A 109,393-nucleotide genomic window follows, 5' to 3' on the forward strand; every position below is an offset into this window, starting at 1 on the left:
CCGCGAAGGCGGCCGCACCGTTGGTGCCGGCGTCGTCTCGAAAATCGTCGAGTAAATAGCATTCATTGGTTGGGGCGGCGCCATCGTGCGCCGCTCCGGCTTCGCTCTTTTTGAAGTTTAAGAAACGGGATCGGGTTGATGGAACGTCAAAACATCCGCATTCGCCTCAAGGCCTTCGATCATCGGGTTCTGGATAGCTCCACCCGTGAGATCGTCTCGACGGCAAAGCGCACTGGCGCGAACGTGCGCGGACCGATTCCGCTGCCGACGCGCATCGAGAAATTTACCGTGCTGCGTTCGCCGCACATCGACAAGAAGTCGCGCGAGCAGTTCGAGATCCGGACTCACAAGCGCCTTCTCGACATTGTTGACCCCACGCCGCAAACGGTGGACGCGCTGATGAAGCTCGACCTGTCCGCCGGCGTGGACGTCGAGATCAAGCTGGGAGCCTAGGACCATGCGCCAGGAAGATCGTAGAACCGGCGTGGTTGCCCGCAAGCTCGGCATGACGCGCGTCTTTGCTGAAGACGGCTCGCATGTGCCTTGCACCGTGCTCCATCTGGAAGGTTGCCAGGTTGTGGCCCACAAAACCGTCGATACCGACGGTTATCTGGCGCTGCAGCTCGGTTCCGGCACGGCGAAAGCCAAGCGCACGCCAAAGGCGATGCGCGGGCATTTCGCGAAAGCCAAAGTTGCTCCCAAGCGCAAGCTTGTGGAATTCCGGGTTCCCGAAACCGGGGTGATCGAAGTCGGCGCTGAGCTGATGGCCGATCACTTCGTACCAGGTCAAAAAGTTGACGTGGCCGGCACCTCGATTGGTAAGGGTTTTGCAGGCGCGATGAAGCGTCACGGCTTTGGTGGTCTTCGGGCTTCCCACGGCGTGTCGGTTTCGCACCGTTCGCATGGCTCGACTGGTCAGTGTCAGGATCCTGGCAAGGTGTTCAAGGGCAAGAAAATGGCCGGCCATATGGGTGCCGTGCGTGTGACGACCCAGAATATTGAGGTTGTTCGCGTCGACATCGATCGCGGTCTGGTTCTTGTCAAAGGCGCAGTCCCCGGTTCCGCCGGTGGCTGGGTTGAGTTGCGGGATGCCATCAAGGGACACGGCGCTGCCGATCTGCCTCTTCCTGGCAAATTCCGTACACTCGACGAGCTCAACGCGCCGGCTGCGGATAACGCACCGGTTGCTGCGGCCGCCGTGGAAGCTGATGCACCGGCTGCGACAGCCGCTGCTGAAGGCGAAGAAGGAACGGAAGCATGAAGTTCGAGGTAAAGACCCTCGCGGCGAAAGATGCCGGTGCCATCGAGCTTGACGATGCCGTTTTCGGTATCGATGAAGTTCGCGCCGATCTTTTGCAGCGTGTCGTCAAGTGGCAGCTCGCCGCTCGGCAACAAGGAACGCACAAGACCAAGGGCCGTTCCGAAATCGCCCGCACCAAAAAGCGGTTCGGCAAGCAAAAGGGCGGCGGTACTGCACGTCACGGCGCTCGCTCGGCTCCGCAATTTGTCGGTGGCGGCAAGGCTCACGGACCGCAAGTCCGCAGCCATGCCCATGATCTGACCAAGAAGCTGCGCTCGCTGGCCCTGTGCCATGCGCTGTCGTCGAAGGCTGGTTCGCAATCGCTCATCATTCTTGATGATGCGGTGCTGAGCGCGCCGAAGACGAAGGATTTGCGTTTGTCTTTCGCCGGTCTCGGTCTGTCGAATGTGCTCATCATCGACGGTGAAGCCGTCAATGAGAATTTTGCTCTCGCGGCTCGCAACCTGCCGTGCGTCGATGTTCTGCCCGTCCAGGGTTTGAATGTTTATGACGTGCTGCGTCGCGATACGCTGGTTTTGACCAAGTCGGCCGTGGCGAAAATCCACGAACGCTTTAGCGCGAAGGAGGCTTGAATATGTCAGCTGCTGCGCGCCATTACGACACCATCCTGGGTCCAGTGATCACGGAAAAGTCCACCCTGCTGTCGGAAGACGGCAAGGTTGTCTTCTTCGTACCGCTGAGCGCCAACAAGAAGGAGATCGCCGAGGCGGTTGAAGAGCTCTTCAAGGTGAAAGTGACGGCCGTGAACACGATCAGGATTCACGGTAAAACAAAGCGCTTCCGCGGAATTAGCGGTCGTCGTAGTGACCAGAAAAAAGCGGTCGTGACCCTTGCTGAGGGCCACGCGATCGACGTGACGACGGGGCTCTAAGATGGCTTTGAAAACATTCAAACCAACGTCTCCGGGCCGTCGTGCCCTGGTGCTTGTGGATCGCTCCGCACTGCATAAGGGACGTCCGGAAAAATCCCTTGTTGAGGGCCTGTCGAAACACGGCGGCCGCAACAATATGGGTCGGATCACGGCGCGCCGTATCGGTGGCGGTGCCAAGCGTCTGTACCGTATTATCGACTTCAAACGTCGTAAATGGGACATGCCGGCCACGGTCGAGCGTCTGGAATACGATCCGAACCGGACCGCATTCATCGCGCTGATCCAGTACGAAGATGGCGAAAAAGCCTACATCCTGGCGCCACAGCGCCTGGCTGAAGGCGATGTCATTCTCGCGGCGGCCAAGGTCGATGTGAAGCCGGGCAATGCAATGCCGCTCAAATCGGTGCCGGTTGGCACGATCCTGCACAATGTCGAGTTGAAGCCTGAAAAGGGTGGTCAGGTCGCCCGTTCCGCTGGTGCCTATGTCCAGCTGGTCGGTCGCGATAATGGCTATGCCCAAATTCGTCTGGCTTCCGGCGAGCTTCGCATGGTCTCCGACAAGTGCATGGCAACGGTCGGTGCGGTTTCAAACCAGGATCACTCCAACATCAATCTCGGCAAGGCCGGTCGCAAGCGCCATATGGGCAAGCGTCCGTCGGTCCGCGGTGTTGTCATGAACCCGGTCGATCACCCACACGGCGGCGGCGAAGGCCGCACCTCTGGCGGTCGCCATCCGGTGACGCCATGGGGCAAGCCAACCAAGGGCGCGAAGACACGGAGCAACAAGTCTACGGACAAGTTCATCATCCGTTCGCGTCACGAACGCAAGAAGCGATAGGGAGCCGACGATGCCTCGTTCTGTCTGGAAAGGTCCGTTCGTCGACGGCTATCTGCTGAAAAAAGCGGAAAAGTCGCACGAAGCCGGACGCAAGCAAGCGATCAAGACCTGGTCGCGCCGTTCAACGATTATGCCGCAATTTGTGGGCCTGACTTTCCAGGTTCACAACGGCAACAAGTTCGTGCCTGTGCTCGTGTCGGAAGACATGGTCGGTCACAAGCTTGGTGAGTTTTCACCGACCCGGACCTATTACGGTCACGCGGCCGACAAAAAAGCGAAGCGGAGATAAGAGATGGGAAAGTCTACCAATCCCCGCCGCGTCGCTGATAATGAAGCACGGGCGAAATTGCGGACGATCCGCACGAGCGGCCAGAAGCTCAACCTCGTTGCTGCGATGATCCGCGGCAAGAAGGTCGAGCGCGCCCTCGCGGATCTTGAATTCTCGCGCAAGCGGATTTCACTTGAGGTCAAGAAGACCCTCGAGTCAGCGATCGCCAACGCCGAAAACAATCACGGCCTCGACATCGATTCTCTGATCGTTGCTGAAGCTTTCGTCGGCAAGAATCTGGTGATGAAGCGTTTCCGGGCCCGTGCCCGTGGGCGTGGCGCCAAGATCCTGAAACCGTTTTCCGAGCTCACAATCGTGGTTCGTGAAGTTGAGGAGGCCGCCTGATGGGTCAGAAAGTAAATCCGATCGGTCTGCGCCTCGGCATCAACCGTACATGGGATTCCCGCTGGTATGCGACAGCTGGCGAATACGCCAAGCTGCTGCATGAAGATCTCGCGATCCGCAAAGTGCTGAAAGAGCGCCTCAAGGCTGCCAGCATTTCCAAGATAGTGATCGAGCGTCCGCACAAGAAATGCCGCGTCACCGTTCATACGGCGCGTCCCGGTGTGGTGATCGGCAAGAAGGGCTCCGATATCGAAGTCCTGCGCCGTGAGCTTTCGAAAATGGTCGATGGCGAAGTGTTCTTGAACCTGGTTGAAGTTCGCAAGCCGGAAATTGATGCCACGCTGGTCGCGGAATCGATTGCGCAGCAGCTTGAGCGTCGCGTGGCGTTCCGCCGTGCGATGAAGCGCTCCCTGCAATCGGCGATGCGCATGGGTGCCAAGGGCTGCAAGGTCGTTGTTGGCGGCCGCCTCGGTGGTGCCGAAATCGCCCGGACCGAACAGTATAATGAAGGCTCCGTGCCGCTCCATACGCTGCGTGCGGATATCGATTATGGGACCGCCTCGGCCAAGACCGCGATGGGTATCATCGGGATCAAGGTCTGGATCAACAAGGGCGAGATCATGGAACACGACCCGATGGCCCAGGAGCGCCGGCTCCAGGAGTCGGGTGAGCAGCGCGCCCGTTCGGGCCGCCAGGCTGCGTAGGGAAATCGGGTCATGCTGCAACCGAAACGTACAAAATTCCGCAAAGCCCATAAGGGTCGGATCAAGGGTGTTGCCAAAGGCGGCTTCACGCTGAATTTCGGATCTTACGGTCTTAAGGCGCTTGAGCCTGAACGCGTAACTGCGCGTCAGATTGAAGCGACCCGCCGCGCCATCACCCGCCATATGAAGCGGGCAGGGCGCGTGTGGATCCGTATCTTCCCGGACGTGCCGGTTTCCAAGAAACCGACAGAAGTCCGGATGGGTAAAGGTAAGGGCACGCCAGAATTCTGGGCGTGTCGTGTGAAACCGGGCCGTATCATGTTCGAAATCGACGGTGTTCCGGACGATGTCGCACGTGAGGCTCTGTCGCTCGGCGCTGCAAAGCTGCCGATCAAGACGAAAATCGTCGCCCGGATGGGCGAGTAAGGGAGAGCGGAACGATGAAACCCGTTGACGTTCGCGCCATGACCGAAGATCAGCTGAAGGACAATATCCTGAAGCTGAAAAAGGAGCAGTTCAATCTGCGCTTCCAGGCGGCCACCGGCCAGCTGGAAAACACGGCTCGTGTGACCCAGGTTCGCCGCGACATCGCGCGTCTCCGGACCATTCAGAGCGAGCGCAAGTCGCAGCAAGAGCAAGGGAGTTAAGCGATGCCGAGGCGTATCCTGCAAGGCGTCGTGGTGAGCGATAAAGGTACCAAAACCGTTGTGGTTCGGGTGGAGCGGACATTCCTGCACCCCCTGCTTCGCAAGACGGTTCGCCGTACCAAGCGTTATCACGCGCATGATGAGCAATCCGCATTCAAGGTCGGGGACATGATCCAGATCCAGGAATGTGCACCCAAGTCGAAACTTAAACGGTGGGAGGTAGTTCCGGCTCAAGCCTAGGCTTGGACTGGATAACGCCATCTCATAAGGAGGATCTGCGATGATCCAGATGCAGACAAATCTGGACGTGGCCGACAATTCCGGCGCACGTCGCGTGCAATGCATCAAGGTGCTTGGCGGCGCGAAGCGTCGTTATGCCCACGTCGGCGACATTATTGTCGTCTCCATCAAGGAAGCCATTCCACGCGGTCGCGTGAAGAAGGGCGATGTTCGCAAAGCCGTCGTCGTTCGTGTCCGCAAGGACATCAAACGCAAGGACGGCAGCGTCATTCGTTTTGATTCGAATTCGGCTGTGTTGATCAACAATAATAACGAGCCGCTCGGCACGCGTATCTTCGGACCAGTTCCGCGCGAACTTCGCGCCAAGAACCACATGAAGATTATCTCGCTGGCTCCGGAGGTGCTGTAATGGCTGCAAAGATCAAGAAGGGCGACAAGGTCGTCATTCTCGCTGGCCGTGACAAGGGCAAGACCGGCGAAGTCATGAAAGTGATGCCTGCTGAAGATCGGATGATCGTTGCCGGCGTGAATGTGGTCAAACGCCACACGCGCGCAACGCAAGCCGATCCGGGCGGCATCAAGGAAAAAGAAGCCACGATCCACAAATCAAATGTGGCTCTGGCCGATCCGAAGACTGGTGAGCCGACCCGTGTCGGTTTCAAGACGCTTGATGACGGCCGCAAGGTCCGTTTCGCCAAGAGTTCGGGTGAGGTGATCGATGTCTGATTCTTACACACCACGTCTTCGTACGAAGTATCGCGAAGAGATCCGCGCCAAGCTGAAAGAAAAATTCGGCTATGCCAACGTCATGCAGATCCCGCGCCTCGATAAGGTCGTGATCAATATGGGTGTTGGTGAAGCGGCCCAGGATTCCAAGAAGATCAAGGGCGCGCTCGAAGACCTTCAGGCGATCTCCGGCCAAAAGCCGGTCCAGACCGTTGCGAAGAATTCGATCGCTGGCTTCAAGCTGCGCGAAGAACAGGTGATCGGGGCCAAAGTGACCCTGCGCCAGGATCGCATGTATGAGTTCCTCGACCGACTGATTACGATTGCCCTGCCACGCGTCCGCGACTTTCGCGGCCTTAATGGCAAGAGCTTCGACGGTCGTGGCAATTACGCGATGGGTTTGAAAGAACACATCGTTTTCCCTGAGATCGACTATGATAAGGTCGAGAAGATCCGGGGTATGGACATTGTGGTGTGCACCACCGCAAATTCGGATGAAGAAGCGAAGGCTTTGTTGGCCGAGTTCGATTTTCCGTTTTCGAACTAACGCAACAAGGGCGCAGGCCGATCGGGCCTTGCACGCAGGAGGAATTAAATGGCGAAAAAATCCGCAGTGGAGCGCAATCGCAAGCGCGAGCTCTTGGTCAAGCGTTACGCAACCAAGCGCGAGCAGCTCAAGTCGATTGCCCGTAATAAGGACCTGCCGGTTGAGGAGCGCTTTGCCGCTCAGCTCAAGCTGGCAAGCCTGCCGCGCAATTCCGCGGTATCGCGCGTGCGCAACCGTTGCCTGATCTCGGGCCGGCCGCGCGCTTTCTATCGCAAGTTCCGCATGTCGCGTATCGCGATGCGTGATCTGGCCAGCCAGGGCTTGGTGCCCGGCATGGTCAAGTCAAGCTGGTAAGGGAGAGCGAGCATGGTGAATGATCCTCTCGGCGATATGTTGACCCGTATCCGTAATGCGCTGATGCGCAATAAGCGGACCGTCAGCACGCCAGCCTCGGCCCTGCGCCGTCGCGTTCTCGAAGTCCTGAAGAGTGAAGGCTATATCCGCGACTTTGCGGAAGTCGATCATTCGACCGGCCAGAAGGAACTCGAAATCGAGCTGAAATATTACGAAGGTGACTCGGTGATCCAGCACATCAAGCGGATTTCCAAGCCAGGTCGCCGCGTTTATTCCGGCGTCAAAGATATTGCTCTCGTCCAGAACGGCCTCGGCATCGCTATCCTGTCCACCCCCAAGGGTGTGATGTCGGATACGAGTGCCCGTGAAGCCAATGTGGGCGGGGAAATTCTCTGCCACGTAAGCTAAGGGAGCGAACCTAATGTCACGTATCGGTAAACTCCCCGTCGCAATCCCGGCCGGCGTCACCACGACGCTGACCGAGAGTGGCCTGACCGTCAAAGGACCCAAGGGCGAATTGTCCATGGTGTTCGTTCCTGAGGTGACCGTCACCCAGGAAGAAGACGGCTTCAAGGTCACGCCACGCGATATGACGAAGCGCGCCCGCTCCATGTGGGGCTTGCAGCGCGCGCTGGTGGCCAATTTGGTCCAGGGCGTCACAGCGGGTTACGAGAAAAATCTCGAACTGGTCGGCGTCGGTTATCGCGCTGCCATGCAAGGCAATTCCGTGAAGCTGGCCCTCGGCCTGTCCCACGACGTTGTTTACGAGCCGCCTGCAGGTGTCAGGATTTCGTCTACGAAGCCCACCGAGATCAAGATCGAAGGTGCGGACAAGCAGAAAGTTGGCCAAGTGGCCGCCGAGATCCGTCGCTTTCGTCCGCCAGAGCCCTATAAGGGCAAGGGCATCAAATATGTTGGCGAATACATTCGCCGCAAAGAAGGCAAGAAGAAGTAGGGCGAGCGATGAAAAACCAACGCGAAAAATCTGTCCGGCGCGCCCAGCGCACACGGACCCGTCTGCGGAAATTCGCCAATGGACGCTTGCGTCTGTCCGTCTTCCGTTCTTCGAAGAATATCTACGCCCAAATCATCGACGACACGAGCGGCATCACTGTTGCCGCCGCGTGTTCGCTCGAGGATGCGGCCAAGAAGGAGCACCCGAAAGGGGGCGACGTCACGGCAGCCGGTATCGTGGGTAAGATGATCGCTGAGCGCGCCGTCAAGGCTGGCGTCAAAGAGGTCGTCTTCGATCGCGGCGGGAATATGTTTCACGGGCGCGTCAAAGCGCTTGCAGAGGCGGCCCGCGAGGGCGGCCTGAGCTTTTAAGGGAGCGGACGCATGGCTCATCCAAACGAGCAGCAGCGCGATCGTGGTGATCGGGGTCGCGGACGCGGTCGCGGTCGTGAACAAGAGCGTGAAGACGAATTCGTCGACAAGCTGGTTCACATCAATCGTGTTGCCAAGACTGTTAAAGGCGGCCGTAACTTCCAGTTCGCCGCGCTTGTCGTCGTCGGTGACAAGAAGGGCCGTGTCGGCTTCGGCCAGGGCAAGGCCCGCGAAGTTCCTGAAGCCATTCGCAAGGCCACTGATGAAGCCAAGAAGAGCTTGATCCGCGTGCCACTGCGTGAGGGCCGGACCCTGCATCATGATGGCAAGGGCCGTCACGGTGCTGGCAAGGTGGTTCTGCGCGCTGCGCCTCCAGGTACCGGCGTCATCGCCGGTGGCCCGATGCGCGCTGTGCTCGAAACCCTCGGGATTCACGACGTTGTGGCCAAATCGGTCGGCACGTCCAACCCGTACAACATGATCCGCGCCACGTTCGACGCGCTGAAATCGCAGGCGAGCCCACGCTCGGTTGCGGCCAAGCGCGGCCTGAAGGTTGGTGATGTGGTGAACCGTCGCGACGATGGCGCGTCCTCACCCGAAGCGATCGAAGCGTAAGGATCGCTGTCATGGCCAAGAAAACACTCAAAGTACGCCAGACACGGAGTCCTATCCGTCGTCCGGCAGATCAACGCGCAACTCTGGTCGGCCTCGGTCTCAACAAGATCGGCCGCGAGCGCGTCCTGGAAGATACACCGTCCGTCCGTGGCATGATCGCCAAGGTCAGCCATATGGTGGAAATCGTCGAAGAGTAGGTCCCTTGCGGGATACCGCTCTTTCGAATGGAGAATGACATGCGTCTCAATGAATTGCGCGACAATGACGGCTCGACCAAGAACCGTTTCCGGGTCGGCCGTGGTATCGGTTCCGGCAAGGGCAAGACCGGCGGCCGCGGCGTCAAAGGCCAGAAGTCACGCTCCGGCGTGGCGATCAAGGGCTTTGAGGGTGGCCAGATGCCACTCCACATGCGTCTGCCAAAGCGCGGCTTCAACAAGCCAAACCGCAAGGCTTGGGCCGAGATCAATCTCGGTCGGATCCAGAAGGCGATCGACGCCGGGCTGATCAATGCGAAAAAGCTGATTGATGGCAACGCCCTGATCGCTGCCGGGCTGGTGCGTCGTGAGCTTGATGGCATCCGCCTCCTTGCAAAGGGCGAGTTGAAGACCAAAGTTGAGATCACCGTTGCCGGCGCTTCCAAGCCAGCCATTGAGGCTGTCGAAAAAGCTGGCGGTAAAGTGAATCTGCCCGCGGCAGCGTCCGCGGAATAAGCGGTCAAGCGCCGGCCGCGAGGGGAATAACTTATGGCTTCAGCTGCCGAACAGCTTGCTGCGAACATGAATTTCAGTTCCTTCGCCAAGGCGAAGGAACTGCAGCAGCGCATCCTGTTTACGATCATCATTCTGATCGTCTACCGCCTCGGCACATTCGTGCCGATTCCAGGCATCGATCCGGTTCAATATGCCCGCGTGTTCGAACAGAACTCGCAGGGCATTTTGAGCATGTTCAATGTGCTCGGCGGTGGCGCCGTGGAACGGATGGCGATTTTTGCGCTGAACGTGATGCCCTACATCTCGGCATCGATCATTATGCAGCTGATGCAAGCGACCATCCCCAGCCTTGAAAAGCTGAAAAAGGAAGGTGGCGAGGCAGGCCGCAAGCAAATCAACCAGTATTCCCGTTATCTGACAGTCGTTTTGGCGACCGGGCAGGCCCTGGCGATTGCCATGGGCATGAATGCGGTCAATGCCGACGGCCTGAGCATGGCTCTTAACCCGGGACCTTTCTTTATCGTCTCGACGGTCATTACCCTGGTCGGCGGCACCATGCTGCTGCTGTGGCTGGGCGAGCAGATCACGTCGCGCGGCGTCGGCAATGGCGTTTCGCTGATCATCTTCGCCGGTATTATCGCGGCCGTTCCAGGCATGCTGGGCAGTGCCCTGAGCCTGAGCGCCAGTGGCGGCATGGGCATGGGCACCTTCTTCGGCGGCTTCGCCCTGATCATCATCGGCCTGCTGCTGATCGTTTTCATCGAGCGCTCGCAGCGCCGGCTTCTGGTCCAGTACCCCAAGCGCCAGCAAGGCAATCGCATGGTCGGTGGGGATTCGTCCTTTCTGCCGCTGAAGCTCAATACCGCCGGCGTGATTCCGCCGATCTTCGCCTCTTCGCTGCTGCTGCTGCCGGCGACTGCGGCCGGCTTCCAGTCGCAATCGGGCCCTGAGTGGTTGCAAACCGCTGTCGCCTATCTGGGCGCTGGCACACCACTCTTCCTGTCGCTCTATGCGGCCCTGATCATCTTCTTCTGCTTCTTTTACACCTCGGTGGTGTTTAATCCGGAAGAGACGGCTGACAATCTGCGTAAATACGGTGGCTTCCTGCCGGGAATCCGGCCAGGTCAGCGGACAACGGAATATCTCGATTACGTGCTTTCACGGCTGACGCTGATCGGCGCTCTCTATCTCACCCTGATCTGCCTGGTGCCGATGATGATGAGCACGAATGCGGGGCTGGGCGGCACGTCCATCCTGATTGTGGTTTCGGTCTCGATGGACACGATTTCCCAGATTCAGTCGCATCTGCTGGCGCACCAGTATGAAGGCTTGATCAAGAAATCGAAGTTGCGGGGCCGCAAGCGATGAATATTATCCTGTTCGGGCCTCCTGGCTGCGGCAAGGGCACACAGTCCAAGCGGTTGGTCACGGAGCGCGGCTGGGTACAGTTGTCGACTGGGGACATGCTGCGCGCCGCCAAGGCTGCCGGTACCGAACTGGGCAAGCGCGTTGCCGCGATCATGGATGCCGGCGATCTGGTGTCCGATGCGATCGTCATCGAGCTGATTGAGGAAAGACTGCCGGAGGCGGAAGCCGCCGGTGGCGCGATATTTGACGGTTTCCCGCGCACCGTCGCGCAGGCAGAGGCGCTCGATGCAGCGCTGGCCCGCCGCGACAGCGCTGTGGATTGCGTGGTTCGCCTTCAGGTGAACGATACCGAACTTGTGGCTCGCATGGAAAAACGTGCAGCCGAAGAAGGACGTGCAGACGATAATATTGAGGCGTTTAAAGTGCGTCTCAAAAACTACCAGGACCAAACGGCGCAACTTATTCCGTTTTATGCCGCTCAAGGCAAAATGCGGGAGGTGCCAGGAATGGGCTCTGTGGACGATGTAGCTGCAGGAATAGCTGCTGCTTTGTCCTTGAACTGAAACAACCCTGTTGCAACCCCATTGACGGGGGGGCAACGCTGACTGTAGATAGCGCCCTTCGCGAAACGGGCGAGCTCATGTGGCGACCGCAAGGTTGTCCATTGGTTCGCTCGCGCACGGCGTTCAGATTTTGGGAGATGGATTGTGGCCCGTATTGCCGGCGTCAATATTCCGACGAATAAGCGCGTAGAAATCGCGCTGCGCTATATCCATGGCATTGGCCCGGCCAAGGCAAGGGAGATCTGCGAGCAGGTCTCACTGACGCCTGATCGCCGCGTCAATCAGCTGACGGATGCAGAAGTCCTTCAAATCCGCGAAGTGATCGATCGTGATCACCAAGTGGAAGGGGATCTGCGCCGTGAGGTTGCCGTGAATATCAAGCGCCTCATGGACCTGGGCAACTACCGTGGCTTGCGCCACCGTCGTGGCCTTCCGGTTCGTGGTCAACGCACTCACACCAATGCGCGTACGCGCAAGGGTCCCGCCAAGCCTATTGCTGGCAAGAAGAAGTAGGGCCTGATCATGGCTAAGGAACAAGGCCGCGTTAAGCGGCGCGAACGCAAAAACATCACATCGGGCGTTGCCCATGTGAGCGCGAGCTTCAACAACACCATGGTGACCATCACCGATGCGCAGGGCAATGCTATTGCTTGGTCATCGGCTGGTCACATGGGCTTCAAAGGGTCGCGTAAATCGACACCCTATGCAGCCCAGATGGCGGCTGAAGATGCTGGCAAGAAGGCCATGGAACACGGCATGAAGACCATCGAGGTGAAAGTCTCGGGTCCAGGGTCGGGTCGTGAGTCGGCATTGCGTGCCTTGCAGTCGGTGGGTTTCACCATCACGACCATCCAGGACGTCACGCCGATTCCACACAATGGCTGCCGTCCGCCGAAACGCCGCCGCGTCTGATACGCGTTTGTGCAATTCGGATATTGAACGTGCCGTCGGGATCTCCCGCGCGGCTGATGAAGGGGCAGTAAGAACGTGATCGAAAAAAACTGGCAAGAACTCATCCGCCCGATGAAGCCGGAAATCGAACCGGGTCATAACCCGGCTCGTCATGCCAAGATCATTGCGGAGCCGCTCGAGCGCGGCTTCGGCATGACGCTGGGCAATTCGCTGCGTCGTGTGCTGCTGTCTTCGCTTCAGGGCGCAGCGGTCACCAATGTGCATATCGATGGTGTGGTGCACGAGTTTTCGTCGATCGACGGTGTTCGTGAAGACGTCACCGATATCGTGCTGAACATCAAGCAAATCGCCTTGAACATGCATGGCGAAGGCCCCAAGCGCGTCGTATTGCGCAAGTCCGGCCCAGGCGTGGTGACAGCTGGCGATATTGAAGAGACGGCTGACATCGAGATCGTCAACAAGGACCTCGTCCTGTGTACGCTCGACGTTGGCGCTGAAATCCGCATGGAATTCACCGTCAATACCGGCAAGGGCTATGTCCCGTCTGATCGCAATCGTCCGGAAGATGCGCCGATTGGCCTGATCGGCGTCGATTCGCTGTTCAGCCCGGTCAAGCGTGTGTCCTACCGCGTCGAAAATACGCGCGAAGGCCAGGTGCTCGACTATGACAAGCTGATCCTTGAAGTCGAAACCGACGGCACCGTGTCGCCGGAAGATGCTGTCGCTTATTCGGCGCGCATCCTGCAGGACCAATTCCAGATCTTCATCAACTTTGAAGAAGCTGTCGAAGCGCGTCCGGCTGAAGATGACAAGCCAGAGCTCGACTTCAACCCGGCGCTGCTGCGCAAGGTTGATGAGCTTGAACTGTCGGTGCGTTCGGCGAACTGCCTGAAGAACGACAACATCGTCTACATCGGCGATTTGATCCAGAAATCGGAAGCGGAAATGCTCCGCACTCCGAATTTCGGACGCAAATCACTCAATGAGATCAAAGAAGTTCTCGCCCAGATGGGTCTGCATCTTGGCATGGAAGCGCCGAACTGGCCGCCGGAGAACATCGAAGATCTCGCCAAACGTTTCGAGGACCACGTTTAGGAGGCAGCCGAGAGGCTCCCGACTGGACCTGAGGAGATCAAGCCATGCGTCACGGCATCGCACATCGCAAGCTCAACCGCACGCACTCGCATCGCAAAGCCTTGTTCGCCAATATGGCGGCATCGTTGATCGAGCACGAGCAAATCATCACGACCCTTCCCAAGGCGAAGGAGCTGGCTCCGTTCATGGACAAGCTCATCTCCCTGGCCAAGCGTGGCGATATCCATGGCCGCCGTCAGGCGATGTCCAAGGTTCGCAACGAGGAACAGGTCAAGAAGCTGTTTGACACTCTCGGCGGCCGCTACACCGAGCGCAATGGTGGTTACACCCGCGTGCTCAAGGCCGGTTACCGTCATGGCGATAATGCGCCAATGGCTGTTATCGAGCTGGTCGATCGCGATACCGCTGCGAAGGGTGCTGTCGACCGCGCCCGTGCTGCAGTGTCCGGCGACATGACTGACGAGTAAGAATCCGGTCATCAAACGATCAGATCAAGGCGGTTAGCTCAGGCTGGCCGCCTTTTTCATGCCGGAAATCAGGGTTATATGAGCACCATGATCAAACATCTGCTTCTCGCCACCCTCCTGTTCGCCGCGCCCGTTGCCGCGCAGGAAACCGACCTCACTGCGAACCAGGACCGTATCGTCCCGGACAGCCGCGTCGAGATGCAACTCTCCTTCGCGCCGATCGTGCGCGATGTCGCGCCGGCCGTGGTGAATGTCTATTCCCGGCGCGTCGTCAACAATCAGAACCCTTTCGCCAATGATCCGGTCTTCTCGCGCCTGTTCCGTTCGCAGCCGCAGGAGCAAAACTCGCTCGGCTCCGGCGTGATCGTCGATCATTCCGGTGTCATCGTCACCAATAACCATGTCGTTGCTGGCGCCACTGAGTTGAGGGTTGTGCTCGCCGACCGGCGTGAGTTTGAAGCGACCGTCCTTTTGACCGATGAGGCAACCGATCTCGCCGTGTTGAAGATCGAAACCGATGAGCCCTTGGCGACCTTGCCGTTCAACATGACGGATGATCCGGAGGTCGGCGATCTCGTGCTGGCGATCGGCAATCCCTTCGGCGTCGGCCAGACCGTCACCAGCGGCATTGTTTCGGCTCTGGCGCGCACCGATGTCGGCCAGACCGATTTCGCCTCCTTCATTCAGACCGATGCGGCGATCAATCCGGGCAATTCCGGCGGTGCGCTGGTTGATATGCGCGGCCAGTTGATCGGTATCAATTCGATGATTTTTTCGCGCTCCGGCGGATCGAACGGGATCGGCTTCGCCATTCCTGTCGAACTGGTACGGCGCGTGGTCGATACCGCCCTGAGCGAAGGCGAGTTGATCCGGCCCTGGCTGGGCGCACGCCTGCAACCGGTGACCAGCGATATTGCGTCCACCTTCAATATGGACCGGCCGCGCGGTGCACTGATCAGCGAGATTTATCCTCACGCGGCGGCCGATACGGGTGGGTTGCAGCAGGGTGATGTTGTGCTGGCGGTCGATGGCCATGAGATCAGCAATGATGCCGGCGCCCGTTTCCGGCTGGCGATCCGCGCCGCCGGCGACGATGCCCGCTTTACAGTCCTGCGTTCGGGCCGGCAGATCGAGCTCAATGTCCCGGTGATTGCCGCGCCCGGCGCGACGACGCCCGAGCCGCTGCCGGTTGAGGGGCGCAATCCCTTGTCTGGTGTCAGCTTGGTACAGCTCTCGCCGGCCTTCAACGAGACGGTCGGGCTCGATCCCTTCCTCGACGGCGTTGTGGTGATGAATGTACAGCGACGTTCTATCGCGGCGCGCTATGGCTTCCGTCCGGGCGACCGGCTGGTCTCCTTGCAGGGCACCGCGATCAACACGCTCGATGATGCCGCGCACATTGCGGAGCGCTTTGATGGCGAACGCGACTGGCCGATTGTGCTGGACCGTCGTGGGCAACGCTATGAGCCCACTCTGCGGCTCTACTAGCCCGCGTCAGGCGTTTTAAGCGTCACCAGGCTCCACACATGGCCGAACGGGTCACGCAGCTTGCCGTGGCGGCCGTAGAATTCGTCGGTGCAGGGGCGCAGCACAGCGGCGCCTGCGGCAATCGCCCGGTCGAACCAGAGATCGGCATTCTCGACATACAGCATGATGGTGATGGTGGTGCGTCCGCCGAGCGTATCGGGCGCGACCGTGCCAACCTCGCCTTCGTACTCGGGATATTCATCGGCGAGGTTCAGAATTCCGCCATTAATCCGCAGCGTCGCATGGCCAATCTTGCCCTCATACTCATAGCGCTCAACCTCTTCGGCTTCGAAGGCGTGCTGGTAAAAGGCAATCGCTTCAGCGCCGCGGCGGACATTGATATAGGGCGCAATGGCGGTTTTGGTTGGGCTCATACCGTGTCTTCCTCTTGCAACCCGGTTGGGTGGCTCTAGCCTAGCGTAATGTCGAGTCTGTTTGAAGCTGCCGGTCTTGAGACCGAAGCGCCGCGTCCACTGGCGGACCGCTTGCGGCCGCGCGTGCTCGACGAGGTCGTTGGCCAGGATCATCTGCTCAAGGGCGATGGACCGATTGCCCGGATGCGCGCCCAGGGACGACTCGCCTCGCTGATCCTTTGGGGTCCGCCCGGCGTTGGCAAGACAACGATTGCGCGCCTGCTGGCTGAGGATAGCGGGCTGGAGTTCGAACCGCTCTCGGCGGTCTTCTCCGGGGTTGCCGATCTGAAGAAAGTCTTCGAACGCGCCCGTGCGCGCCGCGCCGCCGGTCGCGGCACACTCCTCTTCGTCGACGAGATCCATCGTTTCAATCGCGCCCAGCAGGATGGCTTCCTGCCGGTGGTGGAGGAGGGCGTCGTCACCCTCGTCGGGGCAACGACCGAGAATCCGTCCTTCGAGCTCAATGCGGCCCTGCTGTCGCGCTGCCAGGTGCTGGTGCTCAAACGGCTCGACGACGCGGCCCTCGATGATCTGATCGCTCGCGCCGAGGACGAGATGGGCACCAAACTGCCCCTCGATGCGGATGCGCGCCATGCCCTCGCGGCGATGGCCGATGGCGATGGGCGCTATCTGCTCAATCTGGCCGAGGAAGTCTTCACCTTCCAGCGCGACACGCCGATTGACCGGATTGAGCTCGGCCGTCTGCTCAACAAGCGCGCGCCGGTCTATGACAAATCGCGCGACGAGCATTTCAATCTGATCTCGGCCCTGCACAAATCCGTGCGTGGCTCTGATCCCGATGCGGCGCTGTATTGGCTGGCGCGCATGATCGAGGGCGGCGAAGACCCGCTCTATCTCGCACGCCGGATCGTGCGCATGGCGATTGAGGATATCGGCTTGGCCGACAGCGCCGCCATTCACTCTGCGCTCGCCGCCAAGGACACCTATCAATTCCTCGGCAGTCCTGAGGGCGATCTCGCTCTGGCCCAGGCCGTGGTGCATCTGGCCTGCTCGCCGAAGTCGAACGCGGTCTACACGGCCTGGAAGCGGGCCCAAAAATCAGCCAAGGAGACCGGCTCGCTGATGCCGCCCGCCCATATCCTCAATGCACCGACATCGATGATGAAGGATCAGGGCTATGGTGCCGGCTATCAATACGATCATGATGTTGAAGGTGGCGTGTCGGGCCAGGATTATTTCCCCGAGGGGATGCGCGAGCGCCCGGTCTTCTATGAGCCCAAGGATGCTGGCCGCGAGGCGGCCATTGCGGAACGCCTGCAGCGCTGGCGTACCCTGCGTCGTGGCAAGAGCCCGGCCAAGCCGTAACGATTGTATCTTGTCAATTTACCTCCGCCGGGATTAGCGTCTGCGAATTCGATTCCGGGGAGGGAATGAGAATGAAACTCTATAAAACACATCTGGTATTGGGACTTGTATGGCTGCTGGTCGGCATGACGCTGGGCCAGATCATGGGCCAGAGCGGTGATCACAGTCAGATGCCGACGCATGCCCACATCATGCTGCTGGGCGGCGTCCTGTCGTTGGCCTGGGGGCTGATCTATCGCGGTCTCGATATCGCTGGCGGCCTGCTGGGCTGGGTCCAGCTCCTGCTGCACAATCTCGGTGCGGTGACCATGTTGGTGATCATCTACATGCTGTTCGACGGAAATCCTGCGGCCGAGCCGCTTGAGCCGGTGATCGGCATGGGCGGCGGCGCCGTCATGCTTTCGGTTCTGTTGATGCTGTACCAGGTCATCAGGGCGAAGGACTAACTTCGCAAGCCTCACCCTGGGCGGCGATCAGCGCTGCCCAGGCGTCGGCCATCGGTCCTAGACCCAGTGCAATACGGCGGGCATCGAGATTGTCCGGTGCCCGCACCGGTGCCGGCTCGCGCTGCCCGTCAACGCAGACAGCGGCTGTGCCGTAGATCTGCGGCCTGCTCTGGCTGAGGGCGAGCGTGTCGGCCATTTCCGCAAACGCCTGAGGATCATAGCGACCCGCCAGTACGACCGGTTCGAGCGCCGCGACGATGCGGCCGCGACCGGCCTCGTCGCGTTCGGCCCACCGCAGGATATCGTTGGCCAGACGCGGCTGCGCCAGCTGGAAGGCGGCGAAGCGCTCTGGCTCGAGCTGGGCCAGCGCCCAATGCGTATCCGCGGTTTCGACCTCGGCAATCGTATCGCGAGTTTCGCGCAGAATCTCGCCGCTCGCACCTTCATCCAGATTGGGGCGGGTGATCACCGGCAGCAACAGCTCGGCCAGATAGCGCTCGCGCGCCTTGCGTGCCGCCAGCTCGGCAATCAGATCGCCCCAAGCGGCGTATTGGGCATCGAATTGCGCGATCAGCGTGGTGGCGTCGGTGGGCGGCGGCGCAGGGGTAGTCGACGCCTCGATAACCTCGTTGGGTTGGGACGCTGGTGCCTCGGTGGCTGCGTCTTGCACGGCGAGGGTCGACAGGGCGGCGATAGCAAGCAATGCGAGCATGATCATGGACCTTGGGCTGACAGCGTGGCCACAGTTTAGGCGGTCCGCACGCCCTGCCAAGTCCGCGATCACGATGGTCGGGAAATCCGGGGATATTTCTGCGTCCGGACAAAACAAAAGCGGGATCAGGTTAGAGCCTGGTCCCGCTTTTTGTCTGCATGGTCATCAGTGCCGGGACCGCGAGGTGCGGTCCCGTCGGGATGGGTGTTCTAGGCGACGGTGCCGCCGAGGGCGACTGCCATGGCGCCGAACGCGCCAGCGAGGAAGAGGACGTTGATGACGGCATTGATGGTGGTGGAGAGGCGGTTCATGATAAAATTCCATTTGTTCTTGGTGAGCCGGGCCCTCCCGGTTCACGCCTTGGTAAATAAGGGGTTAGCCATGTTTCACAACCTCCATTACACCAAGTCAGCTATGCAGAACTGCATACATGTGGATTTATAGTATGAATTTTTGGAAAGGTTGGGTGTGGTCCATGGCTTTCTTGCGGTTTGCGTCGAGATGAATGGCGCGGCGGCGACCGTGCCGGCTTGAGGGGGCCCGCAGGCCGGGTAGGGCAATCCCGTTGCGATCCCGCAGGATCGGCCGGTTGGTGAAAACCTGACGCACCCTTGCCAATGTGGCCCGCACAGCCTATCGAGCCGCGATGCAAAACATTCTTCTCATCGGCACCGGCGGGGCGCTGGGTGCCATCTCCCGGCACCTGATCGGACGTGCGGCGCTGAAATGGCTGGGGCCGGATCAGCCCTGGGGCACATTTGCGGTCAATATCGCTGGTGGTCTGATGATGGGCCTGCTGATCGGCTGGCTGGTGGCGACCGATCGCGGTGATCACCATTTGATACGTACATTCGGCGCGGTCGGCTTTCTCGGCGGCTTCACCACATTCTCGGCCTACTCCCTCGATATCGCCCTGATGATCGAACGCAAGGCGTGGCTCAATGCCTTTGCCTATGCGGCGGGCTCGGTAATTCTGGCGCTGGCGGCGCTGATGATTGGCATGATGATCATGCGGAAAGTTTATCCATGAGTGGCGTTCAATTACTGACGGTCGACCAGGGCGAGGATGGCTCGCGGCTGGATCGCTGGTTCAAGCGCCGCTTTCCGCATGTCGGCCAAGGCCTGATCCAGAAGCTGTGTCGCAAGGGTGATATTCGCGTCGATGGCCGCCGCGCCAAGACCGATCTGCGCGTCGAGATGGGGATGGAAATCCGCGTCCCGCCTCTGCCCGAGCCCGGTGAGGTCGAGAAGATCGATGTCCTCACCCCGGAAGAGATTCATTATGTGCGCGGCCTGGTCATCTATGAGGATGACGAGCTGATCGCCTTCAACAAGCCCTCCGGCCTCGCCGTGCAGGGCGGTTCGAAAACCACCAAGCATCTCGATCGCCTGCTCGACGCTTTCGGTGAGGGCATGACGCGGCCGCGTCTGGTGCACCGGCTCGACAAGGACACCTCCGGCGTTCTCGTTGTCGGCCGCACCCCCAAGGCAACCGCCCGACTGGCCAAGGCTTTCCAGCAACACCGCACCAAGAAGACCTATTGGGCGATTGCGATTGGCGTTCCCAAGCCACGCATGGGCGAGATCAAGGGCTTCCTCAAGAAGGCCGCCGGCGCGGGCGGCGATCCAGACCGTGAATTGATGGTCGGCGCCTCGCACGGCGATCCGGGCTCCCACCACGCCCTCACGCGCTACACGGTGATCGCCGATGCCGGCCAGAAAGCCAGCTGGGTTGCTCTGCGTCCGGTGACGGGTCGGACGCACCAGCTTCGCGTCCACCTCGCCGCCATGGGCACTGCCATTCTCGGCGACCGCAAATACACCTGCGACCGTCCGGCCCCGGAAGATCTCGGCCAGCGGCTATGTCTGCACGCGCGCCGGCTGGAGATCCCGCGCGATAATGGCAATCCGCTGGTGATCGAGGCCGACCTGCCCAAGCCGCTGGCCAAAGTCTTCGACACGCTCGGCTTCAACCCGCGCGAGATTGACGAGGCCGAGATCGAGGACCAGCTGGCCTGATGTCAGCCTTGAAACTCGCCATCTGGGATATTGACGGCACACTCGTCGATAGCCGCGTTGTGATCCAGCAAGCCATGGAGCGCGCCTTCAAGCGTGCCGGGCTGGGCGAGATCGCCTATGAGCGCACCCGCACGATTGTCGGGCTGGAGCTGACCGAGGCGGTAACCCGTCTGGCCCCGGCTGACTATCCGGCCGAGCGAATGCCGCAGCTGGCGGAGTTTTACAAACAGGCCTTTGTCCAGATGCGCGGTGAGCCGGGCTTTTCCGAACCGCTCTATGAGGGCGCCCGCGAGACGCTGGAGAAGCTGCGCGATGAGGGTTGGCTGCTTGGCGTGGCCACCGGCAAGCCACGGCGCGGCCTCGATGCCGTGTTTGAGCATCACGGTCTGCACCGCTATTTCGACACTTTCCAGACCGTCGATCACGGCCCCGGCAAGCCGCATCCACGAATGGTGCTCGACGCCATCAGGGAGACCGGCACCGAAGCCGCTCATGTAGTGATGATCGGCGATACCGGTTTCGACATGGCGATGGGCCGCAATGCCGGTGTCCATACGCTTGGCGTGAGCTGGGGCTTTCACACCGCCGACGAGATTACCGAAGGCGGCGCCCACGAAGTACACCATGATTTCGAGACATTGGGCCAGGCGCTCGACGCCTTTGCCGCCCGCAGCCCCGAGAGTGCCTTATGAGCGAGTATGAGACCAAGCCGGGTGTGCGCATGCCCAAGCCGGAAGATAATCGGCCCAAGCGCTTTTACACCGCTGTTAGCGTCGCCGAGGGTGAGGGTGGTTGGTTGGTTCAGCTCGATGGCCGTTCGGTCAAGACGCCGGCCAAAAAGCTATTGCAGGTACCAACTCGCGCCTTGGCCGAATTGCTGGCCGCCGAGTGGGATGCCCAGGGCGAGCGGATCGATGCGCCGGCCATGCCGGCCAACCGGCTATGTTTTGTCGCGATTGATCTGATGGGTGACGCCCACGGCGCTACCGTCGCCGAAGTGACGCGCTATGCCTCCACCGATCAACTCTGCTTTCGTGCCCCGGATCCGTCCGATCTCGTCGCAGCGCAGGCGGCGGCTTGGGATCCGATGCTGGACTGGGCCAAGCGTGATCTCGGCGTTGAGCTGCGCTCGGGCACCGGCGTGCTGCCAATTGATCAGGATGCAGCGGCGCTACAGACTGTCCATGCCCGCGCTGCGACGCTCGATGTCTGGCGTCTGACGGCGCTGGCACATGCGACGGCGGTGTGCAGTTCCGCCGTGCTCGGCTTTGCCCTGCTTGAGGGGAAACGGGGCGGCGAAGAAGTATTTGCGCTCTCGGTGATCGATGAAGCTTATCAGGCCGCCCATTGGGGCCAGGACGAGGAAGCGACCCAACGGCTCGACCTGCTCAAGACCGAACTGATCGCCGCCGAGCGCCTGCTGCGCGCATTGGACGCGTCGTGATAGCTTGAAGGCGGCGGGCGGCACGCTAATGTGTCGCCAGGGCACAAGTGGAAGATATCAACATGGCTGAGATGAGCACGACACCTGGCGGCAAGACCGGTCCGGGCGGTATTCTGGACTTTGCCGCCTTGCGCGCGGCCGAGCTGCGCACCGAGCCCTATAATTATTTTGTCGCGCCGGGCACGCTGAGCGAGACCGAGGCGGGCGAAATCCGCCGCGATTACCCGCCAATCAACAAGCCGGGCTATCTGCCGCTGTCGAAGCTGGAGGCCCACGGCACGTTTGATCAGTTGATGCAGGACCTCAATTCGCCCGACCTGGCGCAATTGATGACCGACAAGTTCGGTGTCGATTTCACCGACAAGCCGCGCATGATCACCGTGCGCAAGATCTCCCAGCTTTCCGACGGTCCGATCCATAATGACTCGAAGTCGAAAATCCTGACCATGCTGACCTATCTCAATGCGGAATGGGACGGCACCGGGGCCGGGTGTATCCGCGTGCTCAACGGGCCGACCGATTTTGACGATTTCACCGAGGAAGTGCCGCCCCTGGCTGGCTATGTCTTCGCCTTCCTGCGCGCGGACAATTCCTGGCACGGCCATCTGCCGTTCGAGGGCGAGCGCTATGTCGTGCAGACGACGTTCCTGACCTCGCAGGAAGAGCTCGACCGCAAGGAAAACCGCGGTGGACTGCAATATTTCCTCAAAAAGCTGAACCCGTTTCAATAGGTCCGCCCGGAGCAGGGCCTGCGGAGGTGTGGCATGGTACTGATGCTGGTAGCGCATGATCCGGGCTGGGCTGCGCGGTATCAGGATGAGGCGGGCCATATCCAGTCCGCGCTCGGAGTGAATGCCGTGGCGCTGCACCATATCGGCAGCACGGCCATTCCCAACATCCTGGCCAAGCCGGTGATCGACATGCTGGCCGGGGTGACCCGGATTGAGGCGGTCGATGACTGTACCGATGCGATGGCCCGCGTGGGGTATGAGGCCAAGGGCGAATTTGGTCTGGCCGGGCGGCGATATTTTCGCAAGACGGATGGTCGCGGCCAACGTACGCATCACCTGCATGTTTACGACCATGAGAGCCCGGACTTCCAGCGGCATCTGGCATTTCGGGATTATCTGCGGGCCTTTCCCGAGCACGCCAGGCGGTACAGCGTTTTGAAGGCGGGGTTGTTGGCCGATCCCGATATCGGGCGTCAGGATTACCAGACCGCCAAGGGGCCGCTTGTCGCTGAACTCCAGCAGCAGGCCTTGGCCTGGGTCAAGGCCTGACAGGCAAAACCCGGTCATAGAAAGCGCTGATGATCAATTGGCCGTGATGGCCCGTAGCCAGCGCGGCGCGAATTCCAGCCGTCCGTCATCGAGCCGTTTCCACACCAGAAATCCGGCGGTGATGACGGCCAGTTCGCCGAGCTCCTGGAAGACATGGTGGCAGAGCAGCACGGCGCTCAGCACCAACAACGCTTTCAGGGCGAGAAAACCCGGGGCCCGCTCGGCCGGCTGCAGGATCAGCCGCAGGTTGGCGGCGATCAGTAGCAGGACCAGACCGGCGGCGAAATAGATCGCCTCCATCACACCGGGCTGGATATAATTGTGCAGATTGATCTCAGACTGCAGATTGGTCTGGGCAATCGCCTCGGGCACGGCGAGGCCGAACCAATGCTGGCCCCAGCTGACTTCCTCCCCAAACCCCGCCACCAGCACAAGGCTGAGCGCAACCATCATGACGGGGCCGAAATGTCCGGCGCGTGGTTTACCCGCCATCAAACGGCCCAGGAAAAGCACGGCCGGGAAAATCATCACGGTGACGGTCAGGTTCTCGACCAAACCACCATCGCCGACTTCAGGCCGGAAAACGCCGGCCAGGGGCGTGAATGTGTGGACGACATTGAGGATAGCCAGGGCAGTCAAGCTGATCGCAACAACGCTGTCATAGCGCCACAGGCTCGATACCAGTCCGCCAAATCCAGCGGTTCGTGTCTGTGAAACCAGACCGCGCGCCAGGATAAGGGCGCCGATCAGCGCCATGACCAGAAGACCGGCGGCTTGCAGTGGCGATCCGATATCGCCGTCCGGGGACAAATAATCCATCTCGCGTCTCCGTCAGTTTGATGCCTTAAATGCCATAGGCGGCAGCGAGGGTGTCGAGGCGGTGCAGGGCTTTGCCGGGCCAGCGCGCCATGCGGCCGATCGGCAGGCTGCGGGCGAATGTGTCAATGCCTGTACTGGCCGACATCAGACAGGCTGCCATCGATGGTCGCACGATGCGTCCATTGGCAACGTCGAATGAGGCATTGGCCAGCTTGCGTTTGAAGTCGACATCGCCGGGTCCGAGATGAATCGTGTCGATGCCGGCAGCCGCCATCTCACGCGCCATTTCGAGGAAGAGCAGCAGGCCGGGGCCAAAATGTGCGTATTGCGGCCAGAAGACCGGAAACCAGTAGTGCAGGACCGATTCGGACCGCATGCCGAAATGGGCCGCGGCCAGCTGGCCATTGATTTCGAGCGTCGACAGGCAGCCGCGCAATTGCGGCGTCTGGTGCTCGAACAGATCCTGGATCAGATCGCGGGCCGATTTGGCGATGAAAACATCAAAGGCGTGAGTCCGCCGGTATTGCTCACGCTTGTTGGCGAAAGTTGCAGCCAGCGCTTCCGGGCGGCGATCATCGAGGCGATAGGTGATTTCCAGACCAGACTCACTGAGTTTTCGCTGGCGCGCCCGGATATTGCGCATCGCCTTGGCGTCGGCGAGGCGTCTGTTTTCGAGCCAGGCGTCGTAGCCTTGGCTCAGGTCAATCGCCCAAGATGGTTCAATTTGTGACGCTTCGGCGGCGAATGTGGCCTGACTGGCCAGCGCGCCCTCGAAGGAAAATACCGAAGCGCGACTGCTGCGGAGCGCGGCGGCGAGGTCGAGACTGTTATCATCGCTGACCAGCCCGTTATGGTCACCCAACGGGCCGCCCAGTGGCCGGGCAACACCCCAGTTCGACATTTGCATTGGCAGAAGCCCGACCGTGCGGCCCTTGCGTGTCAGCACAAGCGCTTGAGTGTCACGCCGCCGGTCGGCAATCAGATCAGCGAATTCGAGCGCGAAATAGGGCGAGGCCAGAGTCGGGTTTTCTGCGCGCATGCCGCGCCAGGCGGAACGCTGTGCCGTCGTCAGTCCCGCGAGCGGGACCATTTCTGTCGTGATGACGCTGGCTGCCATGACCGGCTTTCAATTGCGATAGTTGGGGAAAATGCAAGAATCGCACCGGTGCGGACGGGCCCGTCATTGATCCGGCAGCAGGTCGATTGATTGCCCTTGCGCTGCGACCTCTGCTATCGATCAGGATTGATTGATGCGGAAGGATTGGCGTCCATGAAGGATGTGCTCGAACAACTCATCGAAAAGCGGGCTGGCGCCCGTGCTGGTGGCGGTCCCCGGCGGGTCGAGAACCAGCATGCCAAGGGCAAGCTGAGCGCGCGCGAGCGGGTCGAATTGCTGCTCGATGACGGCTCGTTCGAAGAGTGGGACATGTTCGTCGAGCATCGCTGCGTTGATTTCGGCATGGCCGACAAGAAGATCCCCGGCGATGGCGTCGTCACCGGCCATGGCACGATCAATGGCCGCCTGATCTATGTTTTCTCCAAGGATTTCACGGTGTTCGGCGGCTCGCTCTCCGAGACCCACGCCCAGAAAATCGTCAAGATCCAAAAAGCCGCCCTGCAAAACGGCGCCCCGATCATCGGCATTTTCGATGCCGGCGGTGCGCGCATCCAGGAGGGGGTCGCCTCGCTCGCCGGCTATGCCGACATCTTCCTTCAGAACACGCTGGCCTCCGGCGTCGTGCCGCAAATCTCCATGATCATGGGGCCTTGCGCCGGCGGTGATGTTTATTCGCCGGCCATCACCGACTTCATCTTCATGGTGAAGGACACCTCCTACATGTATGTTACCGGGCCGGATGTGGTCAAAACGGTGACCAATGAAACCGTCACCCATGAAGAGCTCGGCGGCGCCTCGATCCATGCCAAGAAATCCGGTGTCGCCGATGGCGCCTTCGAAAATGATCTCGAAGCCCTGGTCCAGCTTCGCCGTCTGATCGATTTTCTGCCTCTGTCCAATCGCGACAAGCCGCCGCTGCGGCCGAGCTTCGACGATCCCGACCGGATCGATGCCAGTCTCGACACCCTGGTGCCGGCCAATCCCAACAAGCCCTATGACATCAAGGAATTGATTTCCAAGGTCGCCGATGAGGGTGATTTCTTCGAGATCGCGCCGGACTATGCCGCCAATATCGTCACCGGCTTTGGCCGTCTCGATGGCCAGCCGGTCGGCTTCGTCGCCAATCAGCCGATGCGCCTGGCCGGGGTGCTCGACAGCGACGCCTCGCGCAAGGCCGGCCGTTTCGTGCGCTTTTGCGATGCCTTCGGCATCCCGATCATCACCTTCGTCGACGTGCCCGGCTTCCTGCCCGGCACCAAGCAGGAATATGGCGGCCTGATCAAGCACGGCGCCAAACTCCTCTTCGCCTATGCCGAAGCCACGGTCCCCAAACTCACCGTCATCACCCGCAAGGCCTATGGCGGCGCCTATGATGTGATGAGCTCGAAACATCTGCGCGGCGACATCAATTACGCCTGGCCCACCGCCCAGATCGCCGTGATGGGCGCCAAGGGCGCCGCCGAAATCATCCACCGCGCTGATCTGGGCGACGCCGAAAAAATGGCCGGCCATGTCGAAGAATACGAAACCCGCTTCGCCAACCCGTTTATCGCTGCCGGCCGGGGATATATCGACGACGTGATCTCGCCGCACTCAACGCGCAAACGGTTGATCGCCGCGCTGCGGACGCTGAAGAACAAGCAGCTCGAGAACCCGTGGAAAAAGCACGATAATATTCCGCTTTAGGGGGTGTCGCAGCTCATCCTCGTCATCCTGACGCAAGTCAGGACCTCGACGCGACAGGTGCGGAGCCTGAAATATCGAGGTCCTGACTTGCGTCAGGATGACGAGAGACTTTTTACGGTGTGCGGTGGCTTGGCTCAACGCCACTCTGGCGCCCTCTCGGCAAGGGTTTTATGGATCGCTCCCCGGCTTGGCCGGGCAGGGCGCAACGCTCCCCCCTGGAACGTCATCAGAACGTCATCCCAGCGCAGGCTGGGATCCAGTCTCGTGAGGTGGTGACGTCTGGAGGCTTGCGCCCATTCTGCTGCAGGTCTGCGTGTGAATCTGGGTCCCAGTCTGCGCTGGGATGACGGTGATTATTGGCGTGACTACTTCTCCTGCCACCCACCTTCAACCCCCCAAACATCTGTCATCCCCGCCGGATGGCCCGACTTGATCGGGCCGCAGAGCGGGGACCCAGACGCTCCGGCTTCAGCGGGCTACTGTCGCGGCCCGGGGCCGGTGCGGAACGGGTGATACGGGGCTGGCGTTGCGCGGCTTGCGAAAACCTGTCGGGCGTCTGGGTCCCTGATCTGCGCCCCGCTTTTGCGGGGCATCCGTCAGGGATGACAACGTATTGTGGGTAAAGGGAGATGGGCGTCAGCCACCTCAATAATGATACCGCGCCTGCACCACCTGCACCCGCGTAGGCTCTCCGGTCACGCGGTAGATCAGCCGGTGCTGGCTATCGATGCGGCGTGACCACCAGCCGGCGAGTTCGCCGCGCAGGGGTTCTGGTTTGCCGAGGCCTTCGAAGGGCGTGCGCCGGGTCGCCTCGATCAGTTTGAGGGCGCGTTTGAGCAGTCTGGCGTCATGGGCGGCGAACCAGGTCAGGTCTTCGATGGCCTCAGGACGCAATTCGACATTCATCCCTGCGGCTCACCGAGCCAATTGGCGAAATCGCCCGGGGCTTCGGCCATGCCCCGCAATTGCTCCGGGGTGAGGGTGCGGGTCTGGCCGGATTCGGCTTCGGCGATGCTGGCGCGCAGACGTTTGGCATTGGCGGGGCTGGAGAGCAGGTAATTCGTCTCCTGGATCGCCTCCCATTCCGACAGCGCAATCATCACCACCGGCTCGCCGCCTTGGCGCGTGATGATGGCCGGCAGTTTGTCAGCGGTGACACGCTCCATCAGGGCCTTCAGGCTGGCGCGGGCCTGGGAGAAGGAGAGGATATTGGCGAGTTTGGTCATGTGGTAATTGTACAGAAATTTGTACAATGTTCAAGCGCTGCGCTCGAAAAAGGGGACAGGTATATTTAACGCGCCGCCATTCCGTTTCGCCAGTAATGCCACTACGGCGCGGGCGCGTTAAATATACCTGTCCCCTTTTTTGCGGGCTATTCCGCCCGAACCGCCTTCGCCAGCATCGCCCCATAACTCGGCGCACTCGATCCCTCATAGCCCTCAAAATAGCCGCGCTCGCTGAGCAGGCGGTTCAGCTTGGGCAGGTTGTAGGGCGGGATGGCGGCGAAGAGGTGGTGTTCGAGATGGAAATTGACGTAATTCGGAGCCACCAGGGCGCGTTCAATCCAGTTGGCGTGGGTGGTGTGGGTGTTGTTGCGCGGCTCGGTGTCGAGACGGTTGATGGCAACGCCGTGCTCGCCGATATGGCGCAGGCGCATCACGGCGGGGAAAATGGCGATACGTGCGGCCCACCACAGCCCGATCGCCCACAGGGCGCCGGCGGCGTAGAGGGCGATGATCATCACCAGCTGGAAGGCGAGGAAGGGAAGTTTTTCGGCCAGGACCGGAGCTTTCCACGATGCGACCAACTCGCGCAGGCCGGTCTGGCCGGTCAGGTCGCGGATGAATTTGCGGCGCAGGCTGGCGCGCGTGACCGGGTAGTCCTTGACCAGACCCTTGTCAGGATCCTTCTCGGTGCCGGCATATTTGTGGTGATCGAAATGATAGGCGCGATAGGCCAGGAAGGGCGCATCAATCGCGGCGCCGCCAATCCACTTGCCGACGAATTCATTGAGCGCGCGGCTGTGGAAGAGGGAGCGGTGGGCACAATCATGCATCACGATGGCGAAGGCGAGCTGGCGTCCGCCGAGCAGGGCGATGGCGATCAGCACGGTGACGGGATTGGTCCAGACGATGGCCAGCGCGTAGGCGGCGATGACCAGCGCGAAATCACCGCCCAGCATGAGGGCTCCCTGCCAGTCGGTCGCCCGCGACAGGGTGCGCAATTCCTCGCGCGACAGGCAGTCGGACAGGTTGGACGTCATGGCAATTCCTCCGCGTTCAGTATCGCGCAATCCGCTGCGCGCGGCTAGAGCGCTCGGCTTCGCCGCCGCGCGGTCAGCCCAGCCCCGATTGACGGGTGACAAGTTTTTGAATTGCGCCGACTATGCGCGATCTGGGTGGGGCGTGGCGAGCAAAGCGTGATGGCGTTGAAATTTGTCGATCGACGCGGCGTCTTGGCCGGATTCGCGGCCATGGCGCTGATGACGGGGGCCTCGCCGGCACAAAGGCGGTCCGGCAAGGCGATCGTGATCGGGGCTGGCGCGGCGGGACTGGTCTGCGCCCGCGACATGGCGCGCGCCGGGATGGACGTTGTTGTGCTTGAAGCCCAGACGCGCATTGGCGGCCGCCTCAAGACCAGCCGGCAATGGAGCGATTTGCCGGTCGAGCTGGGCGCGTCCTGGATCCATGGTGTCACCGGCAATACGGCGGCCAGCGCGGCGCGGAGTGCCGGGTTGGTGCTGCACCCGACTGACTATGACAATCGCGCCGTCTACCAGGCCGGCACCGGCCTGCTTGGCCGCCAGGCCCTGGCCCGGCTGGAAGTCGTTGAGCAAAGGCTGGAGCGTCATATGGAAAACGCTCCGGGCGAGTCGCTAACGCGTGCCTGCCGCAGCCGGCCGCGCGGAACCGTTGCCAATCGGATGGCGCGCCAGGTCAGTCTCGATGCCGCCAGCGCAAGCCAGCACCAGCGGGCCCAATTTGCGATCAATTCCATCGTCGAGCATGAATTTGGCGCCGATTTCGAACAGCTATCGCGCTGTTTCTGGACCGAGGGCGATGATTTGCGCGGCGGCGATGGGCTGGTCACCGGCGGGCTGGATTTGATGGCGCAACATCTCGCCTTGGGGCTGGATATCCGGCTCGGGCAGCGCGTTGAGCGCATCGAATATCGCGGCAGCGGCGTCGCTGTCACTACGGCAGCTGGTGTCGAGAGCGCCGATGTCGTGGTCGTGACTGTGCCGCTCGGTGTGTTGCAGGCCGGTCGCATCCGCTTCGAGCCGGGTCTGCCCTCGGCCAAGACGGCGGCGATCGCGGCGCTCGGCTCGGGTCTGCTCAATAAGTGCGTGTTGAAATATGATGCGGTCAGCTGGCCGCGAAATATCGAGATCTTCAACCGGCTGGCCGATGCGCGCGGTGAGTGGAGCGAATTCGTCAATCTGGCCGCTTATAGCCAGGGCCCGGCAATCATGGCCTTCAATGCCGGCACTTTCGCGCGCGAGCTGGAGGGTGCCAGCGACCGCACCACGGGCCGGCTGGCGAGCGAGGCGCTGCGCTCGATGTTCGGGTCCAGCTTTCCTGAACCGGTCGCCGTGCAGGTGACGCGCTGGGCTCGCGACGAGCAGGCGCTGGGCAGCTATTCTTTCCCGACCGAGCAGACCCGGGCCGATACGCGTATCCGTCTTCTTGACGCGGTCGATAACCGGGTCTTTTTCGCCGGCGAGGCGACCTCGACCAATGCGCCCGGCACGGTGCATGGCGCGATGCGCTCAGGCCGCGCGGCGGCGATTGCGGTGGTGGAACGCTAACGCGTTCTCCGAATCCGCCAGAACTTCAGACGGTCAAAGTTTCAGGAGGGACAACCGATTATGAAAGCCTATCTTATACTCGACCTTGCGGTTCACGATTTCGGCCGGTTTCGTGAATACATCGAGCGCGTGCCGGCATTTCTGGAGAAGCATGGCGCGCGCTATATCGTGCAGGGTGCCGAAGCGACACCCATGGAGGGTGATTGGCACCCGGAGCGCATAGTCGTGCTTGAATTCCCCGCGCGGGAGAGTGCGAAAGAATTTCTGAGTGATCCGGACTATCAGGAATTGCTCGAAATCCGGTTGCAAACCACTACGGTGAAGATGGTCCTGGTCGACGGTTGTTTCTAGGCCGGTTTGCGCTTGGGCCAGGCGCGCCCGCCGATCAGGCCAGCCAGAACAGCCCAGATCGGTAGTGTCGCCAACAGTCCGGCCTGGCCTTCAAACATCGCGGCCGTGGCGAACAGCACCACGATGATCGCTCCGTCTCGCACCCGGCGCCGTTCGAGCGGCTCGCTATTGGCATCGCAGACGCTGGTCACCGGCGGGCAGGTGAGGATGAAAACGAAGCTCAGCACGGTCAGGATCAACGCCGCCAGACTCCAGCCGGGATCGATGGTGCCGAGCGGCTGCACGATCAGTGCGCCCCAATCGCCGCCGCGCTGGACGACGGCGAACATCGAAAAACCGGTCGCGAAGGCGGCGAAGACGAGATTGAGGGTCCGTTTGCGATCATGCAGCAGGTCAACGGCCATCGCGAAGCCGGCGACCACGCCCATCGCCCAATAGCCATCCACGAAGACGGCCAAGCCAGCCAACACGGTAACAATAGCAAGATCAGTCAGCTTGGCCGCCTGTCCGACTGTGCGTACCACGACGCGCGTCGCCATCAGGGCCAGCGTCAGCACCCACAGGGCCGGGGCCCAGCCCAGCGCGATGGCGATAACGGTCAGCGCCATGGCGATGAAAGCGGCCTCATTGCGGTCCGGATCAACTTCGCGGCCCAGAGCCCAGACGAGAAAGGCGGCCAGTAATCCGCTCAACCCGGTCGAGGCGGCATCGGCCAAACCGGCATCGTGCAGGAAGACGGCGGCGCCGCCGAGGCCAAGGCCAATCAGCGGCAGCAGGATCAAGACCGCGCGATTGGTCGGGTATTGCGGTTCGAGCGGACGCATGATCGAGGACAGGCGATAAATCGGTTTGGTCATGGCTGGTTCCTCGAATCCCTTGCGCCGATCATGGCTCATATCGTGCGCAAGGAGTAGAACTGTGTTGTGATTTCACCAACATCCGCCTCTAGTGGCGGCAAGGGCGGCCCGCCGGGACGACCGGCTGCGAGGGGTAGACATGATCTGGGCACTGCTGGTCTCCTTTCTGATCTGCTCGGTCACTGTGATCACGCATATGGTCGGCCTGGTGTTGTTGATGGCCTTCATGCGCGCGCGCTCCGGCGGGATCAGGCCACACCAGAATGTGCTGCGCCAGACCGGTTTCATCATGCTGATCGTGTTCGGCCTGTTCGCGATCCATGCCGTCGAGATCTGGTCCTATTCGCTGCTCTACCTGGCGCTGGGCGAGTTTTCGACGCTGGAATCGGCGCTGTATTTCGCCACCAGCACCTTCACGACGCTGGGCTATGGCGATGTCTTGCTGTCGCAGCAATGGCGTCTGGTCGGGGCGATCGAGGGCTTTAACGGGTTTTTGCTGATCGGCTGGTCGACGGCTTTTCTGGTCACGGTGATCGGCAGATTGCGCGCGATCGAGTTCGATTGGCTTGATCATCATCGCGACGGTGACTGACCGCTTACACACCATGGCTTGCGGGCAGGGCGCGAGCCACGCTAAACCGGATCACCGACCGGGCGTCCGCCCGCTTTGCCTGGGGCTGCAATGTTCAAGAAAATCCTGATTGCCAATCGCGGTGAAATTGCCGTGCGGGTCATCAAGACCTGCCAGCGTCTGGGCATTGCCACCGTGGCTGTCTATTCAGAAGCCGATGCGGCGAGTCTGGCCGTAGAGATGGCCGATGAGGCCGTCTATATCGGACCGCCCGCGCCGGGCGAAAGCTATTTGCGGCTCGAGAAAATCCTCGATGCGGTCAAGCAGACCGGCGCCGATGCCGTGCATCCCGGCTTCGGCTTCCTGTCGGAGAATGCCGCTTTCCCGATCGCGCTCGAGAAGATCGGCGTCGCCTGGATCGGGCCCAATGTGCATGCGATCGAAGCGATGGGCGACAAGATCCGCTCCAAACAGCTCGCGGCCAAGGCCGGCGTTTCAACCATTCCCGGCGCCGATGGCGAGATCGCCGATGCCGATACGGCTGTCGCGGCGGCCAAGGCCATCGGTTATCCGGTGATGCTCAAGGCTTCGGCAGGCGGCGGCGGCAAGGGCATGCGCATTGCGCGCAATGAAGTCGAGACGCGCGAAGGCTTTGCCGCGGCACGCAATGAAGCCAAGACCGCCTTTGGCGATGATCGCATCCTGATCGAGAAATTCATCGAGGAACCGCGCCATATCGAGATCCAGGTGCTCGGCGACAAGCACGGCCATGTGATCCACCTCAATGAACGCGAATGTTCGATCCAGCGCCGTAACCAGAAAGTCCTCGAAGAGGCACCTTCGCCCTTCATCGACGCCAAGACCCGCGCCGCGATGGGCGAGCAGGCTGTCGCGCTCTCGGCGGCTGTCGATTATGACAGCGCTGGCACGGTGGAATTCATCGTCGACAAGGACCGCAAATTCTACTTCCTCGAAATGAATACGCGGCTGCAGGTCGAGCATCCGGTGACCGAGATGACCGTGCAGCTCGATCTGGTCGAGCAGATGATCCGCTCTGCCGCCGGCCTGCCGCTCGAACTGACCCAGCGCGACGTCAAGATCAAGGGCTGGGCCGTCGAGGCACGGCTTTACGCCGAAGATCCCTATCGCGGCTTTCTGCCCTCGATCGGGCGCCTGAAACGCTTTGTCGAGCCGAAAGCCGGCCCGCTCGGCGAGGGTGAATTGCGCATTGATGCCGGGGTGAGGGAAGGCGATGAAATCTCGCTCTTCTATGACCCGATGATCGCGAAGGTGATCGGCTATGGCAAAACCCGCGAGATCGCCATCGACACGCTGGCAGCGGCACTGGACCGGCTACATGTCGAAGGGCTGCAGTCGAATGCGCCCTTCCTGTCGGCGGTGCTCGATGAGGCCGATTTCCGCGCCGGACGGATCCATACCGGCTATATCGACCAGCATTTCCCCGACGGTTTCCATGGCACCGCGCCACGCGAAGACCAGCTGACCTGGATGGTCTGCGCCGCTGCTTTCGTACACGAGACCTTCGTGCGCCGAGCCGCCCAGATCGAAGGCCGGATCACGCCGCCGCCGGGGCCGGGACCGCGCGAATGGGTCGTGCTGATGGATGGCCGCCGCTTCCCGGTCGAGATTGAACTGGGCGAGCCGGGCGAAGCGCGGGTCTGGGCCCCGACACTGGCGGAAAAGCAATTTGAGTTGAAGACGAGCTGGCGTGCCGGCTCGCATCTGTTCGATGCCGAGATCAATGGCACAGCCTTCGGGCTGGAATTCTCCGACCGCACAGAAGGCTATCGCATGCGCCATCGTGGCTATGCGGCCGTGGCGCTGGTCTGTTCGGCGCGCTCGGCCGAGCTGCACACCCTGTTGCCGGAAAAGCCAAAGGCCGACACCTCCAAACTGGTCCTCAGCCCGATGCCGGGCCTGGTGGTCTCGATCGCGGTTGCGGCCGGCCAAGCGGTCAAGGGCGGCGAGATACTGCTCGTCGTCGAAGCGATGAAGATGGAAAACGTCATCCGGGCCGAACGCGACGGGGTGATCAAGTCCGTCAACGTTTCGCCAAGCGCCTCGGTGGCGGCCGACGAGTTGATGATCGAATTCGAATAGCGCGGCTGCGCCCGGCATATTTCGCCCAAAACTTGAATCCGGCTTCACAAGTTCGCGCATTAGGCTAGGCTTTCCCGCTTCAATCGGGGAGGACGCCATGAACGCTCAGGACTTTATTCTCGATCCCAAGGATGCAAAGCGCATCCTGATCGGCTCAAGCGGCAAGCTCGGCCCGATGGATTTCGCCCAAGGGCTTGCAGCCATCGTCGCGGCATCGCTCGTGCTCAGCCTGCTTTCGCTTTTCCCTGGGATGGGCATGCTGGTGGGCCTGCTCAACCTCGTCGTTGGACTGGCGCTGGCCTATGCGTGGGTCTGTATCTTTTCCAAGCGTTTTCACGATGCCGGCCAATCCGGCTGGATGACGGTCGCGGCCATCGTGGTCGCAATCCTGATCTCGACCGTCGTGGTCCTGATCCTGTCGCCCGTGTTCGGCGGCATGGATTATGGCAATATGGCCGGCACGCGCTCGATGGGGGCGGGACAGGTGTTCCGGAACATGATCGTCAGCGTGATCACCAACGGCGCGCTGGGCTATTACATGTTCAAGCTGAAACCGGTTCTGCTCTGAGCCTGGCGCGACCTATGGCGCATCTGACCGGTTGACCGCTGAGCGGATCGACGGATAGGTGCGGGCTTGTCTAGAGATGTCTGGCCCGTCGATGAATCCGCTTGTGCTCTTCCTGCCCGTCTATCGCGCTTCGGTGACGGCCTATCTGCTCGGCCTTGTCCTGTTGGCCACGCTGGATGCGATGCGGATGCAGTTTGGCCTCATCCTGATACCTTCGGGTATTGCCCTGATTGCGGTCTGGTTTGCCCGCATGCGCCGACCTGTGGCGTCGCCGGTCCAGCACACACTTTGAGGCTTTACGCCGCCGCGTCCGGAACTAGCACCGGCGGCGATGCCCGGCTCGCAGGGCCGAACACCTGGTTGAAGGCGAGGTGTAGCGCTGCGTCGAAATCATCCATCGAAGCGCGAACGCCCAGATCGGCCAGACTGGTGACGCCATAAAGCGGGTTGGAGATGCCGCACGGCGTGATGCCGCTGAAATGCGTGAGATCGGGTGCGACATTGAACGCAATGCCGTGGAAGGATATCCAGCGGCGCAAGCGCACACCGATCGCGGCGATCTTGTCTTCGCGGGCATCACCGCGCTCAACCCAGACGCCAACACGGCCTTCGCGTGTGCCGGCTGTGACACCGAACGCGGCGGCGCTCTCGATCAACCAGCGCTCCAGATTGCAGACAAATTTGCGGGCATCGCGGCCGCGCTTGGTCAGGTCGAGCATGACATAGGCCACGCGCTGGCCGGGCCCGTGATAGGTGTATTCGCCGCCGCGACCGGTGGTGTGGACCGGAAAGCGGTCGGGCATCAGCAGATCGCCAGACTTGGACGAAGTGCCGGCGGTGTAGAGCGGCGGGTGTTCGAGCAGCCAGACCAGCTCATTCGCTTCGCCGGCGAGAATGGCGGCAACGCGCGCCTCCATAACCGCGACAGCGTCGGCATAACCGACCGGTTTTTCTGACACGGCCCAATCGACGCGAGATGCTGTATTTTCCATGCGTCTTAACCCCGCTGAAACCGGTTCGGTCAAACATCATCATTCCCGCGAGAAATCGCAAGTCCAGGAGTGTGTATCCGTGAGCCAACTTGGCGCCGTTCAGATCGAGATTGCCGTCCTGCTGGGACGCTCGAAAATGCCGATCCAGCAATTTCTGCGGATGGGTCGCGGCGCTGTCATCCCGCTCGATAGCGGCGAAGACGACCAGGTTTGGATCCTCGCGAACAATCATCCCATCGCGCGCGGCGACGTCGTGCTGCAGGGCGATCGCATCTCGATCACCATTACCGGGGTCGCCGATGCCAATGAATTCTTCGCAGCTGCGTAAGCTGCCGCATTAGACACTTCACAAGAGGAGGGGATGTTGCTATCTCCGCGCCTCTTCCACGTGCGGTCGTGGCGGAATTGGTAGACGCGCAGCGTTGAGGTCGCTGTGGGGTAAAACCCGTGGAAGTTCGAGTCTTCTCGACCGCACCATTTTTCTCGATATTGCCTGCATAAATACGGCGCGGAGGGCTTGGCCTCTCTCGCCTTTGCGGCGCTTGCGTCCTAGTGTGCCGGTGAATCAATCAGCCAGCGCACGGAGGCCCCCCATGAGCGACACCGCTTTTGAAGACGACCTCTATCGCGAAAGCACCGCGCGGGCCGACACCGATCCTGAATTTGTTGCTGAACTTCGCCAGGCGATTTCCGATCTCGATGCGGATCTGATCCGGCGACTGCTGTCACCCTTGCATGCTGCCGACATTGCCGACGTGCTGGAGCAGCTCTCGGCTGGCCAGCAGGGTATCCTCGCCGAGCTGACGCCCGATATTTTCTCCGGTGATGTCCTCGCCGAGATGGACCCTGGCACACGCGAAGTGGTGATGGATTATCTCCATCCTTCGCATCTGGCCGCAGCGATTGCCGAACTCGACAGCGATGACGCCACCGAGGTGGTCGAAGAACTCAACGAAGTCCGGCGCGCCGCCGTGCTGGCGGAAATTTCTGACATTAATCGTGAGGCCGTCGAATCCAGCCTGGCCTTTGACGACGAGACCGCCGGCCGCCTGATGCAGCGCGAATTCGTTGCGGCTCCGGATTTCTGGACCATCGGCCACGCGATCGATCACATGCGCGAATCCGCTGATGATTTGCCCGACAAATTCCACGATCTGTTTGTCGTCGATACCGGCTTTCGCCCGGTCGGGGAAATTCCGGTCTGCCGGCTGCTCAGCGCCCAGCGCGATGTCCATCTGACCGACATCATGGAACCGCCGCGCATTCTGGTGGAGCCGGAAACCGACCAGGAAGAAGTCGCCTATCTGTTCCAGAAATATCACCTGGTCTCGGCACCTGTGGTCGACAGTGCCGGGCGTCTGACCGGTATGCTGACCCTGGAAGACATGGTCGACGTCATCCAGGACGAGAACAAGGAAGACATGCTGGCTCTGGCCGGCGTGAATGAGGCGGGCCTCGCCGACACCGTCCTGCGTTCGGTGCGCTCCCGTGCGCCTTGGCTGCTCGTGAATCTGTTTACGGCGATCCTCGCCTCCGGCGTGATTTCAATGTTTGAAGGCGCGCTGGAGCGGATCGTGGCACTTGCTGTGCTGATGCCGATCGTGGCCTCGATGGGCGGCAATGCCGGGACCCAGACCCTGGCGGTTGCCGTGCGGGCGATCGCCGAACGCGACCTGACGGCGGCCAATGCGATGCGTGTCGTTTGGCGGGAATTGGCGACGGGCACGATCAATGGCGTGATTTTCGCGCTGCTGATTTCGACGGTGACACTGCTCTGGTTCCGCGATTGGGAGCTTTCGGCGGTGATCGGCATCGCTATGATCGTCAACCTTTCCCTGGCAGGCCTGTCGGGCATTTTGATCCCGCTCGGCCTGGTGCGCGCCGGGGCCGACCCTGCGGTCGCCTCATCGGTATTTGTCACCACCGTGACCGATGTCGTAGGCTTCCTGGCGTTCCTGGGGCTGGCGACAATCGTCCTGTTGTGATGATATCAAGCCGGGTGCCGGGTGAAATATTGGTGGTGGAATGGTGCATCTGATCAAATTGATGTCTCTCGTCGTGCTGTTGTGGACGCCAGCGGCGGCCGCGCAGGGTCATTGGGAATCGGCGGCCCGGCTCGATGTCGCGCGCGCCGGTCTCGCCGTTACTGTGCTCGATGGCCGGCTCTATGCAGCGGGCGGCGCTGGTTTGACGGCGCCGCGCGCCGAATTCGAAGTCTTCGATCCGGAAATCGATCGCTGGATGCCCGAGACCTCGCTGCCGCGCGGGCTCGAGCGCTTTGGCATGGCGGCCATTAATGGCCGGATCTATGCCGCTGGCGGCTATGCGGCCGGCGAGCTGGGAGTCGAGCCCACCGCGCTGATGTGGTCATGGTCGACCGAGGGGCGCATCTGGCAGAGCGAAATTGCCATGCCCGGTCCGAAGGCCGATTTTGCGATGCTGGCCGTGGATGATCGCCTGTACGCAATTGGCGGCACGCGCGACGATAACAGCATTTATGTGTTCGACCCTGAGGGGTTGAGCTGGGAGACGCTCGAAATTCCCGACGATGTCACCCGTCGAGGCTCGGCTGTCGTGGGCCTGGATGGCCGCATCTATGTCATTGGTGGCTCCCTGCGCGGTGAATTGTCGGCGCAGGTCGATATTTATGATCTGGCGACTAATGCCTGGAGCCGCGGCCCTGATCTGCCTGGCGCCAGCACCGGGATCGCCGCCGTCGTACATAATTCACGCATCCATGTGCTCGGTGGTACTGGTGTTGAGGGCGAGCAGCGGCTGACTTTGCGCCGGCACGCCTCCTGGCAACCCGGCGAGACGGCTTGGCGCAGTGAAGCCGATCTTCCCACCCCTCGCACAGCTGCCGACGCGGCTGTTCTCAATGGCAGTATCTATCTGATTGGTGGCGGCAGTGGCGGCGGATTCTTTGCGCCCTTCACGGCGATGGATGCCACCGATGTCTTTTTCGACGAGGCCAGTTGAGCCGCCCGGCATCGGGCTTGCAGTTGCTGTGAGATGATGCAGTGACGGGTCTCGAAACAGAACACGATGAAACCGCAATTGAAATCTTCTCCGGCCGCCCGCGAACTGATCCAGCGGTTCGAGCCCTATCGCGAACTCGCTGCCCAAGGCAGTGATGGGCGTTGGCGCGTCGGCTTTGGTCATCGCGCCGCAGCCCGCGAAGGCGTGCGGGTATCGCGCGAGGATGCGGCGCTGCTGTTGATTTATGACGTCATGCAGGCCGAAGCCGTCATCGACGAGATGTTTTCCGAGCCGGTGCCGAAAATGCAGCGTGATGCGCTGACCTCCTTCGTGCATGATATCGGTGCGACCGCATTTCGCAGCTCCGACGTGGCCCGCTATCTGTTTGAATGTCGTATCGAAGCCGCCGCCGAAGCGCTGGCCGGCTATGGCGATGGCGCATCCGAACGCCGCGAGGCCGAGAGCGCCATGCTTTTGGCCGGGCGTGATGATGCGCTGGCTGCCTCGGCTGCGGCGCGCAAGCCGGCCATGGTCGATCTTGTGATCAAGGTTGAACATCCCGCTGATCCACCTGCGATGACCGAGCCAGCCCTTCGCTCGCGCGCGGCATTGCCGGAATCCCTGATGCCGCCGCCGGCTCCAAGCCGGCAGACCGCTGCCCGGCGCGAAGCCGAGAGCGAAATCGCCCGCATTCTGGCCACCGTTGGCGCGATGCCGCTCGAAACCGACACGCCCCATCCTGACACACTTGCTGCAGACCAGCCCGCCGAGCCTGAGCCTGAATTCCCGGTCCAATCTGCTGAAACGCCGTCGCAGCCGGTCGAAGCCGATCCGGTTGAGGACACTCCCGCTGCAGACTCTGGCGATCCGGTCGACGAGACCGTGGATAGTGCCGGGCCTGAAGGCGAAGTCGAGCCAGAGCCAACCCCTGTGTCAGACGACCCCGAGCGTGTGGCTCATGATGCCGCGCCGGCGGAGCCGGTCTCGGCCCAGGTCATTGCGCGCATGTCGCAGGAAATCGCGCATGTCCAAGCGGTTGTGCCCGGCGACGATGATGGTCCTGAACCGCAGGCTGATGACGCCAATGTTTTGCCCGATGGCGTCAGCCTGGGCTATGCCTTTACCGGCACGTGGCCAGCCGATCTTGAAACGTCGAGCGAAGCCGGGGCGGCCGCCGTCGAAGTGCCAGAGCCTGAACCGGAAGCAGAGCCAGCTCCCGAGACGCAGACCGTTTCAGATGCAGAGTCGGACAGCGCCTCGCCTGAGGATGTCCAAGCCGCAATAGCCGAAGTCGATTCAGCCGCAGCTTCCGCGCCGGACGCCGCCCCCGTGGATCTCGTTCCCGCCGCTGTCGCAGTGGTTGAACGGACACTGGCAGTTACCGGTGACCGGACCCCGCCGCCGCATCCCGCCGATGAACCGGCACCGAGTGAAGGTGCGATCGGCGATATCGCCGGCGAGGGCGCAACTTCGGATGCCGATCATGTCGCCCATATCGATGAACTTGCCGGCACGCCCGATGCCATGATGTCCGATGCCGAAGGCGAAGATCCGCTTTCGCCTCAGGATCTGGTCGGCAGCAGCGACCTGTTCGTCGACAGCAAACCGGTCGCGGTGCGCAAGGAAGAAGACGGTTGGGGCTTTGTCGTGACGCTAATTGCCGGTCTGGTTGTGATGGGGGCCGGTATTCTCGACATCTATGGCGATTGGCCGCGGGTCTGGGTCGAACGCGATCCGACCTGGGGCGTTTTGGCCGCCGTGGCCGGTGCTTTCCTGGTGATTACCGCCTCGTGGATGCTCGGCTCGATCCTATCGGCAAAGCGGCGGCAGAAACGCGGCAAGTAACCGGTTAGCGACCAGTTGGCGACCAGCAAGTGATCAGTAAGCGGGCACCGCCCTGCCTGAACGGCAGGCGTCGATCTTGACCGGCCCCGACGCCGTGCTATGTCGCTGGGCATGATCTCCAATCAATACCCATCCCTCGACTTCGACCTCGGCGAAACAGCGGATATGATCCGCGACAGCGTCCGCGCCTTCGCCGCCGATGAAATTGCGCCACGCGCTGCCGAAATCGATCGCTCTGACGTCTTTCCCGCTGATTTGTGGGAGAAAATGGGCGCGCTCGGTCTGCTCGGCATGACCGTGCCGGAAGACGATGGCGGCACCGGGCTGGGCTATCTCGAACATGTCGTGGCGATGGAAGAAATCAGCCGCGCATCGGCCTCGGTCGGGCTGAGCTATGGCGCCCATTCCAATCTTTGCGTCAACCAGTTGCGCCGCTGGGGCGACCCGGCCCAGAAGGCCCGCTACCTGCCCAAACTGATCTCCGGCCAGCATGTCGGCGCCCTGGCGATGTCAGAGCCTGGAGCGGGCTCCGACGTTGTATCCATGCGGCTGAAGGCGGAAAAACACGGCGACCATTATGTGCTCAACGGCACCAAGATGTGGATCACCAATGCACCGGCCGCCGATACGCTGGTCGTCTACGCCAAGACCGATATCAATGCCGGTTCACGCGGCATCTCCGCCTTTATCGTCGAGCGTAATTTCAAGGGCTTCTCCGTCGCCCAGAAACTCGACAAGCTGGGCATGCGCGGCTCGGAAACCGGTGAGTTGGTGTTCGAGGATTGCGAAATCCCGGCCGAGAATGTGATGGGACCGCTCAATGGCGGTGCCCGCATCCTGATGTCCGGGCTCGACTATGAACGCGCCGTATTGTCGGCCGGACCTATCGGCATCATGCAGGCCTGTATGGATGTCGTGATGCCCTATGTCCGCGAGCGCAAACAATTCGGAGAATCAATCGGTTCCTTCCAACTTGTCCAGGGCAAACTGGCCGACATGTATGTGCGTATGAATGCGTCGCGCTCCTATGTCTATGCCGTCGCGAAGGCCTGTGACCGCGGCCAGACCACGCGCAAGGATGCCGCCGGCGCTATCCTCTATGCTGCCGAAGCCGCAACCCAAATGGCGCTGGACGCGATCCAGCTCTTAGGCGGCAATGGCTATATCAATGAATACTCCACCGGCCGATTGTTGCGCGATGCCAAGCTCTACGAAATCGGTGCCGGCACCTCGGAAATTCGCCGCTGGCTGATTGGCCGCGAGTTGTTCGAAGAAAGCGCATAAGCGTAACGCTGGCCGGGTGAGAGCAGAGGCGCTAGGCTGACAGCACCGCTGTCCCTTGTGAGGTCTCCCATGCGCGTTCTGATGCTTGCCACCAGCCTTGCCATCGGCCTGTCTGCCTGCGGATACGCGCAGAAGACAGACGGTCCGGCACACGCCATGCCAATTCTGTCGCCCGCCAACACAATAGAGGCCTGTGTGGGCCAGTATCCCGACACTGCGACGCGCGAAGCGACGTGCATCGGGCAATATTCCAGCGCCTGCATGACGTTGCGCGCGGACGGCGAAACCAATTCGGGCATGATCCGTTGTACTGGCGAGGAATATGCGGCCTGGGACAGCCGGCTCAACACGGCCTATACCCGCTATATGCAACAGCTCGGCGCGCCCCGCGATGAGGGCCTGCGCGAGGCCCAGCGCGCCTGGATGGCGTTACGTGATGCTGACTGCGAATTTGAAGCCTCGGCCTTTGCGGGTGGCTCGATGCAGCCCCTGGTGACCGCAGCTTGCATGCGGGATTATGCTGCCCGGCGCACGATCCGCCTGCTCGGCTGGCTCGAAGAACCGCGCTAAACGATCAGCCTGTCTTGGCGGGTAAGCCCAGCCGCAGCCGAGTTGCATCGTCGATTCCCGCCAGCATGCCCTGAGCCGCATCAAATCCCGCTTCGAGCGATTCGTCGTATCGGTGCCAGTCGCGCAAATCGACATTCGTTTCCGGCAGAATTAGCAGGTCGGCGGCCTCGCGCCCGGTATCGCGATCATCGGCGACGCCAACAGTGGCCGCGCGCATCAGCAGCGAGGCAATCGGCGGCAGGGTTTTGAAGCCGTGCTGGCGGATCCAGCCCAAAAAGCTCGGCGGGTCGATGAAATCATCGGGGTCAAGGCCTTGGGCCCGGCTGACATCAATGCCGACTACCGAACCGCGATGGAAAGCGCGCATTTCACGTGCCGGAAAATTGGTGAAGACGGCGCCATCGACCAGGATTTGCCCGTCCCGCACTACCGGCGGCAACAGGCCGGGAATCGCGACGGTTGCGCGCAGGGCTTCGCGTACCAGACCGCTGCGATGGACAAACGCGCGCCCCGTCGCAAGGTTTGAGGACAGGCAAAAGAAGGGGCGCACCATGTCGGCGATCTCGGCGTCACCGAAATGCTCCTTGAGGCGGGCATCGACTTTGCGGCCCTTGGCTAGCGAGATCACCGGTAGATTCCAGTCATCGAGCGGATTGGAGTCTACGAAAGCTTTGCGGATGCGGTCTTCGAGCTCGTCATCACTCCAGTCCAGCCCGATCCCGGCGGCGATAATGCCACCCATTGACGAGCCGCCGACGAAGTCGAATTTCATGCCCGCTTCGCGCAACGCCCGGATCGCGCCGATATGCGCATAGGCACGGGCGCCGCCGCCGGATACGATCAAGCCGACGGATTGGCCGGTCAGCGTGCGCGCCAACCGGTCGGCATCGATTTGATTTCGGTCCTGGCGCCAGTGGAAGACCCGTGCCGCATCGGCGGCGCTGGCCCATTCCTGCGGTCGTGAGGCCGGGACGATGCCGCCGAAATGCAGCATCACAACATCGATCAGTTTCAGCTTGGCGGCCGGGGAGGGATCGTCGGGCAGGAGCGGCGTTGAGGGGCGCGCATCAGAACGCGCCATCAGCCAGATGCGATCAGCTCGCCCCATCGCGCGCCGGGCCCAGATCGGATCACCCAGCTTGGCGATCAACAGCACGATATCAAAGCCGGATTCGAATTCGTCGAGATGGCGCCCACTCCATTCGACGCAGCTCTCATCGCAAATCGCGCAAGTCTTTCCGAGCCGGCTGAGCGCCTCCTTCAATTCTGCGGCGCGATAGGCGAGGTCGATGGTGGGCGAACTGCTGATCAGAGCAAACACCCTCGGCTCGGCGCTGACATTGCGCTGGGTTCCGCGCAGCCGTGCCAGCATCATGCGCGCCAATTCACGCATCAAGCTGGCATGCTTGCGCGTCAGCTTGTCGAAACTGGCCTTGGGCAGGCGCACCAATTCGGTGTCGCGCAGGGCGTAGACGCTCGCGCTGTGAGGGCTTTCGTCAAGCAGGGACATCTCGCCAACCGGCTCGCCGGCACGGATATAGCCGATCAGATTGGGGCGGCCCAGTGCGCCGTCGCGAAAAGCCGCCAAGGCGCCAGAGCGGACCAGATAGAAGGCATCGGCCGGGTCGCCTTCGCGGAACAACATCTGCCCCGCCGGCAGGCAGAACCATTCGACCTCTGCCTCAACGGCATCGAGGGCCGATTTTTCGACCCGTTTCAGGAAGGGCAGGAAGGATAGATTGAGAGCCATGACGCGTCGTGCGAATTTTCAAGCCAACCGGTGGGTTGGCGCGATTGATGATTCGAACAAAACCACGGACTGGGAATAAGCGCAAAGTGCGATTTGGAAAAGTCGGTGCCGCGCGGTGATTAGAAACGGCGACGGATGACCAGATGGGCCACGGGATGGAAGGAGCGCGCCTGGGTTTCGCCAACAGCTTGCCGGTCCATCGTGTCGAGATCGTCGAGTAGGGTCATGGTTTCGCCGGTGTCCGGATCGAAAATCTGCTGCCGGTCGCGTCCCCGATCCTGGAAATAGGCACCGCCTTCGACAGTCAGGCTCCACTGGTCAATATTGCGCACAGTGATGCCGGCACCCAGATAGCTGGTGAGCTTCTCCAACCCGCTCTCGCGCAGGTCTTCCGATAATTCGGCGTGCGGGAAATTGGCCCAAACCGGACTGCCAGCCTGCTGATTCCAAGCAGGGGCCGCATCGCGGTACAAGGGACGCACCGCAGCGGCTGACAGGTAAAACTCATCGCCGAATGGGAAGAAATCAACTTGTCCAGACAGAGCCGTCACATTGGTTTCGAGAATCTGTGCGCTGGGTAGCACTCCGATTGCGGGAGCAGTCTCCTCGCTGGAAAAATGCCAGCGCAGCAGGGTGGTCTGGCCGGGCTCGCCATCGCGCGTCGTCCAGGATTGTGCATCCTGCAAAGCCTGCGCCGAAACGGCGGTCGAGGCCAGAATGGACATGGCGGCGGCCAGAGCAAAACGCGAACGCATGGACACCTCCCTGATGGTAATCCGGTGAACCGGAATTTCTATCCCCAAAGCCTGCGCTCGACCCCTGAATCAGAAGTTAATGCGCCGCTCCAGCCAGATCGAAACTGGCTTATGGTTGCTAGACTATGATGAAAACGGGCACAGTCCAAGACCAATCAAGGGTTGAACCACCAATTTTATATGCACGTCCGGCCCCTGCCAGACTGGCAAGGGCCGGACGTCGCTGTCCATTCGCTGGGGAGGGAGGGACAGCGTGTCCTGGTTGACTATTGCAGATAACTCAGCGGATCGACCCATTCGAGGTTCGGTGCCGAATCGACGAATTGGTCGAGCAGATATTTATGGCCGGCCCCGTAGATGACGAGCACCCGGTCGCCTGGCCTGCTGACGTGTGCGATATTGGCGAAGATGTGCAGGTTGCGACCCCACCACAGCTCCATCTGCTGTGCTCCGGCCGGATGGGCACTATCACCCATTTGCGCCAAGATCAGGTAAAGGTTGTGCTGGGCGATTTCCTCTGCGCTGTTGACGTCGATCAACCGGTCCAGCACTGACAGGCTGGCAGTGGCCGGATCGGCCGCCTGCGCCTGAATACGTCCGATGGCGGTGTCAAAATCGGCGAGGAGCGCGGTCTGGCCTGCGGCGGCGGCCGCTTGCAGCATGGCGTCAAAGTCCATGCCGTTCGAGTAATCCACCGCATACAGCCGATCATGTCCGAGCCGGGCCGCCAGCGCCATTCCAATTTGCTGGCGTTCATTGACGGTCAGACTGTGCTGGCCGGCGCGATATTGCGCATAGGTCTCGTTGAAGGCCGCTTCGTGTTCGGGCTCAAGCTCAACGAGAATCCGGGTCGGCGCAAAAGCCTCCAGCCGGTCAAGGACGGCGGCAATCTCTGCCTGCCGCGCCGCGCTGAGATGGTCTTCGACCGGCGAATTGACGTAATCGCTTCCGCCGCCAGTGAAATGATAGGTGCCCAGGATCATGATTTCAGGCGCGGCGCCCGACTCGGGCGTTGGCGGATCTTGCGCCCAAGCGGCGGAACTCATGGCGAGAGCCATCAGGATGATTGCGGTCTGGCGGAGCATTGTCAGCATCCCCTGTTTGTGATTGTCCAGAGATGTGATGCCCCAGGGACGTGATTTGGATGCACGGATGATTGCCTAGGGATGGTCAGGCGGGTTAAGCAGCGCCATTACACCGTGACAAGTCAGGGCTCCGCATGACCCAGTTGACGACAGCCATCGATACGGATTCGACCAGTTTCCAGGCAAATGCCGATGCGATGCAGGCACTGCTCGAACAGCTGCAGGCTAAAACCGCCGAAGCTGCGGTCGGTGGCTCCGAGCGCTCGCGCGACAAGCATACGGCACGCGGCAAGCTGTTGCCGCGGATGCGGGTTGAGCGCCTGCTCGACCCGGGTTCGGCCTTGCTTGAGATTGGCGCCCTGGCGGCCAATGGCATGTATGAGGGTAATGTTCATGGCGCCGGGATGATCGCTGGTATCGGCCGTGTTTCCGGTCGCGAAGTGATGATCGTCTGCAATGACCCGACCATCAAGGGCGGCGCCTATTACCCGATGACGGTGAAGAAGCATTTGCGCGCCCAGGAAATCGCGATGCAGAATCGTCTGCCTTGCGTCTATCTGGTCGATAGCGGCGGCGCCAATCTGCCGCACCAGGCCGATGTCTTCCCCGATCGCGAGCATTTTGGACGGATTTTCTACAATCAGGCCAATATGTCGGCGATGGGGATTCCCCAGATTGCCGTCGTGATGGGGTCGTGCACCGCGGGCGGTGCCTATGTGCCGGCGATGTCGGATGAGAGCATCATCGTGCGTGAGCAGGGCACGATCTTTCTCGCCGGTCCGCCCTTGGTCAAGGCGGCGACGGGCGAGGTAATCTCGGCCGAAGACCTGGGGGGGGCGGATGTGCATTGCCGCACCTCCGGCGTTGCCGACCACTATGCCGCCAATGACGAACACGCCTTGCATATCTGCCGGCGCATTATTGCCAATCTCAATTCGGTCAAGACCGTCGATCTCGACCTCGCCGAACCGTGCGAACCGGCGCTTGACCCGGCCGAACTCGACGGCGTCGTACCGGCCGATATCCGCGCGCCCTATGATGTGCGCGAAGTGATTGCCCGTCTGGTCGATGGCTCGGTGTTTGACGAGTTCAAGAAGCTCTATGGCGAGACGCTGGTGACCGGCTTTGCTCGGCTTTACGGCATGCCGGTCGGGATTATCGCCAATAATGGCATCCTGTTTTCGGAGAGCGCGCAAAAAGGCGCGCATTTCATCGAGCTCTGTGCCCAGCGCGGTATCCCGCTGGTGTTTCTGCAGAATATCACCGGTTTCATGGTCGGCTCGAAGGCCGAGCATGGCGGTATCGCCAAGGATGGCGCCAAGCTCGTAACGGCGGTGTCGACCTTCAAGGGTCCGAAATTCACCGTCATCATTGGCGGCTCCTATGGTGCCGGCAATTACGGAATGTGCGGCCGTGCCTTTGGGCCGCGTTTCCTCTTCATGTGGCCGAATGCCCGAATTTCAGTGATGGGCGGCGAACAGGCTGCCGCCGTGCTGGCGACGGTCAAGCGTGACAGCATGGAGCATCGCGGCGAGGATTGGCCGCTTGAGGATGAAGCGGCGTTCAAGGCACCGATTCGCGAAAGCTATGAAGCCGAGGGCAATCCCTATTTCTCCACAGCGCGGCTGTGGGATGATGGCATTATAGCCCCGTCCGATACCCGCCGTGTTCTGGGCCTCGCCCTGTCAGCTGCGCTCAATGCACCGATCGAGAAGACGACCTTCGGCCTGTTCCGGATGTAGCGAAGGCCCACGACAGGGCGATTTGCCGATTGATTGAACGTTTGCACCGTCAATGTGGTATTCTGGAATTTGGGCCGTTGTCGCGAGCCGAGGCGGCCTGTTGGCCCGCGTGGTTGCTGACAATGTCCAGTATTTGGTGGTTAGGGAAAACTTGTTTGTGATCAACAAGCTTGCGGTAAAAGGTTAACAAAATTCGCGTGTGAGGAGAAGCCGCTTTCCAAACGTCGCAATTCGAAACATCGTTAGGGTAATGGGCGCGTCTTGGGGTAAGGTTAGCGTCGTCATTTATGGCGGGAGGGGAACGTAATATGGAATTCATGGAGCCGGTAATCGGCATATTTAATCAGGGGCTCGACTTTTTCATGCCGGGGCTGCTGGCCTATGCCGGGGACGGTACGGTCGTGAACTGGATGGCTCTGGGCATCCAGCTTGGCGTGATTGCGCTCGTGCTGGCACTGCTGATGCGCGAAATGGGCGCGATCATTATTTTCACCGTGGTCGGTGTGATCATCCACGTCATTGTTGATGTCGTGATGCCGATGGTACGTGGCGGCGGCGGCGAAGGCTTCGACATGACCGCCTTCATCTCGCAATTCACGCAGATGGATTACCTGTTGTATCTGGGCGCGCTTGCGGTCGGCTACTTCGTGGGGATCATCGTGCTATCAATCCTCAAGGGCCTGATCTTCCGCGGCGACTGACGCGGACAGGACGATGCGCTGAAATTCGGGCTGCCGGCATTCGTGCCGGCGGCCCTTGTTTTGTCTGCGACAGGCCAGGGTTTTGTCTGCGCGGCCGGGTCGCGGCAATCGGCCCCTTGGCCTGCGACCGCGCCGGGGCTAAGTCTGTGGGGTCAGTTTCACAAAGAGGAAATCCGATGAGCGACGCGTCTGTCCTGCTTGATGTCAGCCCTGCCGGTGTGGCCGTGGTCACGATCAACCGGCCCGAGAAGCATAATGCCTTCAACGCCGAGGTGATCGCAGCGCTGTCGGAGGCCTTCGAGACATTGCGGGCCAATCCGGGCAATGTCCGCCTGGTGTTGCTGCGCGGCGCCGGACCAAGTTTTTCCGCCGGTGCTGATCTGGAATGGATGCGGTCGGCGGCGCATTTCGACGAAACCGATAATGAGCAGGACGCGCTGGCGCTCGCCACCATGCTCAAGCGCCTGTACGACCTGCCACAGATGACGGTGGCACTGGTGCACGGCGCGGCGATGGGCGGTGGCGCCGGCCTGTTGGCCGCCTGCGATGTCGGTGTGGTGATGGCGGATGCCAAGATACGCTTCTCAGAAGTGCGCCTTGGTCTGACGCCAGCGACGATCTCACCCTATGTGATCCGCGCCATCGGCCCGAAGTGGGCCCGGGCTTTGTTTGTCTCCGGCGAAAGCTTTGATGGCAATTTCGCCTATCATATGGGCCTTGCCCAATACGTCGTCGCCAATATGGAAGAGATGACCGCGATGGAGGAACATCTCGCAAAACTCGCATTCGCTTCGGCCCCGGGCGCCGTCGCCGATGCCAAGCAATTAGTCGACGAGGTGACCGGCCGCGAAATCGATCACGGGCTCGCAGTCCACACCGCGAAGGCAATCGCCAGGCGCCGCATTTCCGACGAGGGTCGTGAAGGTCTGGCGGCCTTCCTTGAACGCCGCAAGCCAAGCTGGGCGGAGTAGGCTGCGCGGCGGATGCTCCGTATCCCGGATCCACGCGCTTTCCTGCATGCGCGGCGTGAAGCGCTGCGGACCTCGTTCGTGCGTGGGCCTTGGACCCAGGGCGTGTTCGAATTTGTCGCGTTCGGCATCAAACAGGCCTGGGCCTGCCTGTTCGGCGGATTGATGCTGGCCCTGCTGCTGGGGACATATCTCTGGTATCCACAGAGCTGGACCTTGGCGCGCTTTGATTTCCTGACCCTGGCGGCGCTGTCGATCCAGATCATTCTGATCGCGACGCGGCTTGAAACCTGGGAGGAGGCGAAAGTGATCGCCGCCTTCCATGTCGTCGGCACGGTCATGGAAATCTTCAAAACCCAGGCTGGCAGCTGGGAATATCCCGAGGCGAGCCTGTTGCGCATTGCCGGTGTGCCGCTCTTTTCCGGCTTCATGTATGCGGCGGTTGGATCCTATATCGCGCGGGTCTGGCGCATCTTTGATTTCCGCTTCGACCGATTTCCGAAGATGTCTTGGCAAATCGCTTTGGCTGTGGCGGTTTACGTGAACTTCTTCGCGCATCACTACGGACCGGATTTCCGGCTGTTCCTGTTTCTCGCGACCGGGATTGTCTACGGCCGCTGCGTTGTCTGGTTCCGGCCAGACGCAGCGCATCGACCGATGCCGCTGGTAGTCGGATTCCTGCTGGTGGCGCTGTTTATCTGGTTCGCCGAGAACCTCGGCACCTTCGCGCGCGCCTGGGTCTATCCCGGCCAAGATGCGGGCTGGCACATGGTCTCGCTCGCCAAGCTTGGCTCGTGGTATCTCCTGATGATCATCAGTTTCGTCCTCGTCGCCGCTGTGCAATACCGGCAACAACCGGCCAACTCCGAATTGGATCGACCATGATCAAGACCCTCCTGATCGCCAATCGCGGCGAGATTGCCTGTCGCATCATGCGCTCTGCGCAGCGGATGGGGATTCGCTGTGTCGCCGTGTATTCCGAAGCCGATTCTGATTCGCTGCATGTCCGCATGGCCGACGAGGCGGTGCTGATCGGTCCCGCACCGGCGGCGGAAAGTTATCTGCGTGCCGACACGATCATCGCGACCGCAATCCGCACCGGTGCGGATGCGATCCATCCCGGTTATGGCTTTCTGTCGGAAAATGCCGCCTTCGCCGAAGCCTGCGCGGCCAGCAATATAAATTTCGTCGGTCCATCGGCGGACTCGATCCGCGCCATGGGCCTGAAGGATCGCGCCAAGGCCTTGATGGAAAAGGCCGGTGTACCAGTGACGCCTGGCTATCATGGCGAAAGCCAGGATCCTGATTATCTCAAGAGCGCCGCGACAGGGATCGGATATCCGGTCCTGATCAAGGCGGTCGCCGGCGGCGGCGGCAAGGGGATGCGCAAGGTCGAGCATGAACGTGATTTCCTCGCCGATCTGGACAGTTGCAAACGCGAAGCCTCCAAGAGCTTTGGCGATGATCGGGTGTTGATCGAGAAATTCATCACCAATCCGCGCCATATCGAAGTCCAGGTGTTCGGCGATAGCCGTGGCCGTGTCGTGCACATGTATGAGCGCGACTGCTCCTTGCAGCGCCGCCATCAAAAAGTGATCGAGGAAGCCCCGGCGCCAGGCATGACGCCCGCCGTGCGCACCGCGATGTGTTCAGCGGCGATCAATGCCGCCAAGGCCGTCGATTATGTTGGCGCTGGCACGGTGGAGTTCATCGTCGACGGCTCGGGCCCGCTGCGCGAAGACGGTTTCTTTTTCATGGAGATGAATACGCGGCTTCAGGTCGAGCATCCGGTGACCGAAATGGTCACTGGCCTCGACCTGGTCGAGTTGCAGCTGACCGTCGCAGCCGGCGGCTCGGTGCCGGAGCAGGACGCGATCCGCCTGCACGGTCATGCGATCGAGGCCCGGCTCTATGCTGAGGACCCGGTCAACGGTTTCCTGCCCTCGATCGGCGTGCTGCACCGGCTGAGCCTGCCCGGCGAAGGCAAAGGTGAGCGTGTCGAAACCGGGGTTGAAGAGGGCGGCGAGGTTTCGCTCCATTATGATCCGATGATCGCCAAGCTGGTCGCCCATGGTGAGACCCGCCGCGAGGCAGCCCTGCGCCTGGCCGGCATGCTCGACGAGCTCGTGGTCTGGCCGGTCAAGACCAATGCCGGCTTCCTGCGCCGCACCGTGTTGCACCCCGACTTCCTCGCGGCCCAGCTCAATACCAGCTTCATTGAACATCATATCGACGATCTGGTCCCGGGCGTGTTCAGCCTCGCCGATGCCGGTTTTGCCGTGCTGGGAGCCCTCGATCTGCGCCCACTACTGGCTGACCTGTCCGACCCGTTCGATGTCGCCGATGGCTGGCGCATGAATAGCGCCCCGCGCATTGCTCACCGCTTCGAGGTTGATGGCGAGGCGGTTGACGTCTCACTGGAGACCGATGGCGATACGGTTGTCGTTCACTGCGCCAGCGAGACGCAAGTCTTGCAAGGGCTCGAGATCGAAGCGCTTGATGAGGGCTTCCTGTTTCAGGCCCGTATCGACGGGCAGCTCGTGGCGGCTCAATTCGAGACGATGGAGACGGGCTATCTGGTCTCTTCGTGCGGCCGAACCAGCGTCTTCACAATTGTACATCCCGATGCCGCCGTCGCTGCGCTGGAAGCGGGCGATACGATCAAGGCGCCGATGCCGGGCAAAGTGCTGGCGGTCAATGTCGCCACGGGCGATGAGGTCATTCGCGGCCAGGCCCTGGTCGTGCTCGAGGCGATGAAGATGGAACACGCCTTGGCCGCGCCGCGCGACGGAGTGATTGCCGAGATGCGCGTTGAAGCTGGTGCCCAGGTCGCCGAGGGTGATGTGCTGGTGCTGCTGGTCGAGGAATCGGTCGAGGCGGCTTGAAACTCTGTCTGAACTCTCCTGTAGCGCGAAACTGGCATCATTCCTGCTGATCTCAGGCGAGACCACAGGGAGCCGGTTCAATGCGTGACACTTTCATGGAGCGTTTTGCCAGTGAATGGCCGATCGAGGCACGGCAGAAGTTTCGCCGCCAGCCTGCCGTCGTGCGCCACAATTATCACGAACATCATTTGTTCTCCGATATGGCACTGGCGGCTTTGATCGAGCGGCATCCGCGCGATCTGATCGATTTTTGTACGATGGGTGAGGATGCGACCGATCATGACAGCTGGCGTGGCGGCGATCCGGGCGCGCTGAGCGGGATGGAATTGATCGAGGCTGTGCGGCATGGAAAGCTGTGGATCAATCTGCGGCACGCGATGGATTTGGACGAGCAATACCGGCCCATCTACGAGGCCATGCTCGGCGACATGAAACGCGCCAATCCGGGGTTTCGGCCGCTGTCCGCCGAGGCGGGGATTCTGATCTCCTCACCGATAGCACAGGTCTTTCTGCATTCGGACGTGTCGGAGACCATGCTGTGGCACCTGCGCGGCGTGAAGCGCTTCCGCGCCTATCCGCCAAAACTGCCCTACCTCAATACCGACAGTGTTGAAGCCGTACTGCACCGTGACGCGGTTGAGGACGTGCCGTTCAACCCGGCCTGGGACAAGGACGCCTTCACCATCGACCTGCATCCGGGCATGGCCATCAATTGGCCGCTGCATGCCCCGCACCGGGTCGAGAACCAGTCGGGCATCAATGTTTCTGTGCCGTTCGATATCTCGACGCCGCAATCGCGCCGGCAGAATGCGGTTCTCTATGCCAACGGCCTGCTGCGCCGCCACTTCGGCTGGGTGCCAGCCTCGACCTCGACCGACGGTCTGACCGCGTTGGCGAAACAAATGCTGACGGCAGCGGTCAAGCTGCGGCTCAAATATTTCCCTGCGCCGGACAAGCCGATGCCCAAGAGCGAGACGACTTTCGATATTGATCCCACCGCGCCGCATGGTTTCACCGATCGCCAGGCTGCATAACGCAGCGGCCAGCGCCATGGCTTTGACGGGGGCGGGGATTCACCCTAACCGATAGGCATGGTTATGCATCTCATCAAGCTCTGTGTCGGCGTGAAGGAAATCGATCAGCTCGAGGCCTCGATTCAGCGCGAAACCGCGGCGCGGCGCGCGGCCGGGGAGCCGGAAGTGACGGTCCATGTCACGCGTATGATGCCCTCACGCAAGGACGAGATCGAGGCGGGCGGCTCGCTTTACTGGGTGATCAATGGTGCCGTGCAGTGCCGTTCCGAGATTATCGCGCTGGAACAGATCCAGGGCGAGGACGGTATCAAGCGTTGCGCCATCATCATGTCGCCGGACGTGATCCGCACCTCACCATCACCGAAACGGCCATTCCAGGGCTGGCGCTACCTCAAACCGGAGGACGCGCCGCGTGACCTTACAGGGCCCGGTGAGGGCGGTGCAGGGCTTCCTGATGATCTCAGGGCGCGGTTGATGGAAATCGGCGCCTGGTAGCGTCTATTCGTCGTTGGCGGGCAGGCGGATCTCGTACAGCGCAGGCCATAACTTGCCGGTGACATAGATCTGACCGGTCTCGCTATTCCAGGCAATGCCGTTGGCGACCGCATCGCGCGGGTCATCAAGATTGGCGGGTATCAATGCCGTCAAATCGATCAGGCCGGTCACGTTGCCGGTTTGCGGATCGATCCGGACAATGGTGCTCGTCTGCCAGATATTGGCCCAGATCTCGCCATCTACCCATTCCAGCTCATTGATTCGCCGCACCGGACGGCCATTGATCGTGACGTCGAGCGTGTCGGTCTGCTCGCGCGTTTCCGGGTTGAGAAAGCGCAATTGCGGCGAGCCGTCGCTGAGGATCAGGCGAGTGCCATCGGTGGTCAGTCCCCAGCCTTCACCGGGATAGGTGAATTGGTCGAGTAATTCGAACGTACTGGCATCAAACACGAACCCGGTTTCTGAAACCCAGCTGAGCATGAATATCCTGTCGCCGATCCTCGTGCTGCCTTCGCCAAAAATGGGCGGGTTTATATTGACCTGTTGCAGCACGCCGCCGGTCTCCAGATCGACACGCCGCAGGTTTGAGTCGCCAACCTGACCTGTGCTTTCGAACAGGGCGCCGTCATGGATGAACAGGCCTTGTGTGAAAGCCGCCGCGTCATGGGGATAGGTGGCGACGATCTCCGGCTGTTGCAGTTGCGGCGAGGCCGACTGGGCGCAAGCGATCAGCGGTGTGGACAGCCAGGCCAACAGGGCGAGTGGGAGGAGAGGTTTCAAGTGTCGCAATATCCAGATCGTGTAACCGAGGTTCAGCTTAGCGCCAATTCGGGCGTCAGGAAGGCAGGGCTGCACAATTGTCGATCAGCCGCGTCGTGCCGAGCCGGATGGCGGCCAGCACCCGCGCCGAGGCTCGCAGCCTGCCTGGCGGCAGCGGCGCGAGGGTGTCGGCACAGCGTGCCTCGATATAATCGACCTCATCGAAGCCGGTTTGGCATGCGTTCAGCGCCGTCAATCGAGCCGTTTCGATCGATTGGCCCGCTTGCAAATCGGCGGCGAATTGCTTGAGGATCACATTGAGATGGCCAGCCTTCTGGCGCTCTGGCGGCGTCAGATAGGCATTGCGCGAAGACAGGGCGAGCCCGTCGGCTTCGCGCACGGTCTCGCCAGCGATGATGTTGACCCCGAGATCGAGATCACGTGCCAGCTGCCGGATCACCAGCAATTGCTGATAATCCTTCTCGCCGAACACCGCGACATCAGGGCGAACCTGGTTGAGCAATTTGGCAACGACTGTGGCGACGCCGTTGAAAAAATGTGGCCGCGTCACACTCTCCAGCCCCTCGGCCGGGCCGGTCATCGAGATCGAGGTGGCAAAGCCGTCCGGGTAGATGGCCTCGTTGGTGGGCAGATAGATCAGGTCGCAGCGCGCTTCGGTCAGCTTCTGCGAGTCTTCGATCACCGTGCGCGGATAGGCCTCGAAATCCTCGCCGGGTGCGAATTGGGCCGGGTTGACGAAAATGCTCGCCACGACCCGGTCGCACTGCGCCTTGGCAAGCTGGACCAGGGCGAGATGGCCCTTGTGCAGGGCGCCCATCGTCGGCACGAAGCCGACGCTCAGTCTTTCCTCACGCCAGCCGCGGATGCGGGTGCGCAGGGCCGAGACCGTTGTGGCATGGGGGATTTGCAGATTGAGCATGGGGGCACCGGGAAACTGTCGGCCATCGGCATAATCATAAGCGATGAGGGAGGCAAGCGGTGCGACTCGGTCTAGACGGATTGCCATGAAAAATTTGGCTCTTCTCTTCGCCAGCGCGACACTCCTGTCTGGATTGGCCGGCTGCGCTACGACGACCGATGTGCCGGAAGCGGCGATTGTGCCACCGATCGCACAAACCCAGGATGCCCGCATCGCCGACATCACGGCGCGGGAACTGGATCGCCGGGCCCGTTATGAGCCGGAAAGCCTGGCTGCGGTCGCGCCGCAATTGCGCGCCCTGGCACTGGCGTTGGCCGGACCCGCGGCTGCAGACGAGAACGCATCCGCTGCGCCGGAGCCGCTGGCGGCCGCGCCCGAGGACATGCTGACAGCGCCGAGCCTGCTGCACGGTATCCATCTCGCATCCTACCGGACCCTGGCGCACACCAGTGCCGGCTGGGATGAATTGCGGGCCCGCTTCCCCGAGCAACTCGCCGGCCGCGAAGCGCGTGTTGAAGCGGTGACGATACCGGATCGCGGCGATTTTCTGCGTTTGGAGGCGGGGCCTTATGATAGCCTGGCGGCAGCGCGTGCGGCCTGTGTTGTTATCGAGCAGGCCGGCGAATACTGCCTTCCGGTAGACTTTTCCGGTCGCCCACTGGTCGATCTCGATCCGGGCATGGCACACTGACAGTATCGCCTGCTTGATTTTGTGTCGCGCTGCGGGCGCGCGGACTAGGCTGCCGGAACGATGACCACACACTCTGCATTCAAACTCCCCTCGAGGCCGATTGGCCGCGTCCGCGACGGCGCCCGCGAAGCGCATCTGATTGTCGTTGGCAATGAGAAGGGCGGCGCTGGTAAGTCGACTGTCGCGATGCATCTGGCCGTCGCTCTGATGCGGATGGGCAAACGCGTGGGTGCGGTCGATCTCGATCTGCGGCAGCGCACGTTCACACGCTATCTCGGCAACCGGACCATCTGGTGCGAAAAGCACGGCGTCGAGCTGCCGCGCGCCGCCGAGATCGCCTTGGCACCCAGCGCCCAGCGCGATCTTGATATCGCCGAGATGGAGGAAACCGAGCGCTTTTCCGACGCGCTGAGTGATCTCAAATCGCGCACCGAATTCATCGTCATCGACGCGCCCGGCGCCGATACGCTGTATTCGCGTCTCGCGCATTCAGCCGCCGACACCATCGTCACGCCGGTCAATGACAGCTTCGTCGATTTCGACCTGCTCGCCGAGATCGACCCGGACACTTTCCAGGTCGGACGGCCCAGCGTTTACAGCGAGATGGTCTGGGAGTGCCGCAAGCGCAAGGCAGCGCTGGAGAAGCGCTCGATCGACTGGGTGGTGATGCGCAATCGCGTCTCCATGCTCGACGCCCGCAACAAGCGGCGCGTCGGCGAGGGGTTGAAAATGCTGTCGCAGCGGATCGGTTTCCGTCTGGCGCCCGGCTTTGCCGAGCGGGTGATCTATCGTGAGCTGTTTCCGCTGGGGCTGACCCTGCTCGATCTGACCGAGAGCGGCTCGACTATCCCCTTCACGATGAGCCATGTCGCGGCCCGGCAGGAATTGCGTGACCTGTTGATTGTGCTCAAGCTTTCGGGGCTGCAAGGGCAGCCCATCCCGTTCTGATATGGCGGGTTTTGCACTCGGCATCCTCGCCCTCGCCGGCTTTCTCGCAGTCGGCTGGTGGTTCTCGCGCCAGAAGACGGCACACGCCTCACGCATCGTGCGCATGCTGCTGGGCGGCGGTGCCCTGTTGGCCGGGGTAATGCTGGCCCTGCGCGGCGCCATGCCGCTGGGCATCCCGATCGGATTGTTCGGGCTGGGCATGTTGGGTATTGCGATCAATGCGCCCGGCCAAAACGGCTCGCAACGTCCGGGTCCGCCACCAACGACCGGGGCGATGAGCTTGGCCGATGCCCGTGAAATTCTTGGTGTTTCGGCCGATGCGACGCGCGAGGAAATTCGCCACGCCCATCGTCAATTGATGAAGAAGCTTCATCCCGACACCGGCGGCTCGGCCGGGCTCGCGCGCCAGGTCCAGGAAGCGCGCGACGTGTTGCTGGCTGCGCTTGACGACTGACTGGCTCGGGCCGGAAGCGCGCTTTATTGCCTGACGCACGAAAAAGTTGTATTCACACCCTCTGTCTTCGGAGGTTGGGGCGATGAAACATTCGACCGACATGGCCGTCAGAGGCCGGTCTGTTGCACGCGATCTGTTCGGCAAGCGATCACGGGCGGACACAACGCCCGACGCCAACACGCAAACGCTGGCGCTCGATCTGCGGGAAATGAGTGAGCGGGCGTTTCGCGCCGGTCTGGGACGGTGCAGCAGCCTGATCGAAGTCGCGGCGCTGATGGTCGAGCTGGAAGGCTCGGCGTTGGATCAGGACGAATTCGACATCTGAAGCAGCCCGCCCGGCAGGACATCAATTTTTCCCTCCATTTCCAGTTCCAACAGTATCGCTCGAATCTGGCCGACGGGGATAGCGGCCTGGCGGGCCAATTCGTCAGCAGAGATCGGGGTGGGGGATAACAGCGCTTTGACCCGGTCCGCTGTAGCGGCTGGTGGCGTGGGTTCGACCTGTTCAAACTCGGCCTGTTCGAACTCGCTGGCATCGGGCTCAAGAGCGTCGAAATCGAAGGCATCGGCCTCATCCTTGAGGCCGCTGCCTGCAAGGCCGGGCCGGGGCGCTTCGGGTTGGATCGCTGGGGTGTTTTCCAATATCGCCAAAACATCTTCAACGCTTTCAATCAGATGCGCCCCGTCGCGCAGCAATTGATTGCCGCCCCTCGCACGCGGATCGAGCGGTGAACCGGGCACGGCCATCACGTCGCGGCCCTGTTCGGCGGCGAAGCGGGCGGTGATGAGCGAGCCGGATTTCAACGCCGCTTCAACCACTAACACTCCGAGCGACAGGCCGGAGATCAGCCGATTGCGGCGCGGAAAATCACGCGCCGTCGGCAGGGTGCCGAGCGGTACTTCGGAGACCAGCAACCCCTGCCTGGCGATGGCGTGGTGCAGCTCGTAATGCTCTGGTGGATATATGTAATCCAGACCGCCCGCGAGGACGGCGATGGTGCCGGTCTCCAGCGCTCCGGCATGGGCGGCGCCATCAATGCCGCGCGCCAGTCCGGAGACAATCACGACGCCGGCTGAGCCCAGACCATGGGCCAATTCGCGGCAAAAGCGCAGGCCGGCGGCCGAGGCATTGCGCGCTCCAACCATGGCACAGCAAGGCTGGGCGGCCAGTTCGAGCCGACCTTTGACGAGGATAAGTGGCGGCGGTGCGGGGATACAGGCGAGGGTGTGGGGATAATCGACTTCGCAGCGGGCGAGAAGACGCACGCCGGCGCGGTCAATGGCGTCGAGTTCGGCTTCGGCGGCACTGCGTGGAGGGATGTTGGGGCGGGACGATCCGCGTGTCCTGGCAAGGCCGGGCAGGGCGTCGATGGCGGCTTCGGCGCTGCCGAAACGGGCGAGCAATTTGGCAAAACCGACCGGGCCGATGCGCGGCGTTCTTGCCAGGCGCAACCAGTCACATCGCTCGCTATAACTGAGTTCTTCCGGCCTCACTGGCCCTCCGAATCTGCCCCGCTTTCAGCTGTCGTTGAGTTACCGCTGGTCTTTCGCCCGACACGCGGTTCCTTGCCGTTCAGTATCCGTTCGATATTCGCCCGATGCAGCCAATAGATCAGCACGGCCAGAAGCCCGGTCATGATCGCGACATCGACGCGCCCGAGGACAAGTGCTGCGATCGGTGCCGCCAGTGCCGCGACGAGGGCGCCGAGCGAGGACATGCGGAAGATCGCAAACGTGATCAGCCAGGTGGCGATCACGGCCAGCCCGACCGGCCAGGCGACGACCAGCACCGTGCCGACGAAAGTCGCCATGCCCTTGCCGCCCTTGAATTTGAGCCAGACCGGAAAGCAATGGCCGGCGAAAGCGGCGGCGCCAGCGACCAGGCCAGCTGTGGTGCCGAAATAATGCCCAAAGAGCGCCGCAGCGAATCCGGCCTTGCCGGCATCGAGCAGCAAGGTTGCCAGCGCCAGATCCTTGCGGCCGGTGCGCAACACATTGGTGGCGCCGATATTGCCCGAGCCGATGGCGCGGATATCGCCGAGCCCGGCCATTTTCGTGATCACCAGGCCGAACGGGATAGAGCCGAGCAGATAGCCGTCAAAGGCCGCAAAGATATAGAGGCCCGCATTCATGATCATCTCACCGGTCATATCGCTTTACCCGTCATGGTTGTGCAACATTACGCCAGCGACGAAGGTTTGCAAGACCCGGCCCTGGAAACGTCGTCCTGACCAGGCGCAATTGGCGCGCGGCGAGGCGAGGGCGTCGGCATCGACCACCCAGGGGATATCGCCATCGACCAGGATCAGATCGGCTGGAGCCCCGGCAGCGATGCGGCCCTGGGGCAGGCCAAGCAGGTCGGCGGGGCCGCTGGTCAAGACGCGCAGGGCATCGATCAGCTCCAGCTGGTCGTCATGTACGAGGCCGAGCATGGCCCCGAGCAGGGTCTCGACGCTGAGGCTGCCGGCAATCGCCAGCGCGAAGGGCTCGCCCTTGTCGTCGAAGGGCGTGGGGCGGTGATCGGAGACGACGGCATTGATCTCGCCATTGATGACGGCTTCGATCAAGGCGCGGCGATCCATTTCCGAACGCAGCGGCGGATCCATCCGGAAGGCACTATCGAGATCGCCGGCATCGGTCTCGTTGAGCGTCAAATGCGCGACGGCGACTGTCGCCGCGATTTCGATATCTCGGCTGCGGACATGGCGCAGCGCGTCAAGCCCGGCCTCCGTTGAAAGTCGATCTATCAGCAATTTACCGCCGGAGAGTTCGGCCAAGCTGGCATCGCGCTCAATCGCGATGCGCTCGGAGATGGCGGGCTCGGAGGGCAGGCCCATCCGCGCCGACCAGTCGCTTTCCAGCGCCACCGTGCCGATGGACAGCTCGGCATCGGCGGGGCGCGAGGCGAGCCAGAAATCGAACTGGCTGGAATAGCTCAGCACGCGGCGCAATATGCGGCTGTCGCCGATCGGTCGGTCGCCATTGCCAACCATCACCGCACCGCAGCGCGCCAGCAGCCCGATCTCGGCCATCTGCTCGCCCGCCAGACCGACCGTCGCCGCACCGGCAGCGAGGAAGCGCACGCCGTGATCGCCGAAGGAGCGCACCAGCGATGCAAGACTGTCGGGGCTGTCATTGGGTATACGTGTATTGGGGGCCAGCATCAGTGTGCCGACACCGCCGCGCGCGGCACCGGCGGCGAGCGAGGCCAGGGTCTCGCCATCGGGGGTGAGGCCGGGCTCCTTGGCTGCACGCAGATCGATCAGCGCCGGGGCGAGGATGCGGCCGCGTGCGTCAATGATCTCGTCGCAGGCATCGATATCGATATCCGGCCCGGCTTCGATGATGATGCCGTCCTCGACCACGACGCCGCCAGGCCCGTCATAATCACTGGCCGGATCGACCAAGCGCGCATTGATGATGGCAAACATCATGATCCATATCCCTTGCGGATATTGGTGCCGATCAGCTCCAGCATCGCCATCCGGATCGCAACGCCGCTTTCGACCTGGTCGAGGATGAGGCTGATCTCGGGGTCATCGGCGAGGCGGGTATGGATTTCGACGCCGCGATTCATCGGCCCCGGATGCAGGACCAGCACGTCGGGCGAGGCGACCTCAAGCCGTTCATGCGTCAGCCCGAACAGGTGGAAGAATTCACGTTCCGACGGCACGAAACCGCCGGTCATGCGCTCTTTTTGCTGCCGCAGCGCCATCACCGCATCACAGCCGATCAGGGCCTCGTCGAGATCATGGAACACCTCGACGCCCCATTGATCGACATCGGTCGGCAACAGGGTCGGCGGCGCACACAGGCGGATCTCTGCACCGAGAATATTCAAGAGGCCGATATTCGAGCGCGCGACGCGGGAATGCAGGATATCGCCGACGATCAGGATCCGCCGTCCGCCAACCGAGCCCCAACGCTGGGCCAGGGTGAAGCTGTCGAGAAGGGCCTGGGTCGGGTGTTCATGCATGCCGTCGCCGGCATTGATCACCGACAGCCCGGTCGCCTCGGCGAGGAATTTCGGTGCCCCGGTCGCCGGATGGCGCACCACGAGAATATCCGGCCGCATCGCCGCCAAAGTCCGCGCCGTATCCGACAGGCTCTCGCCCTTCGAGGTCGAGGAGTGGGCCATCGCGAAATTGACGACATCGGCGCCCAGCCGCTTGCCCGCCATCTCGAAACTGCCTTGAGTCCGCGTCGACGCTTCGAAGAAGAGGTTGAGCACCGTCAGCCCACGCAGCTCGTCCGACGATTTGTCCGACGTCCGGTTGCGCTTGAGGAAGTGTTCGGCGCGCTCAAAAATGATCGCAATATCAACGGGGTTGAGGTCAGCCACCGAAAGCAGGTGACGGTGAGGAAAGTCGTAGGAAAATTCCGCGCGGCTCATCCCGCCTCCCGCTTAAAGCGACCCGTTGAAGGGGTCGGCGCGGTATAGGCGGCGGGGGGCGTGGTGGCAAGGGGGGAGGCGGGCCCTATCCTAAATTCCCCCAACGCGTTGTCGTTCCGGCCGGACGCCCGGACTTTGTCCGGGCGCAGGGCCGGGACCTACCCACTATTCCAACTGGAGATTCGGGTAGGTCCCGGATCTGCGCCCCGCATTCGCGGGGCATCCGTCCGGGATGACAAGTTTTTGATTGTTGGGGAGAAAACGGAAGGGCCTCACCGCCCGCCCAGGCATGCCGCCAGCGCTTTCGCTACTGGCAGATCATCGAGCGGGCCGTCGATGCGGCGCACCAGGGCGGCGACTTCGTCGGCGCTGAGCGGGTTGCCGCGGTGCAGGCCGACCAGGGCGGTGGCGTAGTCGCGGTCGAATTCGGGGTGGGGCTGCAAGCTGATGGCAGCGCCATTGTCGTAGACCAGGCCGGCATGGGGGCAGCCGGGCGCGGCGAGGAAGGTGGTGGCGCAGGTGGGCGGTGAGATGACCTGGTCCTGATGGCTGGCGAGCAGGGCGATTGTCTCGGGCAAATCGTCGAAACAGGCCGGGCGGTCGTCGGTGAAGCGATAGATCTGGCGGCCTAATTGCCAGCCATTGGGGGCGAGGCGGACATCGCCGCCGAGCGCATCGGCGAGGATCTGGTGACCGAAACAGACGGCGAGCATCGGCGTTTTGGCGGCATAGGCGGCGCGGATGAACTCGCGCAGCGGTTCGATCCAGACGGGGCTGTCATAGACGCCGTATTTCGACCCGGTGATGACGATGCCATCCAGCGTGGCCGGATCGGGGAAGGGATCGCCATCGAGCACCAGCACGGTCTGCCACTCGATATCGGCACCGGCTGCGGCGAACAGAGACTGGAATTGCGGCGGATAGCGTTCGAATTGGCTGCGCAGGCGCGAACTGGTTTCGTCGATCTGAATCAGGGTCAGGCGCATCGGCGACTCATGGCGTGGGCAAGTGGACAGCCCTATTTAGCGCGGTGCTGTGGGGGAGCAAGACTGATTTGCTCGCGCTAAATAGGGCCGATCCGTTGGGGGCGGTTATGCGGCGCGGACCGTATTGAGGAATTGGCTCACTTCGGCCTGCAGCTTGTCGGAGTGCTGCTTCAACGTTGATGCTGCCGTGCCGACGGTTTCAGCGACCGAGGCCGATTCCGCTGCCGAGGTCTGGACCGCGTCAATATCGTCGGAGACTGACCGGGCACCAGCCGCCGCCTGCTGGGCCGCCGCCGAGATCTCGGAAGTGGCGGCGGTCTGTTCCTCGACAGCGCTCGCCAGCGCATTAGAGGTCTGGTCGATCTCGGCAATGCGGGAAATAATCTCGCGGGTCGATGCGATGGCGTCATTGGCGGTGCCGCCGATCTTTTGCAAATGATTGCCGATCTGCTCGGTGAGGGCCTGGGTCCGTTCTGCGAGTTTCTTCACTTCGCTCGCCACCACAGCAAATCCCTTGCCGGCTTCTCCGGCCCGGGCGGCTTCGATTGTGGCGTTGAGGGCGAGCAGATTGGTCTGCTCGGCGACGCCGCTGATCGACTGGACGATCGTATCGACGCCGTTGATGGCATCGGTCAGCCGGTCGAGATTACGGGAACTCTCGTCGGCATGCTTGCTCGACGAACGCGCCGCATCGGCCGAGGCCGAAACCTGGTTTGCGACCTCCAGAATTGAAGCGGTCAATTCCTCCGTCGCTGCGGCGATGGATCCGACGCCTGCGCTTGCCTGTTCCGCCGCTGCGGCGACCGACGAAGATCGCGCGCCGGTGGCTTCGACGACGCCGGTGAGTTCTCGGGCATTGCCTTGCAGGGCGCTTGAAGCGGCGGCGAGCGCCTCAATCACAGCGCCGACCGATTGTTCAAACATGTCGGCAACTTGGCCTGTGGCATCGCGCCGGTCCTGCCGGGCTTGCTGTTCTGCGGCGCTGATACGGGCCGCAAAGTAGAAGCCCATCGCGATTGCGGCCGCTGTTCCAAGCGCACTGACGATGAAAATCGTCCATTCGGCGCGGCTGGCGTCGCGCTCCGATTGCGGCCCGAGCGTGTCTTGACGATCAACCGTTTCGGCGCGCCGTGTGGCGGCATCGTCGGCGATCTCTTCTCCGATGGCATCGATCCGGTCGAGATAGCCGTTACGGGCCTCTACGGCATCGGCGGCAGCGCCGAAGCTCTGTTCGAAACGCGTATAATTCTGCTGCGCTGTTCGAATGCGGGCCAATAGCTGGGGATCGATGGTGTGAGCCGTGAGTTCGGCGAAAGCCGCTCGGGTCTCTTCGACGTCCTGGCGTACGCGGTCTGCCGCCGAACTGTCGGTCACGCCGAGGAAGCGGTCGGCATCGATTCGGGTGAGCAGGATATCCTGGTCGATCGTGGTGGCGTAGAGTGCGGTTTCCGTATCGCCGGCGGCGCGGGCGACGGCGATGACTTCTGCCATGGCTTGCCGGGCGGCCTGTTCCGCTGCGGTGAGGCTGTTCATCGACGCATTGCGGATTTCAAGTTGTTGAACGGCAGCCCTGAACGCGTTGCGGTAATCCTGAGTCAGTTCGCCGCTTGTTGCGAGTTCGGAGCTCTCCAGATCGACGATGAGGTGTTCAACGGCGGCCTCGAAATCGGCGGCCCGCTCTGTCGAGCCGACCGCGCGCCAGCGGGATTCGGCGAGTGCGGTCGCGCCGAGATCGATCACCACCGCATTGACCCCGAGGCTGGCGTGTGCGGCGTCTCGGTAGCTCTTGAAAATATTCGCTAAACTAGCGGTTCCAAAATACCCGAACGTACCGATGATGGCAGAAATCAAGCCCAATAAAAGGAAGGCGGCGAGCATGGTCTGGCGGGAGGTGAGCTTCGGCACGGTTCTCTCCTGAGGTTGTGTAGTAGGATGAAACGCCTCAACTGATTGCCCTCTGGTTAATAATAATATATTATGCACGCTATAATAGTATGGGTGGTGACGGGTTTCCGGGCGCCGCCCTGCCAGGGTCATGCGACCTTTCAGGCTTTACCCCAACAGCCAGAGCCAGAACGGAATGGTGATGAAGCAGAACAGGGTCGAAGCGGTGATGTCGCCGGCGGAATAGGGCGCGTCGCCGCCCATTTGCTGGGCCAGGACATAGGCCGAGCCGGCGCCGGGCGAGGAGCCGGTCAGCAGCAGGATGGTCAAGGGGATGCCCTCCAGCCCCATCGCGCGGCCGATGCCGTAGAAGACCACCGGGCCAACCATCAGTTTAAGAAACACAGACAGGGCGAGCAGGCGTGGCCGGGCGCGCATGGTGGTGAAGCTGAGGCCCGCACCGACCGAGAGCAGGATCAGCGGCAGCGCCGCTTGGCCGAGCAGCGACATGGTGTCGGCGATCGGCACCGGCACCGGGATATGGGCGACATTGACGATGCCTCCGGCAACCGAGCCGATGATCAGCGGATTGGTGACCATGCGATAGGCAATCGAGCCGAGTTTGGGCGAAGCGCCTTCGCCCCACACCGCCAGGGCGGCAACGCACTCCATATTCACCAGTGGGATCGAGACCACCATCACCAGCGCCACCAGGATCTCGCCCTGATCACCGAACAGGGCAATGCCGAGCGCCAGGATTAGCAGACCATTCCAGCGGCACACCGCCTGGAAAACGCTGGTATAGGTCGGGTCGGGCACGCGCAGCAGCGGTTTGATCGCGAGCATGATGACGGCCATCGCCATGAAACCGAGCACGGCCGCACCGAGGAAGGGCCCGAGCGTGATCGCCGAGAGGTCGGCGCGGGAAATGGCGGTGAATAGAAGCGGCGGGGACAGGCCCAGATAGGCCAAGCGCGAAACGGGGCCCCAGCTATTGTCGGGCAGAAGGCCGGTGCGGCGCAGGGCCCAGCCGACGGCAATGACGCCAAAGATCGGAAACAGGGAAGTGAGGACCACATCCATCGATCAAATATGCTCCAGCCGGTCGAGCACGCTGCGCAATATATTCGCCGCCGCGTGTGCGTCGATCACTTCCTTGCGGCGCTCGCGGCGCATGCCGGCGGCGATCAGCGCTTCTGTGGCCTCGAAGGTCGAAAGGCGTTCATCTTGGAAGATGATCGGGATATCGCGCAACCCTAAGAGATTGCGCGCCAAAGCCCGCGAGGACTGGGCCCGTGCGCCTTCACTGCCGTCCATGTTATAAGGCAGGCCGATCACCAGGCCGACGGCCTTGCGCTCGTCATAGAGCTTGAAGATGCGCGCTGCGTCATGCGTGAATTTGGTGCGCTGGATCGTTTCCACCGGCGTGGCGAGGCCGCGCGTCGCACCGCAGGCCGCGACGCCAATCGTCTTGGAGCCCGGATCGAGCGCCAGGAGCGGGCCTTGTGGCAGGTCTGGAAGGTCGATCAGCGCCATGCCGTCGAAATGCTCTGTGACACTTTCGCCGTCAAGCTTTCTTGCACCTGCGAAGGCGTGTTGCTACTCAGTCGGCATTGATTGTCCGGAGCTGATTTATGTCCGTCACCGCAGATGATGTGCGCCGCATTGCCCGGCTGGCACGCCTTGCCGAACCGAAAGACCGTATCGACACGCTGGTCGGCGAGTTGAACGGGATACTCGACTGGATCAAACAGCTCGACGAGGTCGATATCGAAGGCGTCGAGGCGATGACGACGCCGGTCAAATTCCCGCTGCCGCAGCGCGATGACGTCGTCAATGATGGCGGTGTCCGCGACAAGGTGCTGGCCAATGCGCCCAGCAGCGAAGACGGATTTTTCGTTGTGCCCAAGAGCGTGGAATAGATAGTGATGAGCGATCTTCTCAAACTCTCCCTTGCAGACGTCACCGCCAAGTTGCGGGCGCGCGATGTTTCCGCCACCGAATTGGCCAAGGAAGCACTCGCCGCCGCCCAATCAGCCCAGGGCGCGCTGAATGCTTTCACCGCCTTTGACGAAGCCAAGACGCTGGCGATGGCGAAAGCCTCCGACGAGCGTCTGGCGCGTGGCGAGGGCGGGCTGCTGGAAGGCGCGCCTTTGGCGGTCAAGGATCTGTTCGCGGTTGAAGGCGTCTCGACGACGGCCTCCTCGAATATCCTCAAGGGTTTCAAACCGCCCTATGAGAGCTCGGTGACCCGCTCCTGGTGGGATAATGGCGGCGTCTTCCTGTGCAAGACCTCGATGGACGAGTTTGCGATGGGCTCGTCGAACGAGACCTCCAATACCGGCCCGGTCAGCAATCCCTGGAAGGGCGCCAAGGGCGAGACCCTGACGCCGGGCGGCTCGTCGGGCGGTTCGGCCGCCGCGGTTGCCGCTGATCTTTGCTTTGGCGCCAATGGCACCGATACCGGCGGTTCAATCCGCCAGCCGGCTTCCTTTACCGGCACGGTGGGCGTGAAGGGCACGTATGGCCGCACCTCGCGCTGGGGCGCGATTGCCTTTGCCTCCTCGCTCGATCACCCCGGCCCGTTTGCCAAGACGGTCAAGGATGGCGCCATGCTGTTGCAGGCGATGTCGGGCCATGATCCCAAGGATTCGACCTCGCTGCCGAATGACGTGCCCGATTTCGTCGCTGCTTGTGGCCGTTCGGTCAAAGGGTTGCGCATCGGCGTGCCGAAGGAATATCGCGTCGATGGCATGCCCGACGAAATCGAGAAGGTCTGGCAGCAAGGCATTGAATGGCTGAAAGCCGCTGGCTGCGAGATCGTCGATATCTCGCTGCCGCACACCAAATACGCCCTGCCGGCCTATTACATTGTCGCGCCGGCGGAAGCCTCCTCCAACCTCGCCCGCTATGACGGCATGCGTTATGGCAATCGCATCGAAGGCAAGGACCTGACCGAGACCTATGAGAAGACCCGCGCCGCCGGTTTCGGCACCGAGGTCCAGCGCCGCATCATGATCGGCACCTATGTGCTCTCGGCCGGCTATTACGACGCCTATTATTTGCGGGCCCAGAAAGTGCGCACACGCATTCTGCAGGATTTCGACCAGGCTTTCGAAAGGGTCGATGCGATCCTGACGCCTTCGGCGCCGTCGGCGGCTTTCCCGCTGGGGTCCAAGTCGAATGATCCGATCGCGATGTATCTCAATGACGTCTTCACCGTGACCGCCAATCTGGCCGGTGTGCCCGCCATGTCCGTGCCCGCCGGGCTCGACAAGGATGGCCTGCCGCTGGGGCTGCAGATCATCACCAAGGCGCTCGACGAGGAGACCATGTTCACGGTGGGCTCGGCGCTCGAGGATTCGGCGGGCCTTACGGCCAAGCCGGCGAAGTGGTGGTAGGGCGATGAGCGAGCCAACCCCCGACGCGCCAGCCCCGAAGACGAAAAGCGCCATGGATCGCATCACGATCGGTGTGATCGCCCTGGTGAGCGCCCTGTTCGGTCTGCCGATGGTGTATTCCTCGGGCACCCAGATCGGCGCGATGTTTGCCGGCACCATGCCGAGCCTGTGGACCGTGGCACTGCTGCCGATCGGGCTGGGCCTGGCCTTCCTCGCCATCCGGCTTGGAATTGCCGCGCTGACGCCGGGCAAGCCGAAGCCATGAGCGAAGCGCCGGTCCCCGCAGCCGTCAAGCTGATCCGCCCGGCGATCTATGCCGGCGTGCTGGTCTGCCTTGTCGGTGCGGCACTGGTGTCGGGCAAGCTGGAGCTGGGCCTGCCGTTGGTGGTGGAGATCATTCTGCTCGCCATCGGCGTGGCGATCCTGATCTTCGGCATTCTCGCGGCGCTCTCTTGGCGGATCGCCAAGACAGCGATGGCGAATGAAGCGGCGGGCATCCCCCCGCTGCCCTATGATGACGAAGACGACGAATAGCGCATCCGGATTATGGATGTGGGCGATAATCTGGATGACGTCGTGAGGCGCATCTGCGACGAGTTGGAAGAAGTGAGATCGACATGAGTGAATCCACCTATCACATCACCGGCTCCACCGGCGACTGGGAAGTCGTGATGGGGCTTGAAGTGCATGCCCAGGTCGTTTCCAACTCGAAACTGTTTTCCGGCGCGTCGACCCAATTCGGCGCCGATCCCAATACCCAGGTCTCCCTGGTCGATGCGGCGATGCCGGGCATGTTGCCGGTGATCAATCATGCCGTGGTCGAACAGGCGGTGAAAACCGGGTTGGGGCTGAATGCTGAGATCCACCTCTTCTCGCGCTTCGACCGCAAGAATTACTTCTACCCCGATCTGCCGCAGGGCTATCAGATCTCGCAATTCCAATTTCCCATCGTCGGTGAGGGCGAGCTGGAATGCGAACGCGATGATGGTTCGCGCTTCACGGTCGGGATTGAGCGCCTGCATCTGGAGCAGGATGCCGGCAAGTCGATCCATGATCTCGACCCGAACTCGACCTATGTCGATTTGAACCGCTCCGGCGTCGCGCTGATGGAGATCGTCTCCAAGCCGCATATCCGCACGCCCGAAGAGGCCTCGGCCTATGTCTCCAAACTGCGCTCCATCCTGCGCTATCTGGGCACGTGTGGCGGCGATATGGAAAAGGGTCAGCTGCGCGCCGACGTCAATGTCTCGGTCTGCCGCCCCGGCGGCTATGACAAGTTCCGCGAAACCGATGATTTCAGCCATCTCGGCACGCGTTGCGAGATCAAGAACGTCAATTCCCTGCGCTTCATCCGCCAGGCGATCGAGTTTGAAGCCCAGCGCCAGGTCGACCTGATCGAGGATGGCGGCACGGTGCAGCAGCAAACGCGCCTGTTCGACAGTGTCACAGGCGAGACCCGCTCGATGCGCTCGAAGGAAGAAGCACACGACTACCGCTACTTCCCCGATCCCGACCTGCTGCCACTCGAGCTGCAGCAGACATGGGTTGATGAGATCAAGAACAATCTGCCCGAATTGCCCGATGAGAAGCGCCAGCGCCTGGTCCATGACCTCGGCCTGTCCGATTACGACGCCTCCGTCCTCGTCTCCGACAAGGATCGCGCCGACTATTTCGAGGCCGTCGCCGCAGGCCGCGATGCCAAGCTGGCTACCAGCTGGGTCAATAATGAGCTGTTCGGCCGCCTCAACAAGGAAGGCCTCTCCATCACCGAGAGCCCGGTCTCGGCCACCCAATTGGGCCAGTTGATCGCGCTGATCTCTGACGACACCATCTCCGGCAAGATCGCCAAGGATGTGTTTGAGATCCTCTGGGATGAGGGCGGTGATCCGGCCGCCATCGTCGAGAGCCGCGGCATGAAACAGGTCACCGATACCGGCGCCATCGAAGCCGTGATTGACCAGCTCATCGCCGACAATCCCGACCAAGCTGCCCAGGTGCGCGAGAAGCCCAAGACGATGGGCTGGTTCGTCGGCCAAGTGATGAAGGCGATGCAGGGCAAGGCCAATCCGCAAGCCGTGAATGAGATTTTGGCGAAGAAGCTGCTGGGGTAGGGGACGCGCTAAAGGGGACAGGTATAATTAACACATCGCGGACGGTCCGCCAGAATGGGCCCGCCGAAACGCCGCGTTAATTATACCTGTCCCCTTTAGCCCTTTAGCTGGCACCCACCCCCGCAATAATGCTATCGCTCTGTGAGCGAGCCTCGGAAACAGCACTCATGATGCAGACACAGGATAATTCCGCGCTGGAGGATATCGTCCCGATCGACGTGGTGCAGAACCATCTGCTGGCGATCTGGCACTGGTTTGTTCAGGCCATGCTCGATCTCACGATCGCGCTGCAGATCGGGTTGATCGCGGCGGCGATCATTCCGGCGCTGATGTTCGGACCGCGTCTGCAGCGGTTGATTGAGCACCATACAGCTTCGCGAATTCGCACCGGGCTGGCGCGGCGGCTGCTGTCGGCGGCGCTCGCGCTGGCCACACCGCTGGCCCTGTTGATGGTGCTGGCGACCGTTCGCGTCGTGCTGGGCAGTCTGGATCGGCCCCATGCGTTGATCGATGCGGCAATGAGCCTGATGACCGCCTGGCTGGTGATCCGGGCCGTGACGCTGATCATCCGCTCCAAATTCTGGTCGAATGTGGCGTTCTACGTGATCTGGCCGATCGCGGCGCTCGACGTGTTCGGCCTGCTTGATGATGTCGTGGTCCAGCTCCAGGCGCTGGCCATCCCGCTGGGGCAGACGGCGGACGGTGCGCCGGTCGATCTCAGCCTGTTCGATATCCTGCGCACCGTGATCTATTTCGCGGCCCTGTTCTGGCTGGCTTCGCTGGCCGGGCGCGCGGTCAATTCCCAGCTGGAGAAGGCCGAGGAGTTGACGCCCGCCTTCCGCGCGTTGATCGCCAAGGTGCTCGGCTTTATCCTGCCGGTCGCAGCCCTGCTGATCGCGCTGCAATTGACCGGATTCAATATCGCGACGCTGGCGATCTTCTCCGGTGCTGTCGGTATCGGTGTCGGTCTGGGTTTGCAAAAGACGGTCGCCAATTTCGCCGCCGGTTTCACCCTGCTCGCCGATAAGTCGATCAAGCCCGGCGATGCGCTCGAGATTGACGGCACGTTTGGCTGGGTCACCGAGATGCAGTCCCGCTATGTCTCGATCCGCACTCGGGACGGCACCGAAATGCTGATCCCGAATGAGCGCTTCATCGTCGAGGGCGTCATCAACTGGTCGAAATCCGACCGTGCCGTGCGCGTGCATGCGCCGTTCGGCGTGTCCTATGGTGTCGACGATGTTGAACATGTCCAGCAGATCGCGATCGAGGCGGCGCTGGGTGCAGACCGCGTGCTGGCCGACAAGACGCCGGTCTGTAATCTGATGGCCTATGGCGACAGTTCGATCGATTTCGATCTGCGATTCTGGATCACCGATCCGGAGAACGGGCTCTCGAGTGTTCGCAGCGGGGTCTATGTCTCGCTGTGGAAGGCGTTCAAGGTCCATGGCATCGAATTCCCCTTCCCGCAGCTGGACGTGCATGTGAAGCAGTTGCCGCGCACTGCGCCTGCGGAACAGCTTTCCGCGCCTGAATAGGCAAGGTCGCTTTCCCTCTCCGCTGGAGAAAGGGCGCTCCATTCACTTAGGTAAAAGCATAAGTTTTTGCTTGACGCAATTAGTCGCGGCTATTTACATAGCCATATGCCTAACTATTCCGCCGATCTCGACAACACATTCCGCGCCTTGGCTGATCCGACCCGCCGGGCGGTGATTGCGCGCCTCATCCAGGGGCCAGCTTCGGTTTCTGAACTGGCGGAGCCCTTCGATATGGCGATGCCGTCCCTGATGCAGCATTTGCGTGTGCTCGAGACCGGCGGGCTGATCCGCTCGTCCAAACAGGGGCGGGTGCGCACCTGTCGGATCGAACCGGCGCAATTGCAACGGGCCCAGGACTGGCTCGCCAGCCAGCGCGCCCTGTGGGAAGGCCGGTTCGACCGGCTCGATGATTGTCTCAAGGACCTTCAAGCGAAAGGAGAGCCGAATGACGGCCGCCCCTGAACCCGCCGGCTTTGATCCGGCCACTGATCTGACCCTGAACCGTTTCATTGATGCGCCCGTCGAGCTGGTCTGGACGGCTTGGACGACCCCGGAGCATCTCAAACAATGGTGGACGCCGCGGCCCTGGACGACGCCAGAGGTCGAGATGGATCTGTCTCCGGGCGGGATCTTCAAGACCGTGATGCAATCGCCCGATGGCGAGCTATTTCCTTATACCGGATGCTTCCTCGAGATTTCACCGCTGCGCCGCATCGTTTCGACCAATCAGATGGGACCGGGTTTTCGGCCCCTGATCGGACCGATTCCCTTCACCGCCGTCTTCAGCTTTGCCGCCGAGGGCAAGGGCACGCGTTACAGCGCTCACGTGATGCATCCCGACGAGGATGGGCGCAAACGTCATGAGGATATGGGTTTCCAGGAGGGCTGGGCGATCTGCATGGCGCAGCTGGCCGAGTTCACCGACTCGCTGAAGGCGGGGGCACAATGAGCGCCGCGCCGGCCAGCCATGAGAGCTTCACGCTGACGCGCCAGATGGCGGCGCCGCCAGCGGTGGTGTTCCGCGCCTGGGCTGACCCGGCCGCGCGTACAGTGTGGAGCGCGCCTTCGGCGGCGGTGGAGATCGTCTATGACGCAGCCGATTTTCGTCTCGGTGGCTGTGACGTCGTGCGCTGTGTCGAGCCGGACATGCCGGTCTTTGCTGCCGAGGTTTGCTATCACGACATCGTCGAGGACCGCCGCATCATATTTGCTGAAAGCGTGTCGCGCGGCGATGAGCGGATGGCTGCAGCTCTGATCTCGGTCGAGATTGTCGCTGAGGGCGAGGGAAGTACCCTGACGGTCACCCTGCAGCTGGTCTCGCTCGACATTGAGGGCATGGGATCAAATTACCGCCTCGGCTGGACGGCGGCGCTGGATAATTTGCAGATCTGGGTGAACGAAGCGGGCGCAGGAGGCCGGGCATGAGCGAACGCAAGATCATCCATGGCGGCTTCTCCATCGATCGCTGTTTTGATTTCACGCCGCAGGCCGTATTTGCTGCCTGGTCCGACCCAGCGGCGAAATATCGCTGGTTTGCCAATGTCGACAGGTTTGGCGAGATTGATTACGCGCTGGATTTCCGCGTCGGCGGTCACGAAACCGCTTCGGGCATCGCGCCGGATGGCCGGCGCTTTACCAACGACACCAGGATCCACGACATTATTGTCAATGCCCGCCTGGTCTTCTCCTACCGGATGACGCTCGGCGGCGTGCCGATTTCGGTCTCGCTGACCACAGTCACCTTCGAGGCCGATGGCGCTGGCACGCGTGTGACCTATGCCGAGCAGGGCGCTTTTCTGGACGGTTATGACGGGGTGGCGGAACGTGAGGGCGGTTGTGCCTGGATGCTGGGCCGGCTCGGCAAGGAATTGCTGCGGGTCTCTGGCTCCAGCTAGGCCGGCTTGATTTGTTCGAGGGCGGCCTCGGTCTCTGCACCCTCGTCCGGGCACAGGCTGGTCAGATAGCGCTGGGCACCGCTATGGGCGTCGATCATTTCGCGGAAGCGCATTTTGACGATGGCCTCGATGATCGCGTCCCAAGCCGCGTTCTCCGCTTCCTCATCGTGCTGGATACGACCGTCTTCCTCGTGCATGAAATGCAGGTGTCCGAACTGGCGATAGGGCCAGGCGGGCAGGGCCTTGATCGCGTCCTCGACCAGCATCAGTTTTTTCGCGTCATCGAGCCGCGCATCACCATCGACCCGCTCTCGGACTTGCGGACCGCCGGGCAGGTAGGGAACCGGATCAAGCGCGTTCTGAAAACGCGCCGTGCGCGCCAGCAGCCCGTCTTCATTGTAACAATCGATGAAATCCTGGTCGGCCGTCATCGGCGCGGCAAAACTGCACACCTCGATGTGGCGGTCGGGATATTGTGCCCGGATCAGGGTAGCGCCCAAGCAGGCCATCGCCCCGCCCTTGGAGTGACCGGTGACGCGAATGGCGCTCGCCGATCCGGCATTGAGCGTTTCCAGGGTTTCGAGCAGATCGGTTGCCAGGCTGGAGACCGCAATTCCAAATGCGCTGGCAACCTGGCCATACTCACGCTCGCCGACTGTCCAAGGCATCGGTACCGTCTGGGCGTCGTGCAGCCAGTCCGTGGCCCAGCGCCAGAAAATCATGTCCTGCGGCGGCAAGGTGCCGCGAAACGTCACCAGCAGGCCGCCATCATCCGTGCGGCAGACAAAGCCGGCATGCACATCATGAAGGCCGCTGACGAAGACCAGCGGCCGTGTGCCCTTTTGCAGACCGGCCTCGTCCAGCAGGGGCAGGCCCGAGGCGAGACGGCGATCCTCGATCAGATAGGCGGCATTGCAGGCATGGATCAGTCGGCGCGGCCAGGGATTGTCGTTCAGTGCGTCGATGACCGGATCAATCAACTCGCTCGCGGCACTCTTGATGTCATCGAGGATCGGGCTGTCGGAAGGCGGCATGGCAAGGACAAACTCGGGGTGTCATGAGGACGGGAGGTGGTTGTCGGCGCGCGGCTAGAGCAGGCCGATCTCGCGCAGGCGCTGATTGAGGTAATCATTGGCACGCATGGCTTCGGGGTATTGATCGGGATGCTCGGCCGTGGCGCAGCCGGGCAGGGTCTCGATCATATAGTCGGGCCGGTAGTGCAGGAAGAAGGGCATGGAATAGCGCGAATGCCCGGTACGCGCGCCCACCGGGTTGATGACACGGTGCTGGGTCGAGGGCAGGAGGTCATTGGTCGAGCGCGCCAGCATATCGCCCATATTCACCACCAGGCAGCCGGCAGGCGGATTCATGTCGATCCACTCTCCCGAGCGCGTCCTGACCTGCAGTCCGGGCTCCTCAGCGCCGAGCAGCAAGGTGATGGTATTGATATCGCCATGCGCTTCGGCGCGGATCGAGCCGCCCGGATCGCCAGCGACAGGCGGGTAATGCAAGAGGCGCATCACCGAATTGCCGTCCCTGACCGTGTCGTCGAAGAAGTCAGCGGCGAGGCCGAGATCGAGCGCGATGGCGCTCAGCACGCGCCGGCCGAGTGCGTCGAAATCCTGATAGAGACCGTGGACGATATCTTTCCAATCGGAGATTTCGGCGGGCACGAGATTGGGCGCCATGTCGGTCTCGTAGCGATGACCAGGCGGCAGATCGCGGCCGACATGCCAGAATTCTTTCAGATCGACATGCTTGGCGTCCTTGGCGATCTCCTTGCCGAAGGGCGTGTAGCCGCGCGCGCCGCCGCCGCCGGGGATGAAGTATTGCTGTTTTACAGCCTCGGGCAGGGCGAAGAATTCCGCCGCCTTGGCATAGGCGCGATCGATATGGGTCTGGTCGAGACCGTGATCGGAGATCGCAGCAAAACCGAATTCCCGGAAGCTGCGTCCCAGCTCGGTGGCGAAACCTTGCGGGTCGCTGGCCTGGCGGGCCATCGAGACGGGGGTGAAGCGGGAAAGGCTATCGCTGGCTGACATCGGGCTTGGACCTGTTCTGGTGTGGCGACGGGGATAAGGGTTTGCGGCCTGCCTGCCAAGCTGTCTGAGGTTAATGACGCGGCTGTGATCGCAGCTGTTCTTGTAAGCCCCGGCTTCCGCACCATGTTCAAACCACAGGGAAGTCCTGCAAATCATTCTGACGGAGACCCATTATGCCCGCACCGATCGAACTCTATTACTGGCCGACTCCGAATGGCTGGAAAATCTCCATCGCACTTGAGGAAATGGGCTTGGCCTATGATCTCAAGCCGGTGAATATCGGTGCCGGTGAACAGTTCGAGCCGGCCTTCCTCAAGATCAGCCCCAATAACCGCATGCCCGCCATCATCGATCCCGATGGACCGGATGGCCAGCCGATCTCGGTGTTCGAGAGCGGGGCGATCCTGCAATATCTCGGGCGCAAGTCCGGCCAATTCTATCCCGCCGACCCGCGCGCCCGCGCCGAAGTCGAGCAATGGCTGTTCTGGCAGATGGGCGGGCTCGGCCCAATGGCCGGTCAGGCGCATCATTTCCGCAGCTATGCCAAGGCAATCGAGCCCGATGAGAGCAAGCTGGAATACGGCAAGACGCGCTATACCAATGAGGTCAACCGGCTCTATGGCGTGCTGGAACGGGCCTTGTCTGACGGGCGCGACTATATCGCCGGCGAATATTCCATCGCCGATATGGCGATCTGGCCGTGGATCCTGCCGGAAGGCCAGGGCCAGGACCTTGGTGATTTCCCACGCCTGTCCGCCTGGATGGAGCGCGTCGGGGCACGGCCTGCGGTCAAGACTGGCCGAGCCCTCTACCAGGAATCACGCCGTGCGCTCGACGAAGACAGCGAGGCGGGCAAGCAGGCGCGCGCTCAGCTGTTCGGCCAGAAGGCCCGTGCCTGAGGCTGAGACGGCGCGCGGATTCGCCTTGCACGCGTAAGAGCTTGCCTCCGCCCGCCTGGCATTCGATGCTAGGGCGGGACAAAAAGGGGGCAAGCCCATGGCTGACGCCCCGGGCGCAGCACAATCTGGCGATCCAGCCGGTACACCGGAACTCGCACCACGGCGCCCCGGCGGATTGACGGGGGCTGAGGCTGCGCGTTTGCTCGCCACTGATGCCTGCCGCGCGGATACCTGTTCGCCTTGGGAGGCGTCGCCGATCGGCGTCACCGCATGGCTTCTCTGGCGCGCGATCCTCAAGGGTTTCAGACCGGTTTGGTTGATTGCTTCGCTGCTGGTGACGGTCTGGTTCGGCGCTCACGTCGTGATTGAGCGCGGCGGCATCGCCGCGATGACCCGCACCGAACCCGGTCTCGAGGCCCGCATCCAGTCGGCCCTGGCGGCCTCTGTCCCTGACGGGGTTGAGGCGCGTGATTACTGGGTCGGTCAGATGTCGCAGGCACTCGACGGCGATGCACGCCGGCGCGCCGATCTCGACCGCTTCCGCGCTTGGGCGGTGATTGGTCCCGATCTGATCGGCCGCGATCGGCTGGCGTTACAACATCTCGCTGGCCCAGCCGGGCCGGCTGTCTTGAACGCTCGCCTGAGCGCCGCCCCGCCCTGGGTACGCGATGACCGGTTGGCGCAGGGCTATCGTGAACTGATCGCCAACGACGCCGCGCGGCAGCTCGATCCACCGCAATTGGTGTTCGCACCGCCCGAGATACTGACGCGTCAGGCGGCGGCGCAATTCCACTGGTCGATTGCCGAGCACAGCGCCAATGCTTTCTTCAGCGGCCGGCTCAGCGGCCAGTTCGAATTGACCATGGTGCCCGGCCTTGTTGTCGGTGAGGGCGGCGATACGCGTTTGTATGGCGGTGTGCGTCAGCTCTATATGCAGGCCTGCGCCCGTGAGCCACAAATGAAGGGCTGTGAGACCGGCATTGTGCCGCCGCAGAGCTTTGACCCGGTACGCTATGCCTTGGCGGCGCTGGAAGCCGGTGTCGTCGATCTCAATCTGCCTACCAGTGTTATCCATGACGGGGCGCAGGTGTTGCAGGCGGCGCGCGAATCCGGACGGGTTCAGCCGGAGCTGGAGGCGCAATTGCGCGGCTGGGTCGAGACCGTCCTGCCACCAGACGAGATTTCCGCTGCCCTGCAGCGCGCGGCGCTGGCGCCAGATTTCGCCTTTTCCGCTCCGGGCCAGGCGCAGCGTCCACTGGCCGGCCAGATCGAACACCGTTCCGGTAGCGATACCGCCGCGCTGTCGCGTCTGCTCGACGATCTGGCGCGCATTCGCCGCACATCGTCGGCGATGACAGCGATCCGCGTCGTCTCGGCAATCAGTGAGCTTAACCAAGCCGATTATCTCGTGCGTATCTCAAACACGGCCGGCGACCGTCTTCTGGCGCTGCACCTGGCGCTCGGTGAGGGTGTGTTTCACCTGCTCGATTCAAGCGCAGAAGCCCACCGCCCGACGGCTCGATCGGTCAATTTGGCCTGGGCTGGACTACTTTCGACGGCGATTGTCCTGTTTTTGACTCTGGTTCGGCTGGCGACATCGCCTCTGGTGAGGCGGGCGAGTCGCCTGACAGCGCTGGACGCGCGGTTGTCGCGTTTATTCCTTGGTAGGAAAAGCTAACTGATTTAAAGGCTTATGGCATATTTTTCCTGAACTCTCTTAACCTTAAAGCAATTCTCTTTGCGCAGGATCGGTCTCGTTCGGAAGGCATTCGGACAGGATGGTGGCGCGGATGACAGATCCATAAGGATCGCATCCGCCGGTGTTACAGGGGAATGATCATGGCGTTTACCGACGTTGAAACTGCGCAAGTGCATGAAGCCGTTACCAGCGACCCGACAGGCGAAGATCTGTGCAAGCTGGGTATTCTGTACTCAACGGGCCAGGGCGGCGAAGTCGACTATGTCGAAGCCCACAAATGGTTCAATCTCGCGGCCCTGATGGGGTCCGAGCCGGCGAAATACTATCGCCAGGAAATCTCTGACCAGATGTCGACGATGGAAGTCGCCAGCGCGCAGCGTGCCGCTCGCGAATGGCTCTCCACCCGCCACTAGCTGATCACCGCACCCTCCTGTCCAGACGCTGCGGATTTGTAATCCGTTGCGTCTGGGACTGGCCGCGCGATTGCTGCCGGCAGGTGTTTCGATGGCTATCGTTTGTTGATCGCGTTCGCGATGGCGTAAGACATCGCCTGGTCGAGCGGCAGGATCGAATTCACATATTGCTCGATGAAGACATTGATCTCGGCCACCGTCGAACGGGGTACGAAGACGATGTCATTGCGGCGCAGCTGCAGCGCGTCGGCACCGTCGCGCCCGCGCAGGGCATCGCGCAGATTGACGGTGCGGCTCATCAATCCGCCGCCTGGTGCCCGCCGCAATATGGTGACTTCACCCCGCGCTGCCGTATCCATGAAACCACCCGCCAGCATCACTGCTTCCAGCGCCCCGATCGGGCTGGGTAAAGCGATCAGGCCCGGTGAATTGACCGCTCCACCGACAATGATGTTCTGCGGCCCAAGCGTCGCACGGCGCACTTCCACAATCGGCGAGACCAGCACATTTTGCGCATAGGCATCGGCGATGACGGTGGCGATCTCGTAATCGGTCTTGTTGGCGACCATGACATTGGCCAGCAGCGGCAGATTGATACGTCCGTCGGGGCCGATTTCTGCTGTGGTCGACAATTCCGGGGCCGAATGGACGGTCACATCGACGCTGTCACCGGGAAAGAAGCGATAATCCGGGTCAGTATCCTGCCAAGCGAGGAAATGTTGGCCGCCCCACTGCGCCGCTTCGGCACTCGGCGTCGGTGCATGGCTGGCACAGGCGCCAAGCCCGAATGAAGCCGCAAGGCACAGGCCCAGACTGATCGCACGCATGAATAATCCCTCGGATTCGCTCAATGAGTGATTTCAGACCCGTTTGGATAAGAAAAAATTAAGCGCAGCGAGGCCCTTATGGAGTCATGACTCGCGATCATCACACAAGCGGCCCGAATGAGGCCCCGGCGACCGGCCTTGGCTCGGGCACGCGCGGCGATCTCGACCTGTTCGATGTCATTGCCCTGGCATGGTCGGAGAAGGGTTTCATCGCCCTGGTGTTTGCAGTTCTGTTCGCCCTCGGGGTCGCCGCTTCGCTCACCATGCTGAAGCCGACCTATCAGGCACATTCAACGCTGATGATTCTGCAGGGCGATAATCCGACGCCAGCCACCGCCGGTTCCGGCGATGCCTTCATTCTTGCGCAGGTCATGCAGTCGGAGAGCCAATTGCTCAGTTCGGCCACGGTGTTGCGCCGCACGCTCGATGCGCTCGGGCCGGAACAGATCCTCGGTGAAGTGGTGCTTGGGGATGCTGACACTGCGGCGCTGAAAACCCTGTCGAATTCCTTTTCACTGGCGCGGGAGCCCAACTCCTCCGCCATCGATGCGAGTTATTCGGCCAGTTCGGCAACCCGCTCCGCACTGGTGTTGAACGCAATCATCGACGCCTATCTGGCTTATCGCGAGGAAGTGCTGATCGAAACCGGTGTCGCCGGGCTAACGGTCCGGCGCAACCAGGCCAATGAATCTGTGCAGGCAGCCCAGGCGGCACGTGATGATTTCCTGTTGCAACATGACCTGTCGAATTTCGAGGTCGAACAACAAACGACGGACACGCTGGTCGGTGATCTGACCGATCGGGTCAATACCTCCAGCGCCAACCTCGAGTCCGCGCGCGCCGGGGCCGCCGCGATTCGCGACCGGCTGCGTAGCGTGCCGGAGAATATCGAGCTTTATGTCGAGAATGGCATAGACGGGGTCCTGCTGGATCGCCAGTCGGAACGGGCGCGGCTGTTATCGCGCTATCAGGCCGGCGCGCCCGCCGTTGTCGCGATTGATCGCGAGATCGCGGCCATCGAGACCTTCCTGGCCAGCGGTACGGCCGACGGGCGCGGCCAGAGCCGAACCGGTCCCAATCCGGTGCGTCAATCGCTGGAAACTGATCTGGCGACCCGCGAAGCCAATGCTCAGGCGGAGTCCTCACTGCTCGCAACCCTGCAGCAGCAATTGCGGGTCAATCGCGATGCGGCGGCGCGCTTGCGCCAACTCGAGCCGGAATTCACCCGACTGGAACAAAATGTCGTCGCGGCAGAACAGGCCGCCGCCATCGTCGCTGGTCAAGAAGCCACCGCTTCGGCGCGCCGTTCCTCGACCTTGGGCGGTGCCGATGCCGTGCGCCTGATCGATCGCGCCACGCCGCCCTTGCAGGCCAAATCGATGAAAAAGCTGGGCCTGATCGCCGCCTTTGTAATGGCCGGTGGTATTGCCCTGTTCTCCGGGCTGATGCGCGGATATTGGCGCGTCTATATCGGTGTACGTGCCATGCCCGCGCCGGCACGCCAGATGCAACCGATTGACGGGGCTGCGACAGCCCAAGCCGGGCCGGCGGCCAATGATCTGCCGCCCGATATTCCGATCCTGGCGCGGGTGTTCGAACGCACAGCGTAAGCGGCGCGTTAACTCCGTTTGCCGCAAGCTGCCGCGACGACTCATCGAATCGCGACGGATGTGAACCAGCCCATGAATTTGACGGCCGAATTGTCCCAGCTGATCGATCAGCTCGAACCGATTGCCCGACCGGGCGGTCAGGGGCGGGCGCTGATGGTGATGGGCTCGCGTCCCGGCGCCGGCGCCTCGACGGTCGCACGCGAACTGGCACGGCTGGCGGCGCTGCGCTCGCAGCGCGGTGTCTGGCTCTATGATCTTGATTTCTCTGACAATGCCCAGGCCCGCGCCGCGCACGCACAAGGGCCGGTCTTCGACGCCGCGCTTGGGCGTGAGCCCTTCTGGTCGCTGAAAACCGGCACCGGACGGGCCCGGATCGTGGCGCGTCAATCGGTGGTCGCCAATCTGTTTGTGACTGAATTACAGAGCGAGCCCGATGCTGTGCAGCAGGTTGGCTTGCGCGCTGCGCCCGAATACTGGGCCGCCGTGCGCGAAGCGATCGATCTGGCGATCATTGATGCACCGAGTAACTCCAAGGCACCGCTCAGCCTGGCGGCCGATCTTGATGGCGTGATTCTTGTTGCGGATGCCCGCGATCCCAATAGCGCGGGAATTCTGGCCCGCCGGGCCGCGATCGAGGCGCGCGGCGGTGTCGTTGCCGGTCTGATCCTCAATCGGACGGATCGATTCCAGAGTGCGGCATGAGCCCGATCGCCGCCCGCGAGCCGTTATTCCTGAGCGTTTTGCGCCAGGCACCCGGCCTGCGTTCGGTGCGTTTTGCCGAAGCCGGTTTCACGGTTGTCGGGCTGTTTCTATTTTCTCAAGCGCTGATCGGTCCGCTGTTTGCGCCGTCCGGAAGCGACGAGACCTCGGTGATCCTGCGATTGATGTGGCTGCCGGTCTACGGGCTGACGATCCTGCTGATGCTGGCACGGCCCGGCGCTGTCCTGCGGACTCTGAGCAATAATCTTCTGTTGGTTGGCCTGATCGCGCTGATGGCGGTTTCGGTGATGTGGTCGGTGGCACCGGACGTGACGATACGGCGGACCTTTGCGTTGGCCATGAGTGCATGTTTCGGTCTCTGGATAGCCTCGCGCTGGTCCTGGCGCGAGATGATCCTGTTGATCGCCACGACTTTCGCTCTGCTCGGGCTAACCAGCACTTTCATGGCACTGGCTGTACCGGCCATGGGCGTCGATCATGTCGTTCACCCCGGTGCCTGGAAGGGCGTGTTCTGGGAAAAGAACACGCTCGGCGGCGTGATGGCCTGGGGTGTGGTCAGCGGACTGGCGGCGATCCGTGTTGATCCGAAACACTGGTTGTTCTGGGCCGGCTGTACGGCGATGTGCGTGGCACTGGTCCTGCTCTCGACGTCGAAAACCGCGCTGCTGTCCTGCCTGCTGGGCACGGGCCTGGCGATCGGGATCGCCTTGTGCCGGCGCGGCTTCGGCTTTGCCTCGCTGATGATTTTTCTCGGCCTGACCGGCGGTATCACGATTGCGACCATCATGCTGGTCGCCCCGGTCGAGGCGCTGGAAGCGCTCGGGCGTGATGCGACCCTAACCGGGCGGACCGATATCTGGGGCGTTCTGATCGAGGAGATTCGCACCGTGCCCTGGACCGGCTATGGTTACATGGCCTTCTGGTCCGCCGAGAACGGACCCGTGTTCTGGGTTCGGCAGGCAACCCATTGGGACGTGCCGACGGCGCATAATGGCTGGATCGAGATCGCGCTGGCGATCGGTATTCCCGGCGTCGTGATGACGGCCTTGGTGTATTTTCAGGCGCTGTTGCGCGCGGTCGGGCGAATTTTCAACGGCCCGGAGACCTATTGGGCGCTGGGCTTTATCTCGATGATCCTGCTGGTCTCAATCAGCGAAAGCAATCTGGTGCACCAAAATTCGCTCGGCTGGGTGATGTTTGTCGCCACCTCCGCTAAACTGGCTGAACGGCGCGAGCGCTAGCCGGCACCGACGCCGCTCGGATTGTGGGCCGCAGGCGTGCCGGCTTGGCCATAGAATTTCGGCTCCAGACCTTTGAACCAGAATAATTTCCCGACGCCTTGTACTGCCTTGTCAAACGCTTTGACTGATAGTTTCGGGCGCAGAGGCAAGGCCAGCAGGGCGAGCGGGGCGTAAACCAGCATCTGGGCCAGGCCGACGGCCATCCAGAAGGCAATCCTCGCCGGATTAATGGCGTTCGGGCGGGCGCAATTCTGTGTCGCGCCCTGACCGAAGGCAAAGCTGCGCGCCAGCAGGTGGGACCAACCGGTCCGCGCGGTGCCAACCACTTCGACCGCTTTCGCGCGGGCGGACCAGCCGAAGCGGGCCCCTTGCGCGGCGAGCAGGGCGAAGAAGGCATCATCCTCGCCGCCGATCTGATTGAGCGCAGGGTCGAAGGGCTGATCCGGCAGTTGGAAGGCGGCGCGGTCGATTAGTGAGTTGCCACTCCCGAAGGGCTCGTGAAGCAAGCTGTCGGTCGCTGGACCGGCGCGCGAATAAAGCCGCGCCGCGAGTTGGCCGGGCAGGCTGTCCGGTGCGTCGACCTCGGCGCGAAGCGGGCCGAATACGACCGGGACATCAAGCGTCTGCGCCGTATCCAGCAAGGCACCGAGCCAGTCGACGGAGGCGATTTCGTCATCGTCGAGGAAGGCGATATAGCGTCCGGTCGCGGCCGCAAAGCCGGCATTGCGCGCATTGGAAACACCCGGCTCAGGTTCGTGCACATAAATCACCGGGCAACGCGCGACAGCGCGGGCATTGTCAGCGATACAACGCGCCGAGGCATCGGGGGCATTGTCGACAATGATGATTTCCTCGGGCCGCCGCGATTGCGCCAGTACGCTCTGAATGGTGACGCGCAGGCCCTCGGGACGGTGCATGGTCGGGATTACGACTGAAACTGTCATTGGCTGCGCCCCATTTCGGTCATCGCTTCAGACACAGTCAGGACCCGTGCACCGCTGCGCTCGACAGCGTCGCAAACCCGGGCCAATTGCTCCGGCGTACAGCCCCATTCAGTGGGCTCGTCCTGCACATCGTGGAGATAGAAGATCAGCCAGCCTGGATCCTGAATCAGCGCTTCGGCCGCTTCAATCGCGCGGGCAATGCCCGCTTCGCCGCCATCGACGGGAACGGATTTGAGCAGATTGCGGTCGCAGGGCCCACGATTGATCGCCGCCTCGATGCCGCGCAGCGAGCGAAATCGGTCACTCAAGATGCGTTTGACCGCTGGAGTCGCAACGCCATAGGGATAAGCGAAGCTGTCGAGCGGGCCGGTATAGCCCAGCGCGCGCAGGCCCGCCTCATTGCGCTCGATATCGGCGAGCAATTCTGCTTCGCCGACGCTGGATCCGTCGAGATGGCTGTGGGTGTGGCAGCCGATCTCATGGCCGGCATCCGCCAGGCGCTGCAAATCATCGCCATCGAACATCGGTCCGTGATGGGTGTCGGTGCCGGCATAACCGGCCGAAGCGTAATAAGTGCCGCGCCAACCATGACGCTCGAGCAGCGCTGCGCCGGTCGTGGCCGCGGAACGCGGAAAGTCGTCAAAGCTGAAGCTGACGAGCCCATGGTCGAGATCGACGCTGAGCGGCGCGCGTGCGGCCATCCGGGCCCAGCGGCGGGAGAATTTGGCGATCAGGCCGCTGGCAGGCTGGTAGGGTGCGTTCATCAGATGGCCTCCGCAGCCCAGCTGGCGCGCCAGAGTTTTAGAGCCGCCGTGCGTAGCCGCACCGGCAGGTTCTCGCTATTGGCCACACGCGCCCAAAGTCCGCGTAACAGACGCTGGAAGGGAATGGCGCCGAGCGTGCGGGCGGCACGCGCTCCAGGCAGCACCGCCAGATGCGGGTGCTTGTGCAGCAGACGGGCGTAATTGACCGCCCCGTCACGGAATTTCTGCAACAGCGAGTCGGTGGTCTGCAGCCCGGCATGGCGCGCCGGATTGTCGAGATGGATCAGTTGATGATGGCGCGCAGCGCGCACCGCCCAGTCAACATCCTCAAAGCCCCAGCCGGTGAAACCGGTGTCAAACGGCACGCCGCGCATGACGCTGGCGCGGACCAGAAGATTGCTGGAGCAATAGGCGGTTGGCCCGATCAGAGCGCGGGCGGCGGCGTTCTTCTCGTCACTGGTTCGGGCGAGGACGGCATGAAGCTGATAGCGCTCATCGTCCGGTTCGATGGTCTCATAGCCGCCAAAGGCCGCGTCGAAATCATCCAGCTCGATGCGATCGAGATAGGCTTGCAGAAATTCGTCATCGCCGGGCTGCATATCCGCGTCGAGGTAAAGCAACCAGCGGCCACGGGCCTGTCGCGCCAGCAGATTGCGGCCGGCGGACCGGCCGATATTCTGCGCCGCGCTCAACAATCGGGCCGGAGCACTCAAGGCGCGGATCGTGCGCGCCACCGCTTCGTTGAGCGCCGGATCGGGACAGCCATCATCGAGCAGCACGATCTCGATATCGCGCCGTACGCCGATCAGCGGATTGAGCGCAGCGGCGAGTGCCGTCGGATCATCGCGATAGAAGGGCACCAGGATGGACAGTGTCGTCCGGTCGGATCTTTGCCAGGCGGTATTGGCCAGTTCGGCGAATTGCGTCTGTGATGGATCGGTCATGATGGGGCCCCCGCCGGTTTGATCAGTGCACGTGCATCGGCCAGCCAGCTGCGGCAGTCCGAGATATTGAAGAGCAGGGCGCAGCCGACATAGACAATGCCGCCCGTCATCGCTTGAGCGACAAGCATCAACCATGCCGACTCGATGGCCGGCAGGGCATAGACGGCAGCCGCCATCACCCCGGTTGCCGCAGCAGCCCGCAACCAGTCATTCCAGGGCAGGGGCAGCGGGAAATGTTTCCGGCCCAGCCAGGCGCAGACGAGCAAGGCGATAAAATAGGCGATCACCGTCGCCGCAGCGGCGCCGGCAATCCCGAACATCGGGATGAAGACCAGGTTGAGGCCAAGATTGAGCAGGGCTGCACCGGCCATGATGATGGCCATGCTGGCAGTGCGGCGCTTGAGCGTGAAGGCTTCGTGGAAATAATAGGTCATCATCCCCTTCATCAGGCCGGACAAAGCGATCCAGGGCAGGATGACCGCTGCCTGTTCACGCAGATTCTCGCCAATGATGATCGTGGTCAGCGGCACGGCGACCAGCGCCAGACCGGCGGCGGCGGGAAAGGCGACCAGGGCCATCAGCCCGGCGGCCCGGCCCGCGACCTCGCGGGCGGCTTCGGCGCCTTTGCTCTCCAGGGCCTTGATCGTCAGTGGCCAGACGGCAGCGCCGAACCAGATGAAGATAATGTCGAGCAGGCGATCAGCCAGGCCGTAGCCGGCGGCATACATGCCCACTGCGCCTTGGCCTAGAAAGGCGGCGATCAGGAAGCGGTCACCGACCGAGAGCAATTCTTCAAACACCAGCGAAGCGGAGACGGGCGCGCCATAGCGGGCATAGACTTGGGCGCGCACGACCTGACGGCGACCCGAGGCCGCGCGGCGCAGCATCACCGGCAGATCGACGAACAGTGCGACGGCTGCGGCGATGGCCGAACCCATGAAAATGCCGGCGGCACCGAGATCAGTGGTGAAAATGATACCGACGCCAATCACGAAGCCGAGCATGAGATAGCCCGCCTCGAGCGCGGAAAAGCGGCCGATATCACCGGCGGCCCGATGCGTGACCAGGCCAATTTGCAACAGGGCCCGCAACACCAGCGCCACGGCGGCGAAGGCGAGGGCGGTCTTCAACCGCATGTCAAAGGGCAGGAAGACCAGCGCCGTGATAATCAGAACCGCGCCCGCCAGGGCCATCAGCACGAACATGCCATAGGCCGTCGCGAGATGATCGGCGAGGCGGCGACGCGTTTCGGCACGGGCATGGAAGCGCGCAATCGCCGCCTCCAGCCAAGTGAAGCTCGCCATATGAAACAGGGAGAGCGCGGCCAGAGCGAGCGCGTATTGACCATAGTCATCGGCGGAGAGCAGACGCGTGAAAATCGCCACGCCGCCGAAGCCGACAATTGCTTGGGTTAGTTGTACGGGAAGATATCCCAGAAGATGCCGTCCAAGCATGAAACGCTCCACTCGCCTATAACGCGAAGCTTGCAAGATGAGTGCCGCCCGAAAGGGGATTGTCGCCGCCATCGCAGACGTTCACCCTGCGATAAGGGCTGGTGCGCTATCAAGGCAGTGGGGACGGCCCGGACGGGCCGGAAATATAAGCGGAATCAAGTCTATGGATGTTGCATCAAAACGGCCCAGTGAGCTGACGGAAGCCGAATCTCAGGCTTGGCGCGCCTTCGTCGCGGCCGATTCGGCGCTCGCCAGTCCGTATTTTGCGCTGGAATTTGCGCAATGCTGCGAAGAGGCCCGCGATGACACGCGCGTCCTCATTGTTCGCCGCGCCGGGCAGATCGTCGGATTCCTGCCGCTGCATACTGGCAAACTTGGTTATGCGCGGCCCCTGGCCGGGCCGATGGGCGATGTTCAGGGTGTGATCGCCGAACCGGGGATCGAGCTGGATCTGCATGAGGTCCTGCGCAAGGCGGGGCTGCCGCTATTTGCCTTCCATGCCGGATTGTCGAGCCAGACGTCTTTTCTCAACAATGCTGATGAGATCGTCGCGTCCTGGATGCTCGATCTGTCTGAAGGCTATGACGCTTGGGAGGAGCGCCGCCGCCAGGTCGATTCCAAGGCGATACGGACCCTGCGTGGCCGCCGCCGCAAACTGGAGGAACTCGACCGCGGTCATCGCTATGTGATGGAGGAGACTAGTCCGGAAGCCTTCGACCGGATGATGGAATGGAAGGGGCAGCAATACGCCGCGACCAATGTCTTCAACGTTTTTTCCGTCGCCTGGACCCGCGATCTCCTCAAGGCCGTGCTGCGCCGCAAGGGTGAGTTTTTCTCTGGCTCCTGTTCCTCGCTCTATGTGGGTGATCAGCTGGTCTCGGTGCATATCGGCATGGAGAGCGACCGGCTGTCGCACTACTGGTTCCCGGCTTATCACGCCGACTATGGCCGCTTGAGCGCCGGTGTCCTGTTGTTGACCGAGGCGGCGCGGGCTGCCGCGGCCAAGGGACATGTTGCGCTCGAACTCGGGCCGGGCGATTTCCAGTTCAAACGCGACCTGTCGAGCTATCAGATTGGTCTGGCCCGCGGCTGTATCGCCAACCCGTCGCTTTTGCGCGCGACCCGCGATGCTGGCCAGGCCCTGAGCCGTGCGGCCGAGACGGCACCGATTGGTCCGGCCAAGGCATGGCCGGGCAAGCTGATGCGCAAAATTGACCGTCTCAGCGGGTTTTACGCGCTATGACCGGACCCAACCGCCGCTCTGTTCTCGCCGCCGCCGGTCTCGCCTCCATGGGCCTGCCCGGTTGCGCCCGGGCCCAGACCAGCCGGCTGGAATTATGGAATAACGCCACCGGCCCGCATCTGCGCGGCGCCGTGCTGGCTCAGCGCCGGGTTTTCCCCGAACTCGACGGCAGGGAGTTTCTCGGCTCTGGTGCGGTGGGCGTGCCGGTGACCGATGCGGCCTTGCGTGAACTGTCTGCCAGCGGCGCCAATCTGGTCGTCTTGTCCCATCCCGGCACGGTCGCCGAATGGGCACCCTATGAGCCTGATCTGGCGGTCGAGGACCACCTCAATGATCTCGTGCGCCGCTGCGAGCTGGCCGGCCTGTATGTCGTGATCGGATTTCGTACCGGACCGGGACGCAGCGAGTTCACCTTCCATCGTGAGGATGCCGGCAGCTGGTTTCCCGCCTCAATGATCAATGATGATGTCTGGACATCGAGTGAGGCGCATGACGGTTGGGACATGATGTGGCGCCGGACTGCGGAACGCTTCCGCGACCGCGCCAATGTCGCTGGTTATCTGTTGATGGTCGAGCCGAACGCCAATCAGGCGGCGCCCGGCCCCGATGGCGGTGATCTGGATCAATGGGATCCGGAACTGCTCGCCGAGCAGGTCGCCGGCACACCGGCCGACTGGCCGGCGCTGGCACGGCGGCTGGCGGCCGTGATCCGCGAACATGACACCGAGACCCCGATCCTGATCAATCCGGACGGCTTTGGACATAGCAGTTTTGCCCAGCTGCTGGATTTGAACTCTGCCCCCGGCATCGTGCTGGCGGTGCATGATTACAGTCCGCGCGGCTATACGCATCAAGCACGCAATGCCGGGATTGATTTTGAACGCGGCGAAGCGGAATTCATGCCGCCCGATGCAGCGCGCTGGATGATGGGTGAGTTTGGTGTGGCGCGCTGGGCACCGCAGGCGGCGCACTATCTACAGCGACGGGCTGTGTCGCTGGAACGGGCCGGTGCCGGCTGGGCCATGTTCCGCTGGGATAGTGGCTGGCGGGTCTATGAAGACCGCGAAAACATGTTCAACCCGGCCTACGGATCCGATCCCGACGCGGTCAATCCGGTGGCGGATGCTCCTATGCTGGGAACTTTGCGCGATCTGTGGGGACGCAACCGGCTGCGGCCGTCGTCACTGCTGCGCCGCTAGCGGATATTCAGCTTGTCGCCGAGCAGGGCAGGCAGGGTGCGCAGCATGATCACCAGATCGAACCAGAAATTGGCGCGCGCGATATAATCGACATCCCATTTGATGCGTTCGCGGGCGGCTTCGGGCGAATGTAGCGGACCGCGTGAGCCATTAATCTGGGCCCAGCCGGTAATGCCGGGTTTGACGCGATGGCGGTGAGCATATTCGGCCACCAGTTTGGAAGTTTCGGTGCCGCCCGTGCGCATCCCCGGCGCATGCGGGCGCGGACCGACCAGCGACATCTCGCCGCCGAGCACATTCCACAATTGTGGCAATTCATCCAAGCTGGTACGGCGCAAAAAGCCACCCAGTCGCGTGACGCGCGGATCGTCAAACTCGACCTGGCGCACAGTCTGCGTGTCCCGCTCGATCGAGTGCCGCATCGAGCGGAATTTATAGACGGTGATCATGCGCCCGTTAAAGCCTTCGCGCTTCTGGCGGAAAATGGCCGGCCCGCGGCTTTCCAGCCGGACCGCCAAGCCGATCACCAACATGATCGGCAACAGGCCGATCAACATGATCGAAGCGAAGATCATATCCTGCAAGCGCTTGGCAATCAGATGGCCGATGCGTTCCTCAAAACCGCTCATCCGTGCTGCCTGTACCCCGACCACGTCTTCCAGACTGGTCGTGTCGGGATCGAAATGATCCAAATCGAGCAGAAGGCAGACCGGTTGTGGCAGGGCGCGCAGCTTGGATAAGAGGATGCGAACCCGCGCTTCTGCCTTCGGCGTCACGGTCAAAACGATGCGGTCGACATCGGGCAAAGTACCCCAATTGAACAGATCATCGGTATCGCCCAGATAGGGCGCCCCGGCGAGCTGTGACGGGCTGCGCGCCTTGCGGTCGTCGAAAATGCCGACGACATTGACGGTGCCCGAGCCCTTGTTGGCGGCGATCAGCTTGCGTGCATTGACCGTCGCACCCACCAACACGACATTGCGCGCGAGCCGGCCAGCCTTGGCCCAATGCTCGATAAACCCGGCATAGATGATGTGCAGCAGCGTCACCGCAGACGTCGCCGTGATTGCGAAGCCGGCGATTAGATCGACCGTGCGTGGGGCTGTCAGATGCGCCAGCGCGAGAATCGCCGCGCCGCTCAATCCGACCGCGATGAAGGCGGTCAGCACGCGGTAAATCACGATCCCGCGTGGATCGATCTTGTAGAGGCCGAATAAAATCAGTAGCGCCGGCGTCAGAATGGCGAAGGCGGCCAGCGGCAGCAATTCGCCGGCTGGCACCTGGTTGACCGCGCCGCCGGCGACCGCGAAGGCGCCCGCCGTGCTGATGATGGCAATGGCGAGGACGTCGATGGTCTGCAGCAAATGACCGAGCGCCTTGCGATTGACGCGGTGTTGCGGTGCTCGGGCCTGCGCTCGCATGTGGGCGCGGGTGAGAGCGGCCGCATCAGCCATGACCGGCCGGACACCGTCGGTCATGTCGTTGGCTGGGCCGCTTTGCGGCTGACGTCGTGAGTTGGAGTATTCCAAGGCCAAACCTCTCTTCGAAGCCGTCAAGCTAGCGCAATGAACACAATATTCCGTTGAGAAGCGTGGTTAGCGAAATCTTGACGCGGCGCGGTCCAGACAAAATCGGGGCTGGTGTTTTGCTGCGGCGCAGCATAAAAGCCCCGACTGGCCTGCGCGCGACGGCGCGCCGACACCGAATGGATATATCTGATGAACCAATCTCCCCTTGCCGTGTTTGCGGAACGCGTCGCCGCAACTGTCCTCAATCGCGGCGATGGGCCGGAGCTGAGCCCGACACGGATCCGGGTTGAGCTTCTGGCCGGTTTGACGGTTGCCCTTGCGCTGGTGCCCGAAGCGGTGGCCTTCGCCTTCGTCGCCGGTGTGCCGCCGCTGGCCGGTCTGTATGCCGCTTTCATCGTCGGCCTCATCACGGCCGTTTTCGGCGGACGTCCGGGGATGATCTCCGGTGCGACTGGCGCGCTGGCGGTGGTCATCGTGCATCTGGTCTCGACGCACGGCATCGAATACCTGTTCGCCACCGTCGTGTTGATGGGGATTATCCAGGTTACCGCCGGTGTGTTGCGGCTGGGAAAATTCATCCGCATGGTGCCGCATCCGGTGATGCTCGGCTTCGTCAACGGCTTGGCCATCGTGATTTTCCTGGCTCAGCTCGACCAGTTCAAGATCGTCAACGAGACCGGCGAGCATGTCTGGATGACCGGCATGCCGCTCATGCTGACGCTGGGCCTCGTCATACTCACGATGTGCATCATCCAGTTCTGGCCGAAAATTTCCAAATCCATCCCGGCCCCACTTGTGGCAATCGGCATCGTCGCCGCGCTGGTGATTGGTTTCAACATCCCCGTCTCGCGCGTCGGTGATCTCGCCTCGATCGCCGGCGGCCTGCCGCAGTTTCACATCCCGGCCATGCCGTTCAATCTGGAATCGCTCGAAATTATCCTACCCTATGCCTTCATCCTTGCGGCAATCGGCCTGATCGAGAGCCTGCTGACGCTCAACCTGGTCGGCGAAATCACCGGTCAGCGTGGCGGGGCCTCGCGTGAATGTGTCGCCCAGGGCGCGGCCAATATCGTCACCGGCTTTTTCGGCGGCATGGGTGGTTGCGCCATGATCGGCCAGTCGATGATCAATGTGAAATCGGGCGGACGCCTGCGTATGTCCGGCATTTCGGCGGCGCTGTTCCTGCTGGCCTTCATCCTGTTCGGTTCCGGTCTGATTGAACAGATCCCGCTCGCCGCCCTGGTCGGCGTCATGTTCATGGTTGTGATCGGAACCTTTGCCTGGCAGAGCATTCTCGTGCTGCGCCGTATCCCGCGCAATGACGCCTTCATCATCCTGCTGGTTACCGGCGTGACGGTGTATAGTGATCTCGCCGTCGCGGTGATCGTCGGCGTGATCGTTTCGGCGCTGTTCTACGCCTGGAACGCGGCGTCGCGCATCCATGCCCGCACCGAGACCAATGAAGCGGGCGCCCGGGTCTACAAGGTCGAGGGACCGCTCTTCTTCGGCTCTGCGACCGGCTTCATGGAATTGTTCGACATCGCGGGCGACCCGCAGCGTGTAATCGTCGATTTCAACGAATCGCGCATTGTCGACCAGTCGGCACTGCAGGCGATCGAGGATCTGGCGGCCAAGTATGACGCCGCCGGCAAACAGCTGGAATTGCGCCATCTAAGCCATGATTGCCACCAGCTCCTCACCCGCGCCGGCCAGCTGATGGTCGATGCTGATGATGACCCGGAATATGCGCTGGCGGTTGATTATCAGGTTCGTCTCGGTCGCATGGGTGGCGCTCACTAGCGAGCGGACACTCGGTCTTTCTCGGTTTCTGCCCGTGTTACAGAACCGTTAGTTTGTCGCTTTGGTGCGGGCGCTCTAGTCTCCCCCTTGATCTTTGGACTCTTTGGGGGGGCAAAATGACCCGATACCTGCTGGCACTCGCTGCATCGACCATTCTGTGTACATCGCCTGGCCTGGCCTGGCAGGACGCCGAGGCGGCGGACGACGCGGCCTCCGCCGATTGGGATGTCGCCAATCCCGGGCTTGAGATGCGCCAGGTGCCGCTCAATGTCACCGAAGGCACCTGGATGAGCCTCGATGTCAGCCCGGACGGGCAGACCATCGCCTTCGATCTGCTCGGTGATATCTACACCATTCCGGTGACCGGCGGCGAAGCGACCAATATCGCCTCCGGCATGCCGTGGGAAATCCAGCCGCGCTTCTCGCCCGATGGCAGCCGTATCGCCTTCACCTCGGATCGCGGGGGCGGCGATAATATCTGGACCATGAATGCTGATGGCTCCAATGCCGCCGCGCTGACGCATGAAACGTTCCGCCTGCTCAATAACCCGACCTGGAGCGCGGATGGCCGCTATATCGCGGCGCGCAAGCATTACACGACCCAGCGCTCGGCCGGTGTCGGCGAAATCTGGATGTATCACGTGCTCGGCGGCGACGGCGTGCGCCTCGTCGACCGGCCCAACGAGAACTTCCAGAAAGAGCTCGGCGAGCCGATGTTTTCGCCCGATGGGCGCTATGTCTATTACACGATGAACACGACGCCGGGTAACAGCTTCGTCTATGCCCAGGATTCCAACGGCGATATCTTCGATATCCTGCGCTATGACATGGAGACCGGCGAGACCTCGACGGCGGTTGACGGGGCTGGCGGCGCGGTGCGCCCGACGCCATCACCGGACGGGCGCTACATGGCCTTCGTGCGCCGTGAGCGCATCCAGTCGACGCTTTACATCAAGGATCTGCACAGCGGCGAGGAACGCCGTCTGGTCGGCAATCTCGATCAGGACATGCAAGAAACCTGGGGCGTTACCGGCATGTATCCGAATATGGACTGGATGCCTGACAGCCAATCAATCGTCTATTGGGCCGGCGGCCATATCCACCGCGTCGATCTGGCCACCGGTACGATCAGCGACATTCCATTCTCCGTCAACGACACCCGCGATATCGTTGATCCACCCCGGCCCGAGGTTGAGGTCGCTCCGACGACGTTTGAAACCCGCATGCCGCGCTTTGCCACCGCCTCACCGGACGGCAGCCAGATCGTGTTTGAAAGCCTGGGCCAATTGTGGGTTCGCAATGCGTCGGGTGACGCGGCTCCACGCCGTCTGACCGGCAATAATGGTGATCGCCGCGAGCTCTTTCCGACCTGGTCGGCCGATGGCCGCACCATCGCCTTCGTGACCTGGGATGACCAGACGCTCGGCTCGATCCGCACGATCTCGGCGCGCGGAGGCCGCGAGACCGTGGTCACCTCCGAGCCGGGCCATTACCGCCGGCCACGCTTCTCGCCCGATGGCTCGACCATCGTGTTCGAAAAGGGCACGGGCGGTTATCTGACCGCTCCGGAATGGTCGGAAGCGCCGGGCATCTACACCATCCCTGCGCGTGGTGGCGCGATGTCGCTGGTGACCGAGGACGGCGAAAATCCGCAATTTGCCAACCGCAATGACCGCGTCTTTGTCACCCGCGGCGGTGACGGCACCTCGCTCGTTTCAATGGATCTGAATGGCACCAATGAGCGCGTTCATGCCACCGGCGAACTGGTGACTGAATACGAAGTCTCGCCAGCGGGCGATCATGTCGCCTACCGCCAGAATTACGATGTCTTCGTCAGCCCGCTTCTACCCGGTCCGCAATCGGTCGGTGAGAGCCGCACCAGCGGCGCCTTGCCAACAACGGAGCTGTCGGGCAATGGCGGCACTTATTTCCATTGGAGTGATGGCGGCCAGCAGGTCAATTGGAGTATGGGGCCGGTCTTCTACTCGGCCCGGATCGAGGATTTCCGTCCCGATCCGAATGCTGAAGACGGTGAGGGCTATACCCCGCCGACCGAAGGCGTCAATCTGTCGATGACGGTCACGGCCGACCACCCAACCGGGCTCACAGCCCTGGTTGGTGCGCGTATCATCACCATGGCAGATGATGATGGCGGCGTGATCGAGAACGGCACCATACTGATCGACGGCAATCGCATCACGGCGGTTGGCGCCGATCTCGAGGTGCCGGAAGGCGCCCGTGTGGTTGATGTCTCCGGGCATACGATTACGCCGGGCTTCATCGATTCCCACGCCCATGGACCGGAAGGCACAGACGATATCATTCCCGAGCAGAACTGGTCTGATATCGCCCATCTCGCCTTCGGGGTCACGACGGTCCACAACCCGTCGAGCCAGGCCAGCCATATCTTTGCCGCGAGCGAATACGAGCGGGCCGGCCGACTGCTTGCGCCGCGGATCTATTCCAGCGGTGAGATCGTCTATGGCGCCCGCGCGCCATCGGTCTATGCCGAAATCAACAGTCTCGATGATGCCGAACAGCATGTGTTCCGCCTGGCGGCGCAAGGCGCCCTTTCGATCAAGAATTATAACCAGCCCCGCCGTGACCAGCGTCAGCAGGTCGTCGCCGCCGCGATGGAAGCGGACCTGCTCGTCGTGCCGGAGGGCGGCTCCAATTATCATATGGATATGTCGCTGATCGCCGACGGCAATTCCTCACTGGAACACAATCTGCCGGTCTCGATGATCTATGAGGACGTGCTCAGCCTGTATTCCCAGACCCATGTCACCTATTCGCCAACCCTGGTCGTCTCCTATGGCGGTCTCGCTGGTGATCCGTATTGGCGCCAGGCGACGGATGTCTGGCTACACCCGATCCTGTCGCGGCACGTGCCGCCCTCCATGCTGGCGGCCAGTTCGGTCCGCCGCACCACGGCGCCGGAATCGGATTTCGTTGATGATGATAATGGCCGAGTCGCGCATCTCTTGATGCAACGTGGTGTCGATGTCGTCATCGGCGGTCATGGCCAGGAAGAAGGCCTCGCGGCGCATTGGGAGATGTGGTCGCTGGTGCGTGGTGGTTGGACTCCGCTGGAGGCTCTGCGGGCCGCCACAGTGATGCCGGCACGCCATCTGGGCTTTGATCACGATCTCGGCTCGCTCGAGGTTGGCAAGCTCGCTGATCTGGTGATCATGCGCGCCAATCCGCTTGAGGATATCGGCAATACGGACGAAATCGATTTCGTGATGCTCAATGGCCGTCTCTACGATGCCGAGACCATGAATGAGACCGTCACCGGTGATCATCAGCGTCAGCCCTATTTCTGGGAATAGGTCTGGTCACATCCGGCATGAAAAGGGGCGGTCTCCGGAGCGCCCTTTTTTATGCGTGCTTGCCCCATTGCCGTCTGCCCGCGCTGGGCTAAACTTGCGGCAAAGGGGATCACTCATGCCATTTTCAAAGCGGCGGCGTATGGCCGTGATTATCGTCATCCTGCTCGCTGTGGCAGGACCGGTCGGGATATTCGCGCCGGGGCGGCTACATCAGCAGAACTTTGAGCGCGAGGCGCGGTCCGCTGCCGAGGCTTATTCGGTGCGCATTGTTCGCGACGAGTTTGGCGTGCCGCAAATCTATGGCGTCCACGATCCTGACACGGCCTTCGGGCTCGGCTATGCCCAAGCCGAGGATGACTGGGCGACGCTGCAAACGACGCTTGTTGCCGCGCGCGGTCATCTCGCCCGCTATCAGGGCAGCGACGCCGCGCCGACCGATTACGTCGTGCAATTGCTGCGCATCGCGCAAACCGTCGAGAGCCGCTACGACACCGATCTTGCACCGGCCACCCGCGCCTTGGTCGAGGCGTATGCCGCCGGGCTCAATCTCTATGCGTCCGAACATCCGTCCGAAGTTTGGGCCCATGAAATGCCGGTCACCGGGCAGGACATCGTCGCCGGCTTCGTGCTGCGCACGCCTTTCATGTATGGCCTCGATGCCGATATCGCCGAACTGTTCGCCGATGAGCGGCAGCGCACGGTGTCGATGGGATCGAGCGAGACGGCCTTTCGCTTTCTGGAGCAGGCCGAATTGCCTTTTGGCTCCAACGCCTTTGCCATCGCACCCTCACGCTCCGCCGATGGCGCGACGCGGCTTATGATCAATTCGCACCAGCCCTATACCGGGCCGGTGGCCTGGTATGAGGCCCGCCTGCACTCCGAGGATGGCTGGGACATGGACGGTGCCACTTTCCCGGGGGCGCCCTTGATCCTGCACGGTTTCAATCGCGATCTCGGCTGGGCCCATACGGTCAACCATCCCGATCTCGCCGATGTCTACGTGCTCGATACCGATGGCGACCGCTACCGGCTCGACGGCGAATGGCTTGATCTTGAACATGGAGAAGCGCGTATCACGGTGCGCATTTTCGGACCGATCCGCTGGACGGTGACGCGCGATTTGTGGTGGTCACGCCACGGTCCCGTCGTGCGTACACCGCATGGCGATTATGCCATCCGCTATTCCGGCATGGATCAGATCGGCCAGGTCGAACAATGGTATGCGATGAATCGCGCCACCGATTTCGACAGCTGGATGGCGGCGATGAATATCAACGCCATCTCTTCGCTCAACGCCGTCTATGCCGACCGCGAGGGCCATATTGCCTATGTCTACAATGCGCGCATGCCAGTGCGTGAAGAGGGCTATGACTGGCTGCAATACCTGCCCGGTGATCGCTCGGAGCTGATCTGGGACGAATATCTGCCGCTCACTGCCATGCCGATCTACACCGACCCGGCCAGCGGTTGGCTACTGTCGGCCAATCAGACACCTTTCGATGCGACGACGCTCGCCGACAATATCGATCCGGCCGGCTATTCGCCCACCTTCGGCATCCAGCCGCGCTATTCCAACCGTGCTTGGCGCGGGCTGGAATTGTTGCGGGCGCAGGGCCAGATTAGTCGCGATGGTCTGCTCGAAATCAAGTTCGACAAGACCTATTCCGCCCAATCGCCGGTCGCGCGTCTGGTCACCGAATTGCTCGATGAGGATTTCACCGGCGATGCCGCGATGACCGAAGCCCAGACCGTGCTGCGGCGCTGGGACCTCTCGACGGATACCGGCAATCGTGAAGCGGCCCTCGGCGTGCTTGTGGCGGTGCGCTGTATCGGCAATCTGCACACGGATGACCCTTGGCTGATGGACCCGGTCGAAGCGTTGCGCGCAGCGGCGGGGGAGCTGATGGCGCATTATGACCGGCTCGACCCTGAATGGGGTGAGGTCAACCGGCTGGTGCGCGGTGAGGTCAATATTCCAATCGGCGGTGGGCCGGACGTGTTGCGCGCGGTTTATTCCAGCTCACACGATCTCAATGATGACGGCCAACTGGTCGCCGCCGCCGGCGACACCTCGATCATGCTGGTGGAATGGCTCGCTGACGGCACGCAGCACGCCGAAGCGATCATTCAATTCGGCTCGGCAACGCTGGACGAGACGTCGCCGCATTATGCCGACCAGGCGCCGCTCTTTGCCGCTGAGCAATGGCGCACGCTCGACACTACGGTCCGCGAGGGCGGCTATCGGCCCGGCGAGCCGCGCTGAGCCGGCATGCGGTCAGGCGGTCTGGCTGAACTCGGCCATCAGTGTCGGGATATCTTCCATGGCCGGAAAAGCTTCGAAGCTGTGGCGAGCCGGTATCGTCACCCAAGCGAGCTTCTCCTGGGTCATGGTTTCGATGAAGGGCACGAACCAGGATGTGTCCTCGAACATCGTCGGGCGCACATTGACGAAATAGTCCAGCCCGCTGATGCGGGTAAATATCCATGTCATGCAGCGCGGACAGAATTGGTGGTCCAGCTGACCCTCGCCGAGGCCGCCGCGCTGGGTCTGGCCCTTGGTGACGGCAAAGCCTTTTGGCGGCACCATCGCGGTGATCGAGAAGGCGCTGGCGCTCATTTTCTGGCACCCGGTGCAATGACAGGCGGCCGTCATCAAAGGCGGTTCACTGATCGTGACCTGTACGTCGCCGCATCGGCAGGCGCCATGAAGCGGCAATTTCGGCGTGGTCATTGTTCAATCTCCGGAACGGCGGGGCGTGCGCTCAAACCCTACACACCCCAATGAGGCCGTGCCATCCGCAATATGTCCCGAGCCGCACTTTGAGATCAGGCGAATGGCTGGCACAAAAAAGCCCCGAGCAAATGCCCGGGGCCTTTCTTGCAGTGATCGCGATTTTCTACTCGTCGGAGACGAGCACATAGCGGCGATTGAGCGGTTGAACCGGGCGGAAGCTGTCCGGGTGACGCATTTCGAAAGAGTCGATCTGCTCGGGCGTGGCCGTGACTGGATGCGTTAGCACCGTCCAGGAGACGATCTCGCTGCAGGGCGGTGTCGTCAGCGAACCTTGATAGCGAAAGGCGGCTTGATCGGTGGGCAGGAAATCATTGAGATGCACGCGGGCAGCGATGCCCGGCGAGGCGTCGCTATCGGCGGGCATTGCGGCCCAGACCGAGTCGAGGGCGGCCAGGCTGTCGCCGCGCTCGACCATGACGCCAATCACGGCCAAATCGCCGGCCTCGGACTGGTGCACGAAATGCACTTCCATCGGCGCGTGGCGGCCATTGATCGTGTGCTCGCTGGCGGCGTGGAAGTGAAATTGCAGCAGGCGGTAGAAGGTCCCGCCAATCGTCACGCCGCCGGCATTCTCGACATTAACCTGCACGGTGTGGCCGTTATCGACCACGACGCCAGCGGTCTCATCGGCCCAATCGATTGCGGCAGCGGCAAAATCAGCTTCCAGGGCGTCGGTGAGATTGACCGGGGATTGCTGCTGCCCTGTGGCGCAGACAGCCCAGTCTTCACTCATCTCCCGCCAGTTTTCCGGCCCTTCATGCCCGTCATAGCCCCAATGTTGGGCTTGGGCGGGCGCGGCGGCGCAGGCGGCGAGGGCGAGGGGTAGCCAGATACGATTCAAGGGATATCTCCTGAGGCTGTGCGGCACCATTGCGGCCGCCGGGCGAAAGTCTGATCGAGCGCTAAACTACACGTGGTATTATGGAGCGACTATTAACGATGTGCCTCGCCCTCGCGGTTTGCCTGCCAGACGGGGTATTTTTTCATAACCGATACAAAAATCGGCGAGGCGAGATGGCCGGCGAGCCAGGCCTGTAGGTGCGGCAGGGCCTGCGCCGCAAACCAGTCGCGATCTGTATGGGCGAACTGGCGCACAAAGGGGAAGATTGCGGCATCGGCCAGGCTCATCACTTCGCCACACAGGAAGGTGGAGCTGGCCAGTCGCGCATCGAGCCCGGTGAGGATTTCCAGCCCGCGGGCGCGGTTTGCCAACGGGTCTTCGCCCTCATAGCGATTGGGGTATTTATATCGGTCGAGCGCCTGTTTGAACGGGCCGTCATTTTGCGCCACCAGTTCGAACATCGCATCGCCCGGCGCCAGCCAGCCGCGGGGATCATGGCGCGCCAGCGCCCAGCGCATGATGTCGAGGCTCTCCTCGACGACCGCTCCATCGGGCAGGACCAGAACCGGCACCGTGCCCTTGGGCGAGGCGGCGAGCATTTCAGCGGGCTTGTCGCGCAGCAGGACTTCGCGGTGTTCGACTTCGGTTTCGCTGGCCGCGAGCGCCAGCCGGGCGCGCATCGCATAGGGGCAGCGCCGGAAGGAATAGAGGACGGGCAGGGCGATGCTCATCCGGTTTCCGCTTCGCTCGCCTCGTCCTCATAGACGCGCCCGAGATGTTTCTCGCCGCGCTGCGCCGCCAATTGTGACTGACGATGACGCTCGGCAAAGCGTTCCCGGTCGGCATCCGTCATGCGGTCATGGCAATGCGGGCAGGAGACACCGGGCACGAATTTGTCCGAGCGCAGGTCTTCCGGTCCCAAGGGTTCGCGGCAGCCATGGCACAGCGTGTGGGTGCCCTGTTCCAGCCCGTGCACGACGGCGACGCGGCGATCAAACACGAAGCATTCCCCGCGCCACAGGCTCTCTTCTGCGGGTACGGTCTCGAGATATTTCAGGATACCGCCCTTGAGATGGAAGACCTCGTCGATGCCCTCGGCCTTCACGAAGGAGGTTGCCTTCTCGCAGCGGATGCCGCCGGTGCAATACATCGCCACGCGCGCCTCAGGCCGGGTTTCGCGGAATTTGCGGAACCAGTCGGGAAATTCGCGAAAGCTCACCGTTTCCGGATTCACCGCGCCCTCGAACTGGCCGATCCGCACCTCGTAATCATTGCGCGTATCAATGGTGACGACATCGGGCGAGGCGATCAGATCATTCCAATCGCTCGGGTCGACATAGGAGCCGACCAGCGCATTGGGATCGACGCCGGGAATGCCCATCGTCACGATCTCGCGCTTGAGCCGCACTTTTAGCCGCAGGAAGGGCTGTTCCTCGGCCCAGCTCTCCTTGTGCTCGAGGTCGGCGCAGCCGGGCAGGTCGCGGATCGCATCGAGCATGGTGGCGATGCCCTCGGCTGTGCCGGCGAGGGTGCCATTAATGCCCTCGGAGGCGAGCAGGATCGTCCCGGTGATCGCATTCGCTTCGCCGACCTGTTTCAGCCGCGCCTGCAGCGCATCGAGCCCGGCCAGCGGGGTGAATTTATAGAAGGCGGCGACAGTGAAGCGGGGCATGGGCGCGGGTCCGGTGGGTGAGGCGCTGCTATAGCAAGTTCAGGCACCAGAGCGGAGTCCCGCGCTGCGGAAGCTCCGCTCCGGCGCTGGCCCCGACCTAGTCGTAAATCGAGACGATGGTGCCAACCAGCTTATAAATCGGCGGATTGCCGCCGGGGTGCTCCGGGGCGACGGCCGCGCAATAGCTATACCCGGCGCCCCCGCCCATTCCCCATCGCATGGAGCCGGTGCCGCCGCCCACGCTGCAGATGTGCAGCTCCCGGTGCCCGTACTCGCTATAGCCTCCGGACAGCGCGTCGGTGTGCCAATCAGGCCGGGCGCGCCCCCCCATCTCGACCCAATGCGTGGAGTGACCCGGCGTTGGAACCAGAAACTCGATCCGGGTCGAAGCGGCCGGGAAAGACTCCACATTGCCAGAAGACTCGCTCAGGCAATTCGTGCCGTCAAACCATCCGAGAAAATAGCTCCCTCGAGAGCCGGAATTGACCTGATTATCGGTGGCGCGGCACAGGGCGCGGTCCGTCCGGCCCTGAGGGGTTACCGCATCGGCTGGCGCCGTGCTCTGGCGCACCCAGATATATTCGTCTTGGGCCTGGGCGGCGGCACTCAGGGCGGTGGCCCCCAGGGCGGCGGTTGCGAGCGACAGGGCGATGGTGCGCAGGCGCGATGGTCCGGGGCGGTTCGGGGTCATGTCGTCTCCAGGTGTCGGATGAAACCGGAGGCGCAGGAAAATGTCCCGTGCCTTCCCTATTGATGTATCGGTAGATGGTCTCTGGGCGTCTGCCTAACAAAATCAGCCAATTTCAATGCGTTGAAAATGGCTTGCTACGGCCCCACACTCATCGACAAAACCCGGCTGATCTCCGTCAGCGAGCGCCCGGACTGGCCCTGCCAGACATTAAACGCTGCCTGCACCGCGGCCAGATCGCGCTTCGAGGTTGGCGGCTTGGCGACCACGCCCTCGGCAATCAGGCGGGCGCAAACATCCTGCGACAGGATGAAGCTCGACCTGCCCATCCAGCGCATGACGCGCTGGCCGGTCGCGCCGCCCAGTCTTGAGCCGCGCTTGGCGAGGACGTCCATCAGGTCGATGAAATCATCGTCGGGCCAGTTGGCGAAGAATTTCGCGGCGCTGCCATGCTCGGCGGTGAGATCGGTCAGGAAGCGGGCATTCTCGATCACGGCCATGATCTTGGCGCCATTGCGGACAATGGCTTTGTCCGAGACGAGGCGGTCGATCTCTTCATCGCCGTAGAAGGCCACGCGCGGCGGATCAAAGCCCTCGAAGGCGGTCTCGAAGCCCGGCCATTTCGCCTCGATTACCTTCCAGTGGAAACCGGCCTGGAACAGGCATTTCGCCATCATCGACAACCAGCGATCATCCGGGATGGCGGCGAGTTCGGCGGCGGGTAGCGGTTTGGAGAGCAGGGCCTCCAGCGCGTCGGGCCCGCCCTTGCGTTCTGCCGCTATGGCGAAGATGTCGTCGAATTTTCGCATGGGCTCGTGTCAGTTTTCTGCGATCCAGCTCTTTCCGGCCGCGGCCTGGGCGTTGGAATAGAGATGGATCGGGTGGTGGAAGAAGGGCGCAAACAAGGTCACCGCCGTGCGGATGCCGCCGGAATCGGTGACGATTGCGGCTTTGCCGAAATCGCCCCAATGACTGATCCCCAGTTTGAGGTCTTCCCATGCGGCTCCGGCGGTGTAGCTGGCGAAATCCTCGCCAATCTCGCAATAGATTTTCAGCGATTTATGGCGCGCCATCTTGTCGAGTGCCGCCGGGATCAGGCGATCGCGGTAATCATTGACGGTGACTTTGCCGCTGATGCGGATGGCCAGAATATCATCGGTGAAACCTTCAAGCTGTTCGATCATGATGCGTCTCCTCGTGCCGGATGGACCCGGCGGCTCGCGCCGCCGGGTGATAGACCCATCATACGCCCGCCGATGCGATCATGTTAGCCCGCAGGATCGGGCGACATTGTCGCAGCGCGCTGACGGCCCAGCACATAGACCGGCAGCCCGACCAGCAACAGCACCACGCCCCACATCATCACGTTTAGTCCGGAGCCGTAGATGGCGAAAGCGGAATAAAGCGAGGCCAGGATGGCGATAATCGCCCAGGAGCGGGCCGAGGCCCAGGAGTGGCGCAGTTCGGCCAGCGCGCTGACGAAGAGCGGCGCCAGCATGGTCACCGTGCTCATCATCAACAGGAATTCGAACGTTTTGATCAGCCCGCCGGAGAAATTTGCCAGCAGCAGGGCGGAGGCCAGGACCAGCGAAACCAGCAGCGAAAAATGTGGCGCACCGCCGGCATTGCGTTTGGCGAAGGCCTTGGGAGCGAGCTTGTCGATGGCGACGGCCATCGGCAATTGTCCGGAGATGAAGATCAGCCCGTTGAGACAACCTGCTGTCGAGATCAGGGCACCGATGGCGATCGCTTTCGGGGCCCAGGGGCCCAGACCGCGCGCCGCGTCGGCGAAGGGCGAGGTCGAGTTGGCGAGGTCGGAGGCCGGCACCAACAGCATTACCGCGGCGGTGGAGGCGATATAGACGATGGCGACGGTGATGGTGCCGACCATGGTGGCGCGCGGAATCGTCTTTTGCGGGTCGCGCACATCGCCGGCCGGGATGGTGGCGCATTCGAGGCCGGAAAAGGCCCACATCGTCAATAGCGCCGTGGTGGCGAGTACCGAGATGAACGGCGCGCCCGACGGATTGAGTTCCGGCAGGTTCTCGACATGGCCGGCAACGGCACCGAAGGCGATAATCGCCAGGATTGGCAGGAGCTTGAGCACGGTCATCGCAAGTTGGACCAGGCTGGCTTCGCGAACCCCGCGCAGCGAGACCAGGCCGAGCAGCCAGATAAGGCCGAGCGCGACGCCGGCTTGGGCGATCGGTGCCCCGTCCAGCGCGGGGAAGAAGACGGCGAGATAGCCGACAAAGGCGATGGCGACGGTCGGGATGGCGATCCAATAGGAGGCCCAATAGCCCCAGATGACGAGAAAGCCGGGCAAATCACCAAAGGCTTCTCGTGCGTAGATGTAGGGCCCGCCCGAACGCGTCGTGCGCAAGGCGAGGCGGCTCATCACCAGCGCCAGCAGGATGGATCCTGCAGCCGTCAGAACCCAGCCGCTGAAGCCCATAAGGCCATAGGGCGCCATGACCGAAGGCAGCAGGAATATCCCCGAGCCGATCATCACCCCGACCGTCAGCGACCAAGCGCCCCAAAAACCGATTGTACGCGGCGCTGACGCCTCATCCGTTGCGTTGTCCATGCCCTTACTCCCCCGAAGCGCGGGCATAGGCCTCGCGCAGTAAATTCTGCCAATGCCAGACGCCCGCCTCCTGACTGGGTGACAAGCGCCCAGGCTGGTAGGCGCCGCTATCGAGCCCGTGCTGGACGCGTTCACATATCAGCCGGTCTTCTTCCTGGATCTCGTCGGAAAAGCGGTCATCGGCTGGCGCCATCGCTTCAAACCCCGGCGCGTAATAGAAATCGAATTCGACCCGGCAGCGCGACGGTCCATCCGGCACAACGCGATTGCTCTGCATCCGGCCCGGCAGGATGTTGAGCATCGTGTTGGGATAGATGAAGAAATACAGCGCCTCGCCATCGGCATAGAGACCATCGGGATCACTCACCGGCGCGCGCTGAAGTGACCAGAAATCCGCGAGCTCGGTCTTGTATTGTGGATAGCTGACGATGCCGCTCAGCCCGGGATGCACAAAGGGCAGATGATAGCCTTCGAGGAAATTGTCGACATAAGTCTTCCAGTTGGCGGCGACCGTGTAGCTGCGGCTATGGTGATGGCGCATGCCGACCGGATCATAGGGCGCAACCAGGGCATCGATCCCGGCCATGACGGTGGCGAAATCCGGACCGTCTGAGCCAGCGCGGGCGAATACCATGCCCTGCCACTGGCGCAGCTCGATCGGAGCCAGGCGGATGCCGGCGCGATCAAAGTCTTGCGCGTCCTGCATTTCCGGCGCGGTGCGCAATTGGCCGTCGAGGTCATAGGTCCAGCCGTGATAGGCGCAGCGTAGCCGCTTGGCGCCCTTGCCGTCGCACAGGGCCAGCGGTCCGGCGCGATGGCGGCAGACATTGACGAAGCCATTGAGCGCGCCGTTGCTGCCGCGCACGACCAGCACCGGCACGCGGCCAATTTCCCGAACGACATGATCGCCCGGCTCGGCCACAGCGGAAGCGGGACACAATATCTGCCAGCCCGACTCAAGCACCTGCACCTGATCGACCGCCAGCCAGTCATGGCCGGCATAGAAGTCCGGGGAGAGCGCCGAGGCTTGCGCGAGCGGACGGGTCTGCAGTCTTGGATCGGTCGATGTCCGGGAGATTCCGTCGCTCATTGCAGGACGTTAGGGCTGGCAGTCGGTGGCCGCAAGGGATTTGACGATTGTCGGTTGGCGGAGGCTCGCCTAGGGTTCGCGCGTCGAGGAGGGTTGGAAGGGATACCGCATGCGTCGCTCGAAATTCGCCCACACGGAACGCCATGGCATGGACCGGATTGGCTGGCTGCGCGCCGGTGTACTCGGTGCCAATGACGGCATCGTCTCCACCGCCAGCCTGATCGTCGGCGTTGCCGCGGCCAATACAGGGCCGGCGGAAATTCTCGTTGTCGGCACGGCCGGGCTCGTGGCCGGCGCGATGTCAATGGCGGCCGGCGAATATGTCTCGGTAAGCTCGCAATCGGACGCTGAACAGGCTGATCTCGCCCGTGAACGCAAGGAATTGGCCGAAGATCCCGCCGCCGAGCACGCCGAGTTGGCCGGGATATATGTCCAGCGCGGCTTGACGCCGGAACTCGCTGAGGCCGTGACGACGCAATTAATGGCGAAAAATGCCTTGCAGGCCCATGCTCGCGATGAGCTGGCGATCTCCGAGCTGACGACTGCCAAGCCCATCCAGGCCGCACTGACCTCCGCGGCAACCTTTGCCGCCGGCGCAGCGTTGCCGGTGCTCACCGCCGTTCTGGCACCACAGACGTGGACCATACCGGCTACCGCCATTGCCTCGCTGATCTTCCTCGCCGGTCTCGGTGGCGTGAGCGCCCGGATTGGCGGCGCCGACATCGTGAAGGCCACCGTGCGCGTCACCTTCTGGGGTGCAGTCGCGATGGGCGTGACGGCGGCGATCGGGACGGTGTTTGGCGTTGCGGCGTGAGGGCGTCGAATCCTGACAACCACTCCCGCTGACACAGAAAATCCGGCGTCGCCTGGGCGTCGACGATGAGAAGACCCCTTCAGTGGGCGGCCTATTCCGCCACCACCGACACATCCACGCCGGCCGCTTTCGCTTGGGCTTCCAGCTGGCGGGACATCCAGTTGGGGGTCTTGGTGAAGCGGCCCAGCGAGGCATAGACAATCGGCACCACGAAGAGGGTGAAGAGTGTCGCCACCAGCACACCGGTAAAGATCACGACGCCAATGGTGATGCGGCTCTCCGCGCCCGGCCCGGTCGCGATGGCGAGCGGGAAGGCGCCGATGGCGGTCGACAGGCCGGTCATCAGGATCGGGCGGAAGCGCGTCGTTGCGGATTCCAGCGTTGCGGTCATCAGATCGCGGCCGTCTTCGCGCAATTGATTGGCGAATTCGACGATCAGAATGCCGTTCTTGGCTGCCAGCCCGATCAGGATCACCAGGCCGATCTGGGAATAGATATTGAGGCTGGATCCGACCAGTTCGAGGCCGAACAATCCGCCCGCCACGGCCAGCGGCACAGTCAGCATGATCACCATCGGCTGGATCAGGCTTTCGAACTGGGCTGCCAGTACCAGGAAGACGATCAGCAGCGCCATGCCGAAGGCGAAGATCATCGCGGTGTTGGCGTCGAGGAATTCGCGTGCGCCGCCGAGATAACCCGTCGACAGACCCGGCGCTAATTCATTGGCCGCCCAATCGTCGAGCCAGGTCACGGCCGCACCGAGCGTATAATCATCGGCGAGGGTGGCCGAGATGGTTATCGCGCGCTGACGGTCGACGCGATTACGCGACGAGGCTTCGCCCACCTCGTGCACGCTGACCAGGTTTGAGAGCGGGATGAGTTGGCCACCGCGACCAGAAACATACAATGATTCCAGATCATTGACGCTGGAGCGATCTTCGCGGCGATTTTCCAGAATGACATTATAGGCTTCGCCGCGATCAATGAATTGCCCGACCCGGCGCGAGCCGAGATGGGTCTGCAGCGTCTCGCCGATATCAGCGATCGAGACATCGAGTGCTGCGGCGCGTTCGCGGTCGATATCGACGACGAGGCGCGGGCTGTTGGGCTGGTAATTCTTGCGGGCGCGCACAAGGCTGGGATTACCCTCGGCGATGGCGGCCAGCAGGCGGTCGGCCTCGGCGTCGAGGGTCGCGTAGTCGGGGCCCTGCAGCACGAATTGGATATCGTCGCCGCCGCCACCGCCGCCCAGCGAGGAGCGCATCGAGGCGAAGGCTTGCACGCCGGTAAGCTGACCCATGCGGCCATTGATCTCGTCGAGGATTTCGCCGCCAGGGCGGCGCTCTGACCAGTCAACCATCGTGCCGATAACAACACCGGAATTATAACCTGCTCCGCCCCAGCCCGGTGAAATCACCAGAACGCGGCGCAGTTCGCCGGTCTCGATATAATCCATCACCACGTTTTCAACCGCCGCTGCTTGGCTCGCCATATAATCGAAACTGGCCCCTTCCGGTCCGGAGAAAGCGCCGAAGAAGGAGCCGCGGTCTTCCGGTGGCGTCAGTTCCGAGGGCAGGCGGCCCAGCAACAGGCCCGAACCCGTCAGCGCCACCAGAATAACCGGCAGCACGAGCAGCGGAGCCTTCATCGCCAGTTCCAGGCTGGTGCGATAACTGTCGCGCAGCGCATTGACGGCGCCATTGACCCAGCGCGCCACGCCGCGGCTATCTTTGGTTGGACGCAGGAGTTTGGACGCCATCATCGGCGACAGGGTCAGCGCGACAAAGGCCGAAAGCACGACGGCCGCCGCGATGGTCAGCGCCAGCTCGGTGAAGATGCGGCCGATAAAGCCGGGCAGGAAAACCAGCGGCACGAAGACGGCGACCAGCACGGCGGTGGTGGCGACGACGGCGAAGAAGACCTGGCGTCCACCGCGCAGCGCGGCCAGGGCCGGGCCTTCGCCGAGATCGATCCGGCGCTGGATATTCTCCAGCACGACGATGGAATCATCGACCACCAGCCCGATCGACAAGACCAGGCCAAGCAGGGTCAGAATATTAATCGAGAAGCCGGCGAAGGAGAGCACCGAGAAGACGCCGATCAGACAGACGGGCACCACG

At 62.1% G+C, this 109,393-nt stretch carries 121 protein-coding genes, 1 tRNA gene and 1 pseudogene (1 of these 123 cut by a window edge); 83 read left to right on the top strand and 40 right to left on the bottom strand.

Features of this window, described 5'->3' with window-relative positions; translation table 11 throughout:
• The first annotated feature begins 138 nt into the window (after window positions 1-138).
• From rpsJ to AAC029_RS12260, 28 genes and pseudogenes are all read left to right on the top strand, one after another.
• Window positions 139-453: a 30S ribosomal protein S10 gene (gene rpsJ / locus AAC029_RS12125; RefSeq protein WP_091770311.1), complete on the top strand. Its 315-nt coding sequence runs from the start codon at window positions 139-141 to the stop codon at window positions 451-453.
• Window positions 454-457: 4 nt separating this feature from the next.
• Window positions 458-1,099: pseudogene (gene rplC / locus AAC029_RS12130) on the top strand (50S ribosomal protein L3); the annotation flags it as partial.
• Between the two features lie 158 nt (window positions 1,100-1,257).
• Window positions 1,258-1,893 carry a 50S ribosomal protein L4 gene (gene rplD / locus AAC029_RS12135; protein ID WP_339748129.1) on the top strand — a complete coding sequence of 212 codons (636 nt, stop codon included), beginning with the start codon at window positions 1,258-1,260 and terminating at the stop codon, window positions 1,891-1,893.
• A gap of 2 nt (window positions 1,894-1,895) precedes the next feature.
• The gene (locus AAC029_RS12140) at window positions 1,896-2,192 is read left to right on the top strand and encodes a 50S ribosomal protein L23 (RefSeq protein WP_339748132.1); all 297 of its coding nucleotides are present in this window, start codon (window positions 1,896-1,898) and stop codon (window positions 2,190-2,192) included.
• Between the two features lies 1 nt (window position 2,193).
• Window positions 2,194-3,030: a 50S ribosomal protein L2 gene (rplB, locus tag AAC029_RS12145; protein ID WP_339748134.1), complete on the top strand. Its 837-nt coding sequence runs from the start codon at window positions 2,194-2,196 to the stop codon at window positions 3,028-3,030.
• A 10-nt stretch (window positions 3,031-3,040) separates the two neighbouring features.
• Window positions 3,041-3,319, top strand: coding sequence for a 30S ribosomal protein S19 (gene rpsS / locus AAC029_RS12150; protein WP_339748137.1), 279 nt, complete (start codon window positions 3,041-3,043; stop codon window positions 3,317-3,319).
• Window positions 3,320-3,322: 3 nt separating this feature from the next.
• The gene (rplV, locus tag AAC029_RS12155; RefSeq protein WP_339748140.1) at window positions 3,323-3,703 is read left to right on the top strand and encodes a 50S ribosomal protein L22; all 381 of its coding nucleotides are present in this window, start codon (window positions 3,323-3,325) and stop codon (window positions 3,701-3,703) included.
• A complete protein-coding gene (rpsC, locus tag AAC029_RS12160) occupies window positions 3,703-4,407 on the top strand; it encodes a 30S ribosomal protein S3 (RefSeq protein ID WP_339748142.1) in 705 nt (234 codons plus the stop codon). Before rplV ends, rpsC begins: the two co-directional genes overlap by 1 nt.
• A gap of 12 nt (window positions 4,408-4,419) precedes the next feature.
• The gene (rplP, locus tag AAC029_RS12165) at window positions 4,420-4,833 is read left to right on the top strand and encodes a 50S ribosomal protein L16 (protein WP_091770294.1); all 414 of its coding nucleotides are present in this window, start codon (window positions 4,420-4,422) and stop codon (window positions 4,831-4,833) included.
• A 14-nt stretch (window positions 4,834-4,847) separates the two neighbouring features.
• Window positions 4,848-5,054, top strand: a complete 207-nt coding sequence (rpmC, locus tag AAC029_RS12170; protein ID WP_339748147.1) for a 50S ribosomal protein L29 — start codon at window positions 4,848-4,850, stop codon at window positions 5,052-5,054.
• A gap of 3 nt (window positions 5,055-5,057) precedes the next feature.
• Window positions 5,058-5,294 carry a 30S ribosomal protein S17 gene (gene rpsQ / locus AAC029_RS12175; RefSeq protein ID WP_339748149.1) on the top strand — a complete coding sequence of 79 codons (237 nt, stop codon included), beginning with the start codon at window positions 5,058-5,060 and terminating at the stop codon, window positions 5,292-5,294.
• Between the two features lie 40 nt (window positions 5,295-5,334).
• Window positions 5,335-5,703, top strand: a complete 369-nt coding sequence (gene rplN / locus AAC029_RS12180; RefSeq protein ID WP_339748151.1) for a 50S ribosomal protein L14 — start codon at window positions 5,335-5,337, stop codon at window positions 5,701-5,703.
• The gene (gene rplX, locus AAC029_RS12185) at window positions 5,703-6,020 is read left to right on the top strand and encodes a 50S ribosomal protein L24 (RefSeq protein ID WP_339748153.1); all 318 of its coding nucleotides are present in this window, start codon (window positions 5,703-5,705) and stop codon (window positions 6,018-6,020) included. The genes rplN and rplX overlap by 1 nt, the downstream gene beginning before the upstream one ends.
• The gene (gene rplE / locus AAC029_RS12190) at window positions 6,013-6,567 is read left to right on the top strand and encodes a 50S ribosomal protein L5 (RefSeq protein ID WP_339748155.1); all 555 of its coding nucleotides are present in this window, start codon (window positions 6,013-6,015) and stop codon (window positions 6,565-6,567) included. The genes rplX and rplE overlap by 8 nt, the downstream gene beginning before the upstream one ends.
• Before the next feature lie 48 nt (window positions 6,568-6,615).
• On the top strand, window positions 6,616-6,921 hold the full coding sequence (gene rpsN / locus AAC029_RS12195) for a 30S ribosomal protein S14 (protein ID WP_339748158.1): 306 nt from the start codon (window positions 6,616-6,618) through the stop codon (window positions 6,919-6,921).
• 12 nt (window positions 6,922-6,933) lie between these two features.
• The gene (gene rpsH, locus AAC029_RS12200) at window positions 6,934-7,329 is read left to right on the top strand and encodes a 30S ribosomal protein S8 (RefSeq protein WP_339748160.1); all 396 of its coding nucleotides are present in this window, start codon (window positions 6,934-6,936) and stop codon (window positions 7,327-7,329) included.
• 13 nt (window positions 7,330-7,342) lie between these two features.
• Window positions 7,343-7,876, top strand: coding sequence for a 50S ribosomal protein L6 (rplF, locus tag AAC029_RS12205; protein WP_339748162.1), 534 nt, complete (start codon window positions 7,343-7,345; stop codon window positions 7,874-7,876).
• Window positions 7,877-7,884: 8 nt separating this feature from the next.
• Entirely contained in the window at window positions 7,885-8,247 is a 363-nt protein-coding gene (rplR, locus tag AAC029_RS12210) for a 50S ribosomal protein L18 (RefSeq protein ID WP_339748164.1), read from the top strand.
• A 12-nt stretch (window positions 8,248-8,259) separates the two neighbouring features.
• Complete coding sequence (rpsE, locus tag AAC029_RS12215; RefSeq protein WP_091770271.1) at window positions 8,260-8,862, top strand: 30S ribosomal protein S5; 603 nt, start codon at window positions 8,260-8,262, stop codon at window positions 8,860-8,862.
• Window positions 8,863-8,873: 11 nt separating this feature from the next.
• Window positions 8,874-9,059, top strand: coding sequence for a 50S ribosomal protein L30 (gene rpmD, locus AAC029_RS12220; protein WP_339740735.1), 186 nt, complete (start codon window positions 8,874-8,876; stop codon window positions 9,057-9,059).
• A gap of 39 nt (window positions 9,060-9,098) precedes the next feature.
• Window positions 9,099-9,572, top strand: a complete 474-nt coding sequence (gene rplO / locus AAC029_RS12225) for a 50S ribosomal protein L15 (protein ID WP_339748166.1) — start codon at window positions 9,099-9,101, stop codon at window positions 9,570-9,572.
• Window positions 9,573-9,638: 66 nt separating this feature from the next.
• On the top strand, window positions 9,639-10,940 hold the full coding sequence (gene secY / locus AAC029_RS12230; protein WP_339748405.1) for a preprotein translocase subunit SecY: 1,302 nt from the start codon (window positions 9,639-9,641) through the stop codon (window positions 10,938-10,940).
• On the top strand, window positions 10,937-11,503 hold the full coding sequence (locus AAC029_RS12235; protein WP_339748168.1) for an adenylate kinase: 567 nt from the start codon (window positions 10,937-10,939) through the stop codon (window positions 11,501-11,503). Before secY ends, AAC029_RS12235 begins: the two co-directional genes overlap by 4 nt.
• A 144-nt stretch (window positions 11,504-11,647) precedes the next feature.
• The gene (gene rpsM / locus AAC029_RS12240) at window positions 11,648-12,016 is read left to right on the top strand and encodes a 30S ribosomal protein S13 (protein WP_339748170.1); all 369 of its coding nucleotides are present in this window, start codon (window positions 11,648-11,650) and stop codon (window positions 12,014-12,016) included.
• A 9-nt stretch (window positions 12,017-12,025) separates the two neighbouring features.
• On the top strand, window positions 12,026-12,415 hold the full coding sequence (gene rpsK, locus AAC029_RS12245; protein ID WP_339748172.1) for a 30S ribosomal protein S11: 390 nt from the start codon (window positions 12,026-12,028) through the stop codon (window positions 12,413-12,415).
• A 75-nt stretch (window positions 12,416-12,490) separates the two neighbouring features.
• Entirely contained in the window at window positions 12,491-13,510 is a 1,020-nt protein-coding gene (locus AAC029_RS12250) for a DNA-directed RNA polymerase subunit alpha (RefSeq protein WP_339748174.1), read from the top strand.
• A gap of 44 nt (window positions 13,511-13,554) precedes the next feature.
• On the top strand, window positions 13,555-13,977 hold the full coding sequence (gene rplQ / locus AAC029_RS12255) for a 50S ribosomal protein L17 (protein WP_339748176.1): 423 nt from the start codon (window positions 13,555-13,557) through the stop codon (window positions 13,975-13,977).
• 78 nt (window positions 13,978-14,055) lie between these two features.
• On the top strand, window positions 14,056-15,465 hold the full coding sequence (locus AAC029_RS12260) for a Do family serine endopeptidase (RefSeq protein WP_339748178.1): 1,410 nt from the start codon (window positions 14,056-14,058) through the stop codon (window positions 15,463-15,465).
• Here AAC029_RS12260 and AAC029_RS12265 read toward each other — a convergent pair.
• Complete coding sequence (locus AAC029_RS12265) at window positions 15,462-15,878, bottom strand: VOC family protein (RefSeq protein ID WP_339748180.1); 417 nt, start codon at window positions 15,876-15,878, stop codon at window positions 15,462-15,464. The genes AAC029_RS12260 and AAC029_RS12265 overlap by 4 nt on opposite strands.
• Before the next feature lie 48 nt (window positions 15,879-15,926).
• Here AAC029_RS12265 and AAC029_RS12270 point away from each other — a divergent pair, with 48 nt between their 5' ends.
• The gene (locus tag AAC029_RS12270; RefSeq protein WP_339748182.1) at window positions 15,927-17,243 is read left to right on the top strand and encodes a replication-associated recombination protein A; all 1,317 of its coding nucleotides are present in this window, start codon (window positions 15,927-15,929) and stop codon (window positions 17,241-17,243) included.
• 71 nt (window positions 17,244-17,314) lie between these two features.
• A complete protein-coding gene (locus AAC029_RS12275) occupies window positions 17,315-17,689 on the top strand; it encodes a hypothetical protein (protein WP_339748184.1) in 375 nt (124 codons plus the stop codon).
• On the opposite strand, the gene AAC029_RS12280 is transcribed toward AAC029_RS12275, so the two are convergent.
• Window positions 17,673-18,401 (bottom strand): DUF6624 domain-containing protein, encoded by a 729-nt coding sequence (locus tag AAC029_RS12280; protein WP_339748186.1) that lies wholly within the window; start codon window positions 18,399-18,401, stop codon window positions 17,673-17,675. The genes AAC029_RS12275 and AAC029_RS12280 overlap by 17 nt on opposite strands.
• A 646-nt stretch (window positions 18,402-19,047) precedes the next feature.
• Here AAC029_RS12280 and crcB point away from each other — a divergent pair.
• From crcB to AAC029_RS12310, 6 genes are all read left to right on the top strand, one after another.
• Window positions 19,048-19,431, top strand: a complete 384-nt coding sequence (crcB, locus tag AAC029_RS12285; protein WP_339748188.1) for a fluoride efflux transporter CrcB — start codon at window positions 19,048-19,050, stop codon at window positions 19,429-19,431.
• A complete protein-coding gene (locus tag AAC029_RS12290; RefSeq protein ID WP_339748190.1) occupies window positions 19,428-20,420 on the top strand; it encodes an RluA family pseudouridine synthase in 993 nt (330 codons plus the stop codon). Before crcB ends, AAC029_RS12290 begins: the two co-directional genes overlap by 4 nt.
• The gene (locus AAC029_RS12295) at window positions 20,420-21,112 is read left to right on the top strand and encodes an HAD-IA family hydrolase (RefSeq protein ID WP_339748192.1); all 693 of its coding nucleotides are present in this window, start codon (window positions 20,420-20,422) and stop codon (window positions 21,110-21,112) included. Before AAC029_RS12290 ends, AAC029_RS12295 begins: the two co-directional genes overlap by 1 nt.
• Window positions 21,109-21,864 (top strand): ATP12 family protein, encoded by a 756-nt coding sequence (locus AAC029_RS12300; RefSeq protein WP_339748194.1) that lies wholly within the window; start codon window positions 21,109-21,111, stop codon window positions 21,862-21,864. The genes AAC029_RS12295 and AAC029_RS12300 overlap by 4 nt, the downstream gene beginning before the upstream one ends.
• A 62-nt stretch (window positions 21,865-21,926) precedes the next feature.
• Entirely contained in the window at window positions 21,927-22,595 is a 669-nt protein-coding gene (locus AAC029_RS12305; protein ID WP_339748196.1) for a 2OG-Fe(II) oxygenase, read from the top strand.
• 33 nt (window positions 22,596-22,628) lie between these two features.
• Complete coding sequence (locus AAC029_RS12310) at window positions 22,629-23,144, top strand: GrpB family protein (protein WP_339748198.1); 516 nt, start codon at window positions 22,629-22,631, stop codon at window positions 23,142-23,144.
• 33 nt (window positions 23,145-23,177) lie between these two features.
• On the opposite strand, the gene AAC029_RS12315 is transcribed toward AAC029_RS12310, so the two are convergent.
• Both AAC029_RS12315 and AAC029_RS12320 read right to left on the bottom strand, forming a co-directional pair.
• The gene (locus tag AAC029_RS12315; RefSeq protein WP_339748200.1) at window positions 23,178-23,963 is read right to left on the bottom strand and encodes a hypothetical protein; all 786 of its coding nucleotides are present in this window, start codon (window positions 23,961-23,963) and stop codon (window positions 23,178-23,180) included.
• Between the two features lie 25 nt (window positions 23,964-23,988).
• Window positions 23,989-25,080 carry a GNAT family N-acetyltransferase gene (locus AAC029_RS12320; protein ID WP_339748202.1) on the bottom strand — a complete coding sequence of 364 codons (1,092 nt, stop codon included), beginning with the start codon at window positions 25,078-25,080 and terminating at the stop codon, window positions 23,989-23,991.
• 153 nt (window positions 25,081-25,233) lie between these two features.
• On the opposite strand from AAC029_RS12320, the gene AAC029_RS12325 reads away from it, so the two are divergent.
• Entirely contained in the window at window positions 25,234-26,766 is a 1,533-nt protein-coding gene (locus tag AAC029_RS12325; RefSeq protein ID WP_339748204.1) for an acyl-CoA carboxylase subunit beta, read from the top strand.
• A gap of 645 nt (window positions 26,767-27,411) precedes the next feature.
• On the opposite strand, the gene AAC029_RS12330 is transcribed toward AAC029_RS12325, so the two are convergent.
• The 3 genes from AAC029_RS12330 to AAC029_RS12340 form a co-directional block, all read right to left on the bottom strand.
• On the bottom strand, window positions 27,412-27,672 hold the full coding sequence (locus AAC029_RS12330; protein WP_339748206.1) for a Txe/YoeB family addiction module toxin: 261 nt from the start codon (window positions 27,670-27,672) through the stop codon (window positions 27,412-27,414).
• A complete protein-coding gene (locus AAC029_RS12335; protein ID WP_339748208.1) occupies window positions 27,669-27,992 on the bottom strand; it encodes a type II toxin-antitoxin system prevent-host-death family antitoxin in 324 nt (107 codons plus the stop codon). The genes AAC029_RS12330 and AAC029_RS12335 overlap by 4 nt, the downstream gene beginning before the upstream one ends.
• A 146-nt stretch (window positions 27,993-28,138) precedes the next feature.
• Window positions 28,139-29,029, bottom strand: a complete 891-nt coding sequence (locus AAC029_RS12340) for a fatty acid desaturase family protein (protein WP_339748210.1) — start codon at window positions 29,027-29,029, stop codon at window positions 28,139-28,141.
• Between the two features lie 159 nt (window positions 29,030-29,188).
• Here AAC029_RS12340 and AAC029_RS12345 point away from each other — a divergent pair, with 159 nt between their 5' ends.
• Together AAC029_RS12345 and AAC029_RS12350 are read left to right on the top strand one after the other, a co-directional pair.
• Complete coding sequence (locus AAC029_RS12345) at window positions 29,189-30,574, top strand: FAD-dependent oxidoreductase (RefSeq protein ID WP_339748212.1); 1,386 nt, start codon at window positions 29,189-29,191, stop codon at window positions 30,572-30,574.
• A gap of 60 nt (window positions 30,575-30,634) precedes the next feature.
• The gene (locus tag AAC029_RS12350) at window positions 30,635-30,925 is read left to right on the top strand and encodes a DUF1330 domain-containing protein (protein ID WP_339748214.1); all 291 of its coding nucleotides are present in this window, start codon (window positions 30,635-30,637) and stop codon (window positions 30,923-30,925) included.
• Here the strand turns inward: AAC029_RS12350 and AAC029_RS12355 are convergent.
• Window positions 30,922-31,782: a hypothetical protein gene (locus AAC029_RS12355; RefSeq protein ID WP_339748216.1), complete on the bottom strand. Its 861-nt coding sequence runs from the start codon at window positions 31,780-31,782 to the stop codon at window positions 30,922-30,924. The two genes, AAC029_RS12350 and AAC029_RS12355, sit on opposite strands and share 4 nt — an antisense overlap.
• Window positions 31,783-31,921: 139 nt before the next feature.
• Here AAC029_RS12355 and AAC029_RS12360 point away from each other — a divergent pair, with 139 nt between their 5' ends.
• From AAC029_RS12360 to AAC029_RS12375, 4 genes are all read left to right on the top strand, one after another.
• Complete coding sequence (locus AAC029_RS12360; RefSeq protein ID WP_339748218.1) at window positions 31,922-32,374, top strand: potassium channel family protein; 453 nt, start codon at window positions 31,922-31,924, stop codon at window positions 32,372-32,374.
• Between the two features lie 90 nt (window positions 32,375-32,464).
• Window positions 32,465-34,474 carry an acetyl/propionyl/methylcrotonyl-CoA carboxylase subunit alpha gene (locus tag AAC029_RS12365; protein ID WP_339748220.1) on the top strand — a complete coding sequence of 670 codons (2,010 nt, stop codon included), beginning with the start codon at window positions 32,465-32,467 and terminating at the stop codon, window positions 34,472-34,474.
• Between the two features lie 97 nt (window positions 34,475-34,571).
• On the top strand, window positions 34,572-35,042 hold the full coding sequence (locus AAC029_RS12370; RefSeq protein WP_339748222.1) for a DUF805 domain-containing protein: 471 nt from the start codon (window positions 34,572-34,574) through the stop codon (window positions 35,040-35,042).
• 91 nt (window positions 35,043-35,133) lie between these two features.
• Window positions 35,134-35,334, top strand: a complete 201-nt coding sequence (locus tag AAC029_RS12375) for a hypothetical protein (RefSeq protein WP_339748224.1) — start codon at window positions 35,134-35,136, stop codon at window positions 35,332-35,334.
• A 4-nt stretch (window positions 35,335-35,338) separates the two neighbouring features.
• Here the strand turns inward: AAC029_RS12375 and lipB are convergent, their stop codons facing one another.
• The gene (gene lipB / locus AAC029_RS12380) at window positions 35,339-36,034 is read right to left on the bottom strand and encodes a lipoyl(octanoyl) transferase LipB (protein WP_339748226.1); all 696 of its coding nucleotides are present in this window, start codon (window positions 36,032-36,034) and stop codon (window positions 35,339-35,341) included.
• Window positions 36,035-36,113: 79 nt separating this feature from the next.
• Between lipB and AAC029_RS12385 the strand changes: the two genes are divergently transcribed.
• From AAC029_RS12385 to AAC029_RS12415, 7 genes are all read left to right on the top strand, one after another.
• Window positions 36,114-36,362, top strand: coding sequence for a FliM/FliN family flagellar motor switch protein (locus AAC029_RS12385; protein WP_339748228.1), 249 nt, complete (start codon window positions 36,114-36,116; stop codon window positions 36,360-36,362).
• 62 nt (window positions 36,363-36,424) lie between these two features.
• Window positions 36,425-36,511 (top strand) — tRNA-Leu (locus AAC029_RS12390).
• Window positions 36,512-36,627: 116 nt separating this feature from the next.
• The gene (gene mgtE / locus AAC029_RS12395; protein ID WP_339748230.1) at window positions 36,628-38,019 is read left to right on the top strand and encodes a magnesium transporter; all 1,392 of its coding nucleotides are present in this window, start codon (window positions 36,628-36,630) and stop codon (window positions 38,017-38,019) included.
• Window positions 38,020-38,059: 40 nt separating this feature from the next.
• Window positions 38,060-39,013 carry a kelch repeat-containing protein gene (locus AAC029_RS12400; RefSeq protein WP_339748232.1) on the top strand — a complete coding sequence of 318 codons (954 nt, stop codon included), beginning with the start codon at window positions 38,060-38,062 and terminating at the stop codon, window positions 39,011-39,013.
• A 66-nt stretch (window positions 39,014-39,079) separates the two neighbouring features.
• Window positions 39,080-40,858 (top strand): hypothetical protein, encoded by a 1,779-nt coding sequence (locus tag AAC029_RS12405; protein WP_339748234.1) that lies wholly within the window; start codon window positions 39,080-39,082, stop codon window positions 40,856-40,858.
• A 111-nt stretch (window positions 40,859-40,969) separates the two neighbouring features.
• On the top strand, window positions 40,970-42,142 hold the full coding sequence (locus AAC029_RS12410; protein WP_339748236.1) for an isovaleryl-CoA dehydrogenase: 1,173 nt from the start codon (window positions 40,970-40,972) through the stop codon (window positions 42,140-42,142).
• A 69-nt stretch (window positions 42,143-42,211) separates the two neighbouring features.
• Entirely contained in the window at window positions 42,212-42,712 is a 501-nt protein-coding gene (locus AAC029_RS12415; protein WP_339748238.1) for a lysozyme inhibitor LprI family protein, read from the top strand.
• Window positions 42,713-42,716: 4 nt separating this feature from the next.
• On the opposite strand, the gene AAC029_RS12420 is transcribed toward AAC029_RS12415, so the two are convergent.
• From AAC029_RS12420 to AAC029_RS12430, 3 genes are all read right to left on the bottom strand, one after another.
• Window positions 42,717-44,462, bottom strand: coding sequence for a patatin-like phospholipase family protein (locus AAC029_RS12420; protein WP_339748240.1), 1,746 nt, complete (start codon window positions 44,460-44,462; stop codon window positions 42,717-42,719).
• Between the two features lie 119 nt (window positions 44,463-44,581).
• Window positions 44,582-45,217, bottom strand: coding sequence for a hypothetical protein (locus tag AAC029_RS12425; RefSeq protein ID WP_339748242.1), 636 nt, complete (start codon window positions 45,215-45,217; stop codon window positions 44,582-44,584).
• 266 nt (window positions 45,218-45,483) lie between these two features.
• Window positions 45,484-46,302 (bottom strand): DUF5694 domain-containing protein, encoded by an 819-nt coding sequence (locus AAC029_RS12430; protein WP_339748244.1) that lies wholly within the window; start codon window positions 46,300-46,302, stop codon window positions 45,484-45,486.
• Between the two features lie 134 nt (window positions 46,303-46,436).
• On the opposite strand from AAC029_RS12430, the gene AAC029_RS12435 reads away from it, so the two are divergent.
• The 7 genes from AAC029_RS12435 to AAC029_RS12465 all read left to right on the top strand — a co-directional run bounded on the left by AAC029_RS12435 (window position 46,437) and on the right by AAC029_RS12465 (window position 54,127).
• Entirely contained in the window at window positions 46,437-48,044 is a 1,608-nt protein-coding gene (locus AAC029_RS12435; protein WP_339748246.1) for a carboxyl transferase domain-containing protein, read from the top strand.
• Window positions 48,045-48,352: 308 nt separating this feature from the next.
• A complete protein-coding gene (locus tag AAC029_RS12440; protein ID WP_339748248.1) occupies window positions 48,353-48,745 on the top strand; it encodes a hypothetical protein in 393 nt (130 codons plus the stop codon).
• Window positions 48,746-48,921: 176 nt separating this feature from the next.
• The gene (locus AAC029_RS12445; protein ID WP_339748249.1) at window positions 48,922-49,716 is read left to right on the top strand and encodes an enoyl-CoA hydratase-related protein; all 795 of its coding nucleotides are present in this window, start codon (window positions 48,922-48,924) and stop codon (window positions 49,714-49,716) included.
• Between the two features lie 12 nt (window positions 49,717-49,728).
• The gene (locus tag AAC029_RS12450) at window positions 49,729-50,598 is read left to right on the top strand and encodes a DUF817 domain-containing protein (RefSeq protein ID WP_339748251.1); all 870 of its coding nucleotides are present in this window, start codon (window positions 49,729-49,731) and stop codon (window positions 50,596-50,598) included.
• A complete protein-coding gene (locus AAC029_RS12455; protein WP_339748253.1) occupies window positions 50,595-52,598 on the top strand; it encodes a biotin carboxylase N-terminal domain-containing protein in 2,004 nt (667 codons plus the stop codon). Before AAC029_RS12450 ends, AAC029_RS12455 begins: the two co-directional genes overlap by 4 nt.
• A gap of 80 nt (window positions 52,599-52,678) precedes the next feature.
• Window positions 52,679-53,632 carry a hypothetical protein gene (locus AAC029_RS12460; RefSeq protein WP_339748255.1) on the top strand — a complete coding sequence of 318 codons (954 nt, stop codon included), beginning with the start codon at window positions 52,679-52,681 and terminating at the stop codon, window positions 53,630-53,632.
• Between the two features lie 57 nt (window positions 53,633-53,689).
• Complete coding sequence (locus AAC029_RS12465) at window positions 53,690-54,127, top strand: DUF1489 domain-containing protein (protein WP_339748257.1); 438 nt, start codon at window positions 53,690-53,692, stop codon at window positions 54,125-54,127.
• Window positions 54,128-54,130: 3 nt separating this feature from the next.
• On the opposite strand, the gene AAC029_RS12470 is transcribed toward AAC029_RS12465, so the two are convergent.
• Entirely contained in the window at window positions 54,131-54,907 is a 777-nt protein-coding gene (locus AAC029_RS12470) for a glutaminyl-peptide cyclotransferase (RefSeq protein WP_339748259.1), read from the bottom strand.
• A gap of 55 nt (window positions 54,908-54,962) precedes the next feature.
• Window positions 54,963-55,913 carry a pantoate--beta-alanine ligase gene (gene panC / locus AAC029_RS12475; protein WP_339748261.1) on the bottom strand — a complete coding sequence of 317 codons (951 nt, stop codon included), beginning with the start codon at window positions 55,911-55,913 and terminating at the stop codon, window positions 54,963-54,965.
• Between panC and AAC029_RS12480 the strand changes: the two genes are divergently transcribed.
• The 4 genes from AAC029_RS12480 (at window position 55,912) to AAC029_RS12495 (ending at window position 58,244) form a co-directional block, all read left to right on the top strand.
• Entirely contained in the window at window positions 55,912-56,517 is a 606-nt protein-coding gene (locus AAC029_RS12480) for a hypothetical protein (RefSeq protein WP_339748263.1), read from the top strand. The two genes, panC and AAC029_RS12480, sit on opposite strands and share 2 nt — an antisense overlap.
• A 60-nt stretch (window positions 56,518-56,577) precedes the next feature.
• Window positions 56,578-57,465: a division plane positioning ATPase MipZ gene (locus AAC029_RS12485; RefSeq protein ID WP_339748265.1), complete on the top strand. Its 888-nt coding sequence runs from the start codon at window positions 56,578-56,580 to the stop codon at window positions 57,463-57,465.
• A gap of 1 nt (window position 57,466) precedes the next feature.
• The gene (locus tag AAC029_RS12490) at window positions 57,467-57,919 is read left to right on the top strand and encodes a DnaJ domain-containing protein (RefSeq protein ID WP_339748266.1); all 453 of its coding nucleotides are present in this window, start codon (window positions 57,467-57,469) and stop codon (window positions 57,917-57,919) included.
• A gap of 82 nt (window positions 57,920-58,001) precedes the next feature.
• Entirely contained in the window at window positions 58,002-58,244 is a 243-nt protein-coding gene (locus AAC029_RS12495; protein WP_339748268.1) for a hypothetical protein, read from the top strand.
• Here AAC029_RS12495 and dprA read toward each other — a convergent pair.
• From dprA to ruvX, 8 genes are all read right to left on the bottom strand, one after another.
• The gene (gene dprA / locus AAC029_RS12500; protein ID WP_339748270.1) at window positions 58,223-59,413 is read right to left on the bottom strand and encodes a DNA-processing protein DprA; all 1,191 of its coding nucleotides are present in this window, start codon (window positions 59,411-59,413) and stop codon (window positions 58,223-58,225) included. The two genes, AAC029_RS12495 and dprA, sit on opposite strands and share 22 nt — an antisense overlap.
• Window positions 59,410-60,069 (bottom strand): glycerol-3-phosphate 1-O-acyltransferase PlsY, encoded by a 660-nt coding sequence (gene plsY / locus AAC029_RS12505; protein ID WP_339748272.1) that lies wholly within the window; start codon window positions 60,067-60,069, stop codon window positions 59,410-59,412. Before plsY ends, dprA begins: the two co-directional genes overlap by 4 nt.
• 6 nt (window positions 60,070-60,075) lie before the next feature.
• Window positions 60,076-61,353, bottom strand: a complete 1,278-nt coding sequence (locus AAC029_RS12510) for a dihydroorotase (protein WP_339748274.1) — start codon at window positions 61,351-61,353, stop codon at window positions 60,076-60,078.
• Complete coding sequence (locus AAC029_RS12515; RefSeq protein WP_339748276.1) at window positions 61,350-62,312, bottom strand: aspartate carbamoyltransferase catalytic subunit; 963 nt, start codon at window positions 62,310-62,312, stop codon at window positions 61,350-61,352. The genes AAC029_RS12510 and AAC029_RS12515 overlap by 4 nt, the downstream gene beginning before the upstream one ends.
• Window positions 62,313-62,584: 272 nt before the next feature.
• Window positions 62,585-63,298 (bottom strand): type 1 glutamine amidotransferase, encoded by a 714-nt coding sequence (locus AAC029_RS12520; protein WP_339748278.1) that lies wholly within the window; start codon window positions 63,296-63,298, stop codon window positions 62,585-62,587.
• A 105-nt stretch (window positions 63,299-63,403) separates the two neighbouring features.
• Window positions 63,404-65,203: a methyl-accepting chemotaxis protein gene (locus AAC029_RS12525; RefSeq protein ID WP_339748280.1), complete on the bottom strand. Its 1,800-nt coding sequence runs from the start codon at window positions 65,201-65,203 to the stop codon at window positions 63,404-63,406.
• A 147-nt stretch (window positions 65,204-65,350) separates the two neighbouring features.
• Window positions 65,351-66,265 (bottom strand): AEC family transporter, encoded by a 915-nt coding sequence (locus AAC029_RS12530; RefSeq protein ID WP_339748282.1) that lies wholly within the window; start codon window positions 66,263-66,265, stop codon window positions 65,351-65,353.
• Between the two features lie 3 nt (window positions 66,266-66,268).
• Window positions 66,269-66,718 (bottom strand): Holliday junction resolvase RuvX, encoded by a 450-nt coding sequence (gene ruvX / locus AAC029_RS12535; protein ID WP_339748284.1) that lies wholly within the window; start codon window positions 66,716-66,718, stop codon window positions 66,269-66,271.
• 98 nt (window positions 66,719-66,816) lie between these two features.
• Between ruvX and gatC the strand changes: the two genes are divergently transcribed.
• The 10 genes from gatC (at window position 66,817) to AAC029_RS12585 (ending at window position 74,127) form a co-directional block, all read left to right on the top strand.
• A complete protein-coding gene (gene gatC / locus AAC029_RS12540) occupies window positions 66,817-67,104 on the top strand; it encodes an Asp-tRNA(Asn)/Glu-tRNA(Gln) amidotransferase subunit GatC (RefSeq protein ID WP_339748286.1) in 288 nt (95 codons plus the stop codon).
• Window positions 67,105-67,110: 6 nt separating this feature from the next.
• Complete coding sequence (gene gatA / locus AAC029_RS12545) at window positions 67,111-68,583, top strand: Asp-tRNA(Asn)/Glu-tRNA(Gln) amidotransferase subunit GatA (protein WP_339748288.1); 1,473 nt, start codon at window positions 67,111-67,113, stop codon at window positions 68,581-68,583.
• Between the two features lie 4 nt (window positions 68,584-68,587).
• Window positions 68,588-68,848 (top strand): hypothetical protein, encoded by a 261-nt coding sequence (locus AAC029_RS12550; protein ID WP_339748290.1) that lies wholly within the window; start codon window positions 68,588-68,590, stop codon window positions 68,846-68,848.
• Entirely contained in the window at window positions 68,845-69,117 is a 273-nt protein-coding gene (locus AAC029_RS12555) for a hypothetical protein (RefSeq protein WP_339748292.1), read from the top strand. The genes AAC029_RS12550 and AAC029_RS12555 overlap by 4 nt, the downstream gene beginning before the upstream one ends.
• 83 nt (window positions 69,118-69,200) lie before the next feature.
• The gene (gatB, locus tag AAC029_RS12560; RefSeq protein WP_339748294.1) at window positions 69,201-70,694 is read left to right on the top strand and encodes an Asp-tRNA(Asn)/Glu-tRNA(Gln) amidotransferase subunit GatB; all 1,494 of its coding nucleotides are present in this window, start codon (window positions 69,201-69,203) and stop codon (window positions 70,692-70,694) included.
• 167 nt (window positions 70,695-70,861) lie between these two features.
• Window positions 70,862-72,232: a mechanosensitive ion channel domain-containing protein gene (locus AAC029_RS12565; protein ID WP_339748296.1), complete on the top strand. Its 1,371-nt coding sequence runs from the start codon at window positions 70,862-70,864 to the stop codon at window positions 72,230-72,232.
• Between the two features lie 105 nt (window positions 72,233-72,337).
• Window positions 72,338-72,694 carry a metalloregulator ArsR/SmtB family transcription factor gene (locus AAC029_RS12570; RefSeq protein ID WP_339748298.1) on the top strand — a complete coding sequence of 119 codons (357 nt, stop codon included), beginning with the start codon at window positions 72,338-72,340 and terminating at the stop codon, window positions 72,692-72,694.
• A complete protein-coding gene (locus AAC029_RS12575; RefSeq protein WP_339748300.1) occupies window positions 72,678-73,181 on the top strand; it encodes an SRPBCC family protein in 504 nt (167 codons plus the stop codon). Before AAC029_RS12570 ends, AAC029_RS12575 begins: the two co-directional genes overlap by 17 nt.
• Window positions 73,178-73,657: an SRPBCC domain-containing protein gene (locus AAC029_RS12580; RefSeq protein WP_339748302.1), complete on the top strand. Its 480-nt coding sequence runs from the start codon at window positions 73,178-73,180 to the stop codon at window positions 73,655-73,657. Before AAC029_RS12575 ends, AAC029_RS12580 begins: the two co-directional genes overlap by 4 nt.
• Window positions 73,654-74,127 carry an SRPBCC family protein gene (locus AAC029_RS12585; protein WP_339748305.1) on the top strand — a complete coding sequence of 158 codons (474 nt, stop codon included), beginning with the start codon at window positions 73,654-73,656 and terminating at the stop codon, window positions 74,125-74,127. Before AAC029_RS12580 ends, AAC029_RS12585 begins: the two co-directional genes overlap by 4 nt.
• Here the strand turns inward: AAC029_RS12585 and AAC029_RS12590 are convergent.
• Together AAC029_RS12590 and AAC029_RS12595 are read right to left on the bottom strand one after the other, a co-directional pair.
• Window positions 74,124-75,161 carry a lipase family protein gene (locus tag AAC029_RS12590; RefSeq protein ID WP_339748307.1) on the bottom strand — a complete coding sequence of 346 codons (1,038 nt, stop codon included), beginning with the start codon at window positions 75,159-75,161 and terminating at the stop codon, window positions 74,124-74,126. The two genes, AAC029_RS12585 and AAC029_RS12590, sit on opposite strands and share 4 nt — an antisense overlap.
• 54 nt (window positions 75,162-75,215) lie before the next feature.
• Window positions 75,216-76,169, bottom strand: a complete 954-nt coding sequence (locus tag AAC029_RS12595; RefSeq protein WP_339748309.1) for a 2-oxoglutarate and iron-dependent oxygenase domain-containing protein — start codon at window positions 76,167-76,169, stop codon at window positions 75,216-75,218.
• A gap of 173 nt (window positions 76,170-76,342) precedes the next feature.
• Between AAC029_RS12595 and AAC029_RS12600 the strand changes: the two genes are divergently transcribed.
• From AAC029_RS12600 to AAC029_RS12610, 3 genes are all read left to right on the top strand, one after another.
• A complete protein-coding gene (locus AAC029_RS12600) occupies window positions 76,343-77,068 on the top strand; it encodes a glutathione S-transferase N-terminal domain-containing protein (protein WP_339748311.1) in 726 nt (241 codons plus the stop codon).
• Window positions 77,069-77,165: 97 nt separating this feature from the next.
• On the top strand, window positions 77,166-78,746 hold the full coding sequence (locus AAC029_RS12605; protein WP_339748313.1) for a hypothetical protein: 1,581 nt from the start codon (window positions 77,166-77,168) through the stop codon (window positions 78,744-78,746).
• 161 nt (window positions 78,747-78,907) lie between these two features.
• Window positions 78,908-79,180 (top strand): hypothetical protein, encoded by a 273-nt coding sequence (locus AAC029_RS12610; RefSeq protein WP_339738797.1) that lies wholly within the window; start codon window positions 78,908-78,910, stop codon window positions 79,178-79,180.
• A 95-nt stretch (window positions 79,181-79,275) separates the two neighbouring features.
• On the opposite strand, the gene AAC029_RS12615 is transcribed toward AAC029_RS12610, so the two are convergent.
• A complete protein-coding gene (locus tag AAC029_RS12615) occupies window positions 79,276-80,007 on the bottom strand; it encodes a polysaccharide biosynthesis/export family protein (RefSeq protein WP_339748315.1) in 732 nt (243 codons plus the stop codon).
• A gap of 86 nt (window positions 80,008-80,093) precedes the next feature.
• Here AAC029_RS12615 and AAC029_RS12620 point away from each other — a divergent pair, with 86 nt between their 5' ends.
• From AAC029_RS12620 to AAC029_RS12630, 3 genes are all read left to right on the top strand, one after another.
• Window positions 80,094-81,617 carry a Wzz/FepE/Etk N-terminal domain-containing protein gene (locus AAC029_RS12620; RefSeq protein ID WP_339748317.1) on the top strand — a complete coding sequence of 508 codons (1,524 nt, stop codon included), beginning with the start codon at window positions 80,094-80,096 and terminating at the stop codon, window positions 81,615-81,617.
• Between the two features lie 72 nt (window positions 81,618-81,689).
• Window positions 81,690-82,319 carry a hypothetical protein gene (locus AAC029_RS12625; RefSeq protein WP_339748319.1) on the top strand — a complete coding sequence of 210 codons (630 nt, stop codon included), beginning with the start codon at window positions 81,690-81,692 and terminating at the stop codon, window positions 82,317-82,319.
• Window positions 82,316-83,578, top strand: a complete 1,263-nt coding sequence (locus AAC029_RS12630) for an O-antigen ligase (protein WP_339748321.1) — start codon at window positions 82,316-82,318, stop codon at window positions 83,576-83,578. Before AAC029_RS12625 ends, AAC029_RS12630 begins: the two co-directional genes overlap by 4 nt.
• On the opposite strand, the gene AAC029_RS12635 is transcribed toward AAC029_RS12630, so the two are convergent.
• From AAC029_RS12635 to AAC029_RS12650, 4 genes are read right to left on the bottom strand one after another with little or no spacing between them, the layout of a single operon-like run.
• Window positions 83,575-84,522, bottom strand: a complete 948-nt coding sequence (locus tag AAC029_RS12635) for a glycosyltransferase family 2 protein (protein WP_339748323.1) — start codon at window positions 84,520-84,522, stop codon at window positions 83,575-83,577. The two genes, AAC029_RS12630 and AAC029_RS12635, sit on opposite strands and share 4 nt — an antisense overlap.
• Window positions 84,519-85,286: a polysaccharide deacetylase family protein gene (locus AAC029_RS12640; protein ID WP_339748325.1), complete on the bottom strand. Its 768-nt coding sequence runs from the start codon at window positions 85,284-85,286 to the stop codon at window positions 84,519-84,521. Before AAC029_RS12640 ends, AAC029_RS12635 begins: the two co-directional genes overlap by 4 nt.
• On the bottom strand, window positions 85,286-86,230 hold the full coding sequence (locus AAC029_RS12645; RefSeq protein ID WP_339748327.1) for a glycosyltransferase family 2 protein: 945 nt from the start codon (window positions 86,228-86,230) through the stop codon (window positions 85,286-85,288). Before AAC029_RS12645 ends, AAC029_RS12640 begins: the two co-directional genes overlap by 1 nt.
• Complete coding sequence (locus AAC029_RS12650) at window positions 86,227-87,684, bottom strand: lipopolysaccharide biosynthesis protein (protein ID WP_339748329.1); 1,458 nt, start codon at window positions 87,682-87,684, stop codon at window positions 86,227-86,229. The genes AAC029_RS12645 and AAC029_RS12650 overlap by 4 nt, the downstream gene beginning before the upstream one ends.
• A gap of 163 nt (window positions 87,685-87,847) precedes the next feature.
• Here AAC029_RS12650 and AAC029_RS12655 point away from each other — a divergent pair, with 163 nt between their 5' ends.
• Window positions 87,848-88,927 (top strand): GNAT family N-acetyltransferase, encoded by a 1,080-nt coding sequence (locus tag AAC029_RS12655; protein ID WP_339748331.1) that lies wholly within the window; start codon window positions 87,848-87,850, stop codon window positions 88,925-88,927.
• Window positions 88,924-90,126: a cellulase family glycosylhydrolase gene (locus AAC029_RS12660; RefSeq protein ID WP_339748333.1), complete on the top strand. Its 1,203-nt coding sequence runs from the start codon at window positions 88,924-88,926 to the stop codon at window positions 90,124-90,126. Before AAC029_RS12655 ends, AAC029_RS12660 begins: the two co-directional genes overlap by 4 nt.
• Here the strand turns inward: AAC029_RS12660 and AAC029_RS12665 are convergent.
• Window positions 90,123-91,604 carry an exopolysaccharide biosynthesis polyprenyl glycosylphosphotransferase gene (locus tag AAC029_RS12665; protein WP_339748335.1) on the bottom strand — a complete coding sequence of 494 codons (1,482 nt, stop codon included), beginning with the start codon at window positions 91,602-91,604 and terminating at the stop codon, window positions 90,123-90,125. The genes AAC029_RS12660 and AAC029_RS12665 overlap by 4 nt on opposite strands.
• A gap of 240 nt (window positions 91,605-91,844) precedes the next feature.
• Here AAC029_RS12665 and AAC029_RS12670 point away from each other — a divergent pair, with 240 nt between their 5' ends.
• The 3 genes from AAC029_RS12670 to AAC029_RS12680 all read left to right on the top strand — a co-directional run bounded on the left by AAC029_RS12670 (window position 91,845) and on the right by AAC029_RS12680 (window position 99,050).
• Complete coding sequence (locus tag AAC029_RS12670) at window positions 91,845-93,455, top strand: SulP family inorganic anion transporter (RefSeq protein ID WP_339748337.1); 1,611 nt, start codon at window positions 91,845-91,847, stop codon at window positions 93,453-93,455.
• A 116-nt stretch (window positions 93,456-93,571) separates the two neighbouring features.
• The gene (locus tag AAC029_RS12675; protein ID WP_339748339.1) at window positions 93,572-96,787 is read left to right on the top strand and encodes an amidohydrolase family protein; all 3,216 of its coding nucleotides are present in this window, start codon (window positions 93,572-93,574) and stop codon (window positions 96,785-96,787) included.
• 115 nt (window positions 96,788-96,902) lie between these two features.
• On the top strand, window positions 96,903-99,050 hold the full coding sequence (locus AAC029_RS12680; protein WP_339748341.1) for a penicillin acylase family protein: 2,148 nt from the start codon (window positions 96,903-96,905) through the stop codon (window positions 99,048-99,050).
• A 12-nt stretch (window positions 99,051-99,062) separates the two neighbouring features.
• On the opposite strand, the gene AAC029_RS12685 is transcribed toward AAC029_RS12680, so the two are convergent.
• The 9 genes from AAC029_RS12685 to AAC029_RS12725 all read right to left on the bottom strand — a co-directional run bounded on the left by AAC029_RS12685 (window position 99,063) and on the right by AAC029_RS12725 (window position 106,459).
• Complete coding sequence (locus AAC029_RS12685; RefSeq protein ID WP_339748343.1) at window positions 99,063-99,518, bottom strand: GFA family protein; 456 nt, start codon at window positions 99,516-99,518, stop codon at window positions 99,063-99,065.
• A gap of 166 nt (window positions 99,519-99,684) precedes the next feature.
• Window positions 99,685-100,422 carry a carbonic anhydrase family protein gene (locus tag AAC029_RS12690; protein WP_339748345.1) on the bottom strand — a complete coding sequence of 246 codons (738 nt, stop codon included), beginning with the start codon at window positions 100,420-100,422 and terminating at the stop codon, window positions 99,685-99,687.
• 92 nt (window positions 100,423-100,514) lie between these two features.
• Window positions 100,515-101,153 carry a glutathione S-transferase gene (locus AAC029_RS12695; protein WP_339748347.1) on the bottom strand — a complete coding sequence of 213 codons (639 nt, stop codon included), beginning with the start codon at window positions 101,151-101,153 and terminating at the stop codon, window positions 100,515-100,517.
• The gene (locus tag AAC029_RS12700) at window positions 101,150-102,094 is read right to left on the bottom strand and encodes a rhodanese-related sulfurtransferase (protein WP_339748349.1); all 945 of its coding nucleotides are present in this window, start codon (window positions 102,092-102,094) and stop codon (window positions 101,150-101,152) included. The genes AAC029_RS12695 and AAC029_RS12700 overlap by 4 nt, the downstream gene beginning before the upstream one ends.
• Before the next feature lie 97 nt (window positions 102,095-102,191).
• On the bottom strand, window positions 102,192-102,785 hold the full coding sequence (locus tag AAC029_RS12705) for a hypothetical protein (protein ID WP_339748351.1): 594 nt from the start codon (window positions 102,783-102,785) through the stop codon (window positions 102,192-102,194).
• 134 nt (window positions 102,786-102,919) lie between these two features.
• Complete coding sequence (locus AAC029_RS12710) at window positions 102,920-103,591, bottom strand: DNA-3-methyladenine glycosylase I (protein WP_339748353.1); 672 nt, start codon at window positions 103,589-103,591, stop codon at window positions 102,920-102,922.
• 9 nt (window positions 103,592-103,600) lie between these two features.
• Entirely contained in the window at window positions 103,601-103,966 is a 366-nt protein-coding gene (locus tag AAC029_RS12715; RefSeq protein ID WP_339748355.1) for an STAS/SEC14 domain-containing protein, read from the bottom strand.
• Between the two features lie 83 nt (window positions 103,967-104,049).
• Entirely contained in the window at window positions 104,050-105,369 is a 1,320-nt protein-coding gene (locus AAC029_RS12720; RefSeq protein WP_339748357.1) for an amino acid permease, read from the bottom strand.
• A 4-nt stretch (window positions 105,370-105,373) separates the two neighbouring features.
• Window positions 105,374-106,459: an aromatic ring-hydroxylating dioxygenase subunit alpha gene (locus tag AAC029_RS12725; RefSeq protein ID WP_339748359.1), complete on the bottom strand. Its 1,086-nt coding sequence runs from the start codon at window positions 106,457-106,459 to the stop codon at window positions 105,374-105,376.
• A gap of 109 nt (window positions 106,460-106,568) precedes the next feature.
• Between AAC029_RS12725 and AAC029_RS12730 the strand changes: the two genes are divergently transcribed.
• The gene (locus AAC029_RS12730; protein WP_339748361.1) at window positions 106,569-107,273 is read left to right on the top strand and encodes a VIT family protein; all 705 of its coding nucleotides are present in this window, start codon (window positions 106,569-106,571) and stop codon (window positions 107,271-107,273) included.
• 91 nt (window positions 107,274-107,364) lie between these two features.
• Here the strand turns inward: AAC029_RS12730 and AAC029_RS12735 are convergent, their stop codons facing one another.
• Window positions 107,365-109,393: the 3' portion of an efflux RND transporter permease subunit gene (locus AAC029_RS12735; protein ID WP_339748363.1), read on the bottom strand. 1,091 nt of this gene lie beyond the right edge of the window; the window shows 2,029 of its 3,120 coding nt (coding positions 1,092-3,120); its start codon lies off the right edge, out of view; its stop codon occupies window positions 107,365-107,367.

It is taken from the genome of uncultured Maricaulis sp., assembly GCF_963975345.1.
GTDB lineage: Bacteria > Pseudomonadota > Alphaproteobacteria > Caulobacterales > Maricaulaceae > Maricaulis.

Coding starts and splice junctions, on each gene's coding strand:
- AAC029_RS12645 (WP_339748327.1), bottom strand. CDS start 86,230: ATGACCGATCCATCACAGACGCAATTCGCCGAACTGGCCAATACCGCC.
- AAC029_RS12595 (WP_339748309.1), bottom strand. CDS start 76,169: ATGTCAGCCAGCGATAGCCTTTCCCGCTTCACCCCCGTCTCGATGGCC.
- AAC029_RS12335 (WP_339748208.1), bottom strand. CDS start 27,992: ATGACCAAACTCGCCAATATCCTCTCCTTCTCCCAGGCCCGCGCCAGC.
- rpsH (WP_339748160.1), top strand. CDS start 6,934: ATGGTGAATGATCCTCTCGGCGATATGTTGACCCGTATCCGTAATGCG.
- secY (WP_339748405.1), top strand. CDS start 9,639: ATGAATTTCAGTTCCTTCGCCAAGGCGAAGGAACTGCAGCAGCGCATC.
- rpsK (WP_339748172.1), top strand. CDS start 12,026: ATGGCTAAGGAACAAGGCCGCGTTAAGCGGCGCGAACGCAAAAACATC.
- AAC029_RS12410 (WP_339748236.1), top strand. CDS start 40,970: ATGATCTCCAATCAATACCCATCCCTCGACTTCGACCTCGGCGAAACA.
- AAC029_RS12585 (WP_339748305.1), top strand. CDS start 73,654: ATGAGCGAACGCAAGATCATCCATGGCGGCTTCTCCATCGATCGCTGT.
- AAC029_RS12450 (WP_339748251.1), top strand. CDS start 49,729: ATGCTCCGTATCCCGGATCCACGCGCTTTCCTGCATGCGCGGCGTGAA.
- AAC029_RS12715 (WP_339748355.1), bottom strand. CDS start 103,966: ATGATCGAACAGCTTGAAGGTTTCACCGATGATATTCTGGCCATCCGC.
- AAC029_RS12260 (WP_339748178.1), top strand. CDS start 14,056: ATGAGCACCATGATCAAACATCTGCTTCTCGCCACCCTCCTGTTCGCC.
- AAC029_RS12510 (WP_339748274.1), bottom strand. CDS start 61,353: ATGATGTTTGCCATCATCAATGCGCGCTTGGTCGATCCGGCCAGTGAT.
- AAC029_RS12640 (WP_339748325.1), bottom strand. CDS start 85,286: ATGAACGCACCCTACCAGCCTGCCAGCGGCCTGATCGCCAAATTCTCC.
- AAC029_RS12565 (WP_339748296.1), top strand. CDS start 70,862: ATGATGCAGACACAGGATAATTCCGCGCTGGAGGATATCGTCCCGATC.
- rplB (WP_339748134.1), top strand. CDS start 2,194: ATGGCTTTGAAAACATTCAAACCAACGTCTCCGGGCCGTCGTGCCCTG.
- rplX (WP_339748153.1), top strand. CDS start 5,703: ATGGCTGCAAAGATCAAGAAGGGCGACAAGGTCGTCATTCTCGCTGGC.
- AAC029_RS12360 (WP_339748218.1), top strand. CDS start 31,922: ATGATCTGGGCACTGCTGGTCTCCTTTCTGATCTGCTCGGTCACTGTG.
- AAC029_RS12605 (WP_339748313.1), top strand. CDS start 77,166: ATGGCTGACGCCCCGGGCGCAGCACAATCTGGCGATCCAGCCGGTACA.
- rplV (WP_339748140.1), top strand. CDS start 3,323: ATGGGAAAGTCTACCAATCCCCGCCGCGTCGCTGATAATGAAGCACGG.
- AAC029_RS12320 (WP_339748202.1), bottom strand. CDS start 25,080: ATGGCAGCCAGCGTCATCACGACAGAAATGGTCCCGCTCGCGGGACTG.
- AAC029_RS12295 (WP_339748192.1), top strand. CDS start 20,420: ATGTCAGCCTTGAAACTCGCCATCTGGGATATTGACGGCACACTCGTC.
- AAC029_RS12280 (WP_339748186.1), bottom strand. CDS start 18,401: ATGCTCGCATTGCTTGCTATCGCCGCCCTGTCGACCCTCGCCGTGCAA.
- AAC029_RS12720 (WP_339748357.1), bottom strand. CDS start 105,369: ATGGACAACGCAACGGATGAGGCGTCAGCGCCGCGTACAATCGGTTTT.
- AAC029_RS12305 (WP_339748196.1), top strand. CDS start 21,927: ATGGCTGAGATGAGCACGACACCTGGCGGCAAGACCGGTCCGGGCGGT.
- rpmC (WP_339748147.1), top strand. CDS start 4,848: ATGAAACCCGTTGACGTTCGCGCCATGACCGAAGATCAGCTGAAGGAC.
- gatA (WP_339748288.1), top strand. CDS start 67,111: ATGAGCGATCTTCTCAAACTCTCCCTTGCAGACGTCACCGCCAAGTTG.
- AAC029_RS12575 (WP_339748300.1), top strand. CDS start 72,678: ATGACGGCCGCCCCTGAACCCGCCGGCTTTGATCCGGCCACTGATCTG.
- rplO (WP_339748166.1), top strand. CDS start 9,099: ATGCGTCTCAATGAATTGCGCGACAATGACGGCTCGACCAAGAACCGT.
- rplN (WP_339748151.1), top strand. CDS start 5,335: ATGATCCAGATGCAGACAAATCTGGACGTGGCCGACAATTCCGGCGCA.
- AAC029_RS12365 (WP_339748220.1), top strand. CDS start 32,465: ATGTTCAAGAAAATCCTGATTGCCAATCGCGGTGAAATTGCCGTGCGG.
- AAC029_RS12685 (WP_339748343.1), bottom strand. CDS start 99,518: ATGACCACGCCGAAATTGCCGCTTCATGGCGCCTGCCGATGCGGCGAC.
- AAC029_RS12270 (WP_339748182.1), top strand. CDS start 15,927: ATGTCGAGTCTGTTTGAAGCTGCCGGTCTTGAGACCGAAGCGCCGCGT.
- AAC029_RS12615 (WP_339748315.1), bottom strand. CDS start 80,007: ATGCGTGCGATCAGTCTGGGCCTGTGCCTTGCGGCTTCATTCGGGCTT.
- crcB (WP_339748188.1), top strand. CDS start 19,048: ATGCAAAACATTCTTCTCATCGGCACCGGCGGGGCGCTGGGTGCCATC.
- AAC029_RS12465 (WP_339748257.1), top strand. CDS start 53,690: ATGGTTATGCATCTCATCAAGCTCTGTGTCGGCGTGAAGGAAATCGAT.
- AAC029_RS12695 (WP_339748347.1), bottom strand. CDS start 101,153: ATGAGCATCGCCCTGCCCGTCCTCTATTCCTTCCGGCGCTGCCCCTAT.
- AAC029_RS12310 (WP_339748198.1), top strand. CDS start 22,629: ATGGTACTGATGCTGGTAGCGCATGATCCGGGCTGGGCTGCGCGGTAT.
- AAC029_RS12580 (WP_339748302.1), top strand. CDS start 73,178: ATGAGCGCCGCGCCGGCCAGCCATGAGAGCTTCACGCTGACGCGCCAG.
- AAC029_RS12555 (WP_339748292.1), top strand. CDS start 68,845: ATGAGCGAAGCGCCGGTCCCCGCAGCCGTCAAGCTGATCCGCCCGGCG.
- AAC029_RS12600 (WP_339748311.1), top strand. CDS start 76,343: ATGCCCGCACCGATCGAACTCTATTACTGGCCGACTCCGAATGGCTGG.
- AAC029_RS12665 (WP_339748335.1), bottom strand. CDS start 91,604: ATGACCGACGGTGTCCGGCCGGTCATGGCTGATGCGGCCGCTCTCACC.
- gatB (WP_339748294.1), top strand. CDS start 69,201: ATGAGTGAATCCACCTATCACATCACCGGCTCCACCGGCGACTGGGAA.
- AAC029_RS12625 (WP_339748319.1), top strand. CDS start 81,690: ATGAATTTGACGGCCGAATTGTCCCAGCTGATCGATCAGCTCGAACCG.
- AAC029_RS12495 (WP_339748268.1), top strand. CDS start 58,002: ATGAAACATTCGACCGACATGGCCGTCAGAGGCCGGTCTGTTGCACGC.
- AAC029_RS12705 (WP_339748351.1), bottom strand. CDS start 102,785: ATGACCCCGAACCGCCCCGGACCATCGCGCCTGCGCACCATCGCCCTG.
- AAC029_RS12400 (WP_339748232.1), top strand. CDS start 38,060: ATGGTGCATCTGATCAAATTGATGTCTCTCGTCGTGCTGTTGTGGACG.
- AAC029_RS12670 (WP_339748337.1), top strand. CDS start 91,845: ATGAACCAATCTCCCCTTGCCGTGTTTGCGGAACGCGTCGCCGCAACT.
- AAC029_RS12730 (WP_339748361.1), top strand. CDS start 106,569: ATGCGTCGCTCGAAATTCGCCCACACGGAACGCCATGGCATGGACCGG.
- rpsJ (WP_091770311.1), top strand. CDS start 139: ATGGAACGTCAAAACATCCGCATTCGCCTCAAGGCCTTCGATCATCGG.
- AAC029_RS12570 (WP_339748298.1), top strand. CDS start 72,338: ATGCCTAACTATTCCGCCGATCTCGACAACACATTCCGCGCCTTGGCT.
- AAC029_RS12430 (WP_339748244.1), bottom strand. CDS start 46,302: ATGCTCCGCCAGACCGCAATCATCCTGATGGCTCTCGCCATGAGTTCC.
- AAC029_RS12515 (WP_339748276.1), bottom strand. CDS start 62,312: ATGAGCCGCGCGGAATTTTCCTACGACTTTCCTCACCGTCACCTGCTT.
- AAC029_RS12455 (WP_339748253.1), top strand. CDS start 50,595: ATGATCAAGACCCTCCTGATCGCCAATCGCGGCGAGATTGCCTGTCGC.
- AAC029_RS12650 (WP_339748329.1), bottom strand. CDS start 87,684: ATGCTTGGACGGCATCTTCTGGGATATCTTCCCGTACAACTAACCCAA.
- AAC029_RS12330 (WP_339748206.1), bottom strand. CDS start 27,672: ATGAATGTCGAATTGCGTCCTGAGGCCATCGAAGACCTGACCTGGTTC.
- AAC029_RS12550 (WP_339748290.1), top strand. CDS start 68,588: ATGAGCGAGCCAACCCCCGACGCGCCAGCCCCGAAGACGAAAAGCGCC.
- rplR (WP_339748164.1), top strand. CDS start 7,885: ATGAAAAACCAACGCGAAAAATCTGTCCGGCGCGCCCAGCGCACACGG.
- AAC029_RS12700 (WP_339748349.1), bottom strand. CDS start 102,094: ATGCCCCGCTTCACTGTCGCCGCCTTCTATAAATTCACCCCGCTGGCC.
- rplE (WP_339748155.1), top strand. CDS start 6,013: ATGTCTGATTCTTACACACCACGTCTTCGTACGAAGTATCGCGAAGAG.
- mgtE (WP_339748230.1), top strand. CDS start 36,628: ATGAGCGACACCGCTTTTGAAGACGACCTCTATCGCGAAAGCACCGCG.
- AAC029_RS12440 (WP_339748248.1), top strand. CDS start 48,353: ATGGAATTCATGGAGCCGGTAATCGGCATATTTAATCAGGGGCTCGAC.
- rplF (WP_339748162.1), top strand. CDS start 7,343: ATGTCACGTATCGGTAAACTCCCCGTCGCAATCCCGGCCGGCGTCACC.
- AAC029_RS12480 (WP_339748263.1), top strand. CDS start 55,912: ATGAAAAATTTGGCTCTTCTCTTCGCCAGCGCGACACTCCTGTCTGGA.
- AAC029_RS12420 (WP_339748240.1), bottom strand. CDS start 44,462: ATGGCTCTCAATCTATCCTTCCTGCCCTTCCTGAAACGGGTCGAAAAA.
- rpmD (WP_339740735.1), top strand. CDS start 8,874: ATGGCCAAGAAAACACTCAAAGTACGCCAGACACGGAGTCCTATCCGT.
- rpsN (WP_339748158.1), top strand. CDS start 6,616: ATGGCGAAAAAATCCGCAGTGGAGCGCAATCGCAAGCGCGAGCTCTTG.
- rplD (WP_339748129.1), top strand. CDS start 1,258: ATGAAGTTCGAGGTAAAGACCCTCGCGGCGAAAGATGCCGGTGCCATC.
- rpsQ (WP_339748149.1), top strand. CDS start 5,058: ATGCCGAGGCGTATCCTGCAAGGCGTCGTGGTGAGCGATAAAGGTACC.
- AAC029_RS12345 (WP_339748212.1), top strand. CDS start 29,189: ATGGCGTTGAAATTTGTCGATCGACGCGGCGTCTTGGCCGGATTCGCG.
- AAC029_RS12590 (WP_339748307.1), bottom strand. CDS start 75,161: ATGCCGCCTTCCGACAGCCCGATCCTCGATGACATCAAGAGTGCCGCG.
- AAC029_RS12490 (WP_339748266.1), top strand. CDS start 57,467: ATGGCGGGTTTTGCACTCGGCATCCTCGCCCTCGCCGGCTTTCTCGCA.
- AAC029_RS12530 (WP_339748282.1), bottom strand. CDS start 66,265: ATGGATGTGGTCCTCACTTCCCTGTTTCCGATCTTTGGCGTCATTGCC.
- AAC029_RS12325 (WP_339748204.1), top strand. CDS start 25,234: ATGAAGGATGTGCTCGAACAACTCATCGAAAAGCGGGCTGGCGCCCGT.
- AAC029_RS12725 (WP_339748359.1), bottom strand. CDS start 106,459: ATGAGCGACGGAATCTCCCGGACATCGACCGATCCAAGACTGCAGACC.
- AAC029_RS12710 (WP_339748353.1), bottom strand. CDS start 103,591: ATGCGAAAATTCGACGACATCTTCGCCATAGCGGCAGAACGCAAGGGC.
- AAC029_RS12485 (WP_339748265.1), top strand. CDS start 56,578: ATGACCACACACTCTGCATTCAAACTCCCCTCGAGGCCGATTGGCCGC.
- AAC029_RS12620 (WP_339748317.1), top strand. CDS start 80,094: ATGACTCGCGATCATCACACAAGCGGCCCGAATGAGGCCCCGGCGACC.
- AAC029_RS12520 (WP_339748278.1), bottom strand. CDS start 63,298: ATGCGCCTGACCCTGATTCAGATCGACGAAACCAGTTCGCGCCTGCGC.
- AAC029_RS12655 (WP_339748331.1), top strand. CDS start 87,848: ATGGATGTTGCATCAAAACGGCCCAGTGAGCTGACGGAAGCCGAATCT.
- AAC029_RS12340 (WP_339748210.1), bottom strand. CDS start 29,029: ATGACGTCCAACCTGTCCGACTGCCTGTCGCGCGAGGAATTGCGCACC.
- AAC029_RS12635 (WP_339748323.1), bottom strand. CDS start 84,522: ATGACAGTTTCAGTCGTAATCCCGACCATGCACCGTCCCGAGGGCCTG.
- AAC029_RS12445 (WP_339748249.1), top strand. CDS start 48,922: ATGAGCGACGCGTCTGTCCTGCTTGATGTCAGCCCTGCCGGTGTGGCC.
- AAC029_RS12235 (WP_339748168.1), top strand. CDS start 10,937: ATGAATATTATCCTGTTCGGGCCTCCTGGCTGCGGCAAGGGCACACAG.
- AAC029_RS12630 (WP_339748321.1), top strand. CDS start 82,316: ATGAGCCCGATCGCCGCCCGCGAGCCGTTATTCCTGAGCGTTTTGCGC.
- AAC029_RS12435 (WP_339748246.1), top strand. CDS start 46,437: ATGACCCAGTTGACGACAGCCATCGATACGGATTCGACCAGTTTCCAG.
- AAC029_RS12415 (WP_339748238.1), top strand. CDS start 42,212: ATGCGCGTTCTGATGCTTGCCACCAGCCTTGCCATCGGCCTGTCTGCC.
- AAC029_RS12140 (WP_339748132.1), top strand. CDS start 1,896: ATGTCAGCTGCTGCGCGCCATTACGACACCATCCTGGGTCCAGTGATC.
- lipB (WP_339748226.1), bottom strand. CDS start 36,034: ATGGAAAATACAGCATCTCGCGTCGATTGGGCCGTGTCAGAAAAACCG.
- AAC029_RS12315 (WP_339748200.1), bottom strand. CDS start 23,963: ATGGATTATTTGTCCCCGGACGGCGATATCGGATCGCCACTGCAAGCC.
- rpsS (WP_339748137.1), top strand. CDS start 3,041: ATGCCTCGTTCTGTCTGGAAAGGTCCGTTCGTCGACGGCTATCTGCTG.
- AAC029_RS12405 (WP_339748234.1), top strand. CDS start 39,080: ATGAAACCGCAATTGAAATCTTCTCCGGCCGCCCGCGAACTGATCCAG.
- AAC029_RS12370 (WP_339748222.1), top strand. CDS start 34,572: ATGAACGCTCAGGACTTTATTCTCGATCCCAAGGATGCAAAGCGCATC.
- AAC029_RS12460 (WP_339748255.1), top strand. CDS start 52,679: ATGCGTGACACTTTCATGGAGCGTTTTGCCAGTGAATGGCCGATCGAG.
- rpsE (WP_091770271.1), top strand. CDS start 8,260: ATGGCTCATCCAAACGAGCAGCAGCGCGATCGTGGTGATCGGGGTCGC.
- AAC029_RS12680 (WP_339748341.1), top strand. CDS start 96,903: ATGCCATTTTCAAAGCGGCGGCGTATGGCCGTGATTATCGTCATCCTG.
- AAC029_RS12265 (WP_339748180.1), bottom strand. CDS start 15,878: ATGAGCCCAACCAAAACCGCCATTGCGCCCTATATCAATGTCCGCCGC.
- rpsC (WP_339748142.1), top strand. CDS start 3,703: ATGGGTCAGAAAGTAAATCCGATCGGTCTGCGCCTCGGCATCAACCGT.
- AAC029_RS12355 (WP_339748216.1), bottom strand. CDS start 31,782: ATGACCAAACCGATTTATCGCCTGTCCTCGATCATGCGTCCGCTCGAA.
- gatC (WP_339748286.1), top strand. CDS start 66,817: ATGTCCGTCACCGCAGATGATGTGCGCCGCATTGCCCGGCTGGCACGC.
- plsY (WP_339748272.1), bottom strand. CDS start 60,069: ATGACCGGTGAGATGATCATGAATGCGGGCCTCTATATCTTTGCGGCC.
- rplP (WP_091770294.1), top strand. CDS start 4,420: ATGCTGCAACCGAAACGTACAAAATTCCGCAAAGCCCATAAGGGTCGG.
- AAC029_RS12425 (WP_339748242.1), bottom strand. CDS start 45,217: ATGCGTTCGCGTTTTGCTCTGGCCGCCGCCATGTCCATTCTGGCCTCG.
- ruvX (WP_339748284.1), bottom strand. CDS start 66,718: ATGGCGCTGATCGACCTTCCAGACCTGCCACAAGGCCCGCTCCTGGCG.
- AAC029_RS12660 (WP_339748333.1), top strand. CDS start 88,924: ATGACCGGACCCAACCGCCGCTCTGTTCTCGCCGCCGCCGGTCTCGCC.
- AAC029_RS12675 (WP_339748339.1), top strand. CDS start 93,572: ATGACCCGATACCTGCTGGCACTCGCTGCATCGACCATTCTGTGTACA.
- AAC029_RS12610 (WP_339738797.1), top strand. CDS start 78,908: ATGGCGTTTACCGACGTTGAAACTGCGCAAGTGCATGAAGCCGTTACC.
- panC (WP_339748261.1), bottom strand. CDS start 55,913: ATGGCAATCCGTCTAGACCGAGTCGCACCGCTTGCCTCCCTCATCGCT.
- rplQ (WP_339748176.1), top strand. CDS start 13,555: ATGCGTCACGGCATCGCACATCGCAAGCTCAACCGCACGCACTCGCAT.
- AAC029_RS12375 (WP_339748224.1), top strand. CDS start 35,134: ATGAATCCGCTTGTGCTCTTCCTGCCCGTCTATCGCGCTTCGGTGACG.
- AAC029_RS12275 (WP_339748184.1), top strand. CDS start 17,315: ATGAAACTCTATAAAACACATCTGGTATTGGGACTTGTATGGCTGCTG.
- AAC029_RS12350 (WP_339748214.1), top strand. CDS start 30,635: ATGAAAGCCTATCTTATACTCGACCTTGCGGTTCACGATTTCGGCCGG.
- AAC029_RS12290 (WP_339748190.1), top strand. CDS start 19,428: ATGAGTGGCGTTCAATTACTGACGGTCGACCAGGGCGAGGATGGCTCG.
- AAC029_RS12300 (WP_339748194.1), top strand. CDS start 21,109: ATGAGCGAGTATGAGACCAAGCCGGGTGTGCGCATGCCCAAGCCGGAA.